This is a genomic window from Nocardia sp. N2S4-5 (assembly GCF_044628355.1).
GTDB classification, from domain to species: domain Bacteria; phylum Actinomycetota; class Actinomycetes; order Mycobacteriales; family Mycobacteriaceae; genus Nocardia; species Nocardia wallacei_B.
In genome coordinates this window covers 7,849,695-7,934,650 of sequence record NZ_JBIUPM010000001.1, presented here as the reverse complement: position 1 = coordinate 7,934,650, position 84,956 = coordinate 7,849,695, and the positions used below count along the sequence as shown (strand labels likewise).

General features: G+C 69.0%; 109 protein-coding genes. 12 read left to right on the top strand and 97 right to left on the bottom strand.

Annotation, left to right across the window (positions count from 1 at the left end; all coding sequences use genetic code 11):
* The 69 genes from ACFMRZ_RS36740 to ACFMRZ_RS36400 all read right to left on the bottom strand — a co-directional run.
* Positions 1-455, bottom strand: a 455-nt coding sequence (locus ACFMRZ_RS36740) for a DUF2744 domain-containing protein (protein WP_400182736.1), incomplete at its 3' end; no start/stop codon positions are given.
* A 12-nt stretch (positions 456-467) separates the two neighbouring features.
* Positions 468-2,126, bottom strand: a complete 1,659-nt coding sequence (locus ACFMRZ_RS36735; RefSeq protein WP_400182735.1) for a phage tail protein — start codon at positions 2,124-2,126, stop codon at positions 468-470.
* Positions 2,127-3,062 carry a hypothetical protein gene (locus ACFMRZ_RS36730; protein WP_400177336.1) on the bottom strand — a complete coding sequence of 312 codons (936 nt, stop codon included), beginning with the start codon at positions 3,060-3,062 and terminating at the stop codon, positions 2,127-2,129. It abuts the gene before it with no gap.
* On the bottom strand, positions 3,059-7,609 hold the full coding sequence (locus tag ACFMRZ_RS36725; RefSeq protein ID WP_400182734.1) for a phage tail tape measure protein: 4,551 nt from the start codon (positions 7,607-7,609) through the stop codon (positions 3,059-3,061). The genes ACFMRZ_RS36730 and ACFMRZ_RS36725 overlap by 4 nt, the downstream gene beginning before the upstream one ends.
* A gap of 4 nt (positions 7,610-7,613) precedes the next feature.
* On the bottom strand, positions 7,614-8,000 hold the full coding sequence (locus ACFMRZ_RS36720) for a hypothetical protein (RefSeq protein ID WP_400182733.1): 387 nt from the start codon (positions 7,998-8,000) through the stop codon (positions 7,614-7,616).
* A gap of 23 nt (positions 8,001-8,023) precedes the next feature.
* Positions 8,024-8,500 carry a hypothetical protein gene (locus ACFMRZ_RS36715; RefSeq protein ID WP_400177334.1) on the bottom strand — a complete coding sequence of 159 codons (477 nt, stop codon included), beginning with the start codon at positions 8,498-8,500 and terminating at the stop codon, positions 8,024-8,026.
* Positions 8,501-8,502: 2 nt separating this feature from the next.
* The gene (locus tag ACFMRZ_RS36710) at positions 8,503-9,321 is read right to left on the bottom strand and encodes a hypothetical protein (protein ID WP_400182732.1); all 819 of its coding nucleotides are present in this window, start codon (positions 9,319-9,321) and stop codon (positions 8,503-8,505) included.
* Positions 9,322-9,378: 57 nt separating this feature from the next.
* Positions 9,379-9,822, bottom strand: a complete 444-nt coding sequence (locus tag ACFMRZ_RS36705) for a hypothetical protein (RefSeq protein ID WP_400177332.1) — start codon at positions 9,820-9,822, stop codon at positions 9,379-9,381.
* Positions 9,819-10,139 (bottom strand): HK97 gp10 family phage protein, encoded by a 321-nt coding sequence (locus ACFMRZ_RS36700; RefSeq protein WP_400182731.1) that lies wholly within the window; start codon positions 10,137-10,139, stop codon positions 9,819-9,821. Before ACFMRZ_RS36700 ends, ACFMRZ_RS36705 begins: the two co-directional genes overlap by 4 nt.
* A 2-nt stretch (positions 10,140-10,141) precedes the next feature.
* A complete protein-coding gene (locus tag ACFMRZ_RS36695) occupies positions 10,142-10,366 on the bottom strand; it encodes a hypothetical protein (protein WP_400177330.1) in 225 nt (74 codons plus the stop codon).
* An 11-nt stretch (positions 10,367-10,377) separates the two neighbouring features.
* Positions 10,378-10,764 carry a hypothetical protein gene (locus ACFMRZ_RS36690; protein ID WP_400177329.1) on the bottom strand — a complete coding sequence of 129 codons (387 nt, stop codon included), beginning with the start codon at positions 10,762-10,764 and terminating at the stop codon, positions 10,378-10,380.
* Positions 10,761-11,153 (bottom strand): hypothetical protein, encoded by a 393-nt coding sequence (locus ACFMRZ_RS36685; RefSeq protein ID WP_400182730.1) that lies wholly within the window; start codon positions 11,151-11,153, stop codon positions 10,761-10,763. The genes ACFMRZ_RS36690 and ACFMRZ_RS36685 overlap by 4 nt, the downstream gene beginning before the upstream one ends.
* Positions 11,150-11,440: a hypothetical protein gene (locus tag ACFMRZ_RS36680; RefSeq protein WP_400182729.1), complete on the bottom strand. Its 291-nt coding sequence runs from the start codon at positions 11,438-11,440 to the stop codon at positions 11,150-11,152. The genes ACFMRZ_RS36685 and ACFMRZ_RS36680 overlap by 4 nt, the downstream gene beginning before the upstream one ends.
* Positions 11,437-12,459 (bottom strand): major capsid protein, encoded by a 1,023-nt coding sequence (locus ACFMRZ_RS36675; RefSeq protein ID WP_400182728.1) that lies wholly within the window; start codon positions 12,457-12,459, stop codon positions 11,437-11,439. The genes ACFMRZ_RS36680 and ACFMRZ_RS36675 overlap by 4 nt, the downstream gene beginning before the upstream one ends.
* A gap of 17 nt (positions 12,460-12,476) precedes the next feature.
* Positions 12,477-12,854, bottom strand: coding sequence for a hypothetical protein (locus ACFMRZ_RS36670; protein ID WP_400182727.1), 378 nt, complete (start codon positions 12,852-12,854; stop codon positions 12,477-12,479).
* 19 nt (positions 12,855-12,873) lie between these two features.
* A complete protein-coding gene (locus ACFMRZ_RS36665; protein ID WP_400182726.1) occupies positions 12,874-13,509 on the bottom strand; it encodes a hypothetical protein in 636 nt (211 codons plus the stop codon).
* A gap of 59 nt (positions 13,510-13,568) precedes the next feature.
* Positions 13,569-14,525, bottom strand: coding sequence for a hypothetical protein (locus tag ACFMRZ_RS36660; protein ID WP_400182725.1), 957 nt, complete (start codon positions 14,523-14,525; stop codon positions 13,569-13,571).
* Complete coding sequence (locus ACFMRZ_RS36655) at positions 14,494-15,918, bottom strand: phage portal protein (RefSeq protein WP_400182724.1); 1,425 nt, start codon at positions 15,916-15,918, stop codon at positions 14,494-14,496. The genes ACFMRZ_RS36660 and ACFMRZ_RS36655 overlap by 32 nt, the downstream gene beginning before the upstream one ends.
* A gap of 10 nt (positions 15,919-15,928) precedes the next feature.
* On the bottom strand, positions 15,929-16,531 hold the full coding sequence (locus ACFMRZ_RS36650; RefSeq protein WP_400182723.1) for a terminase: 603 nt from the start codon (positions 16,529-16,531) through the stop codon (positions 15,929-15,931).
* Positions 16,509-17,585: a terminase gene (locus ACFMRZ_RS36645; RefSeq protein WP_400182722.1), complete on the bottom strand. Its 1,077-nt coding sequence runs from the start codon at positions 17,583-17,585 to the stop codon at positions 16,509-16,511. The genes ACFMRZ_RS36650 and ACFMRZ_RS36645 overlap by 23 nt, the downstream gene beginning before the upstream one ends.
* Positions 17,572-18,036 carry a hypothetical protein gene (locus tag ACFMRZ_RS36640; protein ID WP_400182721.1) on the bottom strand — a complete coding sequence of 155 codons (465 nt, stop codon included), beginning with the start codon at positions 18,034-18,036 and terminating at the stop codon, positions 17,572-17,574. The genes ACFMRZ_RS36645 and ACFMRZ_RS36640 overlap by 14 nt, the downstream gene beginning before the upstream one ends.
* Positions 18,037-18,627: 591 nt before the next feature.
* Positions 18,628-18,888, bottom strand: a complete 261-nt coding sequence (locus ACFMRZ_RS36635) for a hypothetical protein (RefSeq protein ID WP_400182720.1) — start codon at positions 18,886-18,888, stop codon at positions 18,628-18,630.
* A complete protein-coding gene (locus ACFMRZ_RS36630; protein ID WP_400182719.1) occupies positions 18,888-19,481 on the bottom strand; it encodes a hypothetical protein in 594 nt (197 codons plus the stop codon). Before ACFMRZ_RS36630 ends, ACFMRZ_RS36635 begins: the two co-directional genes overlap by 1 nt.
* Positions 19,478-19,711: a hypothetical protein gene (locus ACFMRZ_RS36625; RefSeq protein WP_400182718.1), complete on the bottom strand. Its 234-nt coding sequence runs from the start codon at positions 19,709-19,711 to the stop codon at positions 19,478-19,480. Before ACFMRZ_RS36625 ends, ACFMRZ_RS36630 begins: the two co-directional genes overlap by 4 nt.
* The gene (locus ACFMRZ_RS36620; RefSeq protein WP_400182717.1) at positions 19,705-20,034 is read right to left on the bottom strand and encodes a hypothetical protein; all 330 of its coding nucleotides are present in this window, start codon (positions 20,032-20,034) and stop codon (positions 19,705-19,707) included. The genes ACFMRZ_RS36625 and ACFMRZ_RS36620 overlap by 7 nt, the downstream gene beginning before the upstream one ends.
* A 333-nt stretch (positions 20,035-20,367) precedes the next feature.
* On the bottom strand, positions 20,368-20,520 hold the full coding sequence (locus tag ACFMRZ_RS36615) for a hypothetical protein (protein ID WP_400182716.1): 153 nt from the start codon (positions 20,518-20,520) through the stop codon (positions 20,368-20,370).
* Between the two features lie 41 nt (positions 20,521-20,561).
* Complete coding sequence (locus ACFMRZ_RS36610) at positions 20,562-21,080, bottom strand: hypothetical protein (RefSeq protein ID WP_400182715.1); 519 nt, start codon at positions 21,078-21,080, stop codon at positions 20,562-20,564.
* Complete coding sequence (locus ACFMRZ_RS36605; protein ID WP_400182714.1) at positions 21,067-21,219, bottom strand: DUF6221 family protein; 153 nt, start codon at positions 21,217-21,219, stop codon at positions 21,067-21,069. The genes ACFMRZ_RS36610 and ACFMRZ_RS36605 overlap by 14 nt, the downstream gene beginning before the upstream one ends.
* Positions 21,216-21,659 carry a hypothetical protein gene (locus ACFMRZ_RS36600; protein WP_400182713.1) on the bottom strand — a complete coding sequence of 148 codons (444 nt, stop codon included), beginning with the start codon at positions 21,657-21,659 and terminating at the stop codon, positions 21,216-21,218. Before ACFMRZ_RS36600 ends, ACFMRZ_RS36605 begins: the two co-directional genes overlap by 4 nt.
* Entirely contained in the window at positions 21,656-22,600 is a 945-nt protein-coding gene (locus ACFMRZ_RS36595; protein ID WP_400182712.1) for a hypothetical protein, read from the bottom strand. The genes ACFMRZ_RS36600 and ACFMRZ_RS36595 overlap by 4 nt, the downstream gene beginning before the upstream one ends.
* Positions 22,601-22,773: 173 nt before the next feature.
* The gene (locus ACFMRZ_RS36590; RefSeq protein ID WP_400182711.1) at positions 22,774-23,586 is read right to left on the bottom strand and encodes a DNA polymerase beta superfamily protein; all 813 of its coding nucleotides are present in this window, start codon (positions 23,584-23,586) and stop codon (positions 22,774-22,776) included.
* Between the two features lie 3 nt (positions 23,587-23,589).
* Positions 23,590-24,141 (bottom strand): hypothetical protein, encoded by a 552-nt coding sequence (locus ACFMRZ_RS36585; protein WP_400182710.1) that lies wholly within the window; start codon positions 24,139-24,141, stop codon positions 23,590-23,592.
* The gene (locus ACFMRZ_RS36580) at positions 24,138-24,392 is read right to left on the bottom strand and encodes a hypothetical protein (protein WP_400182709.1); all 255 of its coding nucleotides are present in this window, start codon (positions 24,390-24,392) and stop codon (positions 24,138-24,140) included. The genes ACFMRZ_RS36585 and ACFMRZ_RS36580 overlap by 4 nt, the downstream gene beginning before the upstream one ends.
* Before the next feature lie 10 nt (positions 24,393-24,402).
* On the bottom strand, positions 24,403-24,591 hold the full coding sequence (locus tag ACFMRZ_RS36575) for a hypothetical protein (protein WP_400182708.1): 189 nt from the start codon (positions 24,589-24,591) through the stop codon (positions 24,403-24,405).
* Positions 24,588-24,734, bottom strand: a complete 147-nt coding sequence (locus tag ACFMRZ_RS36570) for a hypothetical protein (protein WP_400182707.1) — start codon at positions 24,732-24,734, stop codon at positions 24,588-24,590. Before ACFMRZ_RS36570 ends, ACFMRZ_RS36575 begins: the two co-directional genes overlap by 4 nt.
* Positions 24,731-25,006, bottom strand: a complete 276-nt coding sequence (locus ACFMRZ_RS36565) for a hypothetical protein (RefSeq protein WP_400182706.1) — start codon at positions 25,004-25,006, stop codon at positions 24,731-24,733. The genes ACFMRZ_RS36570 and ACFMRZ_RS36565 overlap by 4 nt, the downstream gene beginning before the upstream one ends.
* A complete protein-coding gene (locus tag ACFMRZ_RS36560) occupies positions 25,003-25,170 on the bottom strand; it encodes a hypothetical protein (RefSeq protein ID WP_400182705.1) in 168 nt (55 codons plus the stop codon). The genes ACFMRZ_RS36565 and ACFMRZ_RS36560 overlap by 4 nt, the downstream gene beginning before the upstream one ends.
* Complete coding sequence (locus tag ACFMRZ_RS36555; RefSeq protein ID WP_400182704.1) at positions 25,170-25,619, bottom strand: hypothetical protein; 450 nt, start codon at positions 25,617-25,619, stop codon at positions 25,170-25,172. Before ACFMRZ_RS36555 ends, ACFMRZ_RS36560 begins: the two co-directional genes overlap by 1 nt.
* Positions 25,612-25,839, bottom strand: coding sequence for a hypothetical protein (locus ACFMRZ_RS36550; RefSeq protein WP_400182703.1), 228 nt, complete (start codon positions 25,837-25,839; stop codon positions 25,612-25,614). Before ACFMRZ_RS36550 ends, ACFMRZ_RS36555 begins: the two co-directional genes overlap by 8 nt.
* The gene (locus ACFMRZ_RS36545) at positions 25,832-26,278 is read right to left on the bottom strand and encodes an HNH endonuclease signature motif containing protein (RefSeq protein WP_400182702.1); all 447 of its coding nucleotides are present in this window, start codon (positions 26,276-26,278) and stop codon (positions 25,832-25,834) included. The genes ACFMRZ_RS36550 and ACFMRZ_RS36545 overlap by 8 nt, the downstream gene beginning before the upstream one ends.
* Positions 26,265-26,657 carry a DUF4326 domain-containing protein gene (locus ACFMRZ_RS36540; RefSeq protein WP_400182701.1) on the bottom strand — a complete coding sequence of 131 codons (393 nt, stop codon included), beginning with the start codon at positions 26,655-26,657 and terminating at the stop codon, positions 26,265-26,267. The genes ACFMRZ_RS36545 and ACFMRZ_RS36540 overlap by 14 nt, the downstream gene beginning before the upstream one ends.
* Entirely contained in the window at positions 26,650-27,297 is a 648-nt protein-coding gene (locus tag ACFMRZ_RS36535; RefSeq protein ID WP_400182700.1) for a hypothetical protein, read from the bottom strand. Before ACFMRZ_RS36535 ends, ACFMRZ_RS36540 begins: the two co-directional genes overlap by 8 nt.
* Positions 27,290-27,997, bottom strand: a complete 708-nt coding sequence (locus ACFMRZ_RS36530; protein WP_400182699.1) for a hypothetical protein — start codon at positions 27,995-27,997, stop codon at positions 27,290-27,292. The genes ACFMRZ_RS36535 and ACFMRZ_RS36530 overlap by 8 nt, the downstream gene beginning before the upstream one ends.
* Complete coding sequence (locus ACFMRZ_RS36525) at positions 27,990-28,469, bottom strand: hypothetical protein (protein WP_400182698.1); 480 nt, start codon at positions 28,467-28,469, stop codon at positions 27,990-27,992. Before ACFMRZ_RS36525 ends, ACFMRZ_RS36530 begins: the two co-directional genes overlap by 8 nt.
* A complete protein-coding gene (locus ACFMRZ_RS36520; protein ID WP_400182697.1) occupies positions 28,462-29,568 on the bottom strand; it encodes a hypothetical protein in 1,107 nt (368 codons plus the stop codon). Before ACFMRZ_RS36520 ends, ACFMRZ_RS36525 begins: the two co-directional genes overlap by 8 nt.
* Positions 29,568-30,935 carry a DNA-methyltransferase gene (locus ACFMRZ_RS36515; protein WP_400182696.1) on the bottom strand — a complete coding sequence of 456 codons (1,368 nt, stop codon included), beginning with the start codon at positions 30,933-30,935 and terminating at the stop codon, positions 29,568-29,570. The genes ACFMRZ_RS36520 and ACFMRZ_RS36515 overlap by 1 nt, the downstream gene beginning before the upstream one ends.
* Positions 30,932-31,936: a DNA-methyltransferase gene (locus tag ACFMRZ_RS36510; RefSeq protein ID WP_400182695.1), complete on the bottom strand. Its 1,005-nt coding sequence runs from the start codon at positions 31,934-31,936 to the stop codon at positions 30,932-30,934. Before ACFMRZ_RS36510 ends, ACFMRZ_RS36515 begins: the two co-directional genes overlap by 4 nt.
* Positions 31,936-33,492, bottom strand: coding sequence for a DNA cytosine methyltransferase (locus ACFMRZ_RS36505; protein ID WP_400182694.1), 1,557 nt, complete (start codon positions 33,490-33,492; stop codon positions 31,936-31,938). The genes ACFMRZ_RS36510 and ACFMRZ_RS36505 overlap by 1 nt, the downstream gene beginning before the upstream one ends.
* Complete coding sequence (locus tag ACFMRZ_RS36500) at positions 33,492-34,235, bottom strand: hypothetical protein (protein ID WP_400182693.1); 744 nt, start codon at positions 34,233-34,235, stop codon at positions 33,492-33,494. The genes ACFMRZ_RS36505 and ACFMRZ_RS36500 overlap by 1 nt, the downstream gene beginning before the upstream one ends.
* Positions 34,232-34,744, bottom strand: a complete 513-nt coding sequence (locus ACFMRZ_RS36495; RefSeq protein WP_400182692.1) for a hypothetical protein — start codon at positions 34,742-34,744, stop codon at positions 34,232-34,234. Before ACFMRZ_RS36495 ends, ACFMRZ_RS36500 begins: the two co-directional genes overlap by 4 nt.
* A complete protein-coding gene (locus ACFMRZ_RS36490) occupies positions 34,741-35,001 on the bottom strand; it encodes a hypothetical protein (protein ID WP_400182691.1) in 261 nt (86 codons plus the stop codon). Before ACFMRZ_RS36490 ends, ACFMRZ_RS36495 begins: the two co-directional genes overlap by 4 nt.
* Complete coding sequence (locus tag ACFMRZ_RS36485) at positions 34,998-35,393, bottom strand: hypothetical protein (RefSeq protein ID WP_400182690.1); 396 nt, start codon at positions 35,391-35,393, stop codon at positions 34,998-35,000. Before ACFMRZ_RS36485 ends, ACFMRZ_RS36490 begins: the two co-directional genes overlap by 4 nt.
* Positions 35,394-35,395: 2 nt before the next feature.
* Complete coding sequence (locus tag ACFMRZ_RS36480) at positions 35,396-35,689, bottom strand: hypothetical protein (protein ID WP_400182689.1); 294 nt, start codon at positions 35,687-35,689, stop codon at positions 35,396-35,398.
* On the bottom strand, positions 35,686-36,879 hold the full coding sequence (locus tag ACFMRZ_RS36475; RefSeq protein WP_400182688.1) for a hypothetical protein: 1,194 nt from the start codon (positions 36,877-36,879) through the stop codon (positions 35,686-35,688). The genes ACFMRZ_RS36480 and ACFMRZ_RS36475 overlap by 4 nt, the downstream gene beginning before the upstream one ends.
* On the bottom strand, positions 36,876-37,775 hold the full coding sequence (locus ACFMRZ_RS36470; RefSeq protein ID WP_400182687.1) for a PD-(D/E)XK nuclease-like domain-containing protein: 900 nt from the start codon (positions 37,773-37,775) through the stop codon (positions 36,876-36,878). The genes ACFMRZ_RS36475 and ACFMRZ_RS36470 overlap by 4 nt, the downstream gene beginning before the upstream one ends.
* Positions 37,772-38,329 carry a WhiB family transcriptional regulator gene (locus tag ACFMRZ_RS36465; RefSeq protein WP_400182686.1) on the bottom strand — a complete coding sequence of 186 codons (558 nt, stop codon included), beginning with the start codon at positions 38,327-38,329 and terminating at the stop codon, positions 37,772-37,774. The genes ACFMRZ_RS36470 and ACFMRZ_RS36465 overlap by 4 nt, the downstream gene beginning before the upstream one ends.
* Positions 38,330-38,503, bottom strand: a complete 174-nt coding sequence (locus ACFMRZ_RS36460) for a hypothetical protein (RefSeq protein ID WP_400182685.1) — start codon at positions 38,501-38,503, stop codon at positions 38,330-38,332.
* Positions 38,503-38,835 carry a helix-turn-helix domain-containing protein gene (locus ACFMRZ_RS36455; protein WP_400182684.1) on the bottom strand — a complete coding sequence of 111 codons (333 nt, stop codon included), beginning with the start codon at positions 38,833-38,835 and terminating at the stop codon, positions 38,503-38,505. The genes ACFMRZ_RS36460 and ACFMRZ_RS36455 overlap by 1 nt, the downstream gene beginning before the upstream one ends.
* Positions 38,832-39,029: a hypothetical protein gene (locus ACFMRZ_RS36450; RefSeq protein WP_400182683.1), complete on the bottom strand. Its 198-nt coding sequence runs from the start codon at positions 39,027-39,029 to the stop codon at positions 38,832-38,834. Before ACFMRZ_RS36450 ends, ACFMRZ_RS36455 begins: the two co-directional genes overlap by 4 nt.
* Positions 39,026-39,298, bottom strand: coding sequence for a hypothetical protein (locus tag ACFMRZ_RS36445; RefSeq protein WP_400182682.1), 273 nt, complete (start codon positions 39,296-39,298; stop codon positions 39,026-39,028). The genes ACFMRZ_RS36450 and ACFMRZ_RS36445 overlap by 4 nt, the downstream gene beginning before the upstream one ends.
* On the bottom strand, positions 39,295-39,456 hold the full coding sequence (locus ACFMRZ_RS36440) for a hypothetical protein (RefSeq protein WP_400182681.1): 162 nt from the start codon (positions 39,454-39,456) through the stop codon (positions 39,295-39,297). Before ACFMRZ_RS36440 ends, ACFMRZ_RS36445 begins: the two co-directional genes overlap by 4 nt.
* Positions 39,453-39,791: a hypothetical protein gene (locus ACFMRZ_RS36435; RefSeq protein ID WP_400182680.1), complete on the bottom strand. Its 339-nt coding sequence runs from the start codon at positions 39,789-39,791 to the stop codon at positions 39,453-39,455. Before ACFMRZ_RS36435 ends, ACFMRZ_RS36440 begins: the two co-directional genes overlap by 4 nt.
* Positions 39,788-40,087 (bottom strand): hypothetical protein, encoded by a 300-nt coding sequence (locus tag ACFMRZ_RS36430; protein WP_400182679.1) that lies wholly within the window; start codon positions 40,085-40,087, stop codon positions 39,788-39,790. Before ACFMRZ_RS36430 ends, ACFMRZ_RS36435 begins: the two co-directional genes overlap by 4 nt.
* Positions 40,088-40,155: 68 nt before the next feature.
* A complete protein-coding gene (locus ACFMRZ_RS36425; protein WP_400182678.1) occupies positions 40,156-40,401 on the bottom strand; it encodes a hypothetical protein in 246 nt (81 codons plus the stop codon).
* Complete coding sequence (locus ACFMRZ_RS36420; protein ID WP_400182677.1) at positions 40,398-40,703, bottom strand: hypothetical protein; 306 nt, start codon at positions 40,701-40,703, stop codon at positions 40,398-40,400. The genes ACFMRZ_RS36425 and ACFMRZ_RS36420 overlap by 4 nt, the downstream gene beginning before the upstream one ends.
* Positions 40,691-40,963, bottom strand: a complete 273-nt coding sequence (locus tag ACFMRZ_RS36415; protein WP_400182676.1) for a hypothetical protein — start codon at positions 40,961-40,963, stop codon at positions 40,691-40,693. Before ACFMRZ_RS36415 ends, ACFMRZ_RS36420 begins: the two co-directional genes overlap by 13 nt.
* Positions 40,964-41,051: 88 nt before the next feature.
* Complete coding sequence (locus ACFMRZ_RS36410) at positions 41,052-41,774, bottom strand: BRO family protein (protein ID WP_400182675.1); 723 nt, start codon at positions 41,772-41,774, stop codon at positions 41,052-41,054.
* On the bottom strand, positions 41,771-41,932 hold the full coding sequence (locus tag ACFMRZ_RS36405; protein ID WP_400182674.1) for a hypothetical protein: 162 nt from the start codon (positions 41,930-41,932) through the stop codon (positions 41,771-41,773). The genes ACFMRZ_RS36410 and ACFMRZ_RS36405 overlap by 4 nt, the downstream gene beginning before the upstream one ends.
* The gene (locus tag ACFMRZ_RS36400; RefSeq protein WP_400182673.1) at positions 41,929-42,186 is read right to left on the bottom strand and encodes a helix-turn-helix domain-containing protein; all 258 of its coding nucleotides are present in this window, start codon (positions 42,184-42,186) and stop codon (positions 41,929-41,931) included. The genes ACFMRZ_RS36405 and ACFMRZ_RS36400 overlap by 4 nt, the downstream gene beginning before the upstream one ends.
* A gap of 119 nt (positions 42,187-42,305) precedes the next feature.
* Between ACFMRZ_RS36400 and ACFMRZ_RS36395 the strand changes: the two genes are divergently transcribed.
* Positions 42,306-42,692: a helix-turn-helix domain-containing protein gene (locus ACFMRZ_RS36395; protein WP_400182672.1), complete on the top strand. Its 387-nt coding sequence runs from the start codon at positions 42,306-42,308 to the stop codon at positions 42,690-42,692.
* 643 nt (positions 42,693-43,335) lie between these two features.
* On the opposite strand, the gene ACFMRZ_RS36390 is transcribed toward ACFMRZ_RS36395, so the two are convergent.
* From ACFMRZ_RS36390 to eltD, 7 genes are all read right to left on the bottom strand, one after another.
* Complete coding sequence (locus ACFMRZ_RS36390; protein WP_400182671.1) at positions 43,336-44,826, bottom strand: recombinase family protein; 1,491 nt, start codon at positions 44,824-44,826, stop codon at positions 43,336-43,338.
* Between the two features lie 86 nt (positions 44,827-44,912).
* Positions 44,913-46,049, bottom strand: a complete 1,137-nt coding sequence (locus tag ACFMRZ_RS36385; RefSeq protein ID WP_400182670.1) for an ABC transporter ATP-binding protein — start codon at positions 46,047-46,049, stop codon at positions 44,913-44,915.
* Entirely contained in the window at positions 46,046-47,221 is a 1,176-nt protein-coding gene (locus ACFMRZ_RS36380; RefSeq protein ID WP_400182669.1) for an ABC transporter ATP-binding protein, read from the bottom strand. The genes ACFMRZ_RS36385 and ACFMRZ_RS36380 overlap by 4 nt, the downstream gene beginning before the upstream one ends.
* Positions 47,221-48,087: a carbohydrate ABC transporter permease gene (locus ACFMRZ_RS36375; RefSeq protein ID WP_280273580.1), complete on the bottom strand. Its 867-nt coding sequence runs from the start codon at positions 48,085-48,087 to the stop codon at positions 47,221-47,223. The genes ACFMRZ_RS36380 and ACFMRZ_RS36375 overlap by 1 nt, the downstream gene beginning before the upstream one ends.
* 3 nt (positions 48,088-48,090) lie before the next feature.
* Positions 48,091-49,017: a carbohydrate ABC transporter permease gene (locus ACFMRZ_RS36370; protein WP_400182668.1), complete on the bottom strand. Its 927-nt coding sequence runs from the start codon at positions 49,015-49,017 to the stop codon at positions 48,091-48,093.
* A 31-nt stretch (positions 49,018-49,048) separates the two neighbouring features.
* The gene (locus ACFMRZ_RS36365; RefSeq protein WP_400182667.1) at positions 49,049-50,470 is read right to left on the bottom strand and encodes an ABC transporter substrate-binding protein; all 1,422 of its coding nucleotides are present in this window, start codon (positions 50,468-50,470) and stop codon (positions 49,049-49,051) included.
* 135 nt (positions 50,471-50,605) lie between these two features.
* Complete coding sequence (gene eltD / locus ACFMRZ_RS36360) at positions 50,606-51,682, bottom strand: erythritol/L-threitol dehyrogenase (protein ID WP_280369928.1); 1,077 nt, start codon at positions 51,680-51,682, stop codon at positions 50,606-50,608.
* Positions 51,683-51,799: 117 nt separating this feature from the next.
* Here eltD and ACFMRZ_RS36355 point away from each other — a divergent pair, with 117 nt between their 5' ends.
* Together ACFMRZ_RS36355 and ACFMRZ_RS36350 are read left to right on the top strand one after the other, a co-directional pair.
* On the top strand, positions 51,800-52,792 hold the full coding sequence (locus ACFMRZ_RS36355) for a sugar-binding transcriptional regulator (protein ID WP_400182666.1): 993 nt from the start codon (positions 51,800-51,802) through the stop codon (positions 52,790-52,792).
* A complete protein-coding gene (locus ACFMRZ_RS36350; protein ID WP_400182665.1) occupies positions 52,789-53,550 on the top strand; it encodes an SDR family NAD(P)-dependent oxidoreductase in 762 nt (253 codons plus the stop codon). Before ACFMRZ_RS36355 ends, ACFMRZ_RS36350 begins: the two co-directional genes overlap by 4 nt.
* A 45-nt stretch (positions 53,551-53,595) precedes the next feature.
* Here the strand turns inward: ACFMRZ_RS36350 and ACFMRZ_RS36345 are convergent, their stop codons facing one another.
* Genes ACFMRZ_RS36345 through ACFMRZ_RS36335 form a run of 3 tightly spaced genes read right to left on the bottom strand, consistent with a single transcriptional unit; the run spans position 53,596 to position 57,759 of the window.
* Entirely contained in the window at positions 53,596-55,074 is a 1,479-nt protein-coding gene (locus ACFMRZ_RS36345) for an FGGY-family carbohydrate kinase (protein ID WP_400182664.1), read from the bottom strand.
* Between the two features lie 49 nt (positions 55,075-55,123).
* A complete protein-coding gene (locus ACFMRZ_RS36340) occupies positions 55,124-56,515 on the bottom strand; it encodes an LLM class flavin-dependent oxidoreductase (protein WP_400182663.1) in 1,392 nt (463 codons plus the stop codon).
* Positions 56,512-57,759 (bottom strand): MFS transporter, encoded by a 1,248-nt coding sequence (locus ACFMRZ_RS36335; RefSeq protein ID WP_400183060.1) that lies wholly within the window; start codon positions 57,757-57,759, stop codon positions 56,512-56,514. The genes ACFMRZ_RS36340 and ACFMRZ_RS36335 overlap by 4 nt, the downstream gene beginning before the upstream one ends.
* Before the next feature lie 219 nt (positions 57,760-57,978).
* On the opposite strand from ACFMRZ_RS36335, the gene ACFMRZ_RS36330 reads away from it, so the two are divergent.
* Both ACFMRZ_RS36330 and ACFMRZ_RS36325 read left to right on the top strand, forming a co-directional pair.
* The gene (locus ACFMRZ_RS36330) at positions 57,979-58,461 is read left to right on the top strand and encodes a MarR family transcriptional regulator (RefSeq protein ID WP_280369935.1); all 483 of its coding nucleotides are present in this window, start codon (positions 57,979-57,981) and stop codon (positions 58,459-58,461) included.
* Positions 58,458-58,835: a DUF5313 family protein gene (locus ACFMRZ_RS36325; RefSeq protein WP_400182662.1), complete on the top strand. Its 378-nt coding sequence runs from the start codon at positions 58,458-58,460 to the stop codon at positions 58,833-58,835. The genes ACFMRZ_RS36330 and ACFMRZ_RS36325 overlap by 4 nt, the downstream gene beginning before the upstream one ends.
* 49 nt (positions 58,836-58,884) lie before the next feature.
* On the opposite strand, the gene ACFMRZ_RS36320 is transcribed toward ACFMRZ_RS36325, so the two are convergent.
* The 3 genes from ACFMRZ_RS36320 to ACFMRZ_RS36310 form a co-directional block, all read right to left on the bottom strand.
* Positions 58,885-60,129 (bottom strand): SfnB family sulfur acquisition oxidoreductase, encoded by a 1,245-nt coding sequence (locus tag ACFMRZ_RS36320; RefSeq protein ID WP_400182661.1) that lies wholly within the window; start codon positions 60,127-60,129, stop codon positions 58,885-58,887.
* Positions 60,126-61,244, bottom strand: coding sequence for a dimethylsulfone monooxygenase SfnG (gene sfnG, locus ACFMRZ_RS36315; RefSeq protein WP_400182660.1), 1,119 nt, complete (start codon positions 61,242-61,244; stop codon positions 60,126-60,128). Before sfnG ends, ACFMRZ_RS36320 begins: the two co-directional genes overlap by 4 nt.
* 173 nt (positions 61,245-61,417) lie before the next feature.
* The gene (locus ACFMRZ_RS36310) at positions 61,418-62,239 is read right to left on the bottom strand and encodes an EamA family transporter (RefSeq protein ID WP_400182659.1); all 822 of its coding nucleotides are present in this window, start codon (positions 62,237-62,239) and stop codon (positions 61,418-61,420) included.
* Between the two features lie 50 nt (positions 62,240-62,289).
* Here ACFMRZ_RS36310 and ACFMRZ_RS36305 point away from each other — a divergent pair, with 50 nt between their 5' ends.
* Positions 62,290-62,940 (top strand): LysR substrate-binding domain-containing protein, encoded by a 651-nt coding sequence (locus ACFMRZ_RS36305; RefSeq protein ID WP_400182658.1) that lies wholly within the window; start codon positions 62,290-62,292, stop codon positions 62,938-62,940.
* 3 nt (positions 62,941-62,943) lie between these two features.
* Here the strand turns inward: ACFMRZ_RS36305 and ACFMRZ_RS36300 are convergent, their stop codons facing one another.
* From ACFMRZ_RS36300 to ACFMRZ_RS36275, 6 genes are all read right to left on the bottom strand, one after another.
* Positions 62,944-64,161, bottom strand: coding sequence for a flavin-dependent oxidoreductase (locus tag ACFMRZ_RS36300; RefSeq protein WP_400182657.1), 1,218 nt, complete (start codon positions 64,159-64,161; stop codon positions 62,944-62,946).
* Positions 64,161-64,679: a chorismate--pyruvate lyase family protein gene (locus ACFMRZ_RS36295; RefSeq protein ID WP_400182656.1), complete on the bottom strand. Its 519-nt coding sequence runs from the start codon at positions 64,677-64,679 to the stop codon at positions 64,161-64,163. Before ACFMRZ_RS36295 ends, ACFMRZ_RS36300 begins: the two co-directional genes overlap by 1 nt.
* Before the next feature lie 407 nt (positions 64,680-65,086).
* Complete coding sequence (locus ACFMRZ_RS36290) at positions 65,087-66,466, bottom strand: styrene monooxygenase/indole monooxygenase family protein (protein ID WP_400182655.1); 1,380 nt, start codon at positions 66,464-66,466, stop codon at positions 65,087-65,089.
* A gap of 120 nt (positions 66,467-66,586) precedes the next feature.
* Complete coding sequence (locus ACFMRZ_RS36285) at positions 66,587-68,017, bottom strand: LLM class flavin-dependent oxidoreductase (RefSeq protein ID WP_400182654.1); 1,431 nt, start codon at positions 68,015-68,017, stop codon at positions 66,587-66,589.
* Positions 68,014-69,234, bottom strand: coding sequence for an acyl-CoA dehydrogenase family protein (locus ACFMRZ_RS36280; protein WP_400182653.1), 1,221 nt, complete (start codon positions 69,232-69,234; stop codon positions 68,014-68,016). Before ACFMRZ_RS36280 ends, ACFMRZ_RS36285 begins: the two co-directional genes overlap by 4 nt.
* A gap of 91 nt (positions 69,235-69,325) precedes the next feature.
* Entirely contained in the window at positions 69,326-69,682 is a 357-nt protein-coding gene (locus ACFMRZ_RS36275) for a hypothetical protein (RefSeq protein ID WP_280273599.1), read from the bottom strand.
* Between the two features lie 248 nt (positions 69,683-69,930).
* Here ACFMRZ_RS36275 and ACFMRZ_RS36270 point away from each other — a divergent pair, with 248 nt between their 5' ends.
* Positions 69,931-71,154 carry a helix-turn-helix domain-containing protein gene (locus ACFMRZ_RS36270; RefSeq protein WP_280273600.1) on the top strand — a complete coding sequence of 408 codons (1,224 nt, stop codon included), beginning with the start codon at positions 69,931-69,933 and terminating at the stop codon, positions 71,152-71,154.
* A 3-nt stretch (positions 71,155-71,157) separates the two neighbouring features.
* Here the strand turns inward: ACFMRZ_RS36270 and ACFMRZ_RS36265 are convergent, their stop codons facing one another.
* Complete coding sequence (locus tag ACFMRZ_RS36265) at positions 71,158-71,619, bottom strand: SRPBCC family protein (RefSeq protein WP_400182652.1); 462 nt, start codon at positions 71,617-71,619, stop codon at positions 71,158-71,160.
* 386 nt (positions 71,620-72,005) lie between these two features.
* Between ACFMRZ_RS36265 and ACFMRZ_RS36260 the strand changes: the two genes are divergently transcribed.
* Positions 72,006-74,069, top strand: coding sequence for an acyltransferase family protein (locus ACFMRZ_RS36260; protein ID WP_400183059.1), 2,064 nt, complete (start codon positions 72,006-72,008; stop codon positions 74,067-74,069).
* A gap of 10 nt (positions 74,070-74,079) precedes the next feature.
* Here ACFMRZ_RS36260 and ACFMRZ_RS36255 read toward each other — a convergent pair whose 3' ends face one another.
* Entirely contained in the window at positions 74,080-75,024 is a 945-nt protein-coding gene (locus tag ACFMRZ_RS36255; RefSeq protein ID WP_400182651.1) for an endonuclease/exonuclease/phosphatase family protein, read from the bottom strand.
* A 101-nt stretch (positions 75,025-75,125) separates the two neighbouring features.
* On the opposite strand from ACFMRZ_RS36255, the gene ACFMRZ_RS36250 reads away from it, so the two are divergent.
* Positions 75,126-76,013: a hypothetical protein gene (locus ACFMRZ_RS36250; RefSeq protein ID WP_400182650.1), complete on the top strand. Its 888-nt coding sequence runs from the start codon at positions 75,126-75,128 to the stop codon at positions 76,011-76,013.
* Between the two features lie 36 nt (positions 76,014-76,049).
* Here the strand turns inward: ACFMRZ_RS36250 and bfr are convergent, their stop codons facing one another.
* The 3 genes from bfr to ACFMRZ_RS36235 form a co-directional block, all read right to left on the bottom strand.
* Complete coding sequence (bfr, locus tag ACFMRZ_RS36245) at positions 76,050-76,532, bottom strand: bacterioferritin (protein ID WP_187683765.1); 483 nt, start codon at positions 76,530-76,532, stop codon at positions 76,050-76,052.
* A gap of 61 nt (positions 76,533-76,593) precedes the next feature.
* On the bottom strand, positions 76,594-76,797 hold the full coding sequence (locus ACFMRZ_RS36240) for a bacterioferritin-associated ferredoxin (RefSeq protein WP_400182649.1): 204 nt from the start codon (positions 76,795-76,797) through the stop codon (positions 76,594-76,596).
* A gap of 97 nt (positions 76,798-76,894) precedes the next feature.
* Positions 76,895-77,275, bottom strand: a complete 381-nt coding sequence (locus ACFMRZ_RS36235) for a hypothetical protein (protein ID WP_400182648.1) — start codon at positions 77,273-77,275, stop codon at positions 76,895-76,897.
* Between the two features lie 350 nt (positions 77,276-77,625).
* Here ACFMRZ_RS36235 and ACFMRZ_RS36230 point away from each other — a divergent pair, with 350 nt between their 5' ends.
* From ACFMRZ_RS36230 to ACFMRZ_RS36220, 3 genes are read left to right on the top strand one after another with little or no spacing between them, the layout of a single operon-like run.
* Complete coding sequence (locus tag ACFMRZ_RS36230; RefSeq protein WP_280273607.1) at positions 77,626-77,847, top strand: hypothetical protein; 222 nt, start codon at positions 77,626-77,628, stop codon at positions 77,845-77,847.
* Entirely contained in the window at positions 77,828-78,346 is a 519-nt protein-coding gene (locus tag ACFMRZ_RS36225) for a DUF6879 family protein (protein WP_400182647.1), read from the top strand. The genes ACFMRZ_RS36230 and ACFMRZ_RS36225 overlap by 20 nt, the downstream gene beginning before the upstream one ends.
* Entirely contained in the window at positions 78,327-79,181 is an 855-nt protein-coding gene (locus ACFMRZ_RS36220; RefSeq protein ID WP_280273609.1) for a DUF5753 domain-containing protein, read from the top strand. Before ACFMRZ_RS36225 ends, ACFMRZ_RS36220 begins: the two co-directional genes overlap by 20 nt.
* Here the strand turns inward: ACFMRZ_RS36220 and ACFMRZ_RS36215 are convergent.
* The 4 genes from ACFMRZ_RS36215 to ACFMRZ_RS36200 all read right to left on the bottom strand — a co-directional run bounded on the left by ACFMRZ_RS36215 (position 79,171) and on the right by ACFMRZ_RS36200 (position 84,900).
* Positions 79,171-80,916 carry an FAD-dependent oxidoreductase gene (locus ACFMRZ_RS36215; protein WP_400182646.1) on the bottom strand — a complete coding sequence of 582 codons (1,746 nt, stop codon included), beginning with the start codon at positions 80,914-80,916 and terminating at the stop codon, positions 79,171-79,173. The two genes, ACFMRZ_RS36220 and ACFMRZ_RS36215, sit on opposite strands and share 11 nt — an antisense overlap.
* A 94-nt stretch (positions 80,917-81,010) precedes the next feature.
* Complete coding sequence (locus ACFMRZ_RS36210; protein WP_400182645.1) at positions 81,011-82,258, bottom strand: PucR family transcriptional regulator; 1,248 nt, start codon at positions 82,256-82,258, stop codon at positions 81,011-81,013.
* Positions 82,259-82,511: 253 nt separating this feature from the next.
* The gene (locus ACFMRZ_RS36205; protein ID WP_400182644.1) at positions 82,512-83,771 is read right to left on the bottom strand and encodes a PucR family transcriptional regulator; all 1,260 of its coding nucleotides are present in this window, start codon (positions 83,769-83,771) and stop codon (positions 82,512-82,514) included.
* A gap of 127 nt (positions 83,772-83,898) precedes the next feature.
* Positions 83,899-84,900 carry an alpha/beta hydrolase gene (locus ACFMRZ_RS36200; RefSeq protein ID WP_400183058.1) on the bottom strand — a complete coding sequence of 334 codons (1,002 nt, stop codon included), beginning with the start codon at positions 84,898-84,900 and terminating at the stop codon, positions 83,899-83,901.
* Positions 84,901-84,956: the final 56 nt, after the last annotated feature.

The following is an 84,956-nucleotide window of genomic DNA, read 5'->3' as shown; positions in this document are numbered from 1 at the left end:
TCGGTGACGGTGTGCTCGCCGGGCGGGAACCGCGGCGGATCATCGAGCTTGTCGATCTCGAACGCCTGCGGCTCGGGCGGCGGCGGCTTCTCGACCTTGTAGCCCATATAGCGGTACTTCTCGAGCTGCGCCTCGCGGGCATGAACGGTCAGCGTCTCCGGGTCCTGCACGTGCTCCGGCTCGGGCATCGGCGAGCCCGGCGGCACCCAATCCGCGTCACCGTTGAGCGGATGGTTCTGGCCGCGGGTCGGCGGCCTGTACTCCTTGACCGCGAGCGCGGGATCGATTGGCGGACAGCCGCATTCGCTCAGATGTTTGGAGATGAACCGGCAGATCGCCTCGGGCAGCACCATGCGCTGCATGCCGGGTCCCATCGGAATGCATTGCAGCGCAGGGAGAAACCTCTCTTCCGGATTGTCCGGGTCGATGTCCTGGAGCCGCCAGATCTTGCCCATAGCCTTCTCTCCTCAGAGCATTCCGAGATCGCGGGCGATGCTCGCCATGTCCTGCGCCATCTCCAGCGCGGCCTGTACCGGGTCCTCGGGCTCGCGGTGGCCGATGGTGAGTCCCCACCGCACGGCCTTGTCGCGGCCCCACTCGAGGACGATCTCGGTGATGCGGTCGACGTAGACGCGGCCCGACTGCCCCCAGTCCTTGACCGTGGTGCCGATGCGAGTGCCCAACCAGGCATTGCCCTTGCCGTTCTGGCCGATCCGCAGCCCCTCGGCACCATCTCGGACTGTGACTTCATGGGTTGTCCGCTCGCGGGTCGACCAGATCTTCGTTCGGAAGGCGATGAGCGCCGACACCCAGTAGGCGCGATCGCCTCCCTCGCAGAAGGTTTCGTGGAAGTGCGACCAGCCGAGATCGGCGACGCGATCGAACAGCTTGATCTTCTGGAATGCGGCTACCACATCGGTGTAGAGCGGCTTCAGAATGGCGTCGGCCGCGCCGCCGACCGGTGGCACGCCGATAGCCATGGCGATCAGGTCGCCGGCCATGTTGATCCCGAAACTGATGGCCTCGTTCACGCCATAGGCGCTGTGACCTCCCGTAATGAACGCGGAGTCGGAGGCCGGTTTCCACGAGAACTTGCTCGAGGTGATGGCGGTGCGCTCACCGTCGCGCAAGATGATTCCGGGCGCCTGCGGCAGCGTGCCCCACCAATTCGGCTGACTCAACTCGTCCGGGAACGCGGGGTTGTCGATGACGTCGATGCCCTCGGTGACGCCGTCCGAGGCGATCGTGGTGAAGCCGCGGACGAGGCCGGTCCAGACGTTGCCGCCGATATTGGTCTCGGTGGTCCATCCGCTGTTGTCGCGCAGACGCCAGATGATCGCGCCGGGCTTGATGTTCGCGCCCGGCCACGGCGGCGGATCATCGGCACGGTGTCGGCGCGGCTCCCACGTCAGCTGCGCGTCGGCCGCGATGTGTTTCTGTGTGTCGAAGAACGTCTTGAACCGCGAGTGCACGATGCACGGCGGGCTCGAATCCTGGAACAGGTCAACAGGTTCCACAACCTGCGACCAGGTGCTTTGGTCGAGGTTGACGTACTGCGACAGGTCGAACGGATTGTCGGGCAGAGTCCAGATTGCGGACTCGAGGCGGAGGATCTGCAGGAACAGGCTCAGCGACAGGGCGAACCGCGACGGCAGCGGGCCCATGATGAACAGCTTCGGGAACTGAAACTCCGGCGGCAGGAACGGGTTGCAGTAGACGATGATGTGCTTGAGGTGCTCCATGTCGTGCAGGAAGGTCGCCCGCACCACACGCTCGCCGGTCTCCGGATCCTTGGTCTGCTCGAGATTGTCGAGCGTCCCGGACCATTGCGCGCCGTCCTTCTCGACGACGGCGATGATGTTCTTTTTGCTGCGCGCATCGGTGTCGGTCATCCACCGCGCGAGGTAGTAGCGCGCGGGCAGCTCGATGACGCCGACGCCGACCTCGTTCTCGGGCAGCGTGAATTTCGCGCTGATCTCGCGGTGCACCTCGCCCGCGAGGACCATGTTGCCGTCGTACAGCTCGATCGTCGGCGGCTTCAGTCGGCGGTCTTCGTCCTTACGGAGGTTCTCGACGATCTCGCCGAAGATGGCGTTGATATCGAGGTTGGGGGCGACGACGGGCATTTAGTCCAGCCCCCATGGCCGCGGCCACTCACGCGGGCAGGTAACCCGGATCTTCGTGCCGATCGGCGCCTTGGTCACGGTCACCGGCACCTGCTGCCGCAGGGTGCCCGACCGAAGCGGATACATCATCCGTTTGCCGTTCATCCGCTGCCCGTACTCGGACCTCGTCGCGGTGACGAACTGGCCTTCGAACGCCATCGGGTCGGTGTTGACCCGCAGGTGCTCGCCGAGGTGCAGCGGCGCGAATACCACCTTGCGCAGCAGGTCTTCCTCGGCGCGCTCGTGAATGTCGTTGCCCCAGCTGTAATCCGGGAGCGTGACAGTCAGACCCTCATAGGTGGCCGTGATCTCCCAGATCGGGTACTGGTCGTAATCCTCGGGCAGCGGGTTGTCGACCCACACGTACCCGGTCTCAGTGCCGCCGCCGGTGGTGTCCGTGGCGGTGGTGAACGTGGACGGCTGCACATTCTCGATCCACCGCGGGTACGCGCCGACCAGCGGCAGCAGGATCAGTGCGCCCTTCTCGGAGTTCGGGTCGTTGTTGGTCTTGATCTTCGGCTTGTCACCGAGCCGCACCGGCAGATGCCGTCGGGAACCGTCCAGCTCCACCCAGATCCGGGATTCCCGCTTGTAGCTGAATGCCTTCCGAAATTCGGAATCGACCAGCCGCCAAGGCTTTTCCTTGGTCCCGACGATGTGGACGGCCAGGATGAAGTCGTACTTCTCCTCACGGATACCGCCGAAGTCCGCGCCCACCTGGAACGCCGTGCTGTTGTACAGCGCGGTCACCGGCGGGTCGTACATGCTGTCGAAGTCGGTCCCGGAGTCCTCGTCGGCGAGCGCGACGTTCTTCGACCACTGATCCGGCCCGGCGAGCGGCCACCACGCCTCGTTGCAGCCCTCGACCTCGATCCGGGCCTCGTCCAAGTCGATCATCGCCGCGGCACCAATCCCGCGACACGGTCGCGCTTGGCGAGGTCGATCATCCGTATCTCACGCCGGAACTCGCCCGCGGACATGCCGGTGTGCAGATTCTCGATCACGGTGCGGCCGTCGATGTGCTGCGTCAGCGCCCGGGCCGCCAGCTGCCCCAGCGCCGCCGGGGTCCGGGCCGCCCGCAGTTCCTCGGGCGACAGCACCCACTCGTCCTTGCCGCTGAGGTTCAATGCCGCGGCGCCGGTAGGCAGCGGGCCGCCCTGGTCGCGGATGAACGTCGGCACCTGGAACGTCTTGAGCAGCTGCTCGAGCCATCCCGGTGTGCCCGGCACGACCGGGCCCTGCTTCGCGATGTCCTCCTCGCTGTACTGCGCCGGTGTCGGATTGTCCTGCGCCAGCCCCTTCTTCGCCTGCTCGGCGCCGAGCGTGATCAGCGCGCCGCCGACACCCTGGATGTCGCCGCCGAGGCCGATCACCTGCAGCAGCTCGCTCGCGGCGCCGGTGACCGCGGTCTTGGCCACTTCGCCGAGCAGCTGCACGGGACTGCCGCCGCCGGATCCGCCGCTGCCGGACGCGCCGTTCAGCTCGTCGCGCTGCTTCTTCTGCTCGGCGACAACAGCATTCATGGCCTTCGCGAGCGCGAGATCGGATTGCCGCTGCTCGTCCGGTGTGGCCTCGGGGTCGTTGTAGGTGTCGTCGCGCTCGTCCTGGGCCTGGCGCACCGCCATCTGCAACTCTTCGAGGCGGATCTGATCGTCGGTCAGATTCCCGTCCAGAGGCGGCGCAGGCGTGACCGGGCCGCCCGTCGAGTTGGCCTCGTCGCGTTTCTGCTCCAGCTCCCGAATCCGCAGATCGGCGCGCTCGACGTCGATCTGCGCCTGCCGCTTGTCGTCCGCGGACTTCTTCGGGTCCTTCAGCGCCTCCTCGAGCTGCGACTGCTGCTTGCCCCGATTCAGCCGCGCCGACTCAAGTTCCAGCTCGTCGGACTGATCCCACGTCTTCTTGGTCTGACGAGACCGGGACGAACGCGACCGCGAGCCGTCATCAGGCGGGTTGAACAGCGTCCCAGGCAGGTAGAACTTCAACGGCAGGTTCCCGCTCGAAGCCGACTGCGCACCCGCACCGACCTGCACGCCGTTGCCGCCGGACTCCAGCGCGACGCCCGCGAGATCGCCGGCCATGTGCGAGTACTGGCCACCACCCCCGCGGTAGACGCCGATGTTCAAGCCGCGGCCGGTCGGGTCCAGACCGGTCCGGAAGCCCAGCGACGCGAAGTCGCTCTCGGTAGTGAACCAGCGCGTACGCGGGTCGAGGCCACGCAGCAGCGCGTATGCCGCGCTGATGAAACCGGAGCAGTCCCACGACGGGTTGCCGACGCCGGCGTATTGGTACGGCTTGCCGGACTCGCCGCGCAGGGACGTCAGCGTGCGGTCGACAGCGGTGATGCCGCCCTTGGCCATCTTCGTCAGGCCGTACCCGAAATGGTCTGCGACCGTGGACAAGATTTCGGTCGAGCGGCCACGCTTCGACTCCGCGAGCGGGATGAATGCCTCGCCGCCTGTCTCCGGCTCGGACACCTGGTAGTAGCGGGTCTGTGGCGACCAGACTGTCGCCTGCCCCGGCAGGTTGTCGATGCCACCCTCGGCGCGCGGCTGCACGGGCTGGGGAGCGATCGGCCCGATGAATCCCTCGGGCCGGTTCTTCGTCTGGTCGTAGTCGTACACGACCTTCTGCGTCTTGGTCGGCAGCTGCTTGTTGATCAGCTCGTCCAGCTTGGTGAGCACCGCGGCGATGTCCGGCGCCGAGATGTGCACGACGCCAGGCTTGCCGTTGACCGCGTCGATCTTGGCGCCGGTCTCCTCCAGCTGCTTGCGGGCATCCTCGGTCAGTGCCTTGACCGGGATGTTGACACCGTTCTTGTTGGCCTGCAGCATCCCTGCGATGACGACGAGCTGCTGCTCAACCGTGTCGGCGCCGCGCAGCTGGGCAAGAATCTGAATATCCGTGGGCAGGAGGCCGAGCTGCTCGGCCATCACCCGCACCTGGTCGGCGGACAGTCCGGTCGCGGTGCCGAGCGCCTGGAACTGGTAGGAGTTCTGCGCCAGGATCGGATCCATGTTCGCGCCGGCCTCGGCCGCGGTGATCGTGGCGTCCCGCATCCGGGTCAGCGTCTCGTAGAGCTTCTGGCCGTTCGCGCTGGCCGTGTCGACTTGGCCGCCCTGGCCCACCAGGGCGGCGCCGAATCCTTGCGTGCGATCCCACGCCTGCTCGGTGGCTGCCGTGGTAGCGCGCACCTGCGCGTTGTATTGGGCCAGCGCTTCCTGCACCGCGATGGGCTTGCCGCTCATGACATCCAGCGCGGTCTTCATCGCGTTGACCCGGTCTGCGGCCGAGCTGGACTCGTTGGCGAGAATCTTCACGGCGGCGGACAAATCGAAGAATCCCGGGCTCGCGGTCTGCGCGGCGGCGGCGGTCTGCGCGAGCTGGTCGTGTACGCCGATCAACGTCTGCGCGACCTGCTTACCGGCATCACCGCTGCGCTGCAGCTGCGCGATCAGGTTGTCGTAGGCGGGGCCGCCCTGCGTGACGGTCTGCCCGACGCCCTGCATGTCGATCTGCAGGTTGCCCATCACCTTGCGCAGCGCGTTGTACTGCTCCTCGCTGGCGGTGACCTTGTCGTAGTTCTTCTCCCACGCGTCGTTCGAGCCGAAGACGTTGCCGGTGATGTTGTCGATCTGGTGACCGAGTTCCTCCATCGGCTTGTGCCCGCGCTCACCGAGCGTGACGATCTCCGCCAGCGCGGATTGCACCGCGGCGTTACCGGCACCGAGCGCCTGATCTGACAAGGCGCCATTCGCTGCGGCGACCGCCTTGCCGAAGTCGGCCTGAGCACGAGCACCCGCCGCTGCCGCGTCAGCGAGTGCCCGTTGCGCACTGCGCGCCGAGTGCGATGCTTCGATGTTCGCGGTCAGCGCGGCGACACCGCCGGTCAGGGCCAGCGCCCATGGTCCGCCCAGCATGCCTACGACACCGCTGGCCGCCGACGAGACACCGCTCGCGGCGGCGGAGACAGTGCCTTGCGTGCGTGCGAGCACGGTCGCTTGCGCCGACGCGTTGCGGTACGCCTCTCCCATGCGGGAGATCACCGGCACCCGCGATTCGAGCGCGGCGACAGCGGAACCGAACTGGCCGATCTGCTGACCCGAGGCTGCTGCGAGTGACTGCTGCACCCGCATCTGATCCCCGAACCCCGTCAGCTGCGTCCTGGCGTTGCCGATCTGCGTCGACAAGGTCGAACTGAATGCGGTCGTCCGAAGCGCGACGAGCGCAGCGGCAGCGGCAAGCACGGGCGTGGGCAGGTCTGCGACCGCCTTAACCGCTGGCGCGATGCCCTGACCGAACCCGACCGCGGCATCCGCAGCATTGTGCAGGCCGTCCACGATGTAAGGGGTGGCGGTCGTGATGGCACCTGCGGCGGTCTTCGTGAACTGCTCGAGCGGGCCCTTCACCAAGTCGTACGTCGCCAGCGCCAGCCCTTCGGCCGCGTTCTGCGCGGCCTGCATGGCGCCGGGCAGGCCCTGCATCTTCGATGCGGCGACCTCGGCGGCCGAGCCCTGGCGGCCCATGGCGTTGCGCATCGAGTCGAACCCGGCCGCGCCCTTCTCCGCGGCGATGGAGGACAGGCGCATCGCGTCCGACCCGAACAGCACCGACGTGGCCGCCTGATACTGCTGGTCGGTCATGCGGCCGGCCGCGGTATCGAGCTGCTCGAACAGACTGTGCAGCCCGACGAACTTGCCTTGCGCGTCGTACACGCTGAGGCCGAGCTGAGAGATGGCCGCTTGTGCCGGCTTCCCGGTGTCGGTCAGCGCGAGCAGCGCCGACTTCAGCAACGTCCCGGCGTCGCTGCCCTTGATGCCGCTGTTGGCCAGCAGACCGATCGCGGCGGCCGTGTCCTCGATGGACAGCCCGAAACCGTGCGCGACCGCCGCACCGGACTGCATCGCGTAGGCGACATCGGTGATCTCGGCACTCGACGCGTTGGCCGTATTCGCGAGGACATCGGCGACGCGACCCGCCTGGTCGGCCTGCAAACCGAACGCCTGCAGCGCCGAACTCTGGATGGTCGCGGCCTCGGCGGCCTCGATGCCCGCGGCGGCCGCCAGCTGCAGCGAGCCTCGCGCCGCGGCCATCGACTGTTCGACCGTGAATCCGCCCTTGGCCAGCTCGAGCATGGCGCTCGCGGCGTCGTTGGCCGAGGTGCCGGGCAGGCTGATGTCGTTGCCGAGCTGGCGGGCCCGCGCCGACACCTGCGCCATCTGATCGGCGTTCGCCGACGCGACCGCCTTCATCGTGTTCAGGGTGACCGTGAAGTCGTTGCCGATCTTGATGACCTGCCCGAACGCGGCAGCGCCACCGATCGCCAGACCCAGCGCACCACCGATCGCGCCCGCCACACCGACCGCAGGGGCCAGCCCGCTCCGCAGCTTGCCCGCGAACTCGCGGGTATCGGGTGCGACGAGGATGTCTATCCGGCCACCGGGCAACGGGTCACCCCCTGTCCCTGTACATTTCGAGCACCTTGGCGAGACGCTGGCCGGGCGGCGGCTGGTCCGCCTGCTCGGTGCGCTTGGTCAGCTCGTAGGGCTTGTGATCGGCGCGGTACCGCTCGACGAGCGCCGCAGTCACCTCCGGGTCACGCAGCGCGACCGGCGGCAGCAGCGGCAGCGGCGGCGGGCGCAGACCGCGCCGCTTGCGTTCCATCCGCTCCTTCTTCACCTCGGGGTCGTCGGGATCGGTGGTCCCAGAGACGTAGTCGAAGGTGTTCAGGAAGTCGATGCGGTCGACCAGCATCGCGAGGTTCTCCGAGTCCCGGGCCGCCTGCTCGTCCCGGGCGTCCGCGTCGTCGATGAGCGCCGCCACATCGCGATACGGCATCTCGGCGAGCGCCCGGCGCAGGCTCAGGCCGTGATGGCGCTGGACTCGGGCGAAGGCAGCGCCCCACCGGCCTGGTTCAGCGATGCCGACCAGGGCACGGGCGCGAACAGTTTTCCCTCATGCAGCCCCGACAGATTCGTGATCCGGTTCAGGGCTTTCGCCGCATGCTCGGGACTGAGCGCCTGGATCTTCTCCCACAGCGCCGGGCCGTCGTCGCCCGCGACGACCGACAGCATCTCCTCGAGCTTGTTCTCGCTCGTGTACTGAAAGAAAGTGGCCGCTTCGTCGCCGGTGAACTGGCGGCGGATATCGGCGTCTACGCCGAGCAGTGTGATCGGCACCGGCTCGCCGCCGTCGACCGCGAGTTCGTCGAGGATGTTCACCCGCGTCGCCGCCGCCGCGGCCGGGGTCGCCGACCGCGCCGGACGGCGCGCAACAGCCTTGGCTGCCGTCTTGCGTGCAGCAGCCTTGGCCGCTGGCTTGCGTGTAGTCCCCGCCACGATCAGCCGATCTGGATCGTGCCGGCCGGGGTGAGGCTCGCACCGTCGCCGGACAGCGTGCCCGGCACCTTCAGGGTGACCGAGTAGGGGCCGCCCGCCGAACCGGTGACCACCGCGTTGCCGGTGCCCACGGTCGACAGCGCCTCGAGCGCGGACTGCACCGCCGACGCCGCAGCGTTGTAGGCGATACCGGTGGTGGTCTGCCCGCCCACCGTCAGCGTGAACGTACCGGCTGTGGTACCGGCAGGCACGGTCACCGTGGTCGACACCCACAGCGGGTTCCACGAGGTGAGCGGCACGAACGGCTCGAGTGCCAACAGCTCCAGCTCGAAGCCGTCGAGGTCCTCCTTACCGAAGGTCCTCGGCGGCGGCGTGGTGAGCGTGACCGACGGCGAGTAGAAACCGGCCGAGGTGCCCTCGTCGCGGATGTTGAGCAGAACGGCGAAGTCCTCGTCGTCGCCCGGGTTCCACTCGAACACACCGGAGCCAGGCGGCACCTCGGCGATGCTGCCGCCCTGCAGGGCGGTCAGCACGGTGGCGACCGAGTAGTCGACCGGGCGCAGCTTGATGCGCTCCTCGGTCGGACTCTTGATCACCTTGTACGGTGCGCGGCGGCGGTTCCACACCTTCTTCGGGGTGACGTCCCGGGTCGGGGTCACGTCGAATCCGGCCTCGATTCCGCCGAACGCATCCCACGACAGCGAGCCGGTGACGGGATTGTCGGCGAACGGATTGGTCGGGCGCGCGGTGCCCTTCGGCGCACGGAACCCGTCGCCGTCGAGCCACACATACGCCTTGTCGGGATCGGCATGAGTGCTCATGATGCCTCCAATGAGATAGACACCCAGCACTCGAATGCTGCTGGGCTGTAATAGTTTTCAGGCGCGCGGTGCGCGCATCTTCATTTCCACGCGGATCGTCGCCCGATACAGCGGGCTATCGACGCCGCGCTTGGTGTCGACGAAGTTGATCGGGCCCTCGAGCCAGCGCGCCCGCCAGCCCGACCCGCGGAACTCCTGAGGTGGCGCACGGTGCAGCAGCTCGCCTGCCAGCCCGGCCACATTCCAGGTCAGTTCTTCCGGATCGGTTGTGCCGCCGAGGATCTCGATCTTCGGCGCCCACACATCGACCTGCACCATCGGCCGCCGCGCCATCGGGTCCTCACCCACATGGCCCGGCGCGCGGATCGTCATACACACGCCGTTGAGCGGATCAGGCAGTTCGCGGGTCGTGATCGCGTCCGCCGGCACCATCGCGGTGATCTTCGGCTGCGCGATCAGGAACGCCCGCACCGCGCCGGGCGCGAACGGGATCGGGGTCACCGGCGGCGACCCTTCGGCTGCCACCCGGAATACCGACCACGGCTTCGCGCCGCGTCGGTCAGTGCGGCGTGCGCCGGGGTGTCGCTGGTCCCGTACTCCTTGTAAACGGCGTCCTCGTCCTCGTCGACCAGCCGCACATCATCGCCGGATGCCTCGACACCGATGCCATCGCGGTATTCGCCGGTGAACACGGGTGCCGACGCGCGAGCGTCCACTGCAGCTTCCTCGGCGGCCTCGCGCCGCTTCGGGGTCGACAGTTTCGCCGCGGCGAAGCGCACGGGGCCGTCGAAGATGGTGAGCCGGACCAGGTTCGCCATGGTCAGCGGGTGCGCTTCGGCCGATCGGTCGCGGCGTCCGCCTCGGCAGACTGCTCGGTCGCCTCGGTGACGGGCGGCCGGGCGTCGACCTCGACGGTCTTGACCACCGCGCCGCCCTCGGCGGGCGTCGCCTCACCCTTGCGGGCGGCACGGTGGCGCTTGTACGCCTTGCCCTGGTCGTCGCCGGTGTGGGTGACACCGGCGTCGTCTTTCCACGAAACGATCATCGGGAACTCCTTCAGTCCATGTCGGATGCGTGCCGCACGATCGCGGCGATGTACGCGGCCCGGCGCGAGCCCCTCGCGGGCCGCCGGACGCGGGGAGTGCCCTGCACGGTGACCTTGCCGCCGACGGGCACGATGTCGGCGTACTCGCCCGGGCCGTCGAACCGCCAGACATCGCGCCTGTTGGTCCCGCCCGGCAGGCCGGGATCGAGCAACAGGATCAGCTCGGAGACGGTCACACCGTCACCGAGGTCCTCCTGCTCGGGCGGGCGGATAAGCCGCTGCTGCAACAAGCCCGTCCACGGCACCTCATCCGGATCGCCCGGAATGTTGTTGCCGGTACTCGGGTCGGCGACCGGATCGGTCGGCCGCAGCAGGGTCCACCGCTCGCGCAGTTTCACGGGCGCGGACCGGGCATGATCGTGAACGCGTCGCTGCCGTCCTCGGCACCCGGCAGCAGGTCGTCGAGTTCGTCGTCGGTCAGATAGATCAGACCGGTCTTCGAGGACGGCGCGTACTGCTCGGAGATCTCCGGATACTCGCTGCGGATGACGTTGATACCGCGGTTCAGTGTGTCCAGGGCGCGCAGCACCATCGCGGCGCCGGTGCCCTTCACGAGGTCGATGTCGAGGGTGCCATCGGCGATTCGCTCGTCGAGACGGCCCACCTTCGACCGCAGCTTGGCAGACGCGATCCGGATGAACGCCTCGGCCTGGGCAGTGTCCTCGAAGGTCTCGCTCGAGATCTCCTCCAGGTACGCCAGGTCGAACAGCGGCGTCGGCGCGGTCACTGCTCGCGCGACTCCGTGATCACGGCGAGGATGTCGGCCTTCTTGGTGGCCTCACCGAGGTCGACCGGGTGCTCCGGATCGGCGGCCCACGCCTTCAACTCGGCGACGGTCCACGCCTCCGACGGATCGCCCGCCGGCGGTGCGGAATCGTCCTCGGGCTCCTCGGCCCACGCCGCAGGGTTGGTGATCTTCTTGACCGCCCACGTGGGAACGGCGTCTGCCGGGGTGAAGATGTGCACCGCGCCGTCGTCGCCGGAGACATGCACATCGGTGCGCAGCCTGCTCACGACAGCACCGTCGCGATCATCGAGGCGTTCGCGTTCAGCAGCAACGGCAGGCCGATGCCGCTGGCCTTGGTCCAGCGCGCGACCGGGTCGTTGTCGATGTAGGACCCGACCACGATGCCCGGCGCCTGGGTCTCGTCGATGCCGTACTCGGCCTCGAGCGCTTCCGCGGTGGTGCCCCAGTCGGTTTCGCCGAGCTTGATGCCGGGGCCAGGGGTGTAGAGCACCACGTTGTCAGGGATGAGCCGCACCGTGTTGCCGTTCGAATCCTCAACCTGGGCGTCGAACACCGTGAACGGCGGGTGGCCGAACGAGGTGAACAACGCGTTCACCTGATCCTTGGTGACCACACCCTGTGTCGAGCCCGGCGGCAGGGCGTAGGCCCGGATCGCGGCGTTGCGCATCAGCGTGGACATGACCCGCTGCGAGGTGATCGCTTCGCCCGGGTTACCACCGTTGAACGGCCGATACACGCCGAACCAGGTGTCCTGGTCGTTGATCGGGTCGGCCGCGCCGCTCCACAAAGTGGCCGCGGTGACGGTCAGGCTCGAGCTGCGCTGGAAGTCGGCGGTCAGATCGAGCCCGTTCTCGGCGAGGTGTACCTTGCCGGTGACGACCGACTCGGCCTTCGCCATGATCAGGCGCGTCCGCAGCGCGTCCGCCAACTCGACCGCGTCGTTGAGGATCGAATCCCGGATCGAGCTGTCCGCCTTACGCATCCGCAGGCGGTCGTACTCACCGAGTCGCCGCTTCTCGCTGAGCGGAGGCAGCTCGCCGGAGATCCGCACGACACCCTTGCGGCCGGTGATCGGCGCCTCGGTGTCGTAGCTGCGGAACCTGCCCGCACGCTTCAATCCGCGCTGGGTGATGTTCGCCCGGAAATCGACGTCGTCGATCAGGGTGTCGGGCAGCAGCTCGTCGATGACCGACAGGTTGTTGACCGGCCGGTCTGCCAGAGCTTCGCGGACATATCCGGTCAGCTCCGCCGGGGTGATGTAGTCGCTATTGATGACTAGTGCCATGACTATTGCACCTCCTCTCAGAAGTAGCGGATCGAAGTGATGGTGGCCTGACCAGTGGCGTTGAGCGCCTGCGGCAGCTTCGCGGCGATAACCGCGCCGTGCCAGTACAGAGCGCCCGACACCTTCGTGACGCCGGCGGGAACATTGACCGGGGTCATGAGGTGTCCTGCAACCGGGAAATCGGTGTCGCCGTTGACGAACGGCGCGTAGAGGCCCGAGGCCACCTTCTTCACCGCGTATCCGGACTTGATGTAGCCGTTCGGGTAATAGGTACCCGCCGTCCACAAGGCCAGATCCAGGGTGATCGTGCGGGCACGATCGGTGCCTTCGGCAGTCGCCATCCAGGTCGGATCGTCGGCGCCGAAGGTTTCGGTCTTGAGACTGATGTCCATCATTCCCCTCCTTTCAGGGGTTCTACTTGCGTGGATTGCGCTGCCGGTACAGGTCGCGCCCGGAATCCATGGACCCTGTCGCGTCCTGCTGGCCGCCGCCCTGCCGCGGATCGGGCTTCGGCGGCGGGGTGCCCGGGGGTGTGGGCGACGGTGCGGCAGCGCCGATTTCCGCCTTGAACACCTGGGCGTCGGCGCGAAGCTCCTCGAGCGTTTTGCCGTTGAGGCGCTGTGCGGAACTGAGCGGTAGTCCCTCGGCAGCCGCGGCCTCGTAGCGGAGCGCCTTCGCGGCGTCCTGCTCGAGTTCGCGGATGCGGTCCGCGGTACGTTCCGCCTCGGTCTTCTGGGCGTCCTCGAACGCCTTGACCTTCGCCTCGAGGGTCTTCTGTGCCTTCTCTGCCGCTGCCCGTGCTTGCCGCTCGGCCTCCAGCGCCTTCTTGCCGCCCTCGCCCAGAACATCGGGATCCGGATTCGGCGTCGGCGTGGATGCGGGCGGATTCGGCGGCGCGCCCGCCGGGGGCGGAGGCGTGGTGCCGGGGGGCGCGGGCGGCGGAGGGTCGCCCTCCGGGGATGCGCCGCGGACCGGCCAGATCGGGGCGCCGTTGCGGCGGATCCCGATCGCCCGCCCGAAGCGGGGATGCGTGGGCAGCAGAGTGTTCACGGGGTGTTGTTCCTCCATCGCGGGGGCGGTCCGGTCGCGCGTCGCGCGCGGCGGAAATCTCAGGGGTTCAGGTAGCCGTTCAGCTGCAGCAGCCGCAGCACGTCGGCGCGGTCCTCGCCGATCTCGTAGATCGCTTCCGGCATCAGCCGCGGCGTCCGCTTCGGGGTCCGGCCACGCTCGCGGATCCGCCGACCGGCCAGACCGTGCTTCGTCACGCCCTCCGTCGTGATCAGCAACTCGCGGCCGTAGACGCCTGCGAGCTTCATGCCGCGCCGGGCGTTCACGATCTGCGCGGGATCTGCGCCTTCACGGATCGCCTCAGCGCCCGCGACCGTGAATATCTCGGTTTGCTGCTTGGTCGTGAGGCTGTCGAAGTAGAGCTGAGGATCCGTCCGCAGATCCCCTGCGCGGTCCTCGGCCGCCGGGATGTGCCGGCAGTCGCAGCCGGGGTGCCGCAGGAAGCTGGCCTTGCGGTACCAGCGGCCCGCCAGGATCGCGCACCGCGAGCAGGACGGCGGATTGAGCATCCGCACGTACCCGGCATTCCGCCGGGCTGTGATCCCGAGTCCGACCGCTGCCCGCGAGGCGTCAGCGATCTGCGTCTGCGTGTAGACCAGCAGCGTCTTCACGCCACCGGCCCACGCCGCCGCAGGCGAGAGCCCCTGCCCGACTTGGTGTTTGGCGGCGATCACCGCGCCGTACAGCAGACCCTCGAGTTCCCGGCCGTCCGAGGCAACCCCGACCAGCGGGCTCGTGTCGATCCCGGCGTCCGGGTCCATCGGTGTCCCGAGTTCGTCCAGCACGTCGCCGACATAGTCGTCGGCACCCTGGACCGCCTTCCGCTGGCCGAGCCTGATCGCCGCGGCCAAGCGGTCCGCATTCGCCGCGAACCAGGTATCGAACTCCGCGGGCGGCCGGGTGCCCCAGATGTCGCGGGCGGCGATGAGCACCCGCGCGGTGATCGCGCGCTGCTCGTCGTAGTACTCAGCCGACGACTGCGGCAGCAGCGGCGCCATCGCTGTTCGGGCTCGGCTCGGTGTTCAGGCTGCGATTCAGCTGGTTGAGCGGATCGCGTTCCGCCTCGGCGTCGAAGTAGCCTCGCTCACGGGCCTTGCGCGCCTCGTCCCAGCCCATGTCGTCCCAGGCACCCTCGCGCGACAGCACAGCGACCCCGCCGGTCTGCTTCTGGATGGCGTCGGCTTCCTCGGCCTTCGTCGGGGTTGCCGGGTTGCGCCAGTCCACGGCGATCGGCCGGCCTTCCGACGGCCATTCGCTCGTGCGGAACCGCTCGTACAGCGCCATCGCCCAGCCGAGCGCGGTACCGACGTGCTCGTTGGACTCCTCGACGTTGGACACGATCCGGGACTCGTCGGCGCGGATAGCGCCCTCAGCGGCCGGGTTCGCGGTGTTCTGGCCGAAGAACCGCACCGGCAGGCCCGTGACGCTCGAGGCCAGCTCGGCGTACATCTTGATCGTGTCGTGGAAGTTCCGCAGGTCCGACCCGGCGAACTGGCCGAGCTGGGCCTCCTTCGGGCCCTTCTGCGTCGCCCAGATCGCCTGGTAGTAGGACTGCCACACCGGCAGCATGTTGCCCTCGCGGTCGACGAAATCGCCCTTGCTCACACCCAGCGCCCACCGCGGCGGCACAGCGTGCGTCTCGACAGCGAGCTGCAGGTTGGTCAGTGTGCGGGCGCAGGCATCGGTGATCGGCATGACACTGCCCATCTCCGTTGCGCCGTTCCACTTCCCGAGCCGACGGCGATTCAGCACCACAATTACCGGCACCTTGCCGAGGTCGTGCCGGTCGGGCTCGCTGTCGCCGCCGGTGGTGTCGATCTCCCACCCGCCCTTGCCGACAACGAGCTGAATTGTCTTGTCGGGCAGGAACAGCGTGCCGACGCGCTCGCCGTTCTCCTCCCGATATTGGCGCAGCGCCGCGTCGATCCGGCGGCGACGCTGGTTGACGATCACCGACATCTGTTTCGGTGACTCGAGAGTGATCAGCGGATGCTCGGCGTCGTCCTCGTTGGTGCCGACCGCGAGGAAACAACGCCCGAAAATCCGCGTCTCCTTGCACAGAACCGGGATCTCGCTCGACAGATTGTTCGCATCGAACCCCTCCTGCAGCGCCTTGTCGAGCGGGTCCTTGCCGTCACTGCCGGGCCGGTAGACCGACTTCACCTTCTGCCGGCGCATCAGCTCGTCGACGTACATGCCGGGCCAATTCGCGATCAGCTCGAACAGCCGCTGCTCCTCCGGCACCGCGAGACCCATGTGCTTGATGCGTTGCGCACCGTCGTAATAGGCGTCGTGCAACCGATCGTGGTGCTGCAGCTTGTGCAGCTTCGAGTTCAGCTTGCCGACGATGTCCCGCTCGTCGGCGGTGAGCGTCGTACGCAGTTCGACCACGTCACCTCCATCAGCTGAAACAGAACATCCGGCCGTCGACGTCGTCCCAACCGGTCTCGCGGGCATCCGACGCCGCCTCGTGCGCCAGGATCGACGCCATTGCCGTGTCGATCTTCTGGTGCTGACTCGGCTTACCGAGGATGTATTTGTCGCCCGGCTTCGGCACCTTGCGGGCGTTACGCATGTGCGCCTCGGCGATCGGGCAGCCATCCTGTGTGATCCTGGTGCGCAGATCGGTTTCGAATCGGCGGATCGCCGCGTGCATGGCGGTAATGCGGTTCGTCGCCCACGGCACCACCCGATCGTCGCCGTACTTCAGCGCCCACTCGCCGCCCTCGGACTGCCAGTCGTACGGGTCGAAGTAGAACCGGGCCACATTCCAGGTCCCGAACAACTCGTCGACCGCGACGTGCACCTCGCCGCGCGGGATCCGCCCGCCGTGCTCGGCCGGGTTCCAGATCGTCGGTCGCCGGTCGGGACCGAACCGCGGGGTGAACAGCAGCCCGTCGCGGGTCTCGCAGCGCAGCGCCGTCCAGTCGTCCGTTTCCGAACCATCGAAACCAGCGCAGACCGCTGTGCCAGCGGGCGGGTTAGGAAGCCACAGCTTCGGCATACCGCGACTCCCACAGCCCCGCGGGCAGCCAGGTTCCGGCCCTCGCGACCAGCCTGTTGCCGAAGAATCGTTCAGCCTGCGCCGGGTCGGTCTCGGCCAGCTCGACCGCCTCGGCCTCCACCGAGTCGATGTTCACCCACGGCGAACCGCGGTAGACATAGCGCAAGATCTTCCGGCGCTCGCGCTTGTTGGACCACGACAGACCAGCCGGGGGCATCCGGAAGAACTTCCAGACGTCAGGCGCATTGCTCTCGTAGGTGCGCTGCGCGGTCGAGTTCTCCGCCGGATCCCACGCATTCGAGGTCTCCAGCGTCCGGCCACCCATGCCGGCCGCGCCGCGCCGTTGGGTCTCGGCGATGCCGACCATTTTGTTCTGCTTGGTGTACAGGCCGGTCTCATCCTGCAGCGCGAACGAAATCGGGTTGCCGACTCGGCCTGTCGCGCTGGATGTCACGGCGTCGATGCGGTCGAAATCCACGCCACCGACTTCGCCCATGATCCGGATGAAGCCCTCGCGCACCGCCATCAGGTCCGACAACGGGCCGAGCTTGATCATCGCCGTGAGCGGCCTGTACACGTTGCCGACTTGATCTTCATTGGTCGCTGTCAGCTGGACGACCGGCGACGGATGGCGCATGCCCATCGGCTCGCCCGGGAGATATTCGTACTCCCAGCCGCAGCCGCAACCCCAGTCAGAGCACGCCCATCCGTCGCCTTTACCCGCCCAGCCGAGAAACTGACTCGGCCCGGCAGCCTCGACGCATACGACCGAAGCGCCCCAAGGTCCTTTCCCGGTCTTATGGGGGCCGACGACCTGTGATCGGCGGTAGACGAACGCCTGGTTCAGCAGGGGTTCGTCATCGCTCGGCCACTCGACGCCTGGACGGATCCGGTAGTGGTTCGCCGAGCACCAGAATTGCCAGTCGGACCAGCGGAATTCGCCACCGCGGGTCAGCCGGTCAGGCTGGCGGCAATGCTGACGCACCCACGCATCGGCGACGTCACCGAGCGTCGGGAAGTCGACGATCCAACCGTCGTCGTCAGCTACTCCCACCAGACACCGACCTCAACCGGCGCTCCTGCTTCGCGGCGGTCTGCGGCTTGCGCGCCGTCCGAACCTTCGCGATCTCGTCGGAGGCGATCGCCCAGCTGTTCTCGCGCAGGCCGGCCGGGGTCAAGCCGATCTGGTCGGCGAGCCGGGTTGCCGCGGCGACGGCCGCCGCGGTGGCCTTGGCTTGCTCGGCCTTGACCTTCCAGCGGACATACATGGCGACCGTCTCGTGCCGCCACGACTCCCGCGCCCACGCCGAAGCCTGCGGATAGGTCCAGACCTTCGCCCACAGCGCCCGCTCGCGGGCCGTCGGCCGCGGCAGTGGGAAGTCAGGGACGTCGCCGGAATAGCCTTCGGCGGGCAACTGCGTGAAGCTCAGGCCGCGCCGATCGGACCGGCCGGACGTCGGGTCCGGTTGCGGGCCACTGCGATTCCGCGCACCACCACGGGGCATGTCGGTACCTCCTGCTCGACGGCATCGCGCCGTCCGGACAGATGAACCCCCGCCGGCATCGCGCCAACCGGAGCAGCGACCGCGGTTGCATAACCGCAGGTCAGGAACTTTTGAACTCTCCGCACCACCTAGCGGCCTCAGCCGGGGTGGCGGTGGGGTGGGGGGTCAGGGGCCCTCCCCCTGGGGTGCATAACCGCAGGTCAGAGCGTTGCCCCTGCGGCCGGTCCGTTTGCGTTTCCGCAGGTCAGAGGGGTCGCGCCCTTGCGGCCGTTGCATGCCGCGCAGAGGATGGCGAGCGGTCCTCGGGGGTCGCCACCGAGTGCGATGGGGGTGATGTGGTCGGCAGTGAGGTCGGCCGCGGGGTGTCCCTGCCGATGCCATCCGGGGCACCAGTGCCCGTGCTGGGCGATGTGTGCTCGGACTGCTGCTGCTCGGCGTTGCCGCTCGGCGTGGTCGCGGGTGGCCTTGGTCGGTGTGGTCCGCTGTCGATGCCGCTCGTGGTCGAGTCGATGCTTCGCGCATCGGGTCTCTGGTTGCAGGGCAGGGCAGCCAGGTACCGAGCATGGACGCATGCGTGCCCGGGCCATCGCCCTACTCGCCGTCCGAACGTCCGACTCGGATCACCGTGCACGGGACGGGGTTCAGGTCTTCGATGAACGTCATCCAATAGGCGGAGCCCGTGTGGTTCAGCGAGGCGGAGCCGTCAGGGTAGCGCTGGACCACGCCCACAATCTCGTCCTCGGGATCCCCGGAATAGCCGAGCCAGCTGATGATCGAGCCGTCTGGCAGGTTCGCTATGTCTGCCGTGGCGGTGAGTGTTTGGCCGGCGGTGACCATTGCTCGATCGCTCATCACCCTGCCGCTTCTGTCTCGTACATCAGCGGCCCGCGTTCGTCGATGCCGCAACCGGATGCGTATCGGCAGGCGAGGCGCACAGCCAGGTCGACTGCGTGCTCCGGTTCGGCATTGAGGTCGAGCGAGGTGTGCATGCTGCCGAGCGCTACGTCGGCGCCGGTGCCGAGCGCCAAGACTCCGGAGTGTGGTCGGCTGGCGGTGTGGGTGTAGATCCACCAGAGATGGTGTCGCCATGCCAGCACGAGCGTGCCGTCGATGGCGGCCGCACCATTGCTCACGGCGGTGGTGACGAGCGGCGGGTTGGCGTCGGCGAGCGCTCCGGTGATGCCATCCGCGATCGTGTCCGCCCATGCGTCTGCGTCGCTGGCGCTGGCAATGTTGGGCGTGTCGGCCAGTTTCACGGCTCGCCGGACGGCCGGTACGAGGCTGGCGTCGCCGGATGCGCCGATGAGCACCCTTTCGCCGTTCGGAGTGCGGAGGATGCCGATCTTGCCTTCGGCGCTGTACATGCCGGTGCCGCTGTAGTCGGTGCGGGTGTCGCATCCCATGATCACGCGGTTGCCGGTTGCGACGGCGGCGATGATGGTCACGCGACCGGCTCGTATTCCTGCTCGAACACGTCGGGCTTGCAGATCACGAACACCCCGGCGCTGTCCCGGATCACCCAGTCGTCGGCGGTGGGCTCGACGGTGCCGCCGCCGGCTTCGATCCACCGGTGGATCGCTGCGGCTTCGGCCTCGGTGAGATTGTCTCGGTATTGGACGGCCTCGACGAGCGCGCCGTCCTTCAGGTAGTGCCGCAGGGGGACGAGGTTCAGCATGGCCGCTCGTACGTCTTCTCGAAGATGTCGGGCTTGCAGGGGTAGAACTCGCCTGCCACGCCTCGGATCACCCAGTCGTCGAGGTCGACCCAGTGCAACCCCTCGAGGGTGGAGATGATCATGCGGCCGTCGCGGGGGTCGATGCTGACGCCGCTGGCCGGGTAGGGCTTGAGGCCCTCGATCACGTCCATGGGCTCGAAAGAGCCGAGCGTGTTCTTCTCAATCCAGCCGTAGACGACCATCGCTTCGGCGGCCGAGAGGCCGCGCGAGAATTGCATGGCTTCGATCTCGACGGGCTTCTTACGGAAGCGCTGGGGCTGCATCAGCCGAGCAGCGCTTCGAGGGCGGTGCCGAGAGCGCAGCCGAGGGCCTGCCAGGGCACGAAGTGCGCGACGGCCGAGAGGGTTTCGATCATGGGGGTTCTCCATCAGGTCGGGTGTGCGGCGCGCAGCAGCACCACCCCGGGTTGGAATCCGAGGCTTGCGGAGCGGGGAGGGTGCTCGTTGGGTGCGCTTGCCGGGAAACGAGTAAACCGGTTTGACGCGCCTGCACGTACACGAAAACCGCTGCTCGCCCGGTTTTGGGGTCGGGTAGTCAGCAGCGGTTTGTAGTGCCACTGTACAGCAAATATCCAGACTGCTAGACAACTTGCCTGGTCACGGCGTGTCGGTGTCCGCGAAGAAGTCCACCTCGCCGGAGCCGAGGTCGAGCCATCCCGCATACTCGCCAGCGTCGATGATGGACAGATTGCCTACGTCGTTCTTGACCAGTGTGGCGTTCGGGTGGCGAGCCGCGACCTGCTCGGCCATCTCGCGCAGTCGCTCCGGCGTGATTGAGGGTCTGGGGCTGTTCACTGGTCCGCCGATCCGGGGTCGATGATCTCCATCGGGTATGTCCGCTCCTCCTCGCCGTGCCGCACGCGCATTACAGGCGGGTCGTCGCCATCCCGCTCGATCCTGACCACGTCACCCTCGGCGATCAGCACGCCACTGACGCGGTACCAGATCCCATCCATGCAGATCTGGTGCATCCACAACCCTCCAGCCGGTCGCCCTGGGTTGACTCGGAGGATCGGGAAGCCTTGGGGCACTTGCCCCGACGCGCTCCATCCGGGTCCGATCATGTCTCTGGGCCGACTAGTAAAGTCTTCGTAGACGCCGACATATGTCACCGGCCGTTGTTCTGCGCCAGCATCGCCGACACTCCAGTCGGCCAAGTGGTCGACGAACGCCCCGTCGGTGTTCGTTGCGTCCTCGTCGGGTCGCAGGTTCACATGGCCGTCGTACTCGCCCGACCGGATGCCCTCCTGCATCTGCCATTCGACCAGTTCGTCGATCGCGTCGAGTACGCGCTGCTCAGGGTTGGACATCGACTCGCCACTCCTCGCGATAGTCGGGGTGCGTGGACCAGATCCACGCCATGGCGCGCAGAGCCGCCGATTCGTCCGGGTGGTTGTTCGGATACTTGCAACTCGCCGCCCGGATCTCGACGGACTCGACGATGGTCATGCCGCTGATCCTCCCTGGTTCCGGCGCGACCCGTACCACGACGCGGTCAGTCCGGATGGCGCATAGCCTCTGATCTCGGTGACATGCCATCCCAGTCGATCCCCGGCGTTCACGACCACTCCGGCCGTAAAGCGGGCGACCAGCGATCCGGTGGGCAACAACAGTGATCGTGTGTCCGGAAAGCTCGATGCCATCACGCACTGGCCGTTGACGCGGGTTTCGATCGTGAGCACGCCGGGTACACGCGGCTCGAACACGGTGAACATCACCTCGTGGATGGTTCCGGGATACCGCACCAGGATGCCGTCGAGCAGCAGTTCGTTCGGGCCGAGCAGCAGGTTGCCGGACGCGATGACCAGTTCGCCTCTTTGGTCGGCCTTGTCGACGCGGTCTTCGAATTCCTGGAGATGTTGTGCGACCTCGATGGGATCGGTGATCATGCTGCGCTGCCTTCCTTCTCGCGCCCGGCCAGCGCGAGCACATCCCCGAGCCGGTACACGCGTACGTCCGCGCCGCTGATTGGATGGTTGGTGATGCGCGTGCCGTATCCGTTGCGGTGCGCCCACCCGCGCGGTTCGATCTTCCGCTCTCGCGCCCACCGGTACAGCGTGGTTTTCGCCACCGGCGTGGCGAATGCCGCTGCGAGGCCGACGATCTCGTACAGCGTGTATAGCCTCTTGCTGGCGTTCGCGATCGCCCCGGCCTTGAGATCAGCGACCTCGTACTGCGTGCGGCAGCGACGGCATCGCGTGTAGGTGGCACCCAGCTCGGCGCGCAGCTCTTGCCCGCACGCCTCGCCGTCCGTCGCCTTCTGCGCGCACAGCCCGAGGTATTGGCGGTCGAGCGGCCAGATCACGCAACTGAGCGCCCTGATCGCCCCGTCGACGTCCCGCGCTAATTCGGCGGCGGCTTCGTGCCGGGCGATCTCGCGCCGATGGTGCGCCAGCCACACAGCGGACTGTTCGAGCGGTGACGCGGCGGCACCGAGGGCGGCAGCATCCGGCCGGTTCGCGGGTCGCAGAGCGAGCCGCCGGTCTTGGGTGAGCTGCACGAGGTACGCAATGTGCACGGCGGGGGTGACCCCGAGGTCCTCGGCGATGACGCGCGCCCACCCGATCACCGTGGTTTCGAGGCGTTGTACCGCGCTCTCGCCGGGCAGGCGGCTGGAGTTGGTGATCCGGATCGGGAGCGGCGGTTCGGCGGGCCGGGAACCGACTGCGGCGGGCCCGGTGCGGCCGAGACCGGCGCGGGTGATGGTCAGCTCGTAGATCAGGGCGGGGACCTTGAGCAGCTGGCCGCACAGCGCGTCGACGCAGTCGCGGCACAGGGCGGCGTTCCCGGCGAGCGGCCGGGAACACTCGGTGCACTGGATGTCGGTCACAGGAACCCACGCCTCTGCGTTCGCCCGCACTTCTCGCAACGCCGTTCCTGCATTTCGCCCTCCTTGCGGATGCCCCGATTCGTGACCCACTCGGCGGCGAAGACCTGCCATTTCGACCATTTGTGTATGTGGATCACATCAGCCCCCGTTCTTGCCAGGTGAGGTGATAGGTGTCAGTGAGCCACCAGTTCGATTGCCCTGCGGTCGGGTTGTGCAGGCAAGTCGGCTGTGGCGGCGAGGGTGTTCAGCTCATCGAGCAGGCCGGCCGCTCGATCGAGCGCTTCCTCTTTGGTGTGCTCGCCGCGGCGCAGTGCCCGCAGCCACGTGCGCTCGGGCTCGGGCATCGGCAACGTGATGCGGCCGGTGGTGAGCAGCTCGACGCCTTGCAGGCCGAGCCGGATCATGTGGTACGCGAATTTCGTGTCGAACCCGTACAGCGCGACCAACTCGGGCCGGTTGGTGTGCTTCTTGGATTTCAGGCCGAGCAGTTGGTCGCGCTGCGAGACGAGATACCCACCGAATCGGGCGGCGACCTGCCGGGACAGGAACCGTTCGGGGTGGGCTTGGAGATCGCGGCCGACCGCGGTGCTCTCGACGATCTCGTGCTCGGGCACGAACAGCAGCAGCAGGACTGTGGGATTGCCGGCCGCGGCGAGGCGCGCCCACTTCCGCAGGCTGTAGATGACGAGGTCGAGGTCGCCGGTGCCGGATCGGACACCTTCGGGCTGGGTGCGCCACTGGAACTGCTCGAATTTGCTGAGGCCGATGACGTACTCGGGTGGCTCGATGCACACGCCCATCTCGTCGCGGTCGTCGTCGCCGGTGGTGACGCCGTGCAGGCCGCTGCCGACCTGTGCGCGGAGGACGGTGCCCGCACGGGCGATCTCCTCGAACTTCAGTCCGCCATGCGGGGTGGCGTGGCGGCGGTCCGGCAGGAACGGGTTCGGCGACATCCGCAGGTTGCGCAGGTTCGAGATTTCGGTCATCGGCTATGCCTCCGTGGGGATTCGGATCGTGTCGAGGGCGGCGAGGTGCGTCTTGGGCATCGGGTCGTCGATCGGGCGGCCGAGCAGGCGGCAGCCGATGGCGGCGAGCACGACGGCGTCGGCGGTGTCGTTGCCGGTGATGGCGATGTCGGCGTATCGGCGCACCGCGGCCGCCAGCACCGCGTCTTTGCCCGCGTTGCCCTTGCCGGTGGCGTATTTCGCGCGCAGATTGGGTCCGACCGGCAGCACCGTGCATCCGCTGCCGACGAGCCTGTCGTGCACCATCCACCACAGGCCGGATCGGTCGTGCTGGGATCCGGTGGTGCGCGAGTAGGCGGGTGCCTCGAGGACGACGAACGCACCTGGGGTGATGGCGGCACGGACTCGGAGGACGAGGTCGCCGAGGCGGCGATAGCGTGACTCCCACGGCGCGTCCGCCTTGCCGCTGGATTCGATGGTCGCGCACCAGGGCCGTCCGGTGCCGATGACGGCGATGCCGGTCGAGGTGAGCGACAGGTCGAGTCCGACGATGTCGGCGTGCTCGCGGCCGGTCACGGCAGCCTCACGATGTCGACCATGTCGGCGAACGTGTCGTACAGCGCACCGCACTTCGGGCAGGCGAGCTGCCGGTACCGCCGCAGGGCTTGCCGGTAGCGGGCTTCGTAGGCGGCGCTGCAATACGTGCACAGAACGGTGTGCATGCAGCCACCGTGAAAAGTCCACTCGAACGTGGCGGGTGTGCGGTGGCCGCGCATCAGGCAGGCCATGCATGGGGTCGGGAAATCGAGGTGCTCGATGTCGGTCACGGTTCGCACCTCAGCCATTGAGCACCTCGCGCAGGTCCTTGCCATACGGGACGAACACGACGCGGCCACCGATACCGGTGGCGTTCGCTGCGCGCAAGGCTTCGATCTCATTGGCGTACGGGGTGGCCATGACGATGCCCTCGTGCGGGTAGTGGTTGGCGTGGATCCACACGCCCTCGGGCTGGTCGTACGGCGTCACGCTCCCCACCCCTCCCGCATGAGCACGACGCCACTGTCGCCCGGCTGGACGTCAAGCCGCAGCACGGGCGCGTCGATGCGGGCGGGCGCGGGGGCCTGGCCGACGGGATAGTGCAGGGCGAGGGCGAGCAGGACGGCGATCAACGGTTTCTCCTCATCAGGGATGCGATCTGCGGACGGCGACGGGCGATTGAAGTGACCTCGGCGAGGCCGGGGCCGCGCGCGAGCTGGTCGAGGTAGGCGTTGAACATGCGGCTCACCTCGGCGCGGACGCGCTTGATCTCGGCCATGTCCTCGCCGGTCCATGCCGGGTCGCGGTCGAGGATCGCGATGCAGTACTGCTCGGAGACGCCGTGCCGCAGGCGCTCGTGCACGATTCGCGTTGCGGCGGAACGGATTTCAGCTGGTGTCTTCACGCGATCACCTCGGCGCGATCGGCTGCGTCGAGCTGGCGCAGGTAGGCGTGCGTCCGGGCGGCGTGCGGGCCGTTGCGCAGCGGGGTGCCGTCCGGGCGGAAGCACGGCGTGCGCCGGGCGGCACCGCAGTACGGGCAGCGGGTGAAGGCGATGTCGGCGCGCATCAGCGGCCACCATCCGGGCTGGCCGCGTAGTCGACCTTCCAGTCGGGCACCGGGATGACGATGACGGGCAGCTGGAGCAGCGCCCAGTCGAACGGCTCGCCGTTGCCGAACAGCACGCCCTGGCCGCTGTGGTGGCGACAGGCGACCGTGCCGACGGCGGACCGGACGACGGTGCCGGCCGGGACAGCGTCCAGCTCCTCGGCGGTCTCGATGCGGCGCGGGGAGGGCGGCAGCAGGTCGCCGAGGTCGTCGGCGATCCGCTGAGCTTTGCGGATGGCCTCGTTCTTGCGCTTGTGCTCGTCGCCTGCTTGCTCCCACGTGGGAGCCGTGCCGCCCCAGCCGTTGTACTGGGCGATTTTGTCGTAGGCCCGCCGCCAGCGATCGAAGTCGGCGCGGGCGAGGCGCTCGACGACCGTCGCGCGCAGCGGGTCGGTGGTCGGTTCAGGCATCCGGGTTCTCCTGTTCGGCCCGCTGGGCGGCGGCGCGGCGGGATGGGTGGACGTTGGTGCTCTCGTAGCGGGTGCCGTCGGCGACCCGGAACGTGCAGGGCTGGCCGATGGGTGCCTGACACGGCTCGTAGGGGCAGGCGACGGTCGCGATGGCGTGCGTGCGCTCGGCGGCCTGGGTCTGGCCGAGGCGCGGGCGGGGCAAGGGGACGTAGTCAGGCATCGGCTGCGCGCTTTCGTTCGCGGTAGGCCGCTGCATGGCCGGATTGGCAGGTCCGGCAGACGCGATGCCCGCGGCGATCGATGTAGACGTTCGCACCGAACAACTCGTGGTCTCTCTTGCAGAACTTCTTGGCCCTGTGGCGAGCGCGGGTTACCTCCGGGCAGACGCCGCGCACCGTGTTCTCCCGGTCCGTGACGGGCTCCAGGTGCGCAGGATTCACGCAGTGCCGCACTCGGCAAAGGTGATCGAGAACTTTGCCCTCAGGGATTTCGCCGCGAGCGATTCGATACAGGACACGGTGCGCCCAGTCGGCTCGCTTCCCATCCCACGCTCGGCCGTACCCGCTGGCCGTCCGGCAGCCTGACCATTCCCAGCAGCCTGTGGATTCGTTGATGGCGATCTTTGCCGCGAGCCTCTCTGGCAGTTCAGTCGTCTGCATTTGCTATCTCCAGTAAGACGGTTGCGTGGCACGGGGAATCGAGCGGGCACCAGCAGGCGAGGTCGTGGCCGCGCAGCGGTGCCAGCCACTTCCGCAGCCGGTCGGGCTCATCGCGCTGGCGGACGTCCATGAGCACCCGGAACTTGTAGACCACCTCGCCGATGTGGATCGGTTGGCTCGACGTGATGTAGGCGTAGATCGGTTCGTCGCGGCTGAGACGGCCCCAGTTGGCGCGCACCACATTCCAGGCGGGACCAACGATGTGGTGCTCGCGGTAGAGCCGGAACGGGTTGCCCCACCGTGACGGCCGGGCGACGACGATTGCGCCCTCGGGCTTGCGCCATCCGGCGGTGCGGCGCAGCTGGATTCGCTCAGGCACGGTTCGCCTCCTGGGCCAAGATGTCCTGCGCGGTGCGGCCGTTGACGCGGATCGTGGGTGCGACGCGGCGGGCGATGTCGAGCGCGGTGTCGAGGTCGAACCGGAACCGGGCCAGCCACTCCTCGGTGCGCTCGGACGGGATGGATTCCCAGTCCCATTCGCCGTCGATGTCGTAGCAGCGCTTCATCCGGCGCACCGCCCACCGCCCGCGTCCGGCGTACTCGACGAAAACAGACCACACGCACAGGTCGTCGTGGTCTTCGGGCAGGCACGAGACGGTGTAGGTGGTGGCGCGGACGGCTGCGCCGGTCGTTGATTCCGGGCTCGATATTTTCGCGGCGTTCGTTAAGGTCGCACCGTTCCGCAGCAGGTCAGCGGCGGCGTCCAGCCGTTCGGTGATACCCCGCTTCCGCGCCTCCCACTCGTGCCACCGCCACGACGGGAGGGCCAGCCAGGAGACGTCGTCGCGGTGCTTGCGCACCAACTGGGCGGCAGTGCACAGCGCAGCGATCTCGACTTCGAGGGCCTTCCGGTGCTCGTCGTGCGCGTTGGTGAGGTACTCGCCGCGGAGGTCGGCGTAGGCGTCGATCAGGTCGGCGAGGGCGGCCTCGATCTGCTCGATGGGGGTCGGGTCAGGCATCGAACACCTCGATCGCGGCGATAGCCAGCGCGGCGGCCCTGACGAGATGCTCTCGACGTGCCGGGACGTCCGCGAGCGCCTTCTCGCATGCGCTGGCCGCGAGCTGCGTCAGGATGCGGCTGTTGGGCGGTCGGCTTGAGGCGGTGTCGGCGTATCCGGACATGGCAGCTACCCGTTCGGCCCGGATCTCGTCGTATACGTCTCGCTCACGGTCCGGCGCGTGATCTTGCGTGCCGATTCCCGGGGCTGTGTGGCCCGTAGGCGGCTCGGCGTGCACCTCCCGGAGTTCGTACACGGCGTACCCGGGGTGGCGGCTGTGCAGCGCCTGCTCGGCCGGGCGGTGGTCGGGCCACACCTCGCCGTCGACCCACATCGTGCCGTCCGGATGACGGCGGGCGAGCACGTACCCGGCGAGCACTTGGGCGTCGACGACGCCGTCGCCGAACTCGATTCGGGCGCCGACGGACTCGACAGCCTGCCGGACGAGGGCACCGAGCAGGGCAGGGAGGTTCTCCGGGTAGCCGTCGAGGCGGCTCAGGGCGTCGCCGATAGCGGTGTCCTCGGCGAGCTGCTGCTCGGCATCGCGACGTAGCCGGTCGAGTCCGTCGATGCCGTAGCCGTTGTTCCAGCGATGTTCGGCCATCCCGCGCACGAGGTCGATGGCGGCGAGTTTGGCTGCGGCGGTGGGGATCTCACGCATGTCTGGCCGCCTCGGTGTCGGCGGGGATCTCGGTGATGCGTTCGGCGAGAAGCACGATCGAGACGAGCAGCATGCCGCCCGTGCCCACCACGATGGCGGCGCCGGGCTCGAGGATGTGCCAGCGCAGCGGTTGCTCCTCGATGGTGAGTTCGCCGCGGGCGTCGATGGTGGCGCGCTCGGCGATGACCGTGATGGCGACTTCTGCCGGCTGGCCGTCGGGGACGGGTGCGACCCAGACGTGCTCGGCGATGTCCCAGGGCAGGCGCTCGCCGTCGATGGTGATGGTGCGCTGGCCGCGGTCGACGACGATGCGCTCGGCGAGGTGCTTCGGGGTGGGCTGGCCGGGCTGCGCGAGACGCTGGCGGGCGGCCAGCAGTTCAGCGGCGAGTTCGCGCGTCAACGAGTGGTGTCCGCCTTTGCTGATCCGGCGCAGGTCGTAGTCGGTGAGTGGGGCGGGGGTCTGGTCAGGCATGGGCGCGGTTCTCCTCGGTGGTGTCGGTGGTCTGGTGGTCGCATTCGGTGCCGTCGGCGAGCAGGCTGGTGCCGCGGCAGCGCTTGCACAGGGCGGCTCGGGCTCGGGCAACGCCGCGGGCGGCCCGGGCGAGCCGGTCTGGGTCGTGATCGCAGATGGCGCCCCCGGGCAGTTCGCCGTCGTCGTCGCACATGCCGCATCCGGCGATGGCTCGGGCGCGGTCATCGGCGGCAGTGCGGGCGGCGTCGGATTTGGCGCGGGCCTCGGCTCGTCGTTGCGCGGCTTCGGCTTCGGCGCGCTGTGCCGCAGTGGCTTCGTAGCGCTTGCGGCGGTCGGCGCATGCCCGGCAGTTGTCGGGGGTGCCGCCGGGGTGGCGGTCGCAGAACGGGGTTGCGGGGATTTCTTCGAGGGTGGGGGGTTCCTCGCGCGTGTGCGCGTCGGGCGCGGGCGTGCGCGCGACCCCCCCAAGGTGACCAACTACGGGGGTTTCACCTACACCCTCACCTTCACCCTCACCGCAGTGATCGGAATGGGATTCGGATGGCATCCCGTTTTCGGGGTGGGATTCGGATGCGTTCGGGATCGTATTCGAATGGGATTCCGATGGGTTTACGTCGGCATTCGAATCCGGTTCCGGTGTGGCCGTGACGGGTTCGGAGTCGGTCTCCGATGGGTCCAGGATTTCGGCGACTCGGGCGGCCTCGGCAGACCGGATCCGGCGCAACTCGACGGCTAGGGCGCGGCGGATCAGACCCGACTCGACGGCCTCGGCCATCTTCAAGGCGTTCTTGAAGATGTACTTGTGCGCCATGCCGCCGTCGTTGCGGATGAACGACCGGATCAGCACTTCCTCGCTGTCGGTGTCGACGATGATGAACGAGGCGTCGACCAGCACGGCCAGGTCGCGGGTAAGTTCCTCGCGGGTGAGGTCGTCGCAGCCCTTCCCCCACTTGGACAGCATCAGCGGCAGCACGCCGGCGTTGTTGACGTTCGGCTGACTGAGCAACTGGATATAGAGCGCCTGCGCGGTGCGGGGCAGGGCGCGAAAGTCCTTGTCCTGCCAGATCTTGCACAGCACCCGGCCGTGATCACGCGCCACTAGGGCACCTCCTTGCTGAGTTCGGCGCCGTCGAAGTCGAGCCCGAGCACGATCGGCTTACTCAGCCGGGCCCGGATCAACGGCAGATAGGTCGCCTCGCGCTCGATGGCGATGCAGCGCTTGCGCTCCAGCACGCACGCCTCGGCCGTCGTGCCACTGCCCGCGAACGGGTCCAGTACGACGCCGCCGGGTGGCGTGACCAGGCGAACGAGCCACCGCATCAGCGAAAGCGGTTTCACAGTGGGGTGACGAACTCCATCCACTTCCGGGCGTTCGTTGGCGGCGGCCTTCGCGGTGTAGAAGAAGCGCGCGCCGTCGAGACCGGCGGCCGATGCCACGTCGAGCACGACGTTCGGGGGCCAGCGGCCCTTGCTCGCGTCGAAATCGGCTGACTCGCTGGGGTTCCCGTACGTGGACACCTTCGATCGGCGAGCTGCGGCTAGCCCGTACTCGGTGCGTTCGCGGCCGTCGATCCGGCACCCGTCAATGTTCAGCGCGCCGGTGCCGTGCTCGGTGACGTTCTGCGCCACCGTGCCCGCCAGCGGTTTGCGTGCGACGACGATCGGTTCGTGCGCGGGTTTCAGTGCGGTGCCCCAGCCTTCCCAACGCCGGGCGGAAGCCGTGACTGCGGTGCCGTCTTTCGCCGACGTGCCTGTCCAGCCTCGGCCGTCGGTCCATGATTCGGCCATGCCGGGGCGTGTCCGGTGTTCGGCGTCGGGTCGCTGGATCCACGCCTCGCCGGGGGTGCCCTTGCGGCCGTTGAGGCGCCGCACTTCAGCGTCCATCGCGTCGCCGAATCCGATGAGTTGGCGCAGCTTCCCCCATTGCTCCCAGGTCGGCACCTCGGCCACCTTGTTGTTGGGCTGGGCAACCCAGTGGTTCGCCATACCGTCGAACCCGAACAATGCATCCATCTGACGGTTGGTTACGCCCGCGCGGTCGCGCTGTGCGCGAAGCCATCCCGTCACTCGGAGCACGTCGACACGGTCGTCGCGTTGCCGGTCGATCGCCTTGGCGACGTCGAGCGATTTCGGGAACCCGTTGCCGTACAGCCACGCGATCGAATCGCGCAGCTCGAATCCGGCATCCTCGATCGCGCAGGCGAGCCGGTGCCATGTGCGGGCGCCGCCGAAGGCGAGCAGGTGGCCGCCGGGCCTGAGCACGCGCAAGCATTCGTGCGCCCAGGATGCACACCATTGTTGGAACTGGCCGGGCTCGTGGGTGTCCCACTCGGCGCCCATGAATCCCAGCGAGTACGGCGGGTCGGTCACGACGGCATCGACGGATGCGTCGGCGATCTCGGCCAGCACCTCGAGGCAGTCGCCCGCATAGACGGTGACCGAGTCGTCGGCGAACCAGGGCGTCATCCGCCCACCCCCTCGAAATCGAGGCCGGGTTGCCGCAGGCGCGTCCGCATCGACAGCTCGAGGTACTCCTCGGATAGCTCGATACCGATGTACCGGCGGCCGTGTCGGGCTGCCGCGAGACCCGTCGTGCCAGAACCGCTGAACGGGTCGAGCACGGTCCCACCCGGCTTGCATCCGGCCTGTACGCACCGCTCGGCCAATTCCAGTGGCATGACCGCGAAATGCGCCTCGGCGAACGGCTGCGCCGAGATCGGCCACACAGAGCGAGAATTGCGGCCGCCCCTGCCTGGGCGGGAGTGGACGCCTGCCGAGTTGTTGTTGCCAGGTTGGCCCGTGGTGGCGGCCCGATCGGCCTGTGCGGCGTACACCTTGGCGTAGCGCTGGTTGTGCGCCTCCTGTTTCGGGTCGGATTCCTCACGGATCGCATCAGCGTCATACCAGTAGCGGGGGCTCTTGGTGAGCAGGAAAACATGCTCGTGTGCACGGGTGGGTCGATCGGTCACGGCTTCCGGCATGAAGTTCCGTTTGGCCCAGATGATCTCGGAGCGCAGAATCCACCCATCACCCTGGAGAGCGAACGCGACGCGCCACGGGATGCCGAGCAGGTTCTTCGGCGGCAGTCCGCTGTCCGGCACCGCCGCGCGACGGCCGCGCCGAGACTCCTGTACGCGTTGCTTCGTGTCGGCGGTGCCGTCGCGGTTCGTGTTCGGCTGGTTCGCGTTGGCCGATGTGCTGTTGTAACTGTCGCCGAGGTTGAGCCACATCACGCCGTCGTCGGCGAGCACGCGCCGCAGCTCGCCGAACAGCACACGCAGCCGCTCGACGTATTCGGCGGGCGATGCCTCGAGACCGAGCTGCCCGTCGACGCCGTAGTCGCGCAGCCCGTAGTACGGCGGGCTCGTCACGATGCAGTCGACGGATCCCGGCGGCAGCTCGCGCGCTACCGCCAGGGCGTCACCGTGGTACAGGGTGGCGCTGTCGTCGGCGAACCAGGGCGTCATCAGCGCACCCCCAGCGATTCGGCTACGACGCCGACGAGGTCCCGCGCGGCGGGCGGGGTGACGGCGTTGCCCGCCATCCGCACCTGCTCGCGGCGGTTGCCGAGCACGACGTACTCGCGCGGGAAGTCCATCGCCGCGACGATCTCGCGGGGTTCGAGCATCCGGAACCGGACATCGTCGATGTCGATCGCTGGGCCCATCGCGATGCCGTCGGTCTCGCAGGTGGTGCGCGTCGGGATCGGCTCGTCGGTGCTGGTCGCCTTCTCCCGCCAGGTGCCGCCGGACGGGGTGATGAGGCCGTGCCGGTCGACGGTCGTGCACGTGGGCAGCGGGTTGGCAGCGGGCACGGTGGCGCCGTTGCCGTAGTAGGTGGTGACGAGCCCGTGGTGGTTACCGGAGGCGGTGACGGTGCACAGCGGGTCGGACACCGGGCGGTGGTTGGATCCGCCGCCACGCAACTCGGCGATGAACGCCGGTGGCGGCGAACACAACCCGTGATTCGCGCCATCGGCGACGACGGTCGTCAGCGGATCCCGGGCCGGATCCAGATCCCGGACACGGTCACGGAACTGAGTCAGGAACGCCATGCCGGTCTCGTTGCGGGTCGACATCGTCCGCAGCGGCACACCGACCGGCCGGGCCTGCTTGCCCTCAACCGGCACCGCGAGCGCGGCCGCCGTCCAGTACTTCGCGATACCGGCCTGGATCCGGGCCATGGTCTTGACCGCCAGCGGCTTCGGCCGGTCACCGATCCGGACACCGAGGTCGGACCAATCGATGATGTCGGCGGCGGGCCGGACCGCGGGGTCGAGGATCCGGTTCCGGCACTGCACGTTCGGGCACCGGTAGACGTACTGCGTGCGGAACCGCGCGACCCGCGAGGCGTCCGGCTTGAACGCCTGCATCGCCAGCACCGGACCGCACTCCGGGCAGATCGCGGGCGGCCGGGTGACGCGCTCGATGTCCGGCCGGCGGTCACCACGCCGCCAGAACACCACGTACAGGCGGTCGCGGCTCTGGGGCGCACCCCGGCCGAACAGCTGGGCGTGCATCGAATTCAGGTAGACGACCTGGTGCTCGTAGCCCATCGCGTCCATCGTCGACAGCCACGACCGGAACAGCGTGCCCTTCTCCGGTGACCACTCCGGTGCCCACTCGACCGCCTCGGCCACATTCTCGACGATGATCGCCTTGTAGCCGTGCGCCTCGGCGAACCGCGGCACATCCCACATCGTGGCCCGGGATCGCTCGGCCGCCGCGTCCGGCAACGGCTCGTCGTCGAACAGGGTCGCGGGCTTGAGCTTCTTCTGCCCCTTCGCCCGCGAGTGGTTCGTGCATTCCGGCGACGCCCACAGAATGTCGGTGGTCGGGAAGTACCGCGGGTTGACCTGGGACAGGTCGGCGCACAGGTGGTCGGTGGTCGGATGGTTCGTGTTGTGGGTCTCTACGGCGAGATCCCAATGGTTCGAGGCGATCCGGACCGAGATACCGGGCACCTGGATCGCGCCGGTCGACGAACCGCCGGCGCCGCAGAACAAATCCGTGACGGTGAGCATCAGCCCGTCACCTCCCGGTTGACCGTGGCCGCCAGCCGCGCGCACAGCCCCAGCTCGATGTACGCCGCGTCGTGCCGCCCACCGCCGACCGGCCGCGGCAGGTACCGCCACGCCTGGTCGATCGCTTCGGTACACGCGATGAGGTTGGTCGCGCTCCACCACTGTTGCCAGCGCCGTGCCTTCGCCCGCCGGACGAGGTCGGTGCCCCACGCGAGCGCGGCCTCGGGTGATGCGAGGCAGAACCATTCGGTGAGATCGGCGAGGCCGCGCAGTGGCGAGCCAGCGGGCAGGCTGGTGATCGGGTCGTCGGGCACGGCAGCCCAGTAGGTGGGCATGCCGGTGATCAGCCCCTCGCCGCTGATCCCGTAGTCCGGTGCCGCCGCCTCGCCGGGCATCCCGGCACCGCGCGGGCGGGCAGGGTCGGCGATGAGCGCGCAGGCGAGCACGTCGAGGTCGGGGTACCGGCCGAGGCCGATGTCGGATGCCAGTGATCCGGCGATGTAGGCGCCCTGGCTGTACCCGCCGATGACGGCGCGGTGCGGGGTGGCGCGCACGGCGGCGGCCAGTGCTCGGCGGCCGACGTGCACCGATTCGATGTAGGAGGTGTGCGTGCCGTAGTCGGCGGGGTACGGGACGGCCTGGAACTGGAAACGTTCCGGGTCGAGGTGCCGGGCGAACTCCAGCGAGACGCCGTCGGGCGTCTGGCCGAAGCCCGTGCCGCACAGCCAGGCGACGGTGATCACGATGCGACCCCCGCCCGCTCGTGTGCCGCCCTGAGGCAGCCCGCACACTCCACGAGGTCATTGATCAGGTGGCGTTCGGTCGACCACAGTCCGCCCTCGGCCCGGCCGCACAGCGACGAGACGTACTCGGACCGCCGCCTGATCACGTAGCTGTCCTTCTCGATCACCAGCGGGACGAGATGCAGCACGCGGCCGTCGTGCTTCACCGCCCACGAATGGCCCTCGACCTCAGGGCGGGGCGCCACACCGTAGCGCGGTGTGTGCGGGCACTTGTCCGAGATCCGGACCTCGCTGCGGCGCTTCATCTCCACGCGGAAACCGCGCTGCTCGTCCCGCTTCCTGACGGCCTTCGTCCGCGCGAAGCTGTCCCACGCCTGGCCCTCGGTCGCGGCGTGGTCCGGGTCCGCCACCGACCAGGCGCATTCACATCCGCACGGCGCGATGTACGCCCACATGCACTCGCGAGCCGGGACGGGTTCCCCGCCGATCTCGTAGTAGATCGCGGTCACGACTCACCGCCGGCGAACAGCCCGGTCTCGTGCCGATGGTCGAATTCGGCGGCGATCTCGCGCAGCCCGTCGGCGAGGTCGGCGAAGGTCGGGCCGCCCGGTACGACGTGCACGTGCGCGCGCAGTTCGTCGGGCCGGGCGGGGTCGGCACCGAGAAGGATGGTGGCCGAGGCGAATTCGGCCACCTCCTCGCGGTCGCGCTGTTCCTCGGCGAGGTCCTCGCGGGTACGGATGAAATGCGGTTCGACGGTCGTCATGACTTGCCCTCGCCGTCCGCTGCGCCGTCCCCGCGTTCCTTGTCGGCTTGGCCGCCGGGCAGGATCTCGCCGGTGTGCGGGTCGAGGCCCTTGAACGCGATGGTGATCTCGTCCTCGAGTTCGATGGGCAGCACGGTGTCGCCGCTGCGCCGTTCCAGCGCGCGGCGTACGAGGCGTTCGGCGGTGGGCAGGTCGTCGCGGTCGACGATTTCGACGCGCCGGATCCGCAGGGTCGCGACCGCGGAGCCGGTGTCGGCGTCGGTGGTGACCTGTTTCGTGTCGAGGATGACGAGCGCGACGTGCTGGCGGTGCGGGTGCTCGACCGCGGCGGCGGCGATCAGGTCGAGGCCGTTGCGGTCGCCGCCGGGCAGGCGCGGGGAAAGCTTCGGCATAGTCAGGCTCCTTCGGTGGTGTCGAGGCCCAGCAGGCGCCGGGCGGCTTCGCGGGCGGGCCGGAGTTCGGCGTCGCTGTTGAGCACGCCCATGCGGCCGGTGGCGTTGAGCGCGTTGGCGATGCGCTGCTGCTCGACCAGCTCGCCGAGGCGGGCCTCGATAGCGAGCAGGGCGTGCGCGGTGGCTTCGGCAGCGAGGGGCACGAATGCGGCGTCGTCTGCCCCGGTGTTCCGCAAGAGGTCCAGAGAGTCCAGCGATTCCAGCGCCGAGGCGCGATGCTGGTCGGCGGTGCTCACTGATCGCCGCCTTCGCCCTCGATGGGCAGCTGCTCGGCCTGATCGCTCTCGGCGGGCGGGTTCTCGAGGAAGTCGATCAGCTCGGACGCTTCCCGCTTGGTCAGCTCCTTGGAGCTGGCGAACGCACGCTTGAACTGCTCGCCGAGGTAGTGGAGTTTGTCGGCGCGCTCGGTGGCGCCGAGCTGGTCGAGCAGCACGTTCAGCTTGCGCACTTGCGCTTGCGTCGCCATCGGCTCGGCCTCGCCCGGCGGTTCGGCATCGTTTTCCGCGGCGGGCTGTTCGGGTTCGCCCGGGGCGGCGGACTGCGAGTTGTCCGGTTCCGCACCGGAATTCGAGGCGGGCTCGGCCGGGGCGCGTCGTGCCCGACCAGCCTTCGTCACGTCCTCGACGGTGATGCCGGTGTCGGCGGGTGTCGTGTCGAACTCGTTGTCGATCGTGGTCTCGCTGCGCTTGATCGACTGGTAGATGACACCGAGCTGCCCGACGTCGTGACCGCTCCAATCGTTCGCTGACCGGCCGAGCTTCGCTTCGAGCTGGGCTGTGGTCACGCCGAGTTGATCGAACAGCCGGATCGCGTCGGCGACACGTTGCGCGAGCGGTCGCCCGCCGCCGCTCTCGATCGTGGCGTCGCAGTTGCTTTTCGCCTCCTCGACGAACCAGTTGGGGAGGATGGCGAGGATCTGCTCGCGCAGTCGGCGGGCGCCGGCGTTGGCGTTGTTCTCGTAGATGTCACGGGTCTCGGTGAGTTTCCTCGCGCCCTGCTTGGTGTCGCGGACGTGCGGCACGATGAACGTCGTCGAGGCGCGGGCGTTGGTCTGCATGTCCCAGGCGTGGGCGAGCATCTCGGACTCGCCCTTGGTGTCGTCGCGGCGCAGTTCTTTCAGCCCGTAGTCGAGGTTGCCCCAGCAGCGGGCGAGTTCGCGGGCGAGATGGATGGAGACGCCGGTGACGTTCTCGCTGCCGCGGCGGTACCGGTAGTACGCCTTCTCGGCGACGCTGGTCTGCGCGGTGGCGTCCCGCATTTCCTCGACGGCGAGTGCCTTGTTGCGGGGCCGCTGCTGCGCGACGAGCACGGCGGCCTGGACTTCGGCCACGGCGCGGGATTGTTCGATCGCGGTGGCCTGTGACAGGTCGGTGCGGGACACGGCGGCCGTCGGGGCGAGTGGTTGGTAGCGGGCGGGTGCGGTCACGAAAGCAGCTCCTGTGCTCGGTAGCGAATGAAGGTGGGGATCGAGACGGAATGGATGGCGTGGCTGTCGTCGGGCCACACGCCGGAGGCGACGCATTCGGCGTAGGTGCGGATCGCCATGCGGTTGAGGTCGTGGCCGAGTGCGACGTCGTCGGGCTCGATCTGCACGACAGTGATCCGATACGGCGGCGTCTTGCACTGGAAGACGAACAGGAAGGCGGGGTCGTCGGCGACGCCGAGGGACCGCAGGCCGTCGGTATAGAACGGGTGCTGGCAGTAATAACCGAACTCGCCGATCGCCTTGGCCGCCGCGCCTGGTCCGCTGCCCTTGCTGGTCTTGTAGTCGACGACCACCGCCCGCCCGCGCAGGCTGGTGTACCAGTCCATCCGGAGGCGCAGGCGCACACCGGTTTCGGCGTCGTCCCACCACCCGGACAGTTCGGCCTCGCCCTCGCCGAACAGTGCCCCGGCGAGGTCGTGTTCGAGGACGACCTTCGCCATGGCGCGGGCGGCGGCGTCCTGCTTGGGCAGCAGCGGCACCTTGCCCGCGGCGTAGGCGGCGGCGCGAGCTTCCTTCGCGGCCTTGGTCTGCCAGCTGTCGGCGTCGACGACTTCGATCTCGGCGCCCTCGCCGAGCACATACAGGTGCGCGGCGTGGCCTTCGTCGTATTCGGTCTTCGGCGGGCGGCCGTGCAGCTGCTCGTGCCGGAACTCGCTGGGGCTGCGGAAGATGATCGACCGCGCGCCCGACGACGACAGCGAGCCCGTGTCACGCTGGTAGGTGGTGTCGGGGATGCCGGCATACAGGCCGGGCGCGGTGGGCACCTTGTTGCGGTGCCGCACGCAATCGCACTCGGCGACGTGCAGGTCGGTGGTCGGACAGATGTCGAGGCTCATGCCGCCCCCTGGACATCTTCGACGAGGGCGGCGATCCGGGCCGCGGTGTCCTGGCGTACCCACGTCTGCGTCCGGATCGCGAACACGGCCTTGGCGTCGTGCAGCCCGGCGCGCTGGCTGATCTCCTTGCACGAGAATCGCTTGCGCAGCACCTCGATCTGCTGCCAGACCGGGCCCGCCGGGACGAGCCCTTGCTGGCAGTTCGGGCACTTGGTCGCGGCCCGCCAGCTGCCGAACGTCCGGCCGCAGTCGGCGCAGGTAATTTCTCGGAATCCGCCGGACGCGGTCGTCCCCGGCACCGGGCGGCCGAGCCACCGGTGCAACGCCCGCCAGTCCTCGGCGTTGGCGGCGAAGAATCCGGCGACGATCGCGTGCCGCTCGTGCCCGTCGGCGGCGGCCTCGCCGCACTCGCGGCGCACCGGGCATTTGGACCGGCAGATGAAGATCGCGCGCTGCGCGGCACCGTCGGTGCGGTGGTGCGGGAACCACAGGTCGGGCTCGGCGTGGCCGCGGCACTTGGCGCGTAACCGCCACTCGGCGTTGAGAGACTCCATCTACGCGCCCCCCTCGTCCTCGCCCGGCAGCAGGCCGAGCATCGCGAGCAGCGCGCGGCAGTCGTCGGTGCCAGTGGCGTAACCGGCGACCACGATGCTCGCCGCGCGTTCGGTCTCGGCGGGCAGCTCCGCGAGCACCATCTCGCCGTCGCCGAGGCTGTCGTAGGTGGACATCAGCGCATCGCCTCCATCCGGCGCCGCGCGGCGATGGTCCCTATCCGCCCGCGCCCGGTGGGGGTGCGCGCGAAGTGGGCGACCCGATGCCTGGCCTCGGTCCGCAGCAGATGCACGGGCACCCCGACGATTTCGGCGAGGGACTCGGCCTCGGCCTCGGAGACGTCGCGGTGCCCGCGCTCGATCTTGCTCACGGTGCCCTGCGGCCACTGGTGGCCGCAGGTCCGCATTCGCATGATGACGTCGTATTGCCGCATGCCCAGCGCCTTACGGGCGGCGGCGAGGTTGCGCGCGAACCGCTGCTCGGCGGTCAGCGGCGGCCGGCCCCTCACAGCCCCACCGCCCGGTCTCGTGCGCGGTCGACCGCGTAGTCGATGCCGTCGCCGGTGCGCGGGCCGTCCTCGAGCCGCACCCCGGCGGCCGGGTCGTCGGCGACGCAGCGCGCGCCACCGCACGCCGGGCAGGGGTCCTCGCCGCCGGGGGCGCGGCCGGTGCCGTCGCAGTCGCCGCAGTCGATCATGATCACGACGCATCACCGCCCATGAAGCGGACCCACAGGCACCCGTCGCTGACAGCGGCTTCGAACTCGCCGGCAGGGAACCCCGTCTTGCGGCCGCCGTTGATGTCGTTCCGGTACGTGTAGCAGGTGGCCTCGCCGATCGGCGTCGGCCACTTCCCCCATCGACGCGGATTCGCCCGGAGGGCATCGCCGAACGCCTTGGCGGCGTTGGACTTCCAGTTCCCCGCCTCTCCCACCGGAATCGGCAACTCGTCGACAAACTCGATCTCGCTCACCACGCCCCCTTGACCAGGTTGCGCAGCCGCTCGGCCCCCTCGGGGTCGGCCACGGCCATCTCGTCGGCGAACTCGAGCACGTTCTTCGCCAGCTCGGCGCACTTCGCTTCGGCCTCGGCGCGGCCGGGCAGGTAGACCACACCGGTCGAGGCGGTCACCGCTCCGACTCCGTTCCGGTTGCGTTCTCGCTGTCGCCGTCGCCACCGAGCGCCCACGCCACGAGTTCGACTCGGACAGCGACGCCGATCTCGCCGAAGGTCGGGGCGTCGCCGAGCGCGCCCGGTTCGAGCGTCACCTCGACCTTGTACTGCGTCATGATCTCGGTGCGCGCCCTGAACTCGTCCGCCAAACCGAGTCGGCCCGCTTCCTCAATGCCCTCGGCCAATGCCTCCTCGGCCCCGGCGTGGTCGAACTGAAGAGGGAAATCCTTGTACGACGCCAGCTCGCCGTTGGGCAGGCGGAGAACCCGATGGGTGGATACCTGCACGGTCATGCCCGCACCGCCTCGGGCACCAGCGGCACCATCGCGCGCAGCATGACCGCCGCGTCGGACAGTCCGGCGCAATCGAATTCGGCGGCAAGGAATTTCAGCCGCCCGGGAGCGTCGAGCTGGAGCCGGTTGCCGATGGCCCGGCCGAGGTGCAGGTGCGCCGACTCGGCGTGCGCCGGGTGCAGGTGCAGGGTCAGGTCGGGGCCGAGGGTGAGCGCGTACTGCTGGTGGGTTTCCAGCCACAGCGCGCCGACCGAGGTGACCTCGGCCGTGGTGGTGATCCAGGAATTCCGAATCATTGGGTAGACTTCCTTCCGGTTCTCTCGATGCGGCCCGGCGAGTTGGTGGCTCCCGGGCCGCAGCCATGTCAGGTGGTGGAGGGCTTGGGCACGACACCCGGGACGTGGAGCGCATCACCCGTCCCGGGCGTCGCGATCTCCTCGTCAGGGCGAGGAGACGAATCGGGGGTCAGGGCGACAGCGATACCGATTGCGTCGCGGGCGATCTCGCGCAGCTCACGCGCACCGAACACGCTCGTGGCCGCGGCGCTGAGGGCCAGGGCAGCGAGCTGGTCGGCAAGCTGGATCAGCTGCGAGCGGGCCAGGCGGCTCATCGCCCGCTCCACTTGCGCGAGGCCTGCCACGCCTTGTCACGGGCTGCCGCTTCGTTGAATGCCGCGAGCATGGAGTCGCTCACCTGCATGAGCGCCGGGCCCTCAGCGGCGGGGCGGGCGTCCTCGCGGTAGCGCGGGGCGATGGCGTCGCGGGCGGCCTCGGCGCGCTGCGCGGCCTCAGCGGCGTCGCGGGCGTTGGCCTCGGAGTCAGTGCGCGCCCGCTCGGCGTAGAACCAGGCGATGATGGCGCCGGTGAGGGCGAGGCCGGAGGCGATCAGGGCGGCGGCGTTCATATCCCCCACTGCCTCTTGATCTGGTCGCGCTCGGTGCGCGCCTGCGCCAGCTGGGTGACGGCGTGGAGGTGGGCGTTACCCCACTCGTCGCCGAGGTGCATGTACATGCCCAGCCGGTCGACGTCCTCTTGCAGCTTGTCGATGCGCTGCACCAGGCCGAGCAGCTCGGCCGCGGCCCGCTCCTCAGGAGTCGGCTCTGCTGCTTCCGGCTGCTCGCCGGTCGGCTCTGCGTCGATCTCGTCGACGGCGGCAATCTCCGGCGCGGTCATCGCCGACCTCCAAACAGTGCGCGGGCCAGCAGCGGGGCGATGATCATCGCCGAGGTGGCCCAGATGATGAGGACTCCGAACATGGCGGTCATGAGGCACCGCCCCGGCCGTCGAAGGCCAGCTCCCACACCCATGCGGGGTAGGAGTTGACCTCGCCGTACAGCGCGTGCGGCACCTTCACCGCGTCGATGCCGCGCGCCTTCGCGATCGCGGACGCCTGCCGGCCGACGCGGTTGAGGAACTGCGTCGAGGTGTTCTCGATCTTCGCCATCCGCGCGTAGCCGAGCGCCGAGTACCAGTCGTGGCGGCCCTCGATCGCGTCGAGGCGCGCGTCGGTCTTGGCGGCGATGGCCTTCGCTTCCTCGGCGGTGCGCTGCGCCGCCTCGAGCTGGTCGATCTGGGCTCGCAGGATGTCGAAGGTGGACACCGCGGCGGGGACCGCGGGGCGGGTCTCGGCGGTGCGGGTCTGGATGGCGAAGTACGCCTGCGCCGCAGCGACTTCCGGCTTGTTCGGGTCGCCGTTCATGGCGACGAGGTAGGCCGCGAACCGGGACAGCTCGTAGTCGATCTGTGCCGGGCCGGATGTGCCAGGATCTTTACGGGATCCCGTAAAGTTGCTGGTCAGATCGTGCGCCTGGTTCTCGGCGGTCTTCATGGCCCGCTTGATCGGGACGTCGAAGTGCTGCCACCGGCTGTAGCCCATCAGCGGCATCAGCTCCCGCGCCGACCAGTACTCGCTGCCATCCGCGCGGGTGCGCTTGATGTGGTCGAAGGGCGAGCCGCCCTGGATCGGGATGAGATTCGCGGTCACGCTGCCGCCCTCCCCCGCTGCGCTTGCTCGCGGTCGGCGCGCTCGTACGCCTTCAGCTGACGGATCGCGCCGTCCATGCATCCGGGCGGGAAGTGCTTCATCTGCTCGTCGATCCATGCCTGCATAGCCGGGTCGACGTTGGGACGTGGGCGGCTCACGATGCGGCCCGCGCCTTCAAATCCCCTGGGGCGGGGACGAACTCGGCCGGCGAAACGCCCAGGAGGTCGGCGATCTGTTCGAGGTCGTCGATGGTGAGCGTGTACTTCGAGTGCCGAACGTTCATCAGCCTGCTGAATGTCGCGTTCGGTCTACCGATCTGGTCGCCGACGTACTCCTCGGTCAGCCCTGCATCCTTGATGGCCTGGCGGACCCGAATCGTGACCTGTTCGCTCCAGGTCTGCCGTGTCTCCATATGGCGACTTTAGCTCTATTTGGAGACGGTTGCAATGGTGTAGCGGGCGGTCGGTTGGGTGAGGAGACCCTTATGTTCCCTGTTGTGGAGGTCTCCAAATGGAATCTAGACTCCTGCCCATGGCTACGAACGCTCGCGAACCGGGGCCGCTCACCCAGGCGGTCGCGGAAGAGATCAGGGTCCAATTGGGCCGACGAAAATGGAAACAGGCGGACCTGGTCAAGGCGACCGGGATGCCCAAGGCAACCATCTCGTCCCTGGTGAACGGCAATTCCGCTATCGACGTCGAGCAGCTCGCCAGCATCGGCGAGGCGCTCAACATAGACCCCGGAGAGATCGTGCGCAACGCGATGAAATCGCCCGACTACGTCGCGCGCCGTCGCGGATCCGATCCGGTTTACCTCCCGGACGGCCGGCTCAACCCCGCCAACACGCGCGGCGTCCCACCCTCCGACGACATCCTCGACGAGGTAACTCGGCGCAAGGGCGATGACAGCTCAGGCTGACGCATCACCACTTCGACAGACCACCCGACCGCCGGCGCATATCGCCATCCGTCCAGACATCCGCGGCCGAACGCCCACACCTGCACGGCTGTCGCACACAGCCGTGCAGCTTGTGATGCCAGGAGCCCTTCGCGCGGAACGACTTCCACATCATGTCTGGTTACGATGACCAGACCGATGATGGCCCACCCGTTGCGGGCGGCCACACTGCCGCACGCTGGCGATACCGAAATCCCCAGCGCGGCGAGATCGTTCGCGAGGCACCTATAGTCGCCTGCGCCCTCATCATCCGGTTGATCCCGCACGATTGACACCCTCCAGTTACACCCCGACCCGCATGTCCCTTATGCCGTGGATGTGACCGACACATTAATAGCCACTGGTCACCAAGGCTGCTGCAACGTTTGATGATCCCAGCATATGTACCGAAACGTTATAAATGATCACGACTCGCAATTTGTCAGCAACACAACAGCTTTCAGCGCTGAAACTCCGGCGATGATCTACACTCACACGCCGCACGCTGGCCGGATGCTGTCACGTGAAACAAACTGGTCTACCGAACCGATCAGGTGTTCGATGAGATGTCAGCAAACGTTCATCTAAGATCACCCCAAGATCGCGCAACTATGCTGAGGATCACCTAACTTCCCTGCGCCGCAACAAGATCTGCGGCGAGCCCGTTCCTCGGCCGCACCTCCACGCCGATCTCGCTATAGCGCCCCTGCTTCCCGATCGGCAGGATCGTCACCGATAGGTGATCACGCAGCAGCGCTCGCTTCTGCGTCAGCGACCGAGCCTCCCATCGACCGCGCACACCAGGACCCGCCAGGTCCAACAGGTTCGGGTCCACCCGGGCCCGCACGGTGTCGACCCGCTCCTGCACTTCGCGGATCTCCGCCTCCCGCGCCTCGACATACAACGCGACCGACCGCGCTGTCATCCGCGTCTTGGCCGCCTCGACGACGAAGATCTCGATCTCGCTGCGCAACTGCTCGATACGCGCGAGTTCCTCGTCAATGGTCGCCTTGCCGTCCTCGTCCTGTGCCAGCAGCAGCGCCTGCGCATCCGGGCTCTCCAGCACCTGGAGCCACAGTTCTTGCACATAGGCATCCACCCGCGCCGCACCGCGCGCCACATGATTCCGGTCGCGGCAGACGTAGGCGTCGTCCCTGTGGCTCCCACTTCGCCGACGCTTGTGGTCGATCACCCCCGGCTCCCCCAGCGACAGGCACACACCGCATTTCGCGATGTGCGACAGCAACCACCTCACCTCCGAACCGCGGTGCGTGAGACGATCCGGATCCTTAAGCACGGCCGTCAGCAGCGGATACCAGTCCGGATCGAGTACCGGATCCCACGTGCCGCGCCCGACGATCTGTCCCCGATGCACTCGGAAGCCGAACACAGTCGGATTCGTCAGATACCGCACCAGGTCCTTGCCGCGGAAAAAGGTCGTTCCTCCCGCGGCGCGCCAGTCCGCCTCCAGTTCGCGCGCCAGGGCCGACATCGACACCGCGGAACCCTGCTCGAGGACCCGCTGCGCGGCAGCCTTCAGTACCGACTGCTGCGCGGGTACGACCCTACGGCCCGCGGAACGCCCGCCCTCGTAGACGATCTCGTATCCAGGGGCCGGTTTGCCGTGCGGCTTGTTCGCGCTCAGGTTCGCCTCCATCGCCCGCAGTACCCGCTTGCGCGTCTTCCCGACCGCCTTCGCGCCGTCGAGGATGTCCTGCCACACGGCGTTGCGGTCGTCATCGTCATCGAGGTTGAACACGTGGCCGTCGTAGTACAGCGGCACATCTCGCGCCGCGAGGATGTCGCAGAAGGTCGCGAACTCGGCCATGTTGCGGGTGATGCGGGACGGTTCCCAGACGACAAGAACGTCACCGCGGCGAAGAACGCCGGGCAGGCGCTTGAAGGCGTCGCGCTCTCGTTTCGAGTGTCGCGAGGCGCCGCGGTCGTTATCCTCGAGGATGTGGCCGATCGGCCACTGTTCGTATTCGCAGTCCGCGGTGCACGCCTCGGCCTGCTCTTTGCAGGATCGGCCTCGGCGCCCGTCGTCCTTGGAGACGCGGACGTAGATGACCGCTCGCCGAATTTGCAGTGGTGACCTGCGAGAACGTGTAGACATGTCGGCAAGTCTAACGGACCCCCTATTGACAAGTCAGCTCGGTGAACGACGCCGGGTCGTTGTAGAGCCACGTCATGAGAAACCCTCTATCGCAAACGTTTTCCGGAATCCGGGTCGAACAGGTAGACACGCTCGGGCGGCGCCGACAGCGCGACGGATTGCCCCGCGTCGAACCGCTCGTCCGCCGGGGTCTCCACCAGCACCGGCGCGTCCACGCCGGGCACGTCCACCGCGGCGCGGCCGAATTCCATCAGATGCTCGAAATACCTTACGGTGCAGGGCAATTCACCAGCATTTCCCGCCGCGAGACGGCAATCCTGCGGACGCACACCCACCTTCACCTGCTGCCCGCTGGAGACCTCCGCCGCGGCCACAGGCAGTGCGGCGCTACCGATCCGGACCGATGTACTCGATCCCTCCCGCCGCACCACTCCGTCGACAATGTTGATCTGCGGCTCCCCGACGAACCCGGCGACGAACAGGTTCGCCGGATCATCGAACACCTCGTCCGGCGTGCCGAACTGCTGGATGACCCCGCCGTCCATCACGGCCAGCCGGTCCGCCAGGCTCAGCGCCTCCACCTGGTCGTGCGTGACAACAATGGTGGTGTACCCGAATTCCCGTTGCAGCACCTTCAATTCGCGGCGCACCCGCTGCCGGGCCGAGGCGTCCAGATGCGAGAGCGGTTCGTCCAGCAACAGCACCGGCGGATTGCGCACCAGCGCGCGGGCGAGCGCCACGCGCTGCTTTTGACCACTGGACAGCCCCGCGGGCCGCAAGTCCAGCAGGTCCGCCAGCTCCAGCCGCCGCGCGATCTCGCCGACCAGCCGATCCGCCCCCGGGACCTTGCGCGCCTTCAACCCGTAGGCCAGGTTCTCCCGCACCGACAGCGGCGGATACAGGGCGTAGCTTTCGAAACCCACACCGACACCGCGCTTTCCGGGCGGCAGTCCGGTGATGTCGCGCTCTCCGATACGGATGGCGCCGCTGGTGACGGTCTCCAGTCCGGCGATCATCCGCAGCGTCGTCGTCTTGCCGCAGCCCGAAGGGCCCAGCAGCGCAACCAGTTCCCCGGGTTCGATATCGAGTTCGATGCCCTTGACCGCCTGAAAACTCTCCCGGCCGCGCGCGGAGTAGGTCTTCGTGAGCCGTTCCAGCGTAAGTCGCTGGGCAACGCTCCGCCCCGGCGCACCAGGCGCGGCCACCGTCGCCTCGGATGTCATTGTCTCTCCTCCGGTGTCGGGACGGCCGCGCCGGTCCGGTGGGCGGTGCTGCTCGCTGTACCCAGCCGCCGACTGTCGGTGCCGGAATCGCCCGCCGCGAACACGTGTACGTCGGCGAGCGGCACGGTCAACGCCACCTCCGCACCTTCGCGGACGTGCGCGCCACCCGCGGACAGCGCGATGAGCGACACCCCGCCGATATCGACCGACACCTCGACATTGCGGCCCAGCCGCTCCGCCAGCGTGATTCGACCGAGGACGGACAGCGCGTCACCGCCGCGCCCGGCGACATAGCCCTGGCCACGCGCGCCGACGGTGATGTCGCAGGGCCGCAGACCCAGTCGCGCGCCACCGCCGGAAACCTCGAGTCCCGCGGGCACCGGGATATCGATCCCCGTGCCCGGCACCGTGATCCGGCCGTCCGTCACGACCGCTCCGACGATGTTCATCTCCGGCTGCCCCAGCGCCCGCGCCACGAAGGTGTCGACCGGCCGCCGCCAGATCTCCTCCGGCGTGCCGACCTGGATCAGGCGACCGTCGCGCAGGATGCCGATCCGGTCGCCCAGAGCGAGCGCCTCCTGGTAATCGTGGGTGACATAGACCGTCGTCGTATTCGACATGCGCCCCAGCTCCCGCAGCTCCGCCCGCATGGCGGCGCGCAGCTTGGCGTCCAGGTGCGACAGCGGCTCGTCCAGCAGATAGACGTCCGCCGGGCGCACCAGCACCCGCCCCAGTGCCACCCGCTGCCGCTGCCCGTTGGACAACTCACGCGGAAAACGCTGCTGCAAGTGGTCGATTCCGAGAGTGCGGGTGACCGCGTCGATCCGCTCGCGCTGCTCGGCCTCGGAGTACTTGCCCGTGCGTCCCGACCGCAGCGGCGACGCCAGGTTCTGCGCCACGGTCTTCTGCGGATACAGCGCGTAACTCTCGAACGCCATCGCGACATTGCGGTGGTAGGGCTCCACCGAGGTCATCTCCGTGCCGCCGATGCGCACCGAGCCGCCGTCCACGTCGACCAGTCCCGCGATCGATTTCAGCGTGGTCGTCTTACCCGCACCGGACGGGCCCAGGATGACGAAGAACTCGCCGTCCGCGATGTCGAGCGACACGTCCTCGATGCCGATGGTCTTGCCGTAGCGCTTGGTCAGCCCGTCGAGTGCCAGCTGTGCCATCAGGACTTCACCGCCCCGAACGACAAGCCGCGCACCAGATACCGCTGAATCGTCAGCGCGACGAGCAGCGGCGGCAGTGCCGCGATCACGGCGGCCGCCGCGGTCAGGTTGTAATACGCCTGCCCGCCGCCGCCGAGAAACTTGGTGATCGCCACGGTGACCGTGCCCGCATTGCTGTCGGCGAGGATCAGCGGGAACACGTAGTTGTTCCAGGCGAAGATGAACGCCAGCAGCGCCGCCGCCGCGATGCCCGGCCGCACCAGCGGCAGCGCGACCATCACGAACGCCCGCCGCCGCGTGTAGCCGTCGAGCAGGGCGGCCTGTTCCAGATCCTCCGGCAGATCCTGGAAGTAGGACCGCAGGATCCACACCACCAGCGGCATGGTCACCAATTGCAGCACCCAGATCATGCCGACCTTGGTGTCGAACAGCCCGATCTGGTTGTAGATGACGAACAGCGGCACGATCACCATCAGCTCCGGCGCGAACCGGAACGACAGCATGGTGAACATCAGGTCGTTGGACCCCTTGTACTGCCACCGGCCCGCCGCGTAGGCGGCCGGAATGCCGATCAGCAGCGAAACCAGCACCGCGCCACCGCAATTGAGCAGACTGGTGAGCAGTGCCGCCTTGAAGTCGACGCTGGTGAGGTCGGTACCGCGCCGACTGAGCACCGTCCCGAAGTTCTCCAGCGTCGGGCTGAAGCGGAAGTAGGTCGTGGTCTGTTCGGCGGGAGTCTTCAACGCCAGCAACACCATCCACACGATGGGAAACAGCGAGAAGACGAACCAGCCGATCAGCACCACGTCGGCGCCCACCGACGCCGCGGTGAATCGTCGTTGTCCGGGAAGAAGTTCTTTGGCCATGAGCTACGACTCCGCTCCAGCGGCGCGACGCTGCGCCTTGCCGAGCACGCCTACCAGCAGGCGTGCGGTGATGAAAACGATCGCCCACAGCAGGAACATGTAGGTGCTGCCGCGGGAGTAGTCGAGATTGATGATGGAGTCCTCGAAGGCCCCGATCTGCAGCGTGCGCGTGGCCACGCCCGGCCCGCCCGCGGTGAGCACGTACACCGCGTCGAACACCTTGAGGTTGTCCATGAATCGGAAGATGACCGCCACCAGAATGTAGGGCCACAGCATCGGCAGCATCAGCTTGCGGAACATGTAGAACCAGCTCGCGCCGTCCACCGCGGACGCCTCGAACGGCTCCTTCGGCAGCGACCGGATGCCCGCCAGCACCAGAATCGCCACGAACGGCGTGAAGATCCACAGATCGACCAGGATCACCGACCACAGCGCGTTGCCGTGCGACAGCCAGTCGAAGGTGGAGCCGAGTCCGAAGATGTGGTTGAGAATCCCGAACTGCGGGTTGAACATCAGTTTCCAGATCACCCCGGCGATCACCGGCGCGATCATCAGCGGCAGGATCAGCACCTTCTCGAACACCCGCCCGATGAGACTGGATCGGTTGAGCAGCAAGGCGATTCCCACGCCGATGACCGTCTCCACGGCGGTCGCGACCACCGCGAAGATCCCGGTCACCCGCACACTGGTCCAGAACTGCATGTCCCCCAGCACGCTGGCGTAGTTGCGCAGCCCGATGAACACCGGATTCGGGTTCACCGCAGCGTAATTGAGCACCGAGTAGTAGGCGCCGATGACGAACGGGTAGAGGATCCCGACGACGATCAGCACCGCGGGCACCGACAGCAGGTACGGTCGCAGTGACCGCCGCCAGCGCGGAACCTCCACGGCGCCGGGCGGTTCCGGCGGACTGACGGCTCGAGTGGTCATCTCGACCTCCCTTTCTTCGACCCGCGGCGGGTCACAGATTGACCTTCGACGAACTGGTCTTGGCCAGACTGGCCAGCCGTGACCGAGCGCTCGCGCCGCCGTAGATGTCCTGCAGGGCGACGGCCCAGTCCTCGGTGGTGTCGAAGAACTTCTTCTGCGGGGTGAACTGGATCTTCGAGCTGCCGATGACGGCCTCGAACGTCTCCAGGTAGCCGGGCATGCCGCCGAGTTGCTGCTTGAACACCCCGTCGAACACCGACTTGCGCACCGGGTCGGCGAAGATGCCGCCCCGCACGGCCTTCGACAGCGCCTCCTTGCCGGTGACCCACTGGATGAGCAGCCACGCCGCCAGCTTGTTCTTCGACATCGAATTCATCGCCAGCGACCAGGTCCACAGGTTGGTGCTGTAGTTGCCTCCCGGCCCCGCCGGACCCGGATACCAGCCCAGGTTGCCCGCCTGCGCGCTGGCGCCGCGCTTGTTCTTCGGGTAGGTCGCGCTGTCGGCGTCGTAGACCATCATCGCCTTGCCGTCGCCCAGATCACCGGTGGCATTCGGATAGTCGTAGGTGGTCCAGGACGTGGGCCCGGCCAGTCGCTGCATCTCGATCCACTTCTCGGTGAACGCGACCGCGGCATCGGAATCCATCGCGGCCCGCAGCTCGCCGCCGGAGAACTCGTAATCGCGAGCGCCCTCCCGGACGAACTGGGTCATGAATCCCGGATGGATGGTCGCCCACGACTTGGAGCCGCGGGTGGCGATGCCGTACCGGTTCTGCGAGCGGTCGGTGAGATCGATCGCGAGCTGGATGAAATTGTCGAAAGTGTCCGGCAGCGCGATCTTTCGCTGATCGAAGTAGGCCTTGTTGTAAGCGACCACGTTGTTCTCGAAGCCCCACGGGATCGCCCACTGCCCGCCGGTGCCCAGCGCGGAGCCGAGCGTGAAATCCCAGCGCGTGGAGGTGCGCAGGCCCTCGTAGATGTCCTCGAAGTCGTACTCGGCGTTGGTCGCCGACGAATTCGCCAGCCAGGGCGCCAGATCCTCCACCCAGCCCGGCGGGCCGTACTGCCAGATGAAGTAGGCACCGAGCATGAACACGTCGTGTTTGCCGGTGCCGCCGGCCAATTCGGTGTTCAGCTTGGTGAAGTAGTCGGCCTCCGGCACCAGGTCGGTGTTCACCGTGATCCCGGTCAGCTGCGTGAATTCGGCCAGCAAAGGCTGCAACGACTGCTGATACGGGTGCGGGGTCTGCAGCAGGTTCAGTGTGGCGCCCTGTGCGGCGCGCCAATCGAACGGCCCCGTCACCTCCGACGCGCCGTTGGTGGCGTGCACGCCGCCGCCGAGGCCGCAGGCCGCGATCGCCGGCAGTGCCGCCGCGGCCGCGCCCGCGATTCCCATCGCCCGCAACATGTTCCGGCGCGACATCTGCGGGCCGCAATACTGTCTGTCCCTCATCGAACTTCCTCGGATTCGCCGTCACCGGCGGCTGATGTTGTCGTCTCTCCTCCGGCGGCCGTCCCCTCATCCGACGGCCGCCGGATCAACCGGCCCCAGCTATCCCGGCCGAAACGTGCCGGGATGACCGGGCATTCACGACGGGATCAGCGACACCTTCACCGACTCGGCGCCGCTCGCCACCAGGTCCAGGCCCTTCTGGAATTCGCTGAGCGGCAGTTGGTGGGTGCAGATCTTGTCCATCGGCAGGACACCGGATTCGAGCATGCGGATCGCCGCGGGCCAGCAGTGCGGGCCGAGATGCGCGCCGCGGACGTCGAGTTCCTTGTCGTCGCTGATGATGCTCCAATCGACGGTCACGTCGCTGCCGAAGACCCCGTACTCGACGTAGGTTCCCAACTTGCGCAACAGGTTCAGGCCCTGTGGCACCGCCGACGGGTGGCCGGTGCCCTCCAGGTACACGTCCGCGCCGTACCCGCCGGTCAGTTCCATGACGATGGCTCGCGCGTCCTGTTCGCGGATATCGACCACGATGTCGGCGCCGCACTCGCGGGCCAGTTCCAGCTTCTCCGGAGCCATGTCGAGCGCGATCACGTGCGCGGGGTTCTTGGCGCGCGCCCCGGCCACCATGCCCAGGCCGATGGGACCGCAGCCCGCCACCACCACGACGTCGTCGAAGGTGATCCCGGCCCGCTCGACCGCGTGCAGTGAGCACGACAGCGGCTCGGTGAACGCGGCGTGGGCGGGCGGCAACTCCTTGGACACCTTGTGCACCAGCGCTTCCACCGGATACACCATGTACTTCGCCATCGCGCCGGGAGTGCGCCGCTTGAAGCCGTAGAGGTCGTGCGGCGCGCACATGTGGTACTGGCCGCGCAGGCAGTAGCGGCACTTCCAGCAGGGCACGATCTGCTCGGACACGACACGGTCGCCGACCGCGACACCCCAGCGCGCGGCGCCCTCGGCGTCGATTTCGACTATCTCCCCGACGAATTCGTGGCCCGGGATCACCTCGGTCTCGGCCCAGGCCGGGCGGTTCTCGTCGCCCCAGAACTTGGCGGCGCCGTGATAGCACTTCAGGTCGCTGGCGCAGATACCGACCGCCTCGACCCGGACCAGCGCCTCGCCCGGCCCGGGAACCGGGACGGGGACCTCCTCGAGCCGGTAGTCACCTGGCCCGTGGCAGATCACCGCCTGCATCTTCTCCGTCATCGCACTGCCCTTCATCCTGTGTCTGCCGTCACAGTAACCCACGCCGTTTACATCTGTCCAGAACGAATGTTCACAGCACCTATGGCGTGAACAAATGTTCAATGGAATACTGCACACATGCCCAGCAGTCCCGATACTCCGGCGCAGACCTCCTCGGACAGCGGCACTTTCGCGCCGTCACAGCTCTACGCGGCGGCGAAGATGTACTACGAGGAGGACGCCACGCAGGCGCAGGTCGCGCAGAAGCTACGGGTCAGCCGGGCGACGGTGAGCCGGCTGCTGTCTCAGGCGAGGCGGCAGGGCATCGTGCGCATCGAGGTGCGGCCGCCGGACCTGTCCGACACCGGCGACCTCGCCGGATCGCTCGCCGAAGCCATTGGGCTGCAACGGGTCTACCTGTCCGCGCCGCTGCCCGCGCCGACCCCCGCCAAGCCGACGGTCGAGGTGATGGGCAGCTTCCTCGCGCCCGCGGTGTCGCGGGCGCTGACGGAGGTCGGCCTGGTCGCGGGCGATGTGCTGCTGGTGTCCTCCGGGCGGACCGTCTACGAGGTGGCCCAGTTCGACCTCGAGCGGATTCCGGGGGTGCTGGTGGTGCCCACGGTCGGCGGCAACGATCAGCCCGAGGGGTGGTACCAGACCAACGAGATCACCCGGCTGATCTCCGGCAAGCTCGGCGGGCGGCCCAATTACCTTTTCGCTCCGGCGCTTCCGGGGCCCGATCTCTACGACACCCTGCGCGCCGATCCGTCCATTCAGCGGGTGCTGGATCTGTGGCCGAAGGCGCGGTGCGCCCTGATGGGCGTCGGCGCTCCCCCGCTGCTGCGCGACGACATACCGCAATTCGTGCCGACCACCTCGGCGTCGCTGCGGGCGGCCGTGGGGGACGTGTGCTCGCGGTTCTACGACCGCTCCGGCGCACGGGTCGACTTTCCCGGCGGCGAACGGCTGATCGCCGTGGAATTGGCGGTGCTGCAACAGCTTCCCGTCGGGATCGCGGTGGCGGTCGGGGGCGAGAAGGTGGCGCCGATTCTCGCGGGCGCGCGAGCCGGGTACTTCAACCGGCTGGTCACCGATCCCGCCACCGCACGACAACTGTTGGAGAGCGCATGAATTCGATCCGGCTCGACGGCAAGAGGGTGCTGATCACCGGCGCGTCCCGGGGCATCGGGGCCGATCTGGCGGACGCCTTCGCCGGTGCGGGCGCGACACTGGTGCTGTCCGGGCGCGATGCCGAAGCGTTGTCGGCGCAGGCTCGAAAGCTACAGGAGCAGTATGGGATTCGGGCCGCGGGGGTAGCGGCGGACCTGTCGGAGCCGGACGCGCCGGCACGGCTGGCGGCCGATGCGGCGGCGGTCTTCGGCGGGCTGGACGTGCTGATCAACAACGCCGGGATCTCCCATCCGCAGTTGGTGACCGACCTGACGGCCGCCGCGTTCGACGAGGTGCTCACCGTCAATCTGCGGGCGCCCGCGCTGTTGGCCGCCGAGGTCGGCACGGCCATGGCCGAATCCGGCGGTGGCGCCATCGTCACCGTCGCCTCCGCCGCCGCGCTGCGCGCGCTGCCCGAGCACTACGCGTACTGCACCTCGAAAGCGGGCCTGGTGATGGCCACCCGGGTACTCGCGCTGGAACTCGGCCCGCGCGGCGTGCGGGCGAATTCGGTCTGCCCGACCGTGGTGCTCACCGACATGGGCCGCAAGGTCTGGGGCGAGGCAGCGAAGTCCGCCCCGATGCTGGCCCGAATCCCCCTGGGCCGCTTCGCCGTCCCCGCCGAAGTCTCGGCCACCACCCTGTTTCTCGCCTCCGACCTCGCCGCCATGATCAACGGCGTGGAGGTCCCGATCGACGGCGGCTACGGGGTGAGCTGATCCGGGCCCCGCGGCGGCGGCGAGCTTGGTGGGATATCCGGTGGCTCAGCCGAATTCGGCTAGGCGGTGGACTTGCTCGCGGGTCGCGGGGTAGAGCTGTAGCCAGGTTTTGTAGAGGTCGTCGTAGCGTTCGCGGTTGGCGGGGTCGGGTGGGACCTCGCGGGCGATGCGGGCCCAATCCGTCTCGGGGGCAACGAGTCCGACGCCGATCGCGGCCAGCAGGGCGTCGCCGTAGCTGGCGCCGATGGCCTGTTCGGGGAGCAGCTGGGTGAGGCCGGTGATGTCGCTGAGGGCCTGTGTCCAGACGGGGCTGCGCAGGCCGCCGCCGACCCCGACCGCGCGGGTGACCGGCGAGTCGGCGTCGTCGAACATCCCCAGGATCTGCCGGATGCCGAAGGAGATGCCCTCGTACGAGGCCCGGAACAGATGTCCGCGGCCGTGCCGCAGCGTCAGGCCCGCGACCACGCCGCGCGCGTCCGGATCGAACACCGGCGTGCGCTCACCGGCCAGGTACGGCAGCACCACGAGTCCCTCGGAACCCGGCGGCACCGCCGCCGCCTCGGCCATCAGTTCGTCGAAGGGCGCGCCGCCGGTGACCTTCTGCAACCACTGGGTGAGACTGCCCGCGGTCGAGGTGCCCGCCGCGAGCGCGAAGGTGCCCTGCTCGACGCCGGTGGTGGTCCACAGCGCCGGGTTGGTGTGGAACTTCTCCAGCACCTGCACCAGGAACATGGTCGAGCCGTACATCAGCATGAGATCGCCGGGATTGCGCACGCCGACGCTGAACGCCTCGGCGTACGCGTCGACCGTGCCCGCCACCACGGGTGTACCCGCCGGGATCCCGGTCTGCTCGGCGGCCGCGGCGGTGACCGTGCCGACTACCTCGGCGGGCCATACCAGGCGCGGCAGCGGCAGGTCGCCGAGAATGCGCGCGGCCCAGTCGGCGTTCCAGTCGAAATCGCGGATGGCGTAGAGCGGGTCGCACTGGCTGGCGGTGTGGTGGTCCTGGACGTATTCGCCGGTCAGCTTGGCCACCACGAACGAGTTCGAGCCGTACCAGCGCCGGGCCCGCGCGAACGCCTCGGGCTCGGCGTTGCGCACCCATTCGATCTTCGGCCCGACGGCCTGACTGGACAGCGACTTGCCCGCGCGCCGCAGGATCTCCTCGCCGCCGAACAGCTCCGTCAGCGCGGCGATCTCGGCGGACGCCCGCGTGTCGATGCCGTAGAGGATGGCCGGGCGCACCGGCTCGAGATCGTCGTCGCACAGCACCAGGCACGGCCCGACGCCGCTGACGCACATCCCCGCGACCCGGGCTCCCGCCGGGGCGGCGGCCACCAGCGCCCGGCTGATCGCGCACACCTCGGCCCACCACATTCCGACCGGATCGACCTCCGCCCACCCCGGCCGCGGCAGCGATATCTCGTGCGCCACCTGATGTTCGGCGACCACCACCCCGTCCGGCCGGACCAGAACGCCCTTACTGCTCCCCGTCCCCAGATCAATACCAACCAGCACATCCACGAAGGTCAGGGTATGCGCTCGGCCGCCGCCGCAGGTGAGTCCCGCGGAATCACCCCGGCCGAACCGGCTCCGTGCCCGCACCGCGCCGGCGGTAGGCCGAACCCGGGTGATCGGGTGCCAGCAGGGGACCCGCGCCGCCGAGTCTTTCCCGCAGGGTGGCGGGGGCGGAGGTTTCCGGGACCCGTCCGCGGCGGCGGAGTTCGGGGATGACGAGGCGGGCGAAGTCGGTGAAGGTGCCCGGGGTGGTCACGTAGGCGATGTTGAAGCCATCGATGTCGGCCTCGTCCACCCAGCGTTCGAGTTCGTCGGCGACCTCGCCGGGCGCGCCGGTCAGTACCGGCCCGCGGCCGCCGATGCCGATCGCGTCCGCCAGTTCCCGAGGTGTCCAGGCTCGATCGGGGTCGGCGGTGGTGAACGATGCCAGCGCCGACCGGTTGGCGTCGGTCTCCACATACCGCAGCGGTTCGTCGTGGTCCAACTCGGCGAGGTCGACGCCGGTCCACCCGCCGAACAGCGCGAGCGCGCCCGCCGAGCTGACGAACTCCCGATAGGACCGCAGCTTGTCCTCGGCTTGCGCGCGCGTCTCCGCCACCACGGGCGTGACCATGGTGAACACCTTGATCGAGCGCGGATCCCGGCCCAGTTCGGCCGCCGTCTCGCGCAGCTTGCGCACCGGTCCGCGCACTATCTCGGGCGTCGGCCCGGAGATGAACACGGCCTCGGCGTGCGCGGCCGCGAACCGGATGCCGCGCGGCGAGGCTCCGGCCTGGAACAGCACCGGCGTGCGCTGCGGCGAGGGTTCGCAGAGGAACGGCCCCGGCACGGTGAAGTACCGGCCCTTGTGCTCGATGTCGTGGACCTTCGCCGGATCGGTGAAGACCCCGCGTGCGGGGTCGCGCACCACCGCATCGGCCTCCCACGACGATTCCCACAGCTTGTAGCAGACCTCGAGGTATTCGTCGGCGACGGCGTACCGCTCGTCGTGCGGAATCTGCTTGTCCAGCCCCAGGTTCCGGGCCGCGCTGTCCAGGTAGGAGGTGACGATGTTCCACGCGACCCGGCCGCCGGTGAGATGGTCCAGCGTCGACATCCGCCGGGCCAGCGCGTAGGGCTGCTCGTAGGTCAGCGACAGCGTGATGCCGAACCCGAGCCGCTCGGTCACCGCGGCCATCGCGGACACCGCCAAGGTCGGATCGTTCACCGGGAATTGCGCCGCGTCGGCGACCGCGGCGTCGCGCGAGCCGCCGTACACGTCGTAGACGCCGAGCACGTCGGCGAGGAACAGCGCGTCGAAGCCGCCGTCCTCGAGCGTGCGCGCCAGCTCGGTCCAATATCCCAGTTCCTTGTACCGGTGCCCCTGGTCGTCGGGGTGCCGCCACAGGCCCGCCGACTGGTGACCGACGCAGGCCATGTCGAAGGCGTTGAGGTAGATCCGGCTCACGGTGTCGCTCCGATCTCGTCCCGGTAGGTTTCCCGCGCCGACCCGGCCGCCGCGAGGGTGAGCACCGACAGCACCGCGAAGTACACGACGATCAGCCACGGGTTCCCGCCGCCCACCGTCAGCAGCGCCGCCGCGATCAGCGGAGCGAAGCCGCCCGACAGCACGGCGCCGATCTGGTAGCCGAGCGAACTGCCGCTGTAGCGCACCCGGGTGTCGAACAACTCGGCGAACCAGGCGGCCTGCGGCCCGTACATCGCGTCGTGCATGAGGTTCACGCCGAGCACGATCACCACCACCACCGCGATCTTCGACCCGGTCTCGACGGCGAGGAAGAACAGCGCGAGCGTCACCAGACCGCCCGCCGCGCCGAAAAGGTAAGGGCGCCTGCGGCCTACGCGATCGGACAGCCACGCCCACAGCGGGGTACTGACCAGGCCGAGCGCCGAGGAGATCAGCACCGCCACCAGCCCCACCGAGCTGCCCTTCCCGAATTCGTCCTGCAGATAACTCAGCGAATAGGTGGTCAGCAGCACGAACAGCGAAATCTGCGACAGCCGTAAGCCGATGGTGAGCAAGACGTTTCGTGGCTGGGTCCGCAGCACCTCCACCACCGGGAGCCGCGCGATGTCGCCGCGTTCGCGCAGCCTGCCGAAGATCTCCGCGTCGGTGAGGCGCACCCGGATCAGCAGTCCGACGATCACCAGCACCGCGCTCAGCAGGAACGGAATCCGCCATCCCGCATCGAGAAACGCGTCCTCGCCGGTGACGGCCCACACCAGATAGAAGACCGCGGTCGCCAGCAACATGCCCGCGGGCGAACCGAGCTGAGTGAAACTGCCGTAGAGCCCGCGGCGTCCCGCTGGCGCGTGCTCGACCGAAAGCAGCGCCGCGCCACCCCATTCCGCGCCGACCGCAAGTCCCTGGAACACTCGCAGCGTCGCCAGCAACGCCGGCGCCAGCAGACCCACCTGCGCGTAGGTCGGCAGCACGCCGATCGCGGCGGTGGTCACGCCCATCAGCAGCAGGGCGCCGACCAGAACGGCCTTGCGGCCCAGGCGATCCCCGAGATGCCCGGAGATGATCGCACCGATCGGCCGCGCCCCGAAGCCCGCGGCATAGGTGGCGAAGGAGGCCAGGGTGCCCGCGGTGGAGGACACGTTCGGGAAGAACAACGGCTTGAACACCAGCGCCGTGGCGGTGGCGTAGAGGTAGAAGTCGTACCACTCGATGGTCGTGCCGACCATGCTGCCGAGCGCGACCGACCGTGGCGACATCGCGGCCGGGGCGGGCTCGGACGGCGAGGTCCGCTGGGTGACAGTCACGTCGGGGCAGCCTAGGTAGCGGTGAGCGGCTCGAGGAGGGTTGTTCTCGCCCTGATCGCAACCGGTTCCGGCCCCGCGCTGTGGCACAGCTCTCGCACTAATAGTTTGTGCACTAACTATTGGCGGCCTAAGCTTTGCGTTGTGAGTCCTGAGCTGACCGAAGACGACGATCCGTTGCGGCTGGACCGGCAGGTGTGTTTCGCCTTGGCCGTCGCCAATCGGTCGGTGCTCGCGGTGTACCGGCCGCTGCTGGAGCCGATGGGGCTCACCCATCCGCAGTACCTGGTGATGCTGGCGCTGTGGGGTGAGACGCCGATGTCGGTGCGGGCCATCGCCGAAGCGGTGCAACTGGATTCGCCGACGTTGTCGCCGTTGCTCAAGCGGCTCGAAGCGGCCGGACTCATCAGCCGCCGCCGGGACCCGCGCGACGAGCGCAATCTCCTGATCGACCTCACCGACGCCGGGCGTGGGCTGCGGCGGCAGGCCGAGCGGATCCCGCCCGCGGTGGTGGATCGGCTCGGTGTGAGCCTCGCCGATCTGGAGGAACTGCGCGACATCCTCACCCGTGTGAACCAGGCCGCCCGCGCGGCCGCCGGAACAGCCGAGGCAGGGAGAAACGCATGAGTGGGCAAACCCCCGACCCGATCCAGCGCGTGCGCTATATCGCCGGCGCGACACTGCCCGAGTCGATGCGCGAGTGGGTGCTCGAGGACCTCACCGGCCGCGGCGCCGGCCGCCGCTACCTGCTGCGCTTCCTCGTCCCCGTGTTGCCGGTGCTGTGCCTGTTCCTGCTGGTACCGGGCCCGCTGTGGATCGGGTTGTCGATGATGGCGCTGCTGTACATCCCGCTGATCTACTTCACCGTCGCGCTCATGTACGTCTACCGCCGCCACCGCCTGATCAAGCACGGACTCGATCCCGAACTGGCCGACATCCGCCAGCGCCGCCGTGCCGAGGCCGAACGGGCGTCCTACGAATCCCGCCACGGGCGGGGATGAGCCGGTCGGGCATGAGTTCCGGCCTGCACCTGCCTGGACGAGGTACGGCTCAGATCAGCCCGTGTAGTGGAGGCGCGGTGTCGTGCAGCAGGGCGCGGCCCAAATGGTGGTACTTCCAGCGCACGGGGTCGTGGAGGGTGTGGGTGCGGGCGTTGCGCCAGAAGTGGTGGAGGTTGAGATCCACTGCGGCGCTGCGGGTTCCGGAGACCTCGAACAAGGCGGCGGAGACCTCGTTGGCGGCGCGGTCGGCGATGATCTTGGCCGCCGCGACCGCGAGCGAGGCGGCCGCGACGGGATCCGATGGGGTGTCTTCGGGCGCCGCCGCGCCGGTGTCGCTCGCACCGACCGCCGCGTCGACCGCGGCAGCGGCCGCCGCCAGCGTCGCCTCGGCGGCCGTCACCGATACCGCCAGTTCGCCGAATCGCTGGATCAGCAGCGGGTCGTCGATCGCCCGCTCGACATTCGCCTCGAACCACGGGCGACTGCTGGTGCGTGCGAAATCCGTTGCGGCGGTGAGGGCGCCGCGGGCGATGCCGGCGTCGATGGCGACGTGCAGCAACTGCGCGAAAGCGCCGTATCCGGTGGGGGCGCGCACGGCGGCCGAGCGGGCCACCAGTTGCTCGCGATCCACCAGCACCCCGTCGAACGAGACCGTGCCGCTGCCGGTGGTGCGCTGCCCGATGCCGTTCCAGTCGTCGACGATACGCACGCCGGGCGACTCGGCCGGCAGATACGCGACGTACTCCCCCGGGGCCAGTCCGCTGCGCTCGTCCGGATCGTCGAGGCGAGCGAGCACGGCCAGCACATCGGCGAAAAGCGAACCGGTGCAATAGTATTTGATGCCGTCGACACGGAAGCGCCCACCGTCCGGCCGCACGGTGGTACCGATCTCGGCGACGGTGGCGCTGGTCCGCTCCGACTGTGCGTTGGCGATGCGGCCGCCGCCGAGCACCTGCCCGAGATAGCGCCGGCGCTGCGCTTCGGATCCGGCCAGCCGCAGCAGATTCACGTACACGAAGTGGCTGTGCGGAATCTGGGCGATATTCGGGTCCGCGGTCGCCAGTATCCGCACCACCTCGGCGACCGCGCTCGGCGGCAGATCCGCACCGCCGAGTTCCGCCGGAACGGTCACGGCCAGCAGGCCGCTCGCCGCCAGCTGATCGATTTCCCGATGCGGCAGTTCACGATCGCGGTCGCGGCGGGCGACGCCCGTCGCGAAGTCGGCCGCCAGCCGCCGGGCCACCGCGCGGGCGTGCGCGGCCGACTCGATGCGCTCGGCGGTGACGGCGGTCATCGGCTCGCGGCCGCGGCGGGTGCGCGGGCGGCCTCCAGCTCCCGCACCAGCGGCAGCACCTTCGCGCCGAAGTATTCGATCTCCTCCTGGAAGTGCAGGAATCCGCCGAGGATCAGATCGACTCCGCGGTCGCGGTAGGCGACGATGCGTTCGGCGATCTGCTCGGGGGTGCCGATGAGTTTGGTGCGGAAGCCGTCGTTGTACTGGACCAGGTCCTCGAAGGTGGAGTCGGCCCACATGCCCGTCCGGTCCCGGGTGGACGCACCGGCCTGCTGCACCGCGTCTCGGAATCCTTCCACCGCAGGGCGATTGGCCTTGTCGATGATCTCGCGGAGGGTGTCGTGCGCCTCCTTCTCGGTGTCGCGCGCGATGATGAAGCCGTTCAGGCCGAACTTCACCTCGCGGTCGTGCGCGCGGGCGATCTCGCGCAGATCGTCCAATTGCTCGGTGACGCCGTCGAAATCCTTGCCGTTGGAGAAGTACCAGTCGGCGAAGCGGCCGCCGTTGCGCCGGGCCGCGGTGGAGTTACCGCCTTGGAACAGTTCGGGATTCGGCCGTTCCGGGGTGTTGAGCGGCTTGGGCTTCAGGGTGAAGTCGCGGATGCGGTAGAAGTCGCCGCCGTAGTTCACGTTGTCCTCGGTCCAGATCTTGCGGATCACCTCGAGGAATTCGCCACTGCGCCGGTAGCGTTCGTCGTGCTCCAGCCATGGCTCGCCCAGCGCCTGGAACTCGCCCGCGAACCAGCCCGACACGACATTGATCGCGAAACGCCCGCCGGACAGATGATCCGCGGTGGCGCCGAACTTGGCCAGCACCGCCGGATGCCACAACCCGGGATGCACGGCCGCGATCACCTTCAGCCGCTCGGTCGCGCCCAGCAGCGCCAGGCTGAACGACGTCGACTCGTGCTGAAACTCGGCGCCGTAGGAGGCGGTGTAGCGCACCTGCGACAGCGCGTACTCGAACCCGTTGCGTTCGGCGGTCTGAGCGAGCTTCTTGTTGTACTCGAAGTCCCAACTCGTACGCTGCTCGATATCACTGGTGACCAGTCCCCCGCTCACATTGGGCACCCAGTAGGCGAACCGCACCTGATCGGCGATGTTCTCGGTCGTCATTGCTGCTCCAGCCGATTGTCGTCGAGACGGGATGTAGGCCACCGGGCGCGGCAACCATGCGCCCGGCGTGCCCCACACTTCAACACCACCCCGCCCCCCGAACCAGGGTTTGAATCGCCCCGATCCGATCCCCGCCGAGATCTCACCACGGGTTCGCGTTTCTGATGCCGATGTCACCGGGTGGTGGACAGGGTTGCCCAGGCCGCGGCGGTGGTGATGGCGGCGATGCCGAGACAGCGGTGCAGGGAGAGGGACTCGTGGAGGACCACTGCGCCGGTGAGGGCGGCGACTACCGGTTCGAGGGTGAGGAGGGTGGCGACGAGGGGTGCCGGAATGCGTTGTAGCGCAGCTAGTTCCAGGGAGTATGGGATCACCGCCGAGAGGGTTGCGACGGCGACACCGGCGAACAGGACGGCGGGGGTGAAGAGGGTTCCGCCGTTCGAGCACAGGCCCGGCGGTAGGCCGAGTACGGCGGCCACGCCGACGGCGAGAGCGAGCAGGGGGCGGCTGCCGGGCCCCGATCCGAGGCGGCGGGAGAGCAGCAGGTAGCTGCCCATCGAGGCGGCCGACAGCAGGGCCAGGGCGATGCCCTGCCAGGCCAGGGGGCCGGAGGCGGGATCGCGGACGAGCAGCAGGCCCGCGACGGCGAGCACGACCGCACCGGCGTCCGCGAGTCGGCGGGAACCGCACAGCGCCACCGTGAGCGGACCGAGCAGTTGCAGCGTGCCGGCCACTCCGAGCGGGAGATAGTGCAAGGCAGGGTAGATCAGGTTCATTCCGGCGATCGCGACGCCGAGCGCCAGCACCGTGCGCAACCGCCGCCAGCACGGCAGGGCGCGCGGGCGGCGGACCGCCACCAGCACCAGCGCGGCGATTCCGAGCCGGAGCGCGACCACGCCGAGCGGGTCCACCCGCGAGAACAGCTGCTTGCCGAACGCCTGCCCGGTCTGCGTCGAGATCGCGGCGGCCAGGACGAACAGTGGAGCGGGAACCATGACCACAGTGGGAGCACGCCCGCGCCGACATCGCCTCCGGCGGCACGGAATTGACCGGCACGCTGCGCTTCACCGGGGTGTCCTCGGCCATCGCCGCCGTCGTTGGTCCGGCCGTGGCACGCCTGCGCGAACAGCATCCGCGAGTCGAATCGACCATGGACGAGATGGAGAGCACCGAGGCCTTTCAGCTCCTGATCGCCGACGCCGCGGACATCTCCGTCGGATTTCCCACGGCCACCACCCCGCCGGTCGACGACCCCCGCTTCGAACAGCACGTGCTGCTCGACGATGTCCAGGATCTCCTGGTGCCCACCGGACACCCCCTGGCACAACAGGACTCGGTCACGCTCCGGGACGCGGCCGCCGAACCGTGGATACTCGACTTCCCGGGCGGCGACACCCACGATGTCGTCTTCGCGGCCTGCGCCACAGCGGGTTTCACACCTCGCATCGCCCACCACGTCAAGGAATGGTTCGCCGTGTCCGCTCTGGTCGCACACGGCCTGGGCGTCTGCCTGCTGCCCCGGCTGGTGCCGATTCCCGACGAGCACGCGGTGGTCCGGGTCCCGCTGCACGGCAGTCCGCGGCCGGCCCGGACGATCATCGGCACCGTCCGCCGCGGCGCCGCCCGGCACCCGCTGATCGCCGCCGGATTGTCCACTGTCGCCGCCGTCGGCCGCGAGATCGCCGCGCGCCGTTGATGTTCAGCGGATGGTGCTGGTGCGGCCGTAGCCTTGCGTGATCTCGGCCAGCTCCGCCGGAGTGAGGACGTCCTCGATCCGGTCGAAGCCGCTCGGGGCCCGTTCCGCGACGGTGCGGAGGATGCGGTCCATCGGCATGTCGCGGTTGGCGAGAACGATCTCGTTGACCGTGGCCAGGCGCGCGGACTCGTAGGCGAGCGCACCCCGCTCCGGATCGCCGGTGCGGGCGAGTTCGGCGGCGAGCGTCCGGGCGTCGAGGATGGCCTGGGAACCGCCGTTGGAGCCGATCGGGTACATCGGATGCGCGGCGTCCCCGACCAGAGTGATGCGCCCGGAAGTCCAGTGCGGCAACGGTTCCCGATCCACCATCGGATACTCGAGGATGTGCTCGGTCGCGCCGATGAGTTCCTCGATGTCCACGGTGTCGAAATGCCAGCCCCGGTAGAACGGCAGCACATCCGCCGCCCGGCCGGTGCGATTCCAGTCCGCCACCTCGGCGCCCGCCTCCGGTAATCGCACCTCGGCCACCCAGTTCACCAGCGCCCGCCCCGCGCGCCGGGCAGCCGCCGAAATCGGATAGGCGACGAACTTCGCCGCGTGATTGCTGCCCGCGAACGCCATCGACGCCCCGGACAGGAACGGCCGGGTCATGGTCACGCCCCGCCACATCCGGATGCCGTTCCCGCGCGGCGGCCCTTCCCCGGGGTGCAGTTGCGCGCGCACGGCCGAGTGCAGGCCGTCCGCGCCGACCAGCAGATCCGTCTCCAACTCGACCGCCGCGTCACTGTCACGATCGCGCAGTCGGCTGCGCACACCCTCGTCCGTCTCGACGGCGGCGACGAAGCGGAGGCCCGTTTTCACCGCGTCCGGACCGAGCCGGTCGTGCACCGCGGCCAGCAGCAGGTCTTGCAGTTCGCCCCGGTGCACGGAGTACTGCGGCCAGCGATGCCCCGCGGCGACACCGCGCGGCTCGCGCCAGATCTCATTGCCGAAGCGGTCGAAGTGCAGCACCTCCGCGGTCGGAATGGCCAGTTCGCCCAGGCGGTCGGCCAGCCCGAGCGCGGCGAGTTCCCCGGTGGCGTGCGGCAGCAGATTGATGCCGACGCCGAGCGGCCGCAGGGTGCGGACGCTGTCCACGACCGTCGCCCGGATCCCCTGCTCGTGCAGGCTCAATGCCGTTGTGAGACCGGCGATTCCGGCGCCGACGACCAGGACTCGCATCAGCCCACCCCGACCGGTACATACGCCGGATTGAACCGCTCGTGCAGGTACGCGACCGCCGTGGCGGTGTGGTCCAGCAGCACGCTTTCCTTACAGGCGCAGGGGACTCCGCACGCGTCGTCATCCGCCGGCCAGATGGTCCGCCCGGCCGCCAGCACCGTGCGCCCGAGATGCCGATTGGCCGCCGCCAGGCTGTGACCGATGGGCATCTGCTGCTGAGCGAGCAGCCCGACGAGTCCTCGGTCGGATCCGGCGATGACGACGGAGTTCGCGGACACGGCAACGGTATCGGCGTACAGCGCCGACCGCCGCACGATCACCTGATCCGTCTCGGCGCAGCTCAGCGCCGCGCGCACCGCCTCGGACAGCTCACCGGCGGCCACCTCGTGCTGGTCGAGCACCTCGACCGACAGCCGCCGCCCGACCAGGGCCTCCAGCAGCAGAGTGGTGGACCCGTCGGCGCACAGCAACATACGGGTAACCGACGGAACAGCGAATCTGCTTGTGTCCGTAGACATCTCGATCACCCGACCGAGCATAAAGGCATTCTCGCCATCGCGCTGGCCGGACGGTGGTCCCGGCGGCGTCGCCGAATGTTCGCCGGCGCTGCGGCTCGACTCCGAAACTACCGCCCCGCGCCGTGCGCCGCTCGGTGGCGATCGCGTGGTTACCGCACCGCCCGGCCCGTCTCTCGCCAGGTCGGCGCGTTACGAAGCCGCAGTTCGGGAGTCGGTCCACGCCCGGACACGGCCGCTCGGCGCGCACCGCAGAACCGGTCGGCGTGTCCGATTCAGTGGTGGATGTCACTCCCGGCGAACAAACGCATGAACGGGCTGGGCACCTCAGCGCGGGCGGAAACAGCCGCAGGTCCCGGAGATGTGCCGCACGAAACTCCGGCACACCCCCGGGTACTCCGGCGAGAGGACTACCTGGAGGCCGTGAGCGCGGCGAACTCCGACCGCGAGAACCGGCCCGCGGGCTCGAAGCGCGCCAGCAGTTCCGACGCGGGCACACCCGTGACCGAGGCGACGTATTCCTCGGCGGCGGACACGGTCTCGATGCCCCGGAACGGCTGCGGCCGGTGCAGCAGCCCGACCAGGGCGGAGGCGAACCGGGCATCGACGGCCGCCGCGGCGAAGAACAGGTTGCCGATGTCGGCCAGTTCCGGGTCGCTGAGGAACAGGCGGGTGACGTGGGCGGCGGCCTCGGCCCGCGCGGCCAGGAAAGCGTTGTGCTGCTCGGTGATCCACGCGTCGTCGAACGGACCGCTGTGCGTCGCGGCGGCCGCGACCAGGCGCTGCGCCTGCACGAGCCCGCTTTGCGCGCCCTGCCCGGCGATCGGGTCGTAGGCGACGGCGGTGTCACCGAGCGCGGCGACGGGATGGCCACCGGCGGTGTGCCCCAGGCCGGCCCGGAACACCGGCCGCACCGCGCCCTTCAACCAGGAGTGCCGGTCCTCCGCGATCACCTGGGTGGCCTGCACCTCGGGCAGGTCCCAGTCGAGGTAGTCGCGGTAGAGGTCCTGCACGATGCGATGCGCCGACTCGGCGGAATCCGCTGCGCTGAAACGCTTCTCCCAGTCGCTACCCGGCCGCGCCCAGCCCAGGAACGCCCAGCTGGGGCCGACGTCCTTGTGCAGGTACGGTCCCCACCAGCCCTCGCCCTGGTCGGCGCGGATGGAGAAGCCGCTGCGCGCGCCGCCGGCGGGGCTGCGGTGGGCGAAGACGTTCTCGTCGAAGCCGAGCCCGGTCACCGTGACCGTCAGCAGGGTGCGCTGCGGGGCGTCGTAGACAGTGCGCGCCGAGTCGATCGGGAACAGCTCCGACAGCCCGCCGCGGCCCGTGGCGACCAGCGTCAGGTCATGCGCAGCGGCGATGCCGTCGAGCTTCTCCGGCGTCACCGCCTCGACCACGAACTGGCCGCCGCGCTCCTGGAAGGCGGTCAGGCGGTCGTCGGCCTTGAGCCGGGTGTCGACGGCGAGACCGGTGTAATCGTCGAAGGCGCCGTCGAATTCGATGAGTTCGGCATCCGGCGCCGCGATGCGGACGGTGAGGCCGGTGTGCAGCGGCGCGCGGTCGGCGTAGCTGGTGAGGCCCAGCGCGGCCTCGGCGGCCTGCGCCTCACCGAAGATCAGCGCGGTCCCGGTGGCGGGCACGTCGTCACGCAGCGACCGCTGGTCGCGGTCGCTGTACACGGTGACATCGAAGCCGGCGTCGAGCAGGCCGAGCGCCGCGGTGACACCGGTCTGCCCGGCGCCGATGATCGCGGCCGAGCGGGTGGATTCGGAGCGGGGTTGTGTCGTCATAGCGAAATCCTCCGGTTCGGGGCGTGCACAGTGGAGTATTGCGATCAGCGGGAATAGATCGGTTCGCCTCGGGTCACGACGAACTTGTTTGGGACGAGCGGCAATTGAAGCTGGGCCCGCCTACTCCGCCGCGAGCGCGGCGCCCGGACGGGACTCGGTGTCGGGCAATGCTGTAGACCCTGGCCCGCCGAGTCGGTATCGCGCGCCGCGATGTTCCGGGGGCAGCCGGTCACCGGCGCCGAACAGCGCGTTGCGCAGCGTCCCCGGCACATACTCCCGCGGATACGCGCCTCGTTCGGTCAGGACCGGGACCACGTGCCGCACAACGTCTTCGAACGAGGCCGGCGTCACGGCGTAGGCGAGGTTGAACCCGTCGACATCGGTATCGGCCACCCATTCCTGCAGCCGGTCGGCGACCGTCTCGCCGGAACCGACGAAGACCGGCCCGATCCCGCCGATCCCGGCCCACCGGCCGATGTCGCGCACGGTCCACTCCCGGCCGTCGTCGTCGAACTCCTGGAAGGCCGCGACCGCCGACCGGATGGCATTGCTCTCCACCTGGCCGATCGGATCGTCGAGGTCGTAGCGGGACAGGTCGATTCCCATCCAGCCCGACATGAACACCAGCCCGCCCTCGATGCTGGCGTAGGACAGGTACTCCTCGTGCTTGCGCCGCGCCTCGTCGTCGGTCGGCCCCGTGATGATGGTGGACAGGGCGTAGACGCGTGCGGCGTACCGGTCCCGGCCCGCCGCCTCCAGCGCGTCGCGGATGGTCGAAACCGTCTGCGTGAGCACGCGTTTCGACGGCGCGGCGACGAAGATCGCCTCCGCGTTCTCGGCCGCGAACCGCACCCCGCGCGGCGACGCGCCCGCCTGGTAGATCACCGGCGTGCGCTGCGGCGACGGCTCGGACAGATGGATGCCCGGCACCGTGTAGTGGCGGCCGCGGTGCCCGATGTGGTGCACCTTCGCCGGGTCGACATAGATCCCCTGGGCGGCGTCGCGGACCACCGCGTCGTCCTCCCACGAGCCTTCCCACAGCTTGTACAGCACCTCCAGGTATTCGTCGGCCTGGTTGTAGCGCTCGTCGTGGTCGAGTTGGTCGGCGGCGCCGAAATTGCGTGCGGCCGAAGGCAGATAGCCGGTCACGACGTTCCAGCCGATGCGGCCGCCGGTGAGATGATCGAGCGTGGACAGCCTGCGGGCGAACGGATACGGATGCTCGAACCCGGTTCCCGTGGTGATGCCGAAGCCGAGATGTTTCGTCGCCGCCGCCATCGCCGAGACCAGTAGCAGCGGATCGGCCACCGGGATCTGCGCGCCCTGCCGCAGCGCCGCGATGTCGTTGCCGCCGTACACGTCGTAGGTGCCGAGCACATCGGCGATGAAGATGCCGTCGAAGCGGCCCTGTTCCAGCAGGACCGCGAGGTCGGTCCAGTAGCTCAGTTCCTTGTACCGGTGCGACTGGTCCTCGGGGTGGCGCCACAGTCCCGGCGACTGGTGGGCCACGCAGTTCATGTCGAACGCGTTGAACCGGATGCGCCGCGTCATCGCGCACCGCCCTCGGTCTTGCGCTCACCGGCACTCCACGCGAACGGCAGGTCCGCACCGTTGAGCAGATGGTCGCCGATGGCACGCGCCTTGAAGATGGCCGGGTTGTGCACGGAGATGGTACGGGCATTGCGCCAGTGCCGATCCAGCCGCAGCCGCTCGGAGGTCACCGACGCCCCGCCCACCTCGAACAGCTGGCTGGTCGCCGCCAGGACCGTGTCGATGACCGTCAGCTGCGCCTGTGCGGCGGCCAGTTCCGCTGCCACCAAACCCTTTTCGTCGCCCGCGCCACCGGCCAGCACCTCGTCGAGCACGTCGGCGACCGCCAGCACGCTCGCGCGGGCGGCGAACGCGGCCGCAGACAGGCGGCCGATCACCTGCTGCACCAGCGGATCGTGCCGGGGCAGGTCGGCCGACGCGTGGGTGTAGGTGCGGGTGCGCTGCGAGACCCATTCGCGGGCATCGCGTTCGGCGCGCTGGGCGATGCCCGCGAGCACCGCCAGCTGCACCAGCTGGAGATACGCCGTCGCGTAGGTGGGCCCCGCGACGCCGTATCCGGGCCCGAGCACATCCTCCTCCGACACCACGACGTCGGTGAATTCCGTTGTGCCGCTAGCGGTCAGCCGCTGGCCGAAGCCGTCCCAGTCGTCGTGCTGGCGCACCCCGTCGGCCTTCGCGCCGACCAGCACGCCGACCCGCTCGCCGTCGCGGTCGGCCGCGGTGAGGATGTGATCGGCGTACAGCGATCCGGTGCTGTAGTACTTGATGCCGTTGAGCAGCAGCCGATCTCCGTCGCGCGTGAGCCGGGTCTGGTAGCGGTCGACGGCCCCGACGCCGGGTTCGGTGATGGCGTTGCCGACGAGCACTCCCTCCCCGGTGGCGCGCAGCCACCGTTCGCGCACCGGGCCCGGCCCGGCCAGCAGTTGATCCTCCACGAACGAGAAGTGCACCCGCAACGCCTGCGGGATATTGGATTCGGCGGCCGCCAGCTCGATCAGCTGTCGGAACAGCTGCCGCACGCTCGCGCCGTAGCCGCCGAACTCGGCGGGCACGCGCAGTGCGCCGAACCGCGCGGCGCGCAACTGGGCCACCTCGTCGTAGGGCAGTTGCCGGTCGACCTCGCGATCGACGGCGCCGACGGCGATCCGCTCGTAGATCGGTGTGAAGACCGCGTCCAGCTCGGCGTCGGTCACGGAAGGCACAGCGGTGGAAGTCATGCTTCACCCTCGCCCACCACCCCCGGTGCGCTCACGGGTTGCGCGCACCGCGATCAAAACACCTCGCGCCGCGCCCGGCGACGACCGCCGCTCAGCCCCGGTAGATCCGGTCGACCGTGGTGGTCAGCAGTTCCTGCAGCGTGGCGAGCGAGGCGTCGGCCCGCTCCGGCCCGCCGCCGAGCACATCGTTGTCGTCCAAGCCGTCCGCGATACCGCCCGCGACCGCGCGGTGCACGGCATCGAGTGCGACCCCGCTGTGGCGGCAGTGCACCGCCGCGTACTCGAACCAGTCCAGCGTCGTCACGCCCGCGGCCTCCGCCGCCCGCACGACCGACAGCGCCGACTCGAAACCCGCACGCACCGTGGCATCGTGGGCGGCATCGGCGGCCCGGCGCACACCGGGACGGGGTCTGCCGTACCGACCCGCATCGTGTGGCTCCGCGCTCATACCACTCCTTCCTCCCCGGCGACACCTTGCCTTCGACGGTACGACACCGTACGCGCGCGACCGCCCGCGAACGCGGAATCGCCGGGATCGTCACCCGTCGCCGGACACGCGGCCTTGTGACCGTTCACAGTCTCCGGCGCACGGCTCCCCGCGCGTTCACAGAACCTGGGCCAGTTGGGTTTTCCGTTGTGACCGGAGCGTTACCGTGAGGTGCTACGCGAGACGCGCGGCGACGGAAGGGATCCACGATGACGGCTACCGGCACCGAGCACCACGACCTGACCGTCTCGGGGCAACCGGTCACCTCGCCACTCAAGGATGTGCGGGCGCTGGCTCGGAAGATGGTAGGCCACTTCGTGGACAATGTCGCGCCGTGCGGGACGCTGCCCGGCGACGCGCTGCGCGGCGATATCACCGCCGTCACCCGCGCCTGCCTGGAGCTGGCGATCAGCATGCTCGACGGCACCGACATCCCCGACAAGACGGTCCGGCTCGAACAGGCCGCCGCCAACTGGGCCCGCGAGGGCATCCCGATCGACACCATCCAGCACGCGCTGCACGAGGGCTTCCGGCTCGGCTTCGACCTCATCCTGGACCGCGCCACACCCGACGACTTCGACAGCCTCAAGGGCGCGTCGCGACGCCTGCTGGACGTCCTCGACACCATCAACGCCACCGTGTCCCGCGCCTATGTCAAGGAATTGCGCGGCGTGGTCGGCGAACACCACACCGCGGTGCACACGCTCACCTCGGCGCTGCTCGCCGGGCACCCGACCTCGGTGATGGCGCGGGAATCCGGCATCGAGATCGCCGCAGCCTATCACGTTGTCGCGCTGGCGGTTCCGGCGCACCCGGACGAACGCAATCCCGCGCTCAACGGTCAGGTGGTGGCGCGGCGCAAGCTGCGGCGGGTGCAGGCGGCGCTGGCCGACCGCTGCGGCGACACCGCGCTGTCGCTGCTGAGCGTCGACGGCGGCACGGTGCTGATCCCGTCGACCACCATCGCCGACGGGGATCTCGACGAGTTCGTGGCGGTGCTCTCGCGCAACGCGCAGGTTCCCGTGACCGCCGCGGTGATCGACGCGAGCGCGGCCGACATCCCCGCGGCCGCCCGGCGCGCCCACGAACTGCTCGACATGGTGCAGCGCCTGCACTGCCAGCCGGCGCTCTACCGCTTCGACAACCTCGCGCTGGAGTATCAGCTCACCCGGCCCGGGCCGGGGCGCGAATACCTCGGCGCGCTACTGGACGTGCTGGACGACCACCCCGAACTGCTCGGCACCCTGCGCAAGCACATCGGCACCAATTTGAACCGGCAGCAGACCGCGCGGGCGCTGCACGTGCACACCAACACGGTCGACTACCGGCTGAAGCGAGTCGCCCAGCTGACCGGATTCGATCCCACCCAGCCGGCCGGGCTGTGGTATCTGCGCTCGGCTCTCGTGGCGCGCACGTACCGCGCCGCCGAGTAGCGGTCAGCCGTTCTCGGCGAGTTCCGCGAGCCTGTCCAGGGACGCGCGCAGACGGTCGGCCGTGGTGGCGCGGGCGCGGACGAGACGCTTCTCGTCGGCCAGCCGCGTCCAGTCGTAGGTGTGGGTGACGCGGGTGCGCGCCGCGTCGAGGGGCTCGACCTCCCAGCGCCACAGGTGCCCGGGCGGCTGCTGACCGGGTTCCGCGGGCCGCCAGGCGATCCGGCGGCCCTCCTCGAATTCGACCACGTGGTTCTCCCGGACCACGCCCGGCTTGGTCAGCGCCGTCACGAAGACGTCGCCGACGGCGTGCGGGCGTTGTCCCGCAGCGGCTTCCGACAGATTGTCGTTGCCGTCCCAGCTCGGCTGCCGGGCCGGATCGGCGATGAGTTCGAAGATCCGGTCGGCGGGGGCGGCGATCTCGCGATCGGCGGACACGATGCGTGCTTCCACGGTGCTGTCGGTCATGCCCCGATCGAAGCACCCGACCACCCGATCGCGCCAGCGGGCCTTCTTTCGGACGGCCGGGCGGTATGCGGGAACGAAGGGCGGGGCCATCCTCGCTGCCGGGCGGTGAGCGGTGGTGGGACGCAGGGTCGTAACACGTTTGTAGCGAATGAGCAGTTACCCTGTTGCGGGAGTGCAGCACTCCGTCCATACCCGAGCGCGGAACGTCGGCGAACTCACAGCTACGGTCCGTGCCGGATTGGACCCTTGTTCGAGCACCGTGGTAAGAGAAATGTCGTGCCCCTTCCGATCGCTGTTCATCCCGCACCGGGCCGCCGTGACACGCTGAGCGACACACGCCCGGCCCCCGGCGCGCGGCGTCTGCGGTGACGGCGCGGCCGGACCGGATGGCGATCGGCGCACGCGGCCAGCAAACCCGGGCGGCGGGACGCTCGGGAGTCGCGGCGTACCGGCACGACCTGGACGGGCTCCGTGGTGTCGCCATCGCACTGGTGGTCATATTTCACATCTGGTTCGGCCGGGTGTCCGGTGGCGTCGATGTCTTCCTGGTGCTGTCGGGATACTTCTTCACCGGACTGTTGCTGCGCCGCGCGGCGGCCGGATCGGTGGGCGTCGCCGCGACCCTGCGCCGCACCGCGCGGCGGCTGCTGCCCGCCTTGGTGACGGTGCTGGCGGCGGTGGTCGCCACGACACTGCTCCTGCGGCCCTACACGCAGTGGAACGAGCTGGCGAGTCAGACGCTGGCCTCGCTGTTCTACTACCAGAACTGGCAGCTCGCGCTGTCGTGGTCGAACTACGCGGCCGCCGATCCGTCGGTCAGCCCGCTACAGCATCTGTGGTCGATGTCGGTACAGGGCCAGTTCTATCTGGCCGCGATCGTGCTGGTCGCCGTGGCGGCGAAGGTCGCGAAACCGGGCACGCTGCCGCGGGTCACGGTCACGGCCGTCACCGTAATGGCAGCGCTGTCGTTCGCGTATGCCGCCCACGGCACCGGCGCGCACCAGGGCTGGAGCTATTACGACAGTGTCGCGCGGGCATGGGAACTGCTCGCCGGGGCCGCGCTCGCCGTCGTCGCGCCGAGGTTGGCCCCGCCGCGCTGGGCCCGGACCGTACTCGCGGTGTTCGGCATCGGCGCGGTCGTCGCCTGCGGCTGGTTGCTCGACGGCGCGGGCCTGTTCCCGGGACCGGCCGCGCTGCTGCCCGTGAGTGCCGCCGCGGCGCTGATCGTCGCCGGAAACACCGCGGAACCGGCGGACCGCCCCCTGCCCAACCGGGTCCTGACCTGGCAGCCCATGATCCGGCTCGGCGACATCGCGTACGCGCTGTACCTGTGGCACTGGCCGATTCTCATCTTCTATCTCGCCGAACGCGGGCGGCCCACGGCCGGAATCGGGGACGGGCTGGTAGTGATCGCGCTGTCGCTGGCGGCGGCGTGGGCGACGTTCCGGTTCGTCGAGCAGCCGCTACGGCTGCGCGCCGGCGCTCCCCTGACCCCGGCGATCTATCGCCGCCGTGCCGGGGCGGCGGTTTCCGCGGCGGGGGTGACGGTCGCGCTGCTCGCCACGGTCTGGATCGTGGTCGTCGGCGCCAATCCGCCGCGTCCGGTCGGGGCGCTCGATCCGGCCCGGTATCCCGGCGCCGAACAGCTGGCCGCCGGCGCCGGGGCCCTCGACGCCCCGATGCGGCCGTCGATCGCCGAGGCGCCCGGGGATCGGGCCTATCCGGCGCGCGACGGATGCATCGCCGACTTCGATACTCGCGACGTCGTGACCTGTACCTACGGTGATCCGGACGCCCATCGGACGTTGGCCGTCGTAGGTAGCTCGCATGCCGAGCACTGGATACCGGCGCTACACGAGCTGGGACAGCAGCACGCGTTCCGCATCGTCGTGTACCTGAAAATGGGCTGCCCGCTGACTGTTTCCGCGGACACCATGTACAAGGGCGAGCGCATCCCGGACTGCCGGGACTGGTCGCGGGAGGTGATCGACCGGCTCGGCGCCGAACGTCCCGACTGGGTGTTCACCACCGGCACCCGGCCCCGCGACACCACCGGTGACGAGACCCCCGCCGACTACCTGGACGTGTGGACCCAGCTCGCGGAGCGCGGCCTCAACGTCGTCGCCGTACGCGACACACCGTGGTTGCGCCGCAACGGAATTCGCTACCGCGCCATCGACTGCCTGGCCCAGGGCGGCGACCGCATCGGCTGTGGGATGCCCCGCACCGACGCCCTCGACCCGGTCAACCCCGCCGCCGTCCCGGCCGCCGCGTACCCGAACGTCTTCCCCATCGACCTCAGCAATGCCGTCTGCGAACCCGAGATCTGCCCGGTCGTGGTCGGCAACGTCCTGCTCTATCACGACGAGCACCACCTCACCGCCACGTATTCGCGGTCCCTGGCGCCCGAACTCGAACGCCAGTTGCAGCCCATCCTCCGGTGGTGGTGAGCGACGGCCCTCACCATCGGATGCGCGCCACCAGGGCCCGATGGTCCGCGCCGGGCAGCGACACCGTCTCCGCCGCGACCGCCCGCCCACCGGCGACGAGGATGTGGTCGATCCCGATCAGCGGCGGCCAGCGCTTGTCGGTGGGGTAGGTGACGAGCAGTCCCGCGCCCGCCTCTTCGGCGGCATCGGCGAAGCGGCCGGTGAGGAACGCCCGGAACTGCGAGTGGTCGTAGGTCGCGTTGAAGTCGGCGCCGACGAGCGCGGGACGGTCCGGCGCGCGGTCGAGAATGGCTCGCAGCCGTGCCAATTCGTCGCCCCAGACCTGCGTGCCGAACACCGGCGGCACCGGATGAAACGCGTACACCGTGACCGGACCCACGTCCGGGATCGTCGCCGTCGCCGAGAGCTGATTCAGCACGAACCCGTCGTATTCGACGGTGTCCGACAGCGGGTAGGCGCTCCAGATCCCGGTACCGGCCGCGTTGCGGCCCGGCGCGACGAATCGGTGCGGCAGCAGCCGGTCGAGTCCCGCCCCGCCCAGCGCCTCGACCGCCGCCGGGGTGAGTTCCTCGACCGTCAGCACGGTGACGTCACGTGACCGCACCTCGTCGACCAGTGCCCGGGGGTCGGCGCCGTCGAACAGCAGATTGGCCTGCATGACCGTGACACCCGGACCGTCGTCCGCGGTCGAGCGCCCGACGAACAGCGGAGCGAGCGTCCACAGCGCCGCAACGACGACAACGACCGCCACGGCCGCGCCGACCCGATTCCGCACCGCCGCGAACCCCACCACCCCGACCAGGGCGGCACACATCAGATACGGCGCGCCCGACGCCGCGAGCACGACCAGCCGCGACCATGACGGGCTGAAGTGCAGCGCCACCCCCACCGCACCGACCAGCGTCGCCACCCCCGCGCACACCTCGACACCGACCCGGACCGCCTTCGACCACACGACGATCAGACAAGCACGCCGTCGCACCGGTTGATCGGCGGCATCCCCAACTGCGGGAAGAGGGAAAATAGGGGCATGCCTGTGGAGTGTGGGGTACGGCAATGGATTTCGCAGACGTCGTCCTGACCGTCGGCCTGCCGGTGGCAGGCGCGATCCTGGTCCCGGGACCGCTGGGCGGGATGATCGGTGGCGCGGTCGGCGGTGCGATCGGCGGGTATCTGAACGCGAAGGTACACGGCGAGAATTCGCAGGACACCTTCACCAGCACCGCGTTCAGCGCCCTGATGGGCGGGCTCGGTGGCCGGCTGGGCGGCAAGGTGGGCGCGAAGCTGCTGGAGAAGGTGGCCCGGGATGCGCGCGCGGGCTGGATACCGGTCAACACGTTCGCCAAGCTGAAGAACACCGTGGGGCCCGGTATCCCGCAGGCCGTGCTGGCCGGCGCCGGCAGTGGATGGGCGCGCTCGATCCTGAACCACGGACCGTCGCGTACGAACGCCGAGGAACTGCCCGCACTGCGCAAGCCGAGTGCGGTGGCCCCGCAGGTGGACAACCTGTACAACCAGCTGCCGGACCTCTTCGGCCGCGCGTCGTCGGTGCTCGGCGGGGCCGGTCCGGCGTCGAAATACGTAGCGGCGCCGGTCGCTTCGACCTCGACACTGCGAGCACCGCAGGAGCGCAGCGGAATTCCCAACTACGACACGGGCCGCCGGTCCCTGGACGACTCGGTCGCCACCACCGCCGCGAACGATCGCCGAGTCGCCGACGCCGTCCGCGTCGCCGCCACGTCCTCGGCCGAAGGCCATACCGCCCTGGCGAATACGGTCGCCACGCTCAATCGCGGCGCCGACGTCCCGGTCGGCGGCGTGCACCGCGACACCTATTTCCTGAACCAGATCGATCGCGCGGCCAGCGGCGCCCAGCAGATCCTCCAACGCACCCAGGACGCAGGCACCCAGCTCGCCCGCTCGCTACCCGCCGCGACCGTGTGACCGAGTGGGCGAGGTCGGGGACCTCGCCCGCGGCGGTCAGTCTCCCTCGGGAGTGTCGGTGTAGCGCTGCAGGTACAGCTGTTCGCCGAGCTTTTCGAGCAGGTCGAGTTCGGTTTCCAGATAGTCGACGTGGTGCTCCTCGTCTTCCAGGATGGCCTCGAAGACGCGGGCGGAGGTGACGTCGCCGCGGGAGCGCATCAGGTCGATGCCGCGGCGCAGGCGGTCGACCGCCTCCATTTCGATCTGCAGGTCCGCGCGCAGCTGTTCGGGGACGGTCTGCCCGATGCGCAGCGGGTTGAGTTTCTGGTAGTTCGGCAGCCCCTCCAGGAAGAGGATGCGGTCGGTCAGCACCTCCGCGTGCTTCATCTCATCGATGGATTCGTAGCGGGTGTGCTTGGCGAGTTTGGTGAAACCCCAGTTCTCCTGCATCTTGGCGTGCAGGAAGTACTGGTTGATCGCCGTGAGTTCGGCCGTCAACTGCTCGTTGAGCAGCCCGATGATTTCCTTGTCGCCTTCCATAGCGTGTGATCGTGTCACAGCTCACAATCGGCGACCCGGTTAGGCAGACCTGAGTGTCGGGTCAGGCGGCCGGCGCCTCCGCCACCGCGGTCACCGGGGCCTCGACGCGGGCTCGGCCGATCACCTCGGCCAGCCGCGCGGTGCACGAACCGCAGCCTGGCTGCCAGCCACACGCCTTCTTCACCTGCCGCGTCGAGCAGGCGCCCGCGGCGACACAGCGGTGCACGTCTTTCTCGGAGACGGCGTTGCAGATGCAGACGTACACGGCGGGCCTCGATAGCGCGGGGGCAGGGTCGGCGAGGTTAGCCTCAACTAAAGAGGTAAGCCTCCCCTAAGGTATAGCATCCCGCCATCGGGGGCTGTCAATAGCCATACCGCCTCGCACCGACACCGACCGATCTCGGCCGAGCGCCGCGGAGCGCGTCTACACCACCCGGCTGGAGTCGGGTTTGATCTTCCCGGCCTCGACCAACGCCTGCCAGGCCGCCGCCTTGCGGCGGCACTCGTCGGTGCTGCCAGCCGCGATGCCGCTGCATGATCTTCTGCGCCTCGTGCACACTCAGCGGGTGGTCGGGAGTCTCGTGCGGCCAGCCGTTGGGCCACAGGCCCGCATCGGCCGCCCGGGCGTCCTCCGCCAGGATCTGCTCGCGTCGCCGCTGGGCCCGCACGCGGTCGGCGTGCTCCGGCTCGTCTTCCGGCTGTTGCTTTTCGGCGTCTTCGCGCCACCAGTCGAACACCACCATCGTCCACCCTCGATCGGTCCGGCCATCGGAGAGCCCACCGCCAGGAAGCAATTCGGCATCGGTCGTGGTGTCGATATCGGCCGGCCGATGCCGTTCGCGGCGTCTTCCTGGCGATGGGCTGCCACCAACGTTATGGGTGACATGTCTTCGGAGGGAAGCTTGTTGCGAAATGTTGCGACAAATGCCTCGCGGGCTTGCGAAACCACGGCGTCGAGGCCCGAGAATGTAGCCGCGACAGGACAACTGGCGTGCCGCGCGCCCGGATGCCGGACAGGTTGACGGGTCTCATCCCGGACGAGAAGATGTGTGGACATTCGCAACATCTCGCAACAAGTAGGTAGGGGCTCGCCATGCGTCTGACGTTTGTTGCCAAGGATCCGGGCTCGAACCCTTCGGGCTCGCCGACGCTCTACCGCACCGACCGCGAGTCCTGGGTGGTGCAGGGCTGGGTCGTCACCGACCCCGAAACCCTCGCCCGGATGGGCATTCCCGAGGGTGAGACGTGCGTCGAGATCCCGGACAGGCTAGTTCCGTTCTTCGGGCAGGGAGATAGTGACCTCGATCAGCGATGACGAATTCGACCGGCTACTAACCGAATTCGAGTCGGATGCCGCCCACCTCGAGACCCGCGACGCCTACGGCACCGCGGTGGAACTGCCACACATGGCCAAGTGGGCGCACGGCGAGCCCGACGACCTCGGCTGGCTGGCGGACTGGTGCGGCACGCTCCGCGGCCACGCGGCCGCCGGGCGGACGGTGCGGCGCGCACGCATCGTCTCCGAACCGCTCAGCGACTATCAGCGGTGGTCCCACAGCATCGCCCAGCCGATGGTGGACGCGGGCGAGGACATCCGCTGGGTCCCCCGTCGGCTGGTGTCCACCGTCGCGATTCCCGGCAACGACTTCTACCTGCTCGACGAGCGCTTGGTGATCTTCCTGCACTACACCGGTGACGGCCACGCGGCCGGCAAGACCACCTCGACCGCGCCGGACGATATCCGCTTGTGCCGCACCGCTTTCGAGACGGTGTGGCGGCTGGCTGTACCGCACCGTGACTACCGGCCCCGCTAGCGGCGCGCAGGAGGCCCGCCGCGCGCTGGGCAGACGACTGCGCGAACTCCGGCACGCCGCCGGACTGACCGTCCGCGAACTCGGCGCCGCCAACGACTGGCATTTCGCGCGGGTGTCGAAGATCGAGAACGGCGTGCAGTCACCCACCGACCGCGACATCCGGCTGTGGTGCCGCGCGTGCGCCGCCGAGGAGCAGATCCCGGACCTGGTCGCCACCCTGCGCACCGTCGACGAGGCGTACGTGGAGTTCCGGCGGCAGAGCCGCGCGGGCATGAAGCGCGTGCTCGGCGCGCACACGCTCGAAAGATACGAGCGCACCAAGGTGTTTCGCGTCTACGAGCACAACGTCGTGCCCGGCCTGTTCCAGACGGCCGAGTACTCCGCGGCGATGCTGTCGTTCTGGGTGCGGTTCCTCGGCACCCCGAACGACGTCGAGGACGCGGTGGCGGTCCGGATGCAACGACAGCGGATCCTGCAGCGCGGCGGCAAGCGGTTCGTCGTACTGCTCGAGGAGCAGGCGCTGCGGACCTGGTTCGGCACCGCGGAGGTGCAGGCCGGCCAGCTGGGCCGGTTGCTGGAGCTGATGGCCCTGCCCAACATCTCCCTCGGCATCATCCCGCTCATGACCGAGCGCGCGGCGGTCGCCTCCACCGGATTCTGGATCTTCGACGACGATCTGGTCGCGGTGGAGACGCCGACGGCGAACATCCAGGTCACCCAGCCCGCCGAATGCGGCCTGTACGCGCGGATGTTCGAGGAGCTGAAGCGCTCGGCGGTGCACGGCCGCCAGGCGCGGCGCCTGATCCTCGACGCGCTCGCCGAACTCAGCCGGTAGCCCGCGGTCCGGCCGCGTCCGGCGCGGAATCGCGGACCACGTACAGCGGCAGGCGCAGGGCCGCGGGTGCGCCGGGGGGCACCACCGGCTGCCGCGGCAGCACCGCGGGGATGCGGCGGTAGGGCCCGCCCATCGGCGGCCGGGTGTCCTCCGCACCGTTGTTCGGCCACAGCGACGCGGCGCGTTCGGCCTGTGCCGCGATGGTCAGCGAGGGGTTCACCCCGAGGTTCGCCGAGATCGCCGAGCCGTCGACGACACTCAGCGTGGGATAACCCCAGACCCGGTGGTACGGGTCGAGGACGCCGTGTTCGGCATCGGCGCCGATGACACAGCCGCCGATGAAATGCGCCGTCATCGGGACGCCGAAGACATCCGGCCAGGTGCTGCCGGGCGTGGCGCCGAGCTTCTCGGAGACCCGCCGGGTCACCTCGTGGCCGGGCGGGATCCACGTCGGATTGGGCTCGCCGTAGCCCTGCTTGCTGGTGAAACGGCGACCGAACAGCCCGCGCTTGGTGTAGGTGGTGATCGAATTGTCCAGGCTCTGCATCACCAGCAGGATCAGGGTGCGCTCGCTCCAGCGGCGAGTCCGCAGCAACCGCACCGTCAGCACCGGATGCGCCAGGGCGGTGCCGAAAACCCTTGCCCAGCGCGGTGTCCGGCGCCCGCCGTCGACGAGGTAGGTCTGCAACAATCCCATCGCGTTGGAACCCTTGCCGTAGCGGACCGGCTCGATGTGGGTGTCGGCGGTGGGATGGAACGACGAGGTGATGGCGACCCCGGCGGTGAGGTCCAGCTCCGGATTCACCTCGGTGCGGCCCGCTCCGAGAATGGCCTCCGAATTGGTGCGGGTGAGTACCCCGAGCCGGGGCGAAAGATGCGGCAGCACACCGGAATCGCGCATCCGGAACAGCAACTGCTGGGTCCCCCAGGTGCCCGCCGCGAGCACCACCTGGCGGGCCGAGAACGTCCGCGGCCGACGGCGGACCCACGCGCCGGTACGGCGGGTGTCTACCCGCCAGCTGCCGTCCGGCTGCGGCCGCAGCGCGGTCACGGTGGTCATCGGGTGTATCTCGGCGCCGGCGCGTTCGGCGAGCCCGAGGTAGTTCTTCACGAGGGTGTTCTTCGCGCCGTGCCGGCAGCCGGTCATGCACTCGCCGCACTCGACGCAGCCGGTGCGCTCGGGGCCGACGCCGCCGAAATACGGGTCCGGCACGGTCTTTCCGGCCTCGCCGAAGTAGACGCCGACCGGAGTGGGGACGAACGTGTCGCCGACGCCCATGTCGCGCGCCACCGATTCGATGATCTCGTCGGCGGGCGTGGTGTGCGGGTTGGGGACCACGCCGAGCATCGCCCGGGCCTGGTCGTAATGCGGGCTCAATTCCGCGTCCCAGTCGGTGATTTCGGCCCACTGCTGGTCGCCGAAGAAGGCCGGGCCCGGCTTGTACAGGGTGTTGGCGTAGTTGAGCGACCCGCCGCCGACGCCCGCGCCCGCGAGGATGAAACAGTCCCGCAGCCGGTGAATGCGTTGAATCCCATAGCAACCCAGCCGCGGCGCCCACAGATAGCGGCGCAGATCCCAATTCGTGGCGGCGAAGTCGGCATCGGAGAACCGGCGGCCGGCCTCGACCACCGCGACCCGGTAACCCTTCTCCACCAGCCGCAGCGCCGTCACGCTGCCACCGAATCCGGAACCGACGATCAGCACGTCGACATCGCACCGCCGCTCTGCGGTCATGGCCACCTCCTGGCACCGACGCTAACAGCCCGCATCCGCGCGAAGACCGCCTTTGTGGTGACTACCAGTGTCCCCGCGAGCGGCCCCCGACAGTTCACAGCACGCTGCCGACCTGCCCCGGCTCGAACATGCGCGCGACGAAACTCGCCCGCAGATACCACAGGTCGGTCGGGGCGTCCGGGTTCAGACCCGTGAGCGCCGCGATCCGGTCGAGGCGGCGGCGCACGGCGCTCACCGAGATGCCCAGCCGCCGGGCCGCGGACTCGCGTTTGCACTGGGACGCGAAGAAGGCGTCGACGGTATCGACCAGTTCGGGTTCGTCCTGCAGCGGGTCGAGCAGCGACCGCAGGTGGCGGTTGGCCGGACCCGGTTGCACCAGTTGGTATTCGCACGCCAGATCCCGGAAGCGGTACAGGCCCGGCCCGCGATCCAACCGCAGTGCCAGGTCCAGGAGTTGGTGCGCGCGATCGGCGGCCCGCGGGATCCGATCGTTCGGCGACGACACGAACGCCGCCGTCACCGGCGCCTCCGCGGCGCACGCCAGCCGGTCGATCAACGCGGCGAGCCGCTCGTCGGCCGCCTCGGCGTCGGCGGACGCCGGGACCAGCGCCGTGCCCCCGTCGACGCTCAGCAGCGCCAGCACGCGCGGTCCGGGTTCCCGCGCCAGCTCGGCCTGCACCCGGCGCAGTTTGCGGCGCGCCACCACTCCGCCGTCCAGACGCGGATCGTGCTCGTCGGAGTGCGCGCCCAGCGCTACCGCCACCACCAAATAGGTCTCGGCCAGCTCGACCTCGTTGCGGCGCACCATGATCGAATCGACGCGGCCGGTCAGCAGCGCCGACACCAGCGTCTGGGAGGCGACCCGCCGCTCGCCGGTCATCGCCCGTACCTCGTGGGCATAGCCGCGCGCGACCGCGGTCGACAAGGTCCGCAGCGCCTCGATCAGCACCACGCCCGCGCCGTACAGGCGGGCCGCGCCGTCGGGCCGGGCGCGGGCGCCGACCACCGATTCGGTCACGGCCTCGGCGGCGGCGTGCACCGCGTGCTGGATCGTCTCGACCGGTAGATCCCGATCCGCCCAGCGAGCCGCGATCGTCTCCAGCCGGGTCGCCGTGCGATCGGGCACCCGCTCGTCCGCGGCGGCCGCCGTCACGATGGCTTCCATACAGCAGCGGACCACCGTGAGCAGATCACCGCGCACACCCGGGTCCGAGCGCGCCCCGTCCGCGACCGCGGACAGGTCCAGGCCGTCCACGATCTTGCGGGACAGCGCCGGATAATTCGGGACGCCGTGCCCCTCGGCGGAAATTCCCGGATTCGCGATACCGTCGGTTACAGTCACAACCGGACCCCCGATTGGGAGAATTCACTATTACCCGCCGAATTTCGCTGTAGCACTTCCCCAACCGGCCATCGATGGATGGTCATGACATTCCCCGTTCGACGCTGCGAGGGCACACAATTGCACGGCGTAATTCGCCAGGGAGAAACTCTAGCCCGAACCGCGCGGCGGGAACAGGTCGAAGTGCACATCGCTGCGCCGGAACGTTGTGCATTGTTGCCGGTGCGCCGCGGCGGGACGGCCGCGCGGCGGGTCAGTGCCCGTCCGCGGGTCCCAGGACACGGACGATCTCCAGCGCCATCGCGATGTGCAGCGGACGCTGTTCGAGCGGGTACGGCAGCAGGGCGCGGACGCGGTCGAGCCGGTGCACGATCGTGTTGCGGTGGGTAAACAGCGCCCGCGCGGTCCGGGTGGTGTTCGAGCCCTCGTGCAGATAGACGCGCACCGTCTCGCGCAGCTCGGGATCGGCGGACATCAGATTGCCCAGCGTGCGGGCGACGAACTCGCGGGCGCGCTCCTCGTCGCCGCCGGTGGCCAGCGCGACCACCTCGACCTCCTCGTAGGTCGCCAGCCGCGCGCCCGAGGGCAGGCGGCGCATGAGTCGTTGGGCCGCAACGGCATCCAGGTGGGCGCGCCGGAATCCCGCCATCCCCGTGCCGATCGAGCCGACCGCCATGCGCACGCCGGGCGCGGTCATCGCGGGCCGCACCTCGGCCAGCGGCGGCACCTCCGCAGTCGGCAGCCACACCCACAGCGTGGACGGGCTGGGCACCAGGGTGAGCGGCCGCACCGATCCCGCGGCCTGCGCGAGCGCGTTCACCACCTGCTCAAGCGGCTCGGGTGCGGCCGGATAGGAGTCGCTCCACACGATCGCCGCCAGATGCGACCGGTCCAGTTCGTACCGCAGCCGTGCCCCGGCCCGGCCCGCGCTGATCGGCGCCCCGCCGAGCACCAGGTTCAGCGTCTCCATCCGCTCGGTGTGGTCGACATCGGCCAGTTCCCGGCGCTCGCGCTGGATCAGCTCGAACACACCGGCCAGGGTGTCGTCGATGAAAGCGAATATCGAACCCATGATGACGTCGAGCAATTCCCGCACCTCGTACGGATCCGGGCTCACGAAGAACGCCAGCTGCGTCCATTTCCGGATGGCCGCGTTCTGCCCGGCATGGAAATTCGTGACCAGCATTTCGTCGAAACCGTGCCGCACCACCGAGCGGGCGATCTCGATGTTCTCCGCGGCGAGATTCGGCGCTACGGGCATTCCCGGGGAGGCGAGATTCGCCAGGCACCAGTGCGTGAGATTCGCGCGCACGCAGGCGCGGACCGCCTCGGCGAGCGCCGGTTCGGCGGCGATGGCCGGGCTGGCGGCGGCCAGCGAGGCGTCGTCCATCGCCTCGTACATCAGCTCGGGGTGGTCCAGCACCATCTCCACCGCCGCCCGCAGCAGCTCGGCGGTCCGTTCCGACGGCGGTTCCCAGTACCGTGAGCTGACACCGAAGGCGTCGCCGACCATCGCGCTCCTCCGATCCGACGCGTCCCTACTGTCGGTCGGCCAGGCTACGACACCGCGGCGATGCCCGAAATGTGCTGCGGCGTCGATGATGACGGTCCACAATCCGGTGCCGGGACCGCGATGACACCTAACGCACCCGGCGGGCCAGCGCGGCCTCGAACATCGGCCAGGAGTTGTGCAGGTCCTGCTGCCAGTAACCCCACGAATGCGTGCCGGTCGGGCGGAAGTCGAAGGTGGCCGGAATGTCCAACTCCCGCAACCGGTCCCGCAACTGGTAGGTGCACACGTTCGCGATCGCCTCGAGCGGCGCGCCGAACATCAGCTGCCAGGTGAGCTGCAGCAGGTCGCCGCGGGTGCCCTCGGGGGTGTCCAGCGCGCCGGGGACGCCGGTGCCCGTGGCCACGTAGATCGCTGTCCCACGCAACCGGTCGGCGTGCACGTAGGGGTCGTGGGCGGCCCACGCCGGATCCGACGGCGGCCCCCACAGGTTGGCGACATTGCCGCGCTGGCGCGCCACCACGGCGGCCACCATGGCCTGCCCGCCGGGGTTGCTGGTCTGGATGCAGCCGCTGTAGGACCCGATCGCCCGGTACAGGCCCGGCGCGCTCAGCGCGAGCTGGAACACCGACGTGCCCGCCATCGACAGTCCGGCGATCGCGTTGGCGCCGTTGCCGTTCAGGGCCGCGTCCACGATCGGCGGCAGCTCCGCGGTGAGGAACGTCGCCCAGCGCTGGCGGCCGAGAATCGGGTCGTCGGATCGCCAGTCGGCGAAGTAGCTGCCCGCGCCGCCGATCGGGATGACGACGTTGACCTGTTTGTCACCGAAGAATTCGGCGACGTCGGTCTCGTCGTACCAGCTGCCGTCCACTCCGCCGTTGGCGCCGTTGAGCAGGTACAGCGTCGGTGCGGGCGTCTGCTCGTCCGGGGCGCGCAGCACGCGGGAGCGGACGACGACGTTCATCGCGGCCGAGTACACGTACAGGTCGAGGTAGCGGCCGGGGTGTGCCTGGATGCGGTCGAGGCGGGAGCCGTCGGCCGACATCGTCACCGGCGGTTGTGCTTGTGCCACAGTAGGATCGGCGAGCTGCGCGACGGCCAGCAGCAGCGCCGCGAGCAGCGTGCGCCGCATCGGTGCGACGCGCGCGTGGTGTCCGGTCACGGTGAGTCCTTCGTTGACGGTGATCG

Coding starts and splice junctions, on each gene's coding strand:
- ACFMRZ_RS36735 (WP_400182735.1), bottom strand. CDS start 2,126: ATGCCCGTCGTCGCCCCCAACCTCGATATCAACGCCATCTTCGGCGAG.
- ACFMRZ_RS36730 (WP_400177336.1), bottom strand. CDS start 3,062: ATGATCGACTTGGACGAGGCCCGGATCGAGGTCGAGGGCTGCAACGAG.
- ACFMRZ_RS36720 (WP_400182733.1), bottom strand. CDS start 8,000: ATGCCGTATCGCGATGTGGCGGCGCTCATCGACGACGCGGACGCCCGG.
- ACFMRZ_RS36710 (WP_400182732.1), bottom strand. CDS start 9,321: ATGAGCACTCATGCCGATCCCGACAAGGCGTATGTGTGGCTCGACGGC.
- ACFMRZ_RS36700 (WP_400182731.1), bottom strand. CDS start 10,139: ATGGCGAACCTGGTCCGGCTCACCATCTTCGACGGCCCCGTGCGCTTC.
- ACFMRZ_RS36695 (WP_400177330.1), bottom strand. CDS start 10,366: ATGATCGTTTCGTGGAAAGACGACGCCGGTGTCACCCACACCGGCGAC.
- ACFMRZ_RS36675 (WP_400182728.1), bottom strand. CDS start 12,459: ATGGCACTAGTCATCAATAGCGACTACATCACCCCGGCGGAGCTGACC.
- ACFMRZ_RS36670 (WP_400182727.1), bottom strand. CDS start 12,854: ATGATGGACATCAGTCTCAAGACCGAAACCTTCGGCGCCGACGATCCG.
- ACFMRZ_RS36660 (WP_400182725.1), bottom strand. CDS start 14,525: ATGGCGCCGCTGCTGCCGCAGTCGTCGGCTGAGTACTACGACGAGCAG.
- ACFMRZ_RS36650 (WP_400182723.1), bottom strand. CDS start 16,531: ATGCCGAAGCTGTGGCTTCCTAACCCGCCCGCTGGCACAGCGGTCTGC.
- ACFMRZ_RS36640 (WP_400182721.1), bottom strand. CDS start 18,036: ATGCCCCGTGGTGGTGCGCGGAATCGCAGTGGCCCGCAACCGGACCCG.
- ACFMRZ_RS36635 (WP_400182720.1), bottom strand. CDS start 18,888: ATGAGCGATCGAGCAATGGTCACCGCCGGCCAAACACTCACCGCCACG.
- ACFMRZ_RS36625 (WP_400182718.1), bottom strand. CDS start 19,711: ATGCTGAACCTCGTCCCCCTGCGGCACTACCTGAAGGACGGCGCGCTC.
- ACFMRZ_RS36620 (WP_400182717.1), bottom strand. CDS start 20,034: ATGCAGCCCCAGCGCTTCCGTAAGAAGCCCGTCGAGATCGAAGCCATG.
- ACFMRZ_RS36615 (WP_400182716.1), bottom strand. CDS start 20,520: ATGGCCGAGCAGGTCGCGGCTCGCCACCCGAACGCCACACTGGTCAAG.
- ACFMRZ_RS36610 (WP_400182715.1), bottom strand. CDS start 21,080: ATGTCCAACCCTGAGCAGCGCGTACTCGACGCGATCGACGAACTGGTC.
- ACFMRZ_RS36605 (WP_400182714.1), bottom strand. CDS start 21,219: ATGACCATCGTCGAGTCCGTCGAGATCCGGGCGGCGAGTTGCAAGTAT.
- ACFMRZ_RS36600 (WP_400182713.1), bottom strand. CDS start 21,659: ATGATCACCGATCCCATCGAGGTCGCACAACATCTCCAGGAATTCGAA.
- ACFMRZ_RS36590 (WP_400182711.1), bottom strand. CDS start 23,586: ATGACCGAAATCTCGAACCTGCGCAACCTGCGGATGTCGCCGAACCCG.
- ACFMRZ_RS36560 (WP_400182705.1), bottom strand. CDS start 25,170: ATGCGCGCCGACATCGCCTTCACCCGCTGCCCGTACTGCGGTGCCGCC.
- ACFMRZ_RS36555 (WP_400182704.1), bottom strand. CDS start 25,619: ATGCCTGAACCGACCACCGACCCGCTGCGCGCGACGGTCGTCGAGCGC.
- ACFMRZ_RS36550 (WP_400182703.1), bottom strand. CDS start 25,839: ATGCCTGACTACGTCCCCTTGCCCCGCCCGCGCCTCGGCCAGACCCAG.
- ACFMRZ_RS36545 (WP_400182702.1), bottom strand. CDS start 26,278: ATGCAGACGACTGAACTGCCAGAGAGGCTCGCGGCAAAGATCGCCATC.
- ACFMRZ_RS36535 (WP_400182700.1), bottom strand. CDS start 27,297: ATGCCTGACCCGACCCCCATCGAGCAGATCGAGGCCGCCCTCGCCGAC.
- ACFMRZ_RS36530 (WP_400182699.1), bottom strand. CDS start 27,997: ATGCGTGAGATCCCCACCGCCGCAGCCAAACTCGCCGCCATCGACCTC.
- ACFMRZ_RS36525 (WP_400182698.1), bottom strand. CDS start 28,469: ATGCCTGACCAGACCCCCGCCCCACTCACCGACTACGACCTGCGCCGG.
- ACFMRZ_RS36515 (WP_400182696.1), bottom strand. CDS start 30,935: ATGACGCCCTGGTTCGCCGACGACTCGGTCACCGTCTATGCGGGCGAC.
- ACFMRZ_RS36510 (WP_400182695.1), bottom strand. CDS start 31,936: ATGACGCCCTGGTTCGCCGACGACAGCGCCACCCTGTACCACGGTGAC.
- ACFMRZ_RS36505 (WP_400182694.1), bottom strand. CDS start 33,492: ATGCTCACCGTCACGGATTTGTTCTGCGGCGCCGGCGGTTCGTCGACC.
- ACFMRZ_RS36490 (WP_400182691.1), bottom strand. CDS start 35,001: ATGACGACCGTCGAACCGCATTTCATCCGTACCCGCGAGGACCTCGCC.
- ACFMRZ_RS36485 (WP_400182690.1), bottom strand. CDS start 35,393: ATGCCGAAGCTTTCCCCGCGCCTGCCCGGCGGCGACCGCAACGGCCTC.
- ACFMRZ_RS36470 (WP_400182687.1), bottom strand. CDS start 37,775: ATGAGCCTCGACATCTGTCCGACCACCGACCTGCACGTCGCCGAGTGC.
- ACFMRZ_RS36465 (WP_400182686.1), bottom strand. CDS start 38,329: ATGGAGTCTCTCAACGCCGAGTGGCGGTTACGCGCCAAGTGCCGCGGC.
- ACFMRZ_RS36460 (WP_400182685.1), bottom strand. CDS start 38,503: ATGTCCACCTACGACAGCCTCGGCGACGGCGAGATGGTGCTCGCGGAG.
- ACFMRZ_RS36435 (WP_400182680.1), bottom strand. CDS start 39,791: ATGACCGTGCAGGTATCCACCCATCGGGTTCTCCGCCTGCCCAACGGC.
- ACFMRZ_RS36430 (WP_400182679.1), bottom strand. CDS start 40,087: ATGATTCGGAATTCCTGGATCACCACCACGGCCGAGGTCACCTCGGTC.
- ACFMRZ_RS36425 (WP_400182678.1), bottom strand. CDS start 40,401: ATGAGCCGCCTGGCCCGCTCGCAGCTGATCCAGCTTGCCGACCAGCTC.
- ACFMRZ_RS36415 (WP_400182676.1), bottom strand. CDS start 40,963: ATGACCGCGCCGGAGATTGCCGCCGTCGACGAGATCGACGCAGAGCCG.
- ACFMRZ_RS36400 (WP_400182673.1), bottom strand. CDS start 42,186: ATGGAGACACGGCAGACCTGGAGCGAACAGGTCACGATTCGGGTCCGC.
- ACFMRZ_RS36395 (WP_400182672.1), top strand. CDS start 42,306: ATGGCTACGAACGCTCGCGAACCGGGGCCGCTCACCCAGGCGGTCGCG.
- ACFMRZ_RS36390 (WP_400182671.1), bottom strand. CDS start 44,826: ATGTCTACACGTTCTCGCAGGTCACCACTGCAAATTCGGCGAGCGGTC.
- ACFMRZ_RS36385 (WP_400182670.1), bottom strand. CDS start 46,049: ATGACATCCGAGGCGACGGTGGCCGCGCCTGGTGCGCCGGGGCGGAGC.
- ACFMRZ_RS36380 (WP_400182669.1), bottom strand. CDS start 47,221: ATGGCACAGCTGGCACTCGACGGGCTGACCAAGCGCTACGGCAAGACC.
- ACFMRZ_RS36375 (WP_280273580.1), bottom strand. CDS start 48,087: ATGGCCAAAGAACTTCTTCCCGGACAACGACGATTCACCGCGGCGTCG.
- ACFMRZ_RS36370 (WP_400182668.1), bottom strand. CDS start 49,017: ATGACCACTCGAGCCGTCAGTCCGCCGGAACCGCCCGGCGCCGTGGAG.
- ACFMRZ_RS36365 (WP_400182667.1), bottom strand. CDS start 50,470: ATGAGGGACAGACAGTATTGCGGCCCGCAGATGTCGCGCCGGAACATG.
- eltD (WP_280369928.1), bottom strand. CDS start 51,682: ATGACGGAGAAGATGCAGGCGGTGATCTGCCACGGGCCAGGTGACTAC.
- ACFMRZ_RS36355 (WP_400182666.1), top strand. CDS start 51,800: ATGCCCAGCAGTCCCGATACTCCGGCGCAGACCTCCTCGGACAGCGGC.
- ACFMRZ_RS36350 (WP_400182665.1), top strand. CDS start 52,789: ATGAATTCGATCCGGCTCGACGGCAAGAGGGTGCTGATCACCGGCGCG.
- ACFMRZ_RS36335 (WP_400183060.1), bottom strand. CDS start 57,759: ATGGTCGGCACGACCATCGAGTGGTACGACTTCTACCTCTACGCCACC.
- ACFMRZ_RS36325 (WP_400182662.1), top strand. CDS start 58,458: ATGAGTGGGCAAACCCCCGACCCGATCCAGCGCGTGCGCTATATCGCC.
- ACFMRZ_RS36320 (WP_400182661.1), bottom strand. CDS start 60,129: ATGACCGCCGTCACCGCCGAGCGCATCGAGTCGGCCGCGCACGCCCGC.
- sfnG (WP_400182660.1), bottom strand. CDS start 61,244: ATGACGACCGAGAACATCGCCGATCAGGTGCGGTTCGCCTACTGGGTG.
- ACFMRZ_RS36310 (WP_400182659.1), bottom strand. CDS start 62,239: ATGGTTCCCGCTCCACTGTTCGTCCTGGCCGCCGCGATCTCGACGCAG.
- ACFMRZ_RS36300 (WP_400182657.1), bottom strand. CDS start 64,161: ATGCGAGTCCTGGTCGTCGGCGCCGGAATCGCCGGTCTCACAACGGCA.
- ACFMRZ_RS36295 (WP_400182656.1), bottom strand. CDS start 64,679: ATGTCTACGGACACAAGCAGATTCGCTGTTCCGTCGGTTACCCGTATG.
- ACFMRZ_RS36290 (WP_400182655.1), bottom strand. CDS start 66,466: ATGACGACACAACCCCGCTCCGAATCCACCCGCTCGGCCGCGATCATC.
- ACFMRZ_RS36285 (WP_400182654.1), bottom strand. CDS start 68,017: ATGACGCGGCGCATCCGGTTCAACGCGTTCGACATGAACTGCGTGGCC.
- ACFMRZ_RS36280 (WP_400182653.1), bottom strand. CDS start 69,234: ATGACTTCCACCGCTGTGCCTTCCGTGACCGACGCCGAGCTGGACGCG.
- ACFMRZ_RS36275 (WP_280273599.1), bottom strand. CDS start 69,682: ATGAGCGCGGAGCCACACGATGCGGGTCGGTACGGCAGACCCCGTCCC.
- ACFMRZ_RS36270 (WP_280273600.1), top strand. CDS start 69,931: ATGACGGCTACCGGCACCGAGCACCACGACCTGACCGTCTCGGGGCAA.
- ACFMRZ_RS36265 (WP_400182652.1), bottom strand. CDS start 71,619: ATGACCGACAGCACCGTGGAAGCACGCATCGTGTCCGCCGATCGCGAG.
- ACFMRZ_RS36260 (WP_400183059.1), top strand. CDS start 72,006: ATGGCGATCGGCGCACGCGGCCAGCAAACCCGGGCGGCGGGACGCTCG.
- ACFMRZ_RS36250 (WP_400182650.1), top strand. CDS start 75,126: ATGGATTTCGCAGACGTCGTCCTGACCGTCGGCCTGCCGGTGGCAGGC.
- bfr (WP_187683765.1), bottom strand. CDS start 76,532: ATGGAAGGCGACAAGGAAATCATCGGGCTGCTCAACGAGCAGTTGACG.
- ACFMRZ_RS36235 (WP_400182648.1), bottom strand. CDS start 77,275: ATGGTGGTGTTCGACTGGTGGCGCGAAGACGCCGAAAAGCAACAGCCG.
- ACFMRZ_RS36230 (WP_280273607.1), top strand. CDS start 77,626: ATGCGTCTGACGTTTGTTGCCAAGGATCCGGGCTCGAACCCTTCGGGC.
- ACFMRZ_RS36215 (WP_400182646.1), bottom strand. CDS start 80,916: ATGACCGCAGAGCGGCGGTGCGATGTCGACGTGCTGATCGTCGGTTCC.
- ACFMRZ_RS36205 (WP_400182644.1), bottom strand. CDS start 83,771: ATGGTCGGCGACGCCTTCGGTGTCAGCTCACGGTACTGGGAACCGCCG.
- ACFMRZ_RS36200 (WP_400183058.1), bottom strand. CDS start 84,900: ATGCGGCGCACGCTGCTCGCGGCGCTGCTGCTGGCCGTCGCGCAGCTC.